Genomic DNA, 86,017 nt, shown 5'->3' with positions numbered 1-86,017 from the left:
CCGGCGGCGATGCAGCAGCGCTATCTGATGCGCTCCCGCGATCCTCGCGACGAGGTGGTGCGGGTGACGCCGGAACTGCGCCGCACGGTGCATTTCGAGCGGCTGAACCTGATGGACGAGTCCTATCCGTTCGACCGCGACGTCGACGTCATCTTCTGCCGCAACGTGCTGATCTATTTCGACAAGCCCACCCAGCAGGCTGTGCTGTCTCGGCTCGCCTCGCATCTGCGGCCGGGTGGATACCTGATGCTGGGGCACTCCGAGTCGATGGCCGGCAGCGGCGTGGAGCCGCTCCGCCAGGTCGTCCCGACGGTCTATCAGGCGGCGCCGGCCGCCGGCTCGAGGACAGCCGCATGAACCGCAAACCGATCCGTGTCCTGATCGTCGACGATTCCGCCTCGGTGCGGCAGGTGCTGACGACGATCCTCACCGAGGATCCGGGCATCGAGGTCATGGGCACGGCGGCCGATGCCTTCGCCGCCGCCCGGCGTCTGCAGAACGAACTGCCCGACGTCATGATCCTCGACATCGAGATGCCGGGGATGGACGGGCTGACATTCCTGCGCAAGATCATGGCGCAGCGTCCGATCCCCGTGATCATCTGCTCGACCCTGACCGAGGCCGGCTCCCGCGCGCTCTTCGACGCGCTCGAGGCCGGGGCGGTCGACGTGCTTCCGAAGCCCCGCGTCGATACCCGCGCCGCGCTGATGGAGACCGCCGATCGCCTGCGCCATGCGGTGCGCGCCGCGGCCCAGGCGAAGTTGCGCCCGCGCGAGCCGCGCATGCAGGTCGAGAAGAAGCTCACCGCCGACGCCATCCTGCCGCCGCCGGTGCTGGGCCGTGTCCGGCATTCGACCGACAAGATCGTCTGCATCGGCATTTCCACCGGCGGTACCGAGACCCTGCGCGAGGTGTTGGAGCAGCTTCCGGCCAACTGCCCGGGCATCGCCGTCGTCCAGCACATGCCGGAGAAGTTCACGCTCGCTTTCGCGCGCCGGCTGAACGGCATCTGCGCGATGGAAATCAAGGAGGCTGAGGATGGCGACGAAGTGTCGACCGGCCGCGTCCTGATCGCGCCCGGCAACCGCCACATGCTGCTTCAGCGGGTCGGGCAGGGCTATCGCGTCGCGATCAAGGACGGGCCTCATGTCTCGCGCCACCGCCCCTCCGTTGACGTGCTGTTCCGCTCCGCCGCGCAATATGCCGGCGCCAATGCGCTCGGCATCATCATGACCGGCATGGGCGACGACGGCGCGCGCGGCCTGCTCGAGATGCGCAAGTCCGGCGCCCGGACGCTCGCGCAGGACGCCGAGAGCTGCGTCGTCTTCGGCATGCCGAAAGAGGCGATCGACCTTGGCGCAGCGGAACGGATCGTCAAGCTCTCTCGTGTACCACAGGAGATCATGGCCTGGCCGCAATCCACGCCAGGGTCGGGTTGAGGACGAGTGATGCGCGTTGCGTCTGAGATGGGTGGCGTCGGGGGAACGACTGTGATGCTGGCTCAGGAAACCGGCCTCGCGCGACTGGTCGAGGCGCTGGAGGGCACCGCCCGCGAGATCGACGTCACCTTCGCCCGCGCCGGCAGCCAGCTCGGCGAGGGGCTCGGGCTGTTCGAGGGGCTGAAGGAGCGCCTGACGACGCTGTCGACCGATCTGTCGGGACCGGAGATTGCGCGCGCCGGCACGACATTGTCGGGCCTTGCCGGCGAGCTGCGCGCCATCAATGACGGGCTGCTCCAGGAAACCGGCGTGCTGCAGCAGCTCGCCGCCCACAGCAAGGACGCCTCGCAGGTGCTTGAGCGCCTGCTCGAGCATATGCGCCTGATCACGATCCTGGCCCGCAGCGCCCGTATCGAGGCGGTCTCGGTGCAGGCCGCCGGACGAGACTTCGGCGACTTCACCAGCGAGATCGTCGCTCTCACCACTCAGGCCCAGCGCACCATCCAGAACTGCGCCCGCGACCATGACCATCTCAGCGCGCTGCTGGGCTCCGCGCTGGAAGCCCAGCGCGATTTCGAGGGCCGCTACGGCCAGGCGCTCTCCGCGCTCGCCGCCAAGCTGGAACAGACCCTGGTCGAGGTCACCGGACGCCAGCAGCGCAGCGTCGCGCTGACGAGCGATGCCGCGACCCATTCCGGCAAGATCGCCATGGCCGCCGGCGGCGCCATCATCGCCCTGCAATCGGGCGACAGCATCCGCCAGCAGCTCGAACATGCGATCAAGGCGCTGCGCCTGCTCGCCGCCGTGACCGCGGGCACCGGGGAGGGCGCTGCCCTCGACGCCGAGGCCCGCACCGCCGCCGGGATCGTGCTTCGCCGTCTCGAGGCGGCCCAACTCGAAGAGAGCGCCCGCAGCCTCGCTCAGGATGCCGACTCCATCGAGGCGGCGCTCGCCCTGCTGGCGGGCGACACCGCCGGCCTGCTCGACCTGGTGCGTTCGCTCTACCAGGGCGATGGCGGCCGCAGCGGCTCCTTCCTCGCCGATCTCGAGGCGGATCTCGCCGAGGCTTCGGACCTGCTCGCCAAATGCGACCGCGCCCGCGCCGGCGTGGACCGCGTCACCAGCGCCATGTCGACGGTGCTGGACACCTGCCAGCAGACTGTGGCGGCCTTGGCCGGCACCGTTTCCAGCATCGTCCTGATCGGGATGAATGCCGGCCTGCGCGCAGCCCGCATCGGCACCGGCGGCCGCAGCCTCGTCGTCATCGCGCAGGAGCTGAAGTTCGCCGCCGACCAGGTCGCGGCCGACGCCGCGCAGCTGACTCCGACCTTCGCGCAGATGCAGGAGACCTCGGTCGGACTGAAATCCGGCGGGCGGCTCGACGCGGCCCATTTCGCCGCGCTCGACCAGGCGATGAGCGAGTCCCTAGCCGCGCTGCGCCAGACGGGGGACCGCCTGGCGGCGACGCTCGACCAGCTGACGCGCGAGGGCGGCGGCTTCGCCTCCGTGGTGGCCCAGGCCCGGCTGTCCTTCTCGAATGCGGGGGCGATGAGCGACCTCATCGCATCCGGCGCGGCCGAACTCGAGCGCTCCGTCGCCGAGGCCGCGATGCCCGACGATCCGGCGGCGGCTGCGGCGGCCGCACAGCTGATCGAACGGCAGGTCTGGCCGAACTACACCATGGTCGGCGAGCGCACGATCCATCAGGCCATCGTCGGCGCCCTTCTGCCCGCCCAGGCCGGCGCGGCCGCCCCGGTCGTCGTCGCCGCTCCGGCGCAGGACGAGGCCGACGACTTCCTCTTCTGACGCCGCCGCGTTTCGGCCGCGAAGGCATCGCACCCTGCACGCGAGGCGTGTGTGGGCCCTCTTTTCTCGCGATGAAGAAGCACAACGTCAACCTTTTGCGCCAGATTTCGCCCTGGCGCGGATAGACAAGCCCGTGTCTTCGTCCTAAGTCCGAATCTGCGCTACAGCAGATTTCAACTTCTCCCGTGATCGGAACACCAAATGGCAGACAACAAAGAAGAGCTGCTCGATCTGACGACCTCCATTGTTTCGGCATATGTCGCCCGCAATAACGTCCCGCGGACGGACCTTGCCGATCTCATCGCGAGTGTCCATGCGTCACTTGCCAAGCTTGGTGGTGAGCCCGAGGCTCCTCCGGCCGCGCCGCTCGTTCCGGCCGTGCCGATCCGCAAGTCGGTGACGCCGGAGGCGATCATCTGCCTCGAGGACGGCAAGTCCTTCAAATCGCTGAAGCGTCACCTCAGCAGCAAATACGATCTGACCCCTGAGCAGTACCGCGCCAAATGGGGCCTGCCGGCGGATTACCCGATGGTCGCCCCCGCCTATGCCGAGGCGCGCTCCGCTCTGGCGAAGTCGATGGGTCTGGGCCGCAAGGCCGCGACGCCGGCCGCCGCTCCCAAGGCCAAGCGCGGCCCCCGCGCAAAGGCCTGAGACGGACAAGGCTGCGGCGGGCTTCGCAGCCCTCCGCCTCGCTCGCCGGCCGGTCAGCGGCCGGCGCCGCGGCACTCAATGGCCGCCGAGCAGGCTCTTCCTGAGCATGCAGTGCACGCCCTTGTGCTGGTTCACCGTCTGGGTGACGCGCAGATCGGCCGCCATCGAGCAGAGCGCATAGGCCTGCTCGCGCGTGATGCCGGTGCGCTCGACGATCAGCACGATCATGTCGCGCAGCGCCTTCTCGGCGCAGCGGTCGAGATCCGGGTCCATGCCGCAGGTGATGACATGGGTCGGCGTCTCGGCCCGTGGATAGGTGAAGCTCAGATCCTTGCGCACCGTCAGGCGGAAGGTGCCCGACAGCGCGGTCTCGATCGCGGTCACGTTGACCTCGCCGTCGCCCTGCACGCCATGGCCGTCGCCGACCGAGAACAGCGCGCCCGGCACGAAGACCGGCAGATAGAGCGTCGTGCCGGCCACCAGCTCCTTGTTGTCGAGATTGCCGCCGAAGGCACGCGGAATGATCGAGGTGCAGCGCCCCCATTCCAGCGGCGGCGCCACGCCCATCACGCCGAAGAACGGTGACAGCGGCAGCTCCAGCCCCCAGGGCAGGGTGCCGACCATCCGCGCCTTGTCGAGCGGGATGTTCATCATGTGGAAATGCGGAAAATCGTCCGGCAGCGTGCCGGCAAGCGGCCGGTTGAGGTTGTAGCCCCAGTCCTGCCGCAGCGAGACCGCCTCGATGTCGATCTGCAGCACGTCGCCCGGCCAGGCGCCCTCGACCGCGACCGCTCCGGTCAGGATATGCGGGCCGAAGGGCAGGCCCTTCTGCGCCGCATGGATCGCGTGCAGTTCGGGCGGGACGTGGAACCCGGCCGGCGGCAGGGTCTCGACCGTGCCGCTGACGGATTCGATCGTGACGCTCTCGCCGCTCGCGATGGTGAGAGCGGGCGGCACGCGCGCATCGAAATAGCCCCAGTGGCAGGTCTCGGGCGAAGCCTTGAGATGATGGGTCATGATCGCTCCCGCGCGTCGTGGCGGCAGGATGGGTTGCCGCCGGAGAGACTGTCGAGTGCAAATATCGCGCCCCTCGGCTGCGCCCGCTTGCCGGGCCGGTCCCGCTTTTGCGATGGGAGGGCGGCGCATGCCCGCCGCACGACGAAGAGAGCGACCCGATGTCCCGAGAGCTGAAAGCCATCGCCCTGTTCTGCGGCTCGAACACCGGGCAGGGCGAAACCTATCGCGAGGGCGCGGCCCGGCTCGGCGCCGAGATCGGCCGGCGCGGGCTGACGCTGGTCTATGGCGGCACGCATAAGGGCCTGATGGGCATCGTCGCCGACGCGGTTCTGGCGCAGGGCGGGGCGGTCCATGGCGTCATCACCCGCCGCCTCGCGGATCTCGGCCATCTCCATGAGGGCCTGACCCGGCACGAGATCGTCGACGGCATGCGCGCCCGCAAGGAGCGGATGGCGGAGCTCGCCGACGGCTTCATTGCCATGCCCGGCGGCATCGGCACGCTCGAGGAGTTCATGGAGGCCTGGACGCTGAACCAGCTCGGCGAGTTCGACAAGCCGGCCGGCCTGTTCGACATCGAAGGCTACTACCAGCTCTTCATGGGCTTCATCGACCACATGATCGCCCAGGGCTTCCTGCCCGCGGCCCATCGGCAGGGCATCGTCGTCGAGCCCGATCCGGCCCGGCTGATCGACGGGCTCACCGCCTTCGAGCGCGTCACCGTTCCGAAATGGCTCTAGACCGGCCGGTCTCGAGGCGCGCCGCCAGTTGCTCGGCGAATTTCGCCGCCGCCACGGGCAGCGGCCTTCCATGGAGCTGGCCCATCGCGAAGCGCGCCGGCTGGATGTCGCGCTCGTCGATTGGGCGCGAGATCAGGCCGTCGCGCTGCTTCAGGCTGGCCGGCGCGCCGATCTCGATCTGGAAGGTGATGGCGTCCTCCAGCCGGACGTAATTGCGCAGGAACTCGAAGGAGTTCGACTCGATCACCGGCACGAGCTTGAACGAGCTGCGGGCGACGGCCTGGTCGAGCAGCTGGCGCCCGCCATAGCTGCGGTCGGGCAGCGCCAGGGGAAAGCCGCTGCATTCGCGCAGGCGGATGCTGCCCTCCTTCGCGAGCGGGTGGTCCTGCCGCATGATCGCGACGAGCCTCTGCTCGGCGGAGGCGATGATCTGGAAGCCGATGCCAGTGTCGAGCCGGAAGATCAGGGCGAGATCGACCTCGTAATTCGCCAGCGCCCGCAGCGCCTCGCCATGGCTGGCGACGCGCACGTCGAATTCGACCAGCGGAAAGGCGCTGCGATAGGCGGCGATCTCGACCGGCAGGAAATCATGCGCCAGCGCATGGCTGCAGGCGATCGCGACCGTGCCGCGGCGGAACCCTGACAGATCCTCGATCTGCGAGCGCACCCGGCCCATATCGGCGAGCTGGCTGCGGATGTGCCGGATCAGCAATTCGCCGGCCGCGTTCAGCCGGACCCCGCGCGGCAGCCGCTCGAAGATCTTGGTGCCGAGTTCGTCCTCGACGTCCTGCACGCGCCGGTTCAGCGCCGAGGCGGTGATGTTCAGCCGCTCCGCCGCCTTGCGGATCGAGCCGACGCGGGCGACCTCGTCGATATAGTTCAGCAGGCGCAGATGCCTCATGGCGAACAGTTCCGACCGATGCGTTTTGCGAACAGATCGTGCAAGAAGTCAGCACAAGACGGCACCGGTCAAGCCGTCCTAGGCTTCTCCCATGGCAGCGGCATGAGGCCGCGATGGGAGAGTTCGCATGAAGCACGCGATCAGCCGACGCCGTTTCACTCTCGCCGCGGGCGCCGCCGTACTGGCCTCCGCCCTGCCGCGACCGGCGCTGGCGCAGACACCCACGCGCTTGAAGATGATCCTGAACTGGCGCTACCAGGGCCCGCAGGGCTGGTTCTTCCTGGCCGACGACCGGGGCTATTTCCGCGAGGAAGGGCTCGAGATCGTCATGGACCAGGGCAACGGCTCGGGTGCGGCGGTCGGGGCGGTCGCCTCGGGCTCCTACGATATCGGCTTCGGCGACATCAACGCGCTGATCCAGCTGGTCGCGCGCAGCCAGCCGGGCGCCGCCACACCGCTCGCGATCTCGGCGCTCTACAACCGCCCGCCCTTCACCATCGCGGTCAAGGCCGACGGGCCGATCAAGACGCCGAAGGATCTCGAAGGCCGCACCATCGGCGGCCCCGCCAATGACGGCGCGCTCAAGCTCTTCCCGGCCTTCGCCAAGCTCGCCGGCATCGATGCGTCGAAGGTCGCCATCACCAATATGCAGCCCAATCTGCGCGAGCAGATGCTGCAGCGCGGGCAGGTCGACGGTGTCTTCGGCTTCGTCAACACCATCGCCTTCTCGGCCAAGCTCGTCGGCATCGACCCCGCCAAGGACTTCCGCTTCATCAATTTCGGCGATTACGGGATGGACCTCTACTCCAACGCCATGATCGCCTCGCGCAAGCTCGCGACCGAGAACCCCAATGCGCTGAAAGGCCTGCTGCGTGCCATCAATCGCGGCCTGAAGGACACGCTGAAGGACAACGACGCGGCGATCGAGGCGGTGGCGAAGCGCGAGCCGCTGATCAACCGGGCCGTCGAGAAGGAGCGCCTCGTCGCCACGCTCGCCTCCGAAATGAGCCATCCCGAAGCCGCCAAGCTCGGCATCGGCGACATCGACGACGCACGCTTCAGGAAGTCGATCGCGATCGTCGTGGAGGCCGACGGCCTGCCGCGTGTGCCGGCGCCCGACGAGGTCTTCAGCCGCGCCTTCCTGCCGCCCCTCGCCGACCGCGTCACCAAGCTGGGGTGAGCCTCATCGTCATTCCGGGGCTCGCGCAGCGAGAACCCAGAACCCACGATCGGGTGAGCCCTGAGGGTCGGAAACGGCCGCGACCTCGCCCGTGGATTCCGGGTTCGCCCCTGCGGGGCGCCCCGGAATGACAGCAAACCCAAGAGCCCCCGCGAACACCTGCCCGATTGCCGAGAACATAAGCATGGATCTGAACCTCACCGGCCGCGTCGCGGTCATCACCGGCCCGGCCAAGGGCATGGGCGCCGCCGTCACCCGGGCCTTCGCCGCCGAGGGCTGCAGGCTCGTTCTGATCGGCCGCGACATTGCGGCGATCGAAACGGTCGCCACCGAAATCCAGGCGGCCGGCGCCGAGGCCATCGTCATGCCGTGCGACATCACCAAGGGCAGTGAGTGCGACGACGCGGTGCGCGCGGCCAAGAACGCCTATGGCGGGCGCATCGACATCCTCGTCAACGTCGCCGGCGGCTCGGGGCCGATCGGCAAGACCGGCTGGGAGACCACGGAGGAGGAGTTCGACGAGATCGTCGATCTCAACATGCGCGGCTGCTTCAACACCATGCGCGCCTGCCTGCCGACGATGATCGCGCAGAAGGGCGGCAAGATCGTCAATGTCGGCGGCACCTTCGGCATGCGCGGCCGGGCCGGGCGCATGGCCTATTCGGCCTCGAAATGGGGCCTTCGCGGCATCACCAAGAGCTTCGCGCTGGAAGCCGGCCCCTACGGCATCAACGTCAACTGCGTCGCGCCCGGCATGGTCGACGGGCCGCGCTTCCGCGGCAAGGTCGTCCCCGAGATGGCGAAGCGCCTCGGCATCTCGGAGGAGGCCGCCTTCGAGAAGCATGCCGCGGACTATGCGCTGAAGCGCGTCTCGACCGATGAGGACGTGGCCCATGCCTGCCTCTTCCTCGCCTCCGACGTCTCCCGCCAGATCACCGGCGTCGACCTGCCGGTCGATGGCGGCTGGGCCATGCTGTGAGGGAAGCCGTGACCGACACGCCCTTCATCGCCGATCTCGTCCTCGCAGGCGGCACCGTCGTCACCGGCCAGACGCGTTACCGCGCCGACGTCGCGATCAAGGACGGGCTCATCGCGTTGGTCGGCGCGCCGGCCGCGATGCCCGCGGCGCGCGAGACGGTCGATGTGTCCGGCCAGTTCCTGCTGCCCGGGGCGATCGACGTGCATGTCCATTTCCGCGAGCCCGGCTACACCCATAAGGAAGACTGGCGCACGGGCAGTGCTGCCGCCGCGATGGGCGGCACCACCACCGTCTTCGAGATGCCCAACACCAACCCGCCGACGCGCTCGGTCAGGGAACTGCGCCAGAAGCAGGAGGCTGCCGCCAAGGCCCATGTCGACTACGGCATCTACGGCCTGCTAGCGGAGGACAACATCGACGAGCTCCAGGGTCTCATCGACGGCGGCGTCAACGCCTTCAAATGCTTCATGGGCAACACCTTCGGCAATCTGCCTTCGCCCTCGACGGGGGCGATGCTGGAGGGCTTCGAGATCATCGCGCCCTCTGGCCTGCGCATCTCGCTGCATGCCGAGACCGCTTCCATCATGGCCTGGCGCCAGAAGCGCCTGATGGAGGCCGGTCGCAACGACCCGCTCGCCCATATCGCGGCGCGCCCGGCCATCGTCGCCGCGGAAGCCGTCGGCCGCGCGGCGGAACTGGCGGAATGGACCGGTGCGCGCATTCACATCCTGCACATTTCCTCGGCAGCCGAGCTGCGCCCGCTGGCCGAAGCCAAGGCGCGCGGCGTCGAGATCACCGGCGAGACCTGCCCCTGCTATCTCCTGCTCGACTCCCGCGACTATGCGCGGCTCGGCTCGATCATCCGCGTCAACCCGCCGGTGCGGGATGCCTCGGACTCGGAGGCCATCTGGGCGGCGCTGCAATCGGGCGTGGTCGACATGATCGCAACCGACCACGCGCCCCATACGGTCGAGGAGAAGACCAAGGACGTGATCTGGCAGGCCGATTGCGGCTTCCCCGGCGTCGAGACGCAGATGCCGCTGATGCTGAACGAGGTCTCGAAAGGGCGCATCACGCTGGAGCACTACGTTACGGTCTCGGCCGAGAAGCCGGCCAAGGCCTTCGGCCTCTGGCCCCATAAGGGGCGCATCGAGGCCGGCGCGGAAGCCGACATCGCCGTCGTCGACATGCACCGGACCGAGACGATCCGGGCCGAGGCCCTGCACTCGCGCGGCAAGATCACCCCCTTCGAGGGCGTCTCCGTCACCGGCATCCCCGTCCACACGCTGGTGCGCGGCCGCTTCGTCCAGCGCGACCGCCAACTCGTGCCCGAGACGAGCGGCTGGGGCCGGCAGGTCACGGCGATCCAGGCCATGCCCAAGCCCACCATCCGCAACGCCGACCAGACGCTGGCCGCCTGCTTGCAAGGGCCGGCCGGCAGCGCCAAGGGAGCGGGTTCGTGAACGCCATCCTCACCGATATCCGGCCGGGCGAGACCGCCCCGGCCGCGACCTTCATCGAGTTCGAGCAAGCCTCGATCACCTATGGCCGCGGGCCCAAGGCGGTGCAGGCGCTGGCGCCGACCTCGCTGAAGATCGCGGAGGGCGATTTCGTCGCCCTCGTCGGCCCCTCGGGCTGCGGCAAATCGACCATCCTGAAGATGGTCGGCGAGTTGCTGAAGCCCTCGACCGGCCATGTCTTCGTCGCCGGCCGCGAGATCGGCGCGATGCCGATCCGCATCGGCATGGCCTATCAGAACCCGACCCTGCTGCCCTGGCTCAACATCCGCGACAACGTCATGCTGCCGCTCAAGATCGTGCCGCCTTTCCGGCAGCACTACCGGGCCAAGCGCAAGACCGAGTATCGCGACCGCGTCGAGGCGCTGCTGACGCAGGTCGGCCTCGGCGGCTTCGGCGACAAATATCCCTGGCAGCTCTCCGGCGGCATGATGCAGCGCGCCAATCTCTGCCGCGCCCTGATCCACGATCCCGACCTCCTGCTGCTGGACGAGCCCTTCGGCGCGCTCGACCAGTTCACCCGCGAGGAGCTCTGGGCGATCATGCAGGACCTCTGGCTTTCCAAGAAACTGACGGTGCTGCTGGTCACGCACGACCTCAAGGAGGCCGCCTATCTCGCCGACCGCATCTGCGTGATGAGCGCCAGGCCCGGCCGCATCCTCGACGATTCACCCGTCGCGTTGGCGCGGCCGCGCACCATCGACATGACCTTCGAACCGGATTTCGTGGCGCTGAACCAGCGCCTGCGGGCGATGATCGTCGGCGCCCGTGGCGGCACCGGCATCGTCAACCACGCGCCCGGCGCGGCGTGAGGAAGGGACCCTGATGGACCGTCTCGGCGAGATCATCCGCGAGAAGGGCGCCTCGACGGCGCTCATCATCGGCGTCTTCGTGTTCTGGGAGCTGTTCTGCCTGATGGCGGGCATCTCCGACATCCTGCTGCCGCGCCCGTCGCAGATCATCAAGGCGCTGATCCAGTACTGGCCGGCGATCTGGCCGCACACCTGGCAGACGCTCTACACGACGATCGTCGGCTTCGGCATCGGCGTCGTGATCGGGCTCCTGCTCGGCATCCTGATCGGCTCGTCCAAGCTCGCCTACGACACCGCCTATCCGCTGCTCGTCGGCTTCTCCTCGATCCCCAAGGTCGCGGTCGTGCCGATCTTCGTGCTCTGGTACGGCGCCGGCACGGTGCCGGCGATCCTGACCGCGATGATCATCTGCATCTTCCCGATCGTGGTGAACGTCGCCACCGGCATCGCCACCGTCGAGCCCGAGCTGGAAGACGTGATGAAGACGCTCAAGGCCTCGAAGACCGACATTCTCTGGAATGTCAGCCTGCCGCGCGCGATGCCCTATTTCTTCGCGGCGCTGAAGGTCGCGATTACGCTCGCCTTCGTCGGCTCGGTGGTGGCCGAGACGGTCGCCTCCAACCGCGGCATCGGCAACATGATGATGATCGCCTCGTCGAGCTTCAACGTGCCGTTGGTCTTCGCCGGGCTCTTCGTCCTGGCCGGGCTTGGCGTCACGCTCTACGTGCTGTTTTCTCTGATCGAGCGGCGCGTCACCGGCTGGGCCCACCGCAAGACCGACGTCGCCTCGGCCTGAGCCGGGGCGAGGGGCGCTTTCGCGACGGAGACCGATGATGCGCCAGATCACCGCCGGCCACGCCTTCGATGCCCGCCGCAGCCTGCAGGACACCGCGCTGACGATCGAGGGCGGCAGCATCGCCGCGATCACGGGGGGGCCGGCCGGAACCGCGAACGACGTCGTCGTGCTGCCGGCGCTGGTCAACGCCCATGACCATGCCCGCCCGATCCGCACCAGCTCGGTCGGCGGCTTCGCCCGGCCGCTCGAACTCTGGCTGCACCGGCTGGCGCTGTTTGCCCCGGTCGACCCTTATCTCGCGACGCTGGCGCCGCTGGGGCGCGCCGCGCTCGGCGGCCAGGGCGCCGTGATGATCCACCATGTCCGGCCAATGGGTCTGACCGATCTTCCGACCGAGGCCGCGGCCATGGCCCGCGCCGCGCGCGACATCGGCGTGCGCATCGCCTTCGGCGTCGGCATGCGCGACCAGAACCCGCTGGTCTACGGCGACCACGCCCCGGTGCTAGAGGATCTCGACCCCGTCGCCCGTGCCGAGATCGAGGCGCGCTATCTGGCGCCGATGCTGCCGGTCGCCGAGCAGATCGCCCGCGTCGACGCCGTCGCGGCGGCCATCGCCGGCCCAATGGTCGATGTCCAATACGCCCCCAACGGCCCGCAATGGGGCTCGGATGCGCTCTGGGAGGCGATCGCCGAGGCCTCCGCCCGTACCGGGCGCCGCGTCACCACCCATCTCTTCGAGACGAAGTATCAGCGCGACTGGGCCGACAGGACCTATCCGAGCGGGCTGGTCAAGCGCTGGAAGGAGATCGGGCTGCTCTCGCCGCGGCTGACACTGGCGCATTGCGTCTGGGCGCGGCCCGACGAGCTGGAGATGATCGCCGAGGCCGGCTGTGTCATCGCCACCAACACCTCCTCCAACCTGGCGTTGCGCTCGGGGCTGGCGCCGGTCGCCGAGATGGCGGCGCGCGGTTGCAAGGTCGCGCTCGGCGTTGACGGCCAGGCCTTCGACGAGGATGACGACGCCCTGCGCGAACTGCGCCTGCTCTGGTCGCTGCATGGCGGCTGGGGATTCGATCAGACACTCAGCCCGCGCGACGCGCTCGCGATGGCGCTGGAAACCGGGCGCATCGCGCTCGGCGCGCCCGCCGGCGGCCAGCTCGCGGAAGGGCAGGCGGCCGATCTCCTGATCCTCGACCGCGCCGCGCTCGACGAGGACGCGCTGATGCCGGTCGATCCGCTCGAGCTGATGTTCGCCCGCGCCACCCGCCGCCAGATCCGCGAGCTGATCGTCGACGGACGCAGCATCGTCGCCCATGGCCGCGTGCTGGGTGTCGATCTCGATGCGGTCCATGACGAGCTGCGCGGCATCTACCGCGCCGGCATCGCCGATCGCGCCGGCCTCGCCGCGGCGCTTCCCGCGCTGGAGAGCGCCGTGACCCGGCACTACGTCACGCGGCTGGGCTGCTGCTGACGCCAGGCCGAGCCGACGCGCTCAGGCAGCCTCGCGCCGCTCCGCCAGCCCCGTCAGGAACACCTCGATGCAGCGCCTGGCGTGGCCGACCCGCTGCTCGCTGGTCATCAGCGCATCGCCCGGGTAGCGCTTCACCATCACGCTGAACACCATGTCCATCAGCATGCGGGCCGCCGCCTCGGGCGGGAAGGGCCGCAAAGCGCCGCGTGCCTGCTGGACCGCCAGCCACTGCGCCAGCAGACGCAGCGCCGCTTGCGCCCCTTCCAGCGCGATGGCCTCGCCGATCTCCGGATAGCGGTCGGCATCGGCGACGGCGAGCCGGATGAAGGCGAGACGCTGTCGGTTCTCGGTCTCGTCGATGTCGAGCCGGAAGATCGCCGCCAGCGCCTCGGCCGTGGGCAGGGCGTCGTCGGGGCGGGGCAGGGCGAGCATCGTCCGACGGTGGTCGGCAACCATCGCCTTGAACAGGTCGGTCTTCGCCGGGAACAGACGGTAGAGCGTCTTCTTCGAAATGCCGCAGCGGGCTGCGACCGCATCCATCGTCGTGCCGCCATAGCCAACATCGAGGAACAGATCGCAGGCGATGCCGAGAATGCGCTGGCGCTCTTCTGAATCTGGGCGCTGCTTCGGCCGCCCGCGCGACCGCGCCGCGCCGTCGGTGCTCGTCCCGATGTCGTGATCAATCATTAACCGCCACTCCCGGGAAACATCTTTGGGTTTGACAGGCCAAGAAATCAAGCGTTAAGAAACCCGAGAGTTTCCAAAAAGAGACGATCCATGTCCCGTCCTCGCCCCGTCACCATCCGTCAGCTCCCAATGGCGGGGGTCGTCCTGCTGGGCGCTGCGCTCGCGGGCTGCAACAGCGAGAAGGCCGCGGCACCGCCGCCCCAGCAGCAGGCGCAGGTCAGCGTCGTCGTGCTGCGTTCGAAGCCGGTCGCCATCAGTGCCGAATTGCCCGGCCGCGTCGCGGCCAGCCTCGTCGCCGAAGTGCGCCCGCAGGTCGGCGGGCTGATCAAGTCGCGCCAGTTCCGCGAGGGCAGCGAGGTCAAGGCCGGCGATCTGCTCTATGAGATCGACCCCGCGCCCTATCAGGCGGCGCTCGACAGCGCGGAAGCCGCCCTCGCCCGGGCGGAGGCTGCGGTCCCCAACGCCCAGGCCAAGGTCGATCGCTACCGCGACCTCATCCGCCAGAATGCGATCAGCAAGCAGGAAAACGACGACGCCGTCGCAGCGCTCGCCCAGGCCCGGGCCGACGTCGCCTCCGCCCGCGCGAGCCTCGACACCGCCCGCATCAATCTCGGCTTCACCAAGGTCACGGCCCCGATCGGCGGCCGTGTCGACCGTTCGACGCTGACACCGGGCGCGCTGGTCACCGCCAACCAGACGACGGCCCTGACCACGATCCGCCAGCTCGACCCGATCAATGTCGACGTCATCCAGTCCAGCACGAACCTGCTCAAGTTCCGCAGCGCGGTGGCCGAAGGGCGGCTACGCTTCACAGGGCCGAACGTCGCGGTGAAGCTCAAGCTCGATACCGGCGCCGAATACGCCCAGACCGGCAAGCTCGAATTCGCCGAGGCCAATGTCGACGAGACCACCGGCACCTTCACGGTGCGGGCCGAGTTCCCCAATCCCGACCGCCTCCTGCTGCCCGGCATGTTCGTGCGCGCCGTCATCCAGGAGGGCATCGCCGAGAACAGCTTCCTGGTCCCGCAGCGCGCGGTCGGCCGCAACACGAAGGGCGAGGCGACGGCGAAATTCGTCGGCCCTGACGGCAAAGTCGAGGAGCGCGTGCTGGCGACGTCGCGCAATGTCGGCAACAATTGGCTGGTCGAGCAGGGCGTGAAGGACGGCGACAAGGTGATCGTCGAGGGCGCCCAGCTCGTGCGCGCCGGCCAGACCGTGACCGGCAACGAGGTCACGATCGACGAGGCCAGCGGCGAGCTCAAGGCCGCCAACCGCCAGGCTGCGCTGCCCGCGGGCCAGGCTCCCGGCCAGACCGCGAAGAACTGAGCGCCATGTCCCGTTTCTTCATCGAGCGCCCGATCTTTGCCTGGGTCGTGGCCATCGTCATCATGCTGGCGGGCCTGCTCGCCCTGCGCACCCTGCCGGTCTCGCAATACCCGCAGATCGCGCCGACCACGGTCAGCATCAGCGCGAGCTATCCCGGCGCCGACGCCCAGACGGTCGAGAACTCGGTGACCAAGGTCATCGAGCAGGGCATGACCGGCGTCGACAACCTGCAATACATGTCTGCGACCTCGACCTCCTCGGGTCAGGCGACGATCACGCTGACATTCACCAGCGGCGCCGATCCCGACGTCGCGCAGATGCAGGTGCAGAACAAGCTGCAGCTCGTCACCGCGCAATTGCCGCAGACGGTACAGAACACCGGCATCACGGTCGCCAAGGCCTCGACCGGCTTCCTCCTGGTCGCCGCCTTCGTTTCGCGCGACGGGCGGATGTCGACCAACGACCTCGCCGACTATGTCGATTCCACCCTCAACGACACGCTCAAGCGCGTGCCCGGCGTCGGCTCGACTCAGCTGTTCGGCGCTGGCTATGCGATGCGGATCTGGCTCGATCCCGACCGGTTGCAGAAATACGCGCTGATGCCGAGCGACGTTGTCGCGGCGATCCAGGCCCAGAACGTCCAGGTCTCGGCCGGCCAGCTCGGCGGCTTGCCGCAGGTCAAGGGCCAGCAGCTCAATGCCACCGTCACCGCCGTCAGCCGCCTTCAGACGGTCGGGCAGTTCGAGAACATCATCCTCAAGAGCGGCTCGTCGGGCTCGATCGTGCGGCTCAACGACGTCGCGCGCGTCGAGCTCGGCGCCAAGGACTACACCACCGCCACCCGCTACAACGGCGCGCCCGCGACCGGCCTCGCCGTCAGCCTCGCAACTGGCGCCAACGCGCTGAACACCGCCGCGGCGGTCAAGGCGACGATCGACCGCCTCAAGCCGACGCTGCCGGAGGGCATCGACGTCGTCTACCCCTTCGACACCACACCCTTCGTCCAGGTCTCGATCGAGAAGGTCGTTCACACGCTGTTCGAGGCGATCATTCTCGTCTTCATCGTGATGTATGTCTTCCTGCAGAACTTCCGCGCGACGCTGATCCCGATGATCACCGTCCCGGTCGTGCTGCTGGGCACCTTCGGCGTGCTCGCGGTCGCCGGCTACTCCGTCAACACGCTGACCATGTTCGCGATGGTGCTCGCCATCGGCCTGCTCGTCGACGACGCCATCGTCGTCGTCGAGAATGTCGAGCGCGTGATGCAGGAGGAAAAGCTCTCGCCCAAGGAGGCGACCATCAAGTCGATGGGCGAGATCACTGGCGCGCTGGTCGGCATCGCCACCGTGCTGGCGGCAGTCTTCGTGCCGATGGCCTTCTTCGGCGGCTCGGTCGGCGTCATCTACCGGCAGTTCTCGATCACGATCGTCACCGCCATGGCGCTGTCGGTGGTCACGGCGCTGATCCTGACACCGGCGCTTTGCGCCACCATGCTCAAGCCCGCCGGCGAGCATGCCGCGCGCACCGGCCCCTTCGGCTGGTTCAACCGCGGCTTCGACCGGACGCTGAACGGCTACACCGGCGGCGTCGCGGCGATGATCGCGCGGCCGCTGCGCTTCATGCTGGTCTTCCTGCTGATCGGCGGCGGCATGGCCTATCTCTTTGCGCGGCTGCCCAACTCCTTCCTGCCGGACGAGGACCAGGGCGTCCTCTTCACCATCGTCCAGCTGCCTGCCGGCGCAACGCAGGACCGCACGCTGGCCGTGCTCGATCAGGTCCGGCGGCATTATCAGGAGCAGGAGAAGGACCTCGTCGAGGGCGTGCTGACCGTCACCGGCTTCAGCTTCAGCGGCGCGGGCCAGAATGTCGGCATCGCCTTCGTGCGCCTCAAGCCCTTCGAGGAGCGCGTCGGAAAGCAGGCGACGGCGCAGGCTGTGGCCGGGCGCGCCATGGGCGTCTTCCGCGGCATCAAGGACGGCATGGTCTTCGCGCTCGCGCCGCCCTCGATCCAGGGCTTCGGCAATAGCGCGGGCTTTGAATTCTACCTGCAGGATGTCGCCGGCGCCGGCCATGCCCGGCTGATGGAGGTGCGCAACCAGCTGCTCGGCATGGCCGCGCAGAACCCGGCGCTCTCCGGCACGCGTCCGAACGGCCAGGAGGACACGCCGCAGTATTCCGTCGAGATCGACCAGGAGAAGGCGAGCGCACTGACGCTCTCGCTCGGCGACATCAACACCACGCTCTCGACCGCCTGGGGCTCGGCCTATGTCAACGACTTCATCGACCGCGGCCGCGTGAAGTCGGTCTATGTCCAGGCCGATGCGCCGTTCCGCATGCAGCCGGAGGACATCGGCCGCTGGTATGTCCGCAACAGCGGCGGCGCGATGGTGCCGTTCTCGGCCTTCGCCTCCGGCCACTGGACCTATGGCTCGCCGCGGCTCGAGCGCTACAACGGCGCGTCCGCCGTCAACATCCAGGGCGCGGCGGCGGCCGGCATCAGCTCCGGCGCTGCGATGGACCAGATCGACGCCATCGCCCAGAAGCTGCCGCCCGGCTTCAACCATGAGTGGACCGGCCTCTCCTATCAGGAGCGGCTCTCGGGCAGCCAGGCGACGGCGCTTTACGCGCTCGCCATGCTGGTCGTCTTCCTCTGTCTGGCTGCACTCTATGAGAGCTGGTCGGTGCCCTTCGCGGTGATGCTCTCGGTGCCGATCGGCATCTTCGGGGCGCTCGCTGCGGCGACCCTCTTCGGCCAGAGCAACGACGTCTATTTCAAGGTCGGCCTGCTCACCACCATCGGGCTGGCGGCCAAGAACGCGATCCTGATCGTCGAATTCGCGATCGAGCAGGAGGCGGCGGGCAAGAGCCTGATCGAGGCGACGGTCGACGCCGCCCGCCAGCGCCTGCGCCCGATCCTGATGACGTCCTTCGCCTTCATCCTCGGCGTGCTGCCGCTGGCGATCGCGACCGGCGCCGGTTCCGGCAGCCAGAACGCCATCGGCATCGGCGTCATGGGCGGCATGATTGCCGCCACCGTGCTCGGCGTGTTCTTCGTGCCGCTGCTCTATGTCATCGTCGCCGGAACGGTGCGGCGCTGGCGCAAGGCTCCGGCCGCGAAGCCTGTCGAGGCGACGATCGAGGCGCATTGAGATGAAACGGATGACCAAGACGCCTCTCGCCTGCTGGGCCGGCATCGGCCTTGTCGCGATGACGCTCGCCGGCTGTGCCGTCGGGCCGGACTATGCGACGCCCGGCCAGTTGCTGCCTGGCCAGTGGGGCAACGCTCCGAAGACGACCAAGCCGCTGGACGCGGCCCGTCTCGGCGGCTGGTGGAAGAAGCTCGGCGATCGCCGGCTGAACGAGATCGTCGAGCGCGCGGTCGCCGGCAATCTCGACGTCGCCTCCGCCAAGGCGCGCATCCGCGAGGCGCGCGCCACGCGCCGTCAGGCGATCGGAGCGCTTCTCCCGCAGATCGACGGCCAGGGCTCGGCGACGCGCTCGCGCTCCTCCGCCGCGACCTCCTCGAGCGGCACCAATATCACCTCGAACCTGTATCAGGCCGGCTTCGATGCGAGTTTCGAGCTCGATCTCTTCGGCGCGAACTACCGCAATGTCGAGGCGACGACCTATGGCGTCGATGCCGCGGACGAGGATCTGCGCGCGACCCTGCTGACGCTGATCGGCGATGTCGCGACGAACTACACCGAAGCCCGCGGCGCGCAGGCCCGCATCGCGCTCGCCCGCCGCACCGCCGCCTCCCAGCGCGAGACCGAGAAGCTGACGCGCAACCGCTTCACGGCGGGCACCGCTTCGGCGCTCGACGTCGAGCGCGCCGCCGCCCAGGCCGCGACCACCGAGGCCGCGATCCCGACGCTCGAGGCCTCCTATGCCCAGAGCCTGCACCAGCTCGGCATCCTGACCGGCGAGGCGCCGACCGCGCTCGCGGGACTCCTTGGTTCGGGCGGTCCGATCCCCGCTGCGCGCGGCACGCCGCCGGCCGGCATCCCCGCGGACGTGCTGGTCAACCGGCCGGACGTGCGCCGCGCCGAACGCCAGCTCGCCCAGGCGACGGCCAAGATCGGCCAGGCAGAGGCGGCACTCTATCCCAGCGTCAGCCTCACCGGAAAGATCAGCACCACCGCGCTGAAGACGGGCGACCTCGCCAAGAACTCCTCGATCGGCTGGTCCTTCGGCCCGACGCTCAGCGTTCCGATCTTCAATGGCGGCGAATTGCGCGCGGCTGTCGAGGTCGCCGAGGCGCAGCGCGACCAGTCCGACGCGGCGCTGCGGCTCGCGGTGCTGACCGCGCTGCAGGATGTCGAGAATTCGCTGGTCAACCTCGCCAAGGAGCGTCAGCGGGCCGGCAAGCTCTCGGCCGCCGCCACCTCCTATCGCGAGGCGGCGAGGCTCTCGCGCACGCTCTACCAGTCCGGCGCGGCGAGCTTCCTCGATGTGCTCGACGCCGAACGCTCGCTCTACAGCGCCGAGGACACGCTGCTGCAGAGCCGCGTCACCGCGACCTCCAACTTCGTCGCGCTCAACAAGGCGCTGGGCGGCGGCTGGGACCGGCCGGTCGAGGTCGAACGCAAGCGCGTCGTCGACACGAACACCGGCCCGCATCTGCGCGCCGCCTACTGAGGCTCAGGCCCTTCGCTGGCGGCGGCCAAATCGCGGATCGCCGCCGTCACCGTTTCGACGAAGCCCAGCGCCAGCGGCGAGCGGAGCCGGCCGACCGGCCAGACCACGCCGAGATCGTAAAGCACTTCGGGACGGAAGGGGCGCGTGACGATGCCGCGACCGCGGTATTCGGCCGCGGTATAGGGATCGACGATCCCCACCCCGGCACCGGAGGCGACCAGCGAGCAGGCGATCATCGACAGCGGCGTCTCGACGCGGATCGCACGCTTCACGCGCGCGGCCGAGAACAGCGCGTCGGTGCGATAACGCCATTGCGTCGAGCCGGCGAGCGAGACGAAGGGCTCGCCCGCGAAATCGGCCGGCTCCAGCACGGGCTTCTCGCACAGCCGGTGGCCCTCCGGCAGCACCGCGACCGCCGGCACCGAAGGCAGCTGCTCGGCCACGATATGCGGGAAGTCGAGCGGATACTGCGCGAAGCCGATGTCGCAGAAGCCGGTCGCGACCCAGTCCACCACCTGGGAGGAGATGCTGCCGTAGATCGCGATCTCGAGACCGGGCTTGTCTTTCATATAGGCGGCGACGAGCCGCGGCAGGAAGCCGACATTGAAGGTCGGCAGCGCCGCGATCCGGAGGCTGCCCGCGAGCCCCTCGCGCAGGTTGCGGGCCGTGTTCTCGATCTGCTCGAGACCGACGAACTGACGCTCGACCTCGCGGTATAACGAAAGCGCCTCATTGGTGGGCACGAGCCGCGTTCCGCGCCGCTCGAACAGCGTCAGGCCCAGGACATACTGCAGATCATGGATCAGGCGCGTCACGGCCGGCTGGCTGATATTCAGGGCGCGGGCGGCATTTGTGACGCCTCCGGCCACGATCACGGTCCGAAAGGCTTCGATCTGGCGCGGGTTCAGCATCGATTGTCCCGAAAAGCCCGATCATAACATTTGGGTATCGAATGAACGAATCATTCGATTTGACCCGTTACAATCTGTCGCAGAACCTTCACCCATCGCTCACAAAAACGAGGAGGGGTTCATGAAAGTCTCTTGGGTTGGACTGCTGCTGACGACGACCGCGCTCGCCGCGTCCGGTGCCGCCATGGCACAGCAGAAGACGATGTATGTCGCCGGCTATGGCGGCTCGTATGAGCAGACCATGCGCAAGGAGGTCATCCCGGTCTTCGAGAAGCAGGCCAACGTCAAGATCGAATACGTCGCCGGCAATTCGACCGACACCCTCGCCAAGCTCCAGGCCCAGAAGGGCAACCAGCAGATCGACGTCGCCATCGTCGATGACGGCCCGGCTTATCAGGCGGTCGCGCTCGGCTTCTGCGGCACGCTGACCGACGGCCCCGTCTACAAGGACGTCGCTCCGGTGATGAAGTTCAAGTCCAACAAGGGCGTCGGCCTCGGCCTGGTCGCCACGGGCCTGTTCTACAACACCAAGGTCTTCGCCGAGAACAAGTGGCCGGCGCCGACCTCCTGGAACGATCTGAAGTCGAAGACCTACGGCAAGAAGATCGTCACCCCGCCGATCAACAACACCTATGGCCTGCATGCCCTGATCGCGATGGCGCAGATCGGCGGCGGCGGCGAGAGCAACATCGAGCCGGGCTTCAAGACCTTCAAGGACGAGATCAACCCCAACATCGTCGCCTATGAGCCTTCGCCGGCGAAGATGACCGAGCTCTTCCAGAACGGCCAGGCGGTGCTCGGCGTCTGGGGCTCGGGCCGCGTCAAGGCCTTCGCCGACACCGGCTTCCCGGTCGAGTTCGTCTATCCGAAGGAGGGCAGCTTCGCGCTTGGCGTCGCGGCCTGTCCGGTCGAGGGCGCCAAGAACCCGGCCGAGGCCAACGCCTTCATCCAGTTCATGCTCTCGCCCGCGATCCAGAAGATCATGGCGGTCGGCGCCGGCTTCGGCCCGGCCAATACGACCGTGACGCTGACCAAGGACGAGCAGAAGGGCCTGCCCTATGGCGACGAGGTGAAGAAGCTCAAGGCGGTCGACTGGGACATCGTCAACGCCAAGCGCGAGGAGTGGACCAAGCGCTGGAACCGCGAGATCGAGCGGTAAGGCGCCAGCCGTCATTCTCGGGCGCCGCGACGTGGCGACCCGAGAAGCTCGTGACGAGCATCTCGTCCCAGACGTCCTGAGATGGTCGGGTCAAGCCCGACCATGACGCCCGATCTTTGAGCTGAAACCTTCGAAAGTCCCATGTCCCATCTCGTCCTCGATGGCCTGACCAAGCGCTTCGGCGGCTTCACCGCCGTCGACGCCATGAACCTCTCCGTCGAGCGTGGCGAGTTCATCTCACTGCTCGGCCCGTCGGGCTGCGGCAAGACGACGACGCTGCAGATGATCGCCGGCTTCGTCGATGTCGACCAGGGCGGCATCCGGCTCGACGGCGCGGATCTGGTCTCGGTCGCTCCCAACAAGCGCGGACTCGGTATCGTCTTCCAGAGCTATGCGCTGTTTCCGCATATGACGGTGGCGGAGAACATCGCCTTCGGGCTCGAGATGCGCGACGTGCCCAAGGCCGACCGCGACCGGCGCACGCAGGAGGCGATGGAACTGGTCGGCCTCAAGGGCTTCGCCGATCGCTATCCGCGCCGCATGTCGGGCGGCCAGCAGCAGCGCGTGGCGCTGGCGCGGGCGCTGGTGATCAAGCCGGCGCTGCTCCTCCTCGACGAGCCGCTCTCCAATCTCGATGCCAAGCTGCGCGAGGAGATGCAAAGCGAGCTGCGCCAGATCCAGCGCTCGATCGGCACCACCACGATCCTGGTCACCCATGACCAGCACGAGGCGATGGCGCTCTCGGACCGCATCGTGCTGATGAACCAGGGTCGCATCGAGCAGATCGGCGCGCCGCACGAAGTCTATGACCGGCCCGCCAGCGCCTTCGTCGCGAGCTTCCTCGGCAAGACCAATGTGCTCGCCGCGACCGGCGACGGGCAGGGCGCCGTCAACGTCGGTGGCCTCGTTCTGCCGCTGCCGGGAGCCGGGAAGGGGCCCCTGCAGCTCGCCGTCCGGCCCGAGCGACTGATGCTCGCCGCGGCCGGCGAGCCCGGACTCGAGGCGCGCATCACCGGCCGGGTCTTCCAGGGCGCGCATTGGCAGTTCAGCGCCCAGAGCGCCGCCGGCGCGCTGATCCTGATGCGCGGCAATGACGGTGCGGCCGTGCCGGGCGAAGGCGAAACCGTGCGGCTTCGGTTCTCGGCCGCCGACGCCGCCATCCTGCCCGCCGGAGCGGCGGCATGAGCGGCGTCGTCACGCAGCGCAGCGCGCCCTTCCTGCTGACCGGCCCGGCGCTGCTGGTCTTTCTCGGACTGGTCATCATCCCGCTGGGCATGACCGTACTGCTCTCCTTCTACGACTGGGGGCAGTACAAGGGCATCGTCCCGGAATTCACGCTGAAGAACTGGATCGAGGTCTTCAGCGACTCCTATTTCCTCGAGATCTTCCTGCGGACCTTCCGCATCGCGGTCCTGGTGACGCTGGCGAGCATCCTCATCGGCGTGCCTGAGGCCTACATCCTCAACCGGATGTCGCCCGCCTGGCGCAGCGCCTTCCTGCTGGTGATCATCGGCCCGCTTTTGGTCTCGGTCGTGTCGCGCACGCTCGGCTGGGCCCTGCTGCTGGGCTCGACCGGCCTCGTCAACCAGGGCCTGATCGCGCTCGGTCTGATCAAGACGCCGCTCGAGTTCATGTTCACCGAGACCGGCGTCGTCATCGCGCTGATCCATGTGCTGATCCCCTTCATGATCCTCGCGGTCTGGGCCTCGCTGCAGCGGCTCGACCCCCAGATCGAGAACGCGGCGCTCTCGCTCGGCGCCGGCCGCTTGACGATCTGGCGCCGGGTCATCCTGCCGCAGATCGTGCCGGGCATCCTCTCGGGCTCGATCATCGTCTTCGCGCTGGCCGCGAGCGCCTTCGCCTCGCCGGCGATCATCGGCGGGCGCCGACTCAAGGTCGCCGCGACGCTGGCCTATGACGAGTTCCTCAACACGCTGAACTGGCCGCTCGGCGCCGCGGTGGCGACGCTGCTGCTGGTCGCGCTGGTGCTGATCACCGTCGGCTCCAACCGCCTCGTCGAGCGCCGCTACGCACAGGTGTTCGAATGAGACGAAACGGCATCCCCGCCCTGATCTTCCATGGGCTCTTCGTCGTCTTCATGCTGGCGCCGCTGCTGATTGTCTGCGTCGTCGCCTTCACGCCCGAGGGCTATCTCTCGCTGCCGACGCGCGGCCCGAGCCTGCGGTGGTTCAGGGCGATCTTCGACTATCCCGAGTTCATTCGGGCCTTCCGCGATTCGCTCTGGCTGGCGGCTTTGTCCTCGACCATCGCGATCGGGCTTGCGGTGCCGGCGGCGCTCGCCATCGCGCGCTACCGCTTCCCCGGACGCGAGGCGATCACGGCGCTGTTCATGTCGCCGCTGATGGTGCCGCATGTCGTGCTCGGCATCGCCTTCCTGCGCTTCTTCACGCAGATCGGCATCTCCGGCACCTTCGTCGGGCTGGTGCTGAGCCACATCATCGTGGTCATCCCCTTCGCGCTGCGGCTCGTGCTGGCGGCCTCCTACGGCATCGACCGGCGCATCGAGCATGCCGCGATCTCGCTCGGCGCCGGCACGGCCACGGTGTTCCGCCGCGTGACGCTGCCGCTGATCCTGCCCGGCGTCGTCTCCGGCTGGTTGCTGGCGGCGATCAACTCCTTCGACGAGGTCACGATGACCGTGTTCATCGCCTCGCCCGCCACCGTGACGCTCCCGGTGCGCATGTTCCTCTACATCCAGGACAACATCGACCCGCTGATCGCGGCGGTTTCCGCCTGCCTGATCGCCATGACCGCGATCCTGCTTTTCGCGCTCGACCGCCTGTTCGGGCTCGACCGCCTCTTCGTCGGATCCGGAAAGGGCTGACAGACGTGACTGCGCAAAACTCCGTATCGGAAGCCGACATCGTCGTCGTCGGCGGCGGCGTCGTCGGCGGCGCGATGGCGCTCGGCCTGGCGCGCGGTGGTGCGCGCGTCACCGTCCTCGACGAGGGGGACGTCGCCTTCCGCGCCTCGCGCGGCAATTTCGCGCTGGTCTGGGTCCAGTCCAAGGGGCTCGGTATGCCCGACTATGCCATGTGGTCGCGCCGTTCGGCCGAGCAATGGCACGAGCTCGCCGCGGTGCTGCACGAGGACACCGGCATCGACGTCGCCCACAGCCAGCCCGGCGGCTTCATGCTCTGCCTGTCCGAGGCCGAGCTCGAGCAGCGCCGCCAGACCATGCAGCGTCTGCACAACCAGATGTCGCTGAGCGACTTCCCCTATGAGATCCTCGACCATGACGAGACCAAGCGCCGCCTGCCCGACATCGGGAAAGATGTGGTCGGCTCGGTCTACAGCCCGCTCGACGGCCATGTGAACTCGCTCAAGCTGTTCCGGGCGCTGCGCGACGCCAGCGCGCGGCGCGGCGTCGACTATCGCCCCAACTGCACGGTCGACAGCATCACCTCGGACGCCGGCGGCTTCCGGCTGAAGGGCGCCTTCGGCGAGATCGCGGCGGGCAAGGTCGTGCTCGCGGCCGGCCTCGGCAATGCGCGGCTCGCGCCCATGGTCGGGCTCGATGCGCCGGTGAAGCCGAGCAAGGGCCAGATCATCGTCACCGAGAAGACTGACCCCTTCCTGCACAACCCGATGGTGACGATCCGCCAGACCGACGAGGGCGGCATCATGATCGGCGACAGCCAGGAGGATCGCGGCTTCGACACCGTGGTCGGCCAGCCCATCCTCTCGGTCATGGCCGAGCGCGCGGTGCGGATGTTCCCGCGGCTGGCCGGCCTCAACGTCGTCCGCTCCTGGTCGGCGCTGCGGGTGATGAGCCCGGACGGCTTCCCGATCTACGACCAGTCGCTCAGCCATCCCGGCGCCTTCGTCGTCACCTGCCATTCCGGCGTGACGCTGGCCGCCAACCATGTCCTGACGCTCGCCCCCGCCATTCTCGCGGGCGGCCTGCCCGACACGCTCGATGCCTTTTCCGCACGGAGGTTCCATGTTCCGGCCCATGCATGAGGGCAAGCCGGCCGATGCGCTCGGCTTCACCTTCGACGGGCGTGCCCTCACGGCGCGCGCCGGCGACACGGTCGCGGCCGCGCTGCTCGCCAATGGCATCCAGGCCTGCCGGCAGACGCCGGTCTCGGGCGCCGCCCGCGGGCCCTATTGCATGATGGGCGTCTGCTTCGACTGCCTCGTCGTCATCGACGGCGTCGGCAACCGCCAGGGCTGCCTCGTGCCGCTGCGCGAGGGCATGCGGATCGAAACCCAGGCCGGGCGCCGCCATCCCGACGGGGCCCGGTCATGATCGCGATCGAGACGATCGGCCAGGTCGCCGAGCATTACGACATCGCCGTGGTCGGCGCCGGCCCGGCCGGGCTCGCCGCGGCGGCGCGCGCGGCCGAACTCGGCCTTTCCGTGCTGCTGGCCGACGAGAACCCGGCGCCCGGCGGCCAGATCTACCGCGCCGTCACCACGACGCCGGTCACGCCGCGCGCCGTCCTGGGCGAGGAATACTGGAAGGGCGGGGCGCTGGTCGACCGGCTCAGGCCGACGAAGACCGCCTATGCGCCCGGCTGCACCATCTGGTCGGTCGCGCCCGACGAGGCCGGCGGCTTCGAGCTCGGGCTCTCGCTCGGAGGTCAGGCCCGGCTGATCGCCGCCGGTCAGGTCATCCTGGCGACGGGCGCGCAGGAACGGCCCTTCCCGATTCCCGGCTGGACCCTGCCGGGCGTGATGACCGCCGGCGCCGCCCAGATCGCGCTCAAGGCCTCGGGCCTTGTGCCGAGCGGACGCACCGTCATCGCCGGCTGCGGGCCCTTGCTCTATCTGCTCGCCGGCCAGCTCGCGGCTGCGGGCGCCAACATCGTCGCGGTGCTGGACACCACGCCGCGCCGCAACTGGCTCGCCGCCGTCGCCGCGCTTCCCGATTTCCTGCGCTCGCCCTATCTCGCCAAAGGGCTGAAGCTCATGGCGGCCGCCCGCGGCAAGCTGCCCTTCAAAGCCGGCGTCACCGCGCTGGCGGCCGCGGGCTCGGACAAGCTCACGGGAGTGGCGGTGACGCGTGGAGGAGCGACCGAGACGATTTCCTGCGACGCGCTGCTGCTGCATCAGGGCGTCATCCCCGGCATCAACCTCGCCAACGCTGCCGGCTGCGCCCAGCACTTCGATATCGTCCAGCATTGCTGGACGCCGACGGTGGACGAGTGGTTCGCCTCCTCGATCCCCGGCATCGCCATCGCCGGCGACGGGGCCGGGATCGGCGGTGCCGAAAGCGCGGCTCTGCGCGGCGAGATCGCGGCGCTCGACGCCGCGCGCCGGCTCGGCCGGCTCTCGGAAGCCGAGCGCAACGAAAAGGCAGCCCCCACGCAGGCCGAACTGGCCCGCAGCCTGCGCGGGCGGCGCTTCCTCGACCTGCTCTATCGCCCGGCCCCGCAATTCCTTGCGCCTCCGGCGGACGAGACCATCGTCTGCCGCTGCGAGGAGGTTACGGCCGGCCAGATCCGCGATACGGCGCGGCGCCTCGGCGTCACCGGCCCCAACCAGATGAAGGCCTTCCTGCGCTGCGGCATGGGCCCCTGCCAGGGTCGCCTCTGCGGCCCGACCGTGGTCGAGCTGATCGCGCAGGAGCGCGGCGCATCGCCGGAAGAGACCGGCTACTACCGGCTGCGCCCGCCAGTGAAGCCGGTGACGCTCGCCGAACTTGCGGCCCTGCCGCCGACGGACGCCGCCATCAAAGCGGTGGTGCGGTGAGCGAAGGGCGCCGCAGCGCCGACGTCATCGTCATCGGCGGCGGCATCCATGGCTGCTCGACGGCGCTGCACTGCGCGATGCGCGGGCTCTCGGTCATCCTGATCGAGAAGGACCATGCCGGCCGCCATGCCTCCGGCGTCAATGCCGGGGGCGTGCGCCAGCTCGCCCGCCATGTCGCGGAGATCCCGCTCTCCAACACCTCGATGGCGCTCTGGCACCGCATCGGCGACCTCGTCGACGATGATTGCGGCTTCACCTCAGACGGGCAGGTGCTGGTCGCGGAGGACGAGGAGGACCTCGGCAATTGCCGCGCCCGCGTCGAGGACCTGACCCTGCGCGGCTTCCACCATGAGGAGCTGATCGACGCGGCCGAACTGCGCCGCCTCGTGCCGGCCGTCTCCGACGCCTGCCCCGGTGGCGTCGTCTCGCGCCGCGACGGCGCGGCGATCCCGCTGCGGGCGACGCAGGCCTTCAAGCGCAAGGCGCAGAGCCTGGGCGCCTACATCCGCGAGAGCGTGCGCGTCACCCGCCTCGTCCGCGACGGTGCCAACTGGCGCGTCGAGACCGACCACGGCGCCTTTCTCGCGCCACGCATCGTCAATGCCGCGGGCGCCTGGGCCGATCGCATCGCGGCCGATCTCGGCGAGCCGGTGCCGCTCGAGGTCATCGCGCCGATGCTGATGATCACCGCCCGGATGCCGGCCTTCATCAAGCCGGTGGTGATCCTGCGCAAGCGCAAGCTCTCCTTCAAGCAGTTCGAGAACGGCACCGTGCTCATCGGCGGCGGCTATCTCGGCCGCGCGATCCGCGACGAGAACCGCACCGTGCTCGACTGGGGCAAGCTCGCCACCAATGCGAAGACGGTCTGGGACCTGTTTCCGATCATGCGCGGGGCGCCGATCCTGCGCGCCTGGGCCGGCATCGAGGCGCGCATGCCCGACGACCTGCCCGTCTTCGGAAAGAGCGCCAAACACGAGGGCGTCTATCACCAGTTCGGCTTCTCGGCCCATGGCTTCCAGCTCGGCCCCGGGGCCGGGGCCGTGATGGCCGAGATCATCGCCACCGGCTCGAGCAATGTGCCCATCGACGGGCTCGGCATCGCGCGGTTTGCGGCGCCCTCATGACATCCACCCGTCATTGCGAGCGCAGCGAAGCAATCCAGATCGTCGAGCGCTGCGGCCCTGGATTGCTTCGCTGCGCTCGCAATGACGACCCCAGGCTTTCACCCCAGGAGAGAAGACCATGACCATCAAGCGCAGCATCAAGACCCCGATCCAGAACCGCGTCGTCGAGGCCGGCAATCTCGTCTTCGTCGGCGGCTGCATCGCCGACGACATCACCCAGTCGATGGGTCCGCAGACTCAGAACATCCTGACCAAGATCGAGGGCTATCTCGGTGAGGTCGGGCTCGACCGCAAGGCGATCGTCGCCGCGACGATCTTCGTCACCGATCTCGCGGCCAAGAAGGAAATGGACCCGGTCTGGACCGGCTTCTTCGGCGACGCCCTGCCGACCCGCGCGACGGTCGGCGTCGCCGATCTCGGCGGCGCGCTGATCGAGATCGTCTGCACCGCCAGCCGCGGCTGAGGCAGCCCCTCACACCGCCACGACATAGCCATCCCGGCGCGGATCAGCCGCGCCGGTCATCACGCCGGTGACGGGGTCGACCGCCACCGCCTGCATGCCGCCGCAGCGCATCGTCCAGCCGGTGTCGAAGGCGGTGATGGCATGGCCGCGCCGGCGCAGCTCGGCCAGGGTTTCGGGCGCGATCCGGTTCTCGGCCTCGATCGCCCGCCCGTCCCAGAGCCGCGCGCGCGGCGCCTCGATCGCGTCCTGCAGCGGCAGGCCGAAATCGAGATGCTGCACCATCGCCTGGGTCTGCGTCTGCATGATGCCATAGCTGCCGGGCGTCCCCAGCGCGAGCACGGGGCGGCCGTCCCGCGTCGACAGGCTAGGCGACATGCACATCGGCAGTTCGTCGCCGGGCTTAGAGCGGTTCGGGCTGCCGGTCTGGACGTCCGACCAGTACAGGAAATTGTTGAGGCAGACGCCCGTGCCGGGGACCACGATCCCGCTGCCGAAGGGGCTGCCGAGGCTGTTGGTGATGCACACCAGATTGCCCTCCGCATCCGACGCCGAGAAGGAGGTCGTATGCGCGGGGTCCTCAGCCAGCTGCGGCGTCCATTGCTCCGTCGGCCCCTCGACCGGCACGCCGTCGGTCAGGCGCCGGCGCAGCGCGGCGAGCGCATCCTCCGCGAAGATCGCGGCCAGCCGCTCAAGCGAGGGATTGTTCGCGGCAATCCGGACGCCCGCTGCCAGCCGGATCGCCCGGAAGACGAGGTCGAGATGCTCCGGCCCGTCCTTGACGAGGCCGCCCAGATCGCAGCCCTCGAGGATCTTCAGGCTGAGCAGGAACTGGAACGCCTCGCAGGGCGGCGGCGGCACATGGACCGTCAGGCCGCGATAAGTGGCCGCGAAGGGCTCGCGCCAGCGCGGCTTGACCGCCGCGAGATCCGTCATCGTCATCAGCCCGCCGAGCGAACGCAGATGGGCCACGATGCGCTGGCCCAGCGCGCCGCGATAGAGATGATCCGGCCCCTCCGCCGCGATGGCGGTGAAGGTCGTCGCGAGATCGGGCTGGCGCAGCACCTGGCCGACGCGCACGGGGCCGCCCTCCGGCAGATAATTCGCCGCGAAACCAGAGTAGAGCTCGGCCCAGGCCTGCAGCAGCGGCGCCTGTTCGTTGAACTCGGCGACACCGAACTCCGACAGGGCGAAGCCGTCCCGGGCGAGCGCGATCGCGGGCGCGAAAACCTCAGCCAGTGTCTTGCGGCCATGGCGCGAGACGAGTTCGCACCAACCGGCGAGGTTGCCCCGCATCGCCACCGCATGGGGGCCGCGCTCGAGATCGCTGCGCTGCGTGAAGCGCTCGGCCGGGAAGCTCCTCTGAATCGGTGGCACGAAGTCGAGCACGCTGACGCGCCCCTCCGCCGCCGACCAGAGCGTCGCCGAGCCCATGCCCGACAGGCTCGACATGAAGGGCTCGACCACGGTCAGCGCCGCCGCGGTGGCGGCAATCGCATCGAACGCGTTGCCGCCCTGGATCAGCAGCCGCGCGCCCGCCTGGGCCGCGAGCGGGTGGGCCGCGGCAACCATGCCGTGGCGGGACTGGATCGTCGGGCGGCGGCCATCCATCGTCGGTCTCCTCGCAGCGGCTCTTGAGTGGCCGGCGCGCGATCAGAGCATGACGGGGGCCGGGCGCGACAGACCCCCGGGCCTGCGCTGCGCGAGCCGGGGCCGGCGCGGTGCGCATGGCGCCGCGGCCGCCCCGCCCCGCGCAGCGTCATGTGCCGCAGAAGGTGCGCAGCACGCGTTCCTCCGGCTTCGGCGGGTTCTCGTAATCCGCATAGCCGGGGTGCTCGACGAAGGGCTCGGCCAGCACCGCGAGCAACTCCTCGAAGGGGCCGAAGTCGTCCCGCTCCTGCGCGGCGGCGATGGCGGCCTCGACGCGGTGGTTGCGCGGGATATAGGCCGGGTTGAAGTGCAGCAGCCCGCCCGGCGCGGTCTCCGCGCTGCGTTCGCGCCAGCGCGCCAGCCAGCCCTCCAGCGCGGGATCGTCCGCGAGCGCGGCCCGCAGCGGCGCCTCGTCGGCGCGGCCGGCCTGGAGCCGGGCGAGGTGGCGGAAGGTCAGGGTGAAGTCCGCCTCGCGCGCGCCGAGCAGGCCGAGGAACTCGGCGCCGAGCACGGTGTCCGCCTCGCTGTCGCCGGGGAGGCCGAGCTTGCGCGCGATGCCCGCGTCGTAGCCGGCCTGGAAGCGCGGGGCGAAGCTGGCGAGCGCATCCTGCGCCTTCTGCACGGCCGCCTCGGTCTCCTCAGCGAAAAGCGGCAGCATCGCCTCGGCGAGGCGCGTCAGGTTCCAAAGCGCGATCGTCGGCTGGTTGCCATAGGCATAGCGCCCGCCGGTGTCGATAGAGCTGAAGACGGTGGCCGGGTCGTAGGCGTCGAGGAAGGCACAGGGGCCGTAGTCGATGGTTTCGCCGGCGATCGAGACGTTGTCGGTGTTCATCACGCCATGGATGAAGCCGACCAGCAGCCATCGCACCATCAGATCTGCCTGCACCGCGATCACCGCCTCGAGCAGGCCGAGATAGCGGTTCTCCGCCTCCGCCGCCTGCGGATGGTGGCGCGCGATGACATGGTCGGCGAGCGCCCGCAGGCCCTCGGTGTCCTGCCGCGCGGCGAAGAACTGGAAGGTGCCGACGCGGATGTGGCTGGCGGCGACGCGCGTCAGCACCGCGCCGGGCAAGATTTCATCGCGCATCACCGGCGCCCCGGTCAGCACGAAGGCGAGCGCCCGCGTCGTCGGAATGCCGAGCGCCGCCATCGCCTCGCTGACGATGTATTCGCGCATCACCGGCCCGACGGCGGCGCGCCCGTCCCCGCCGCGCGAATAGCGCGTGCGGCCGGCGCCCTTGAGCTGGATATCGCGGCGCCGGCCGAAGCGGTCGATCACCTCGCCGAGCAGGATCGCCCGGCCGTCGCCGAGCTGCGGCACGAAGTTCCCGAACTGGTGGCCCGCATAGGCAGTGGCGATCGGCGTCGAGCCCTCGGCCACCGCATTGCCGGCCAGCATGGCGAGGCCCTCCGGCCCCGAGAGCCAGACCGGATCGAGCCCGAGTTCTTCCGCCAGCCCCTGATTCAGCCTCACCAGTCGCGGCTGCGGCACGGGTGTCGGTGGAGTCAGCGCGAAGAAGCGCTCCGGCAGCCTGGCATAGGAATTATCGAAGGCGATGGGCATGGCGTGTCCTGTTTCGGGGCGTCGCGCCCCCTGGTCGAAAAGCCGGATCGGGAGCGAGGGTTCCCGCCATGGCGGCCGTCACACACGCCCGCATCCGAATCGGCTACGTTGCGCATATGGCCACGGATCGACTGAAACGCATGCTGGAACCTGGCTCGCTGGCGGTCGTCGCCCCGCCGGGCGCCGCGACAGGGCCGCTTCTCGAAGCGCTCGCGGCCGAAGGCTATGGCGGCCGCCGCTTCATCATCGGCCGGTCGGTGCCGGGCTTCGAGCTCGTGGTAGCGCTCGATGATCTGCCGGAGCCCGTCGATCTCGTCATCGCCCCCGTCGATAGCGCGGCCGAGACCATCGCCGCGGCGGGTCGGCGCGGCTGCGCCGGTGTGCTGGTGGTGAACGGAGACCGCAGGGACGCGCCCGTCCTGGCGGAGGGGGCGCGCAAGGCGGGCGTGCGGCTGCTGGGCCCCGATTCCATGGGCCTCGTCGCGCCGCGTCTCCACCTCAATGCGAGCTTCGCCCCCTTCGTGCCGGGCGCCGGCAGCCTCGCGCTCGTGGCTCAGTCGAACTCCATCGCCGCGGGCATCCTCGCCTGGGCGGCGCGGCGCGAGGTCGGCTTTTCCGGCGTCGTCACGCTCGGCGCCGCCGCCGATGTCGACCTCGCCGATGCGCTCGACCATTTCGGCCAGGACGGCCGCACCCGTGCGATCCTGCTCGCGCTCGACGAGGTCGAGGATGCGGCGCGCTTCCTCTCCTCGGCACGGGCCGCGGCGCGGCTGAAGCCGGTGCTGGTGCTCAAGGCCTGGCAGCCTTCCATCCGGAACGGAGGGCTGACTCATGCCGGCCTGATCGTGACCTCCGACCGGGCCCATGACGCGGCCTTCCACCGCGCCGGCCTGCTGCGCGTCAACGATCTCGACGAGCTCTTCGCCGCGGCGGAAACGCTGGGCCGCAGCCGCCAGCTCGTCGGCGGGCGGCTGGCGATCGTCAGTAATGGCGCGGGGCTGGCTGCGCTGGCGGCCGGCCGCCTGAGACAGCTGGGGGGGCGCCTCGCCCTGCGCGGCACCGACGCCGCCGAGGCCGGACAAGAGGCTATCGTCGAGGTCGCGACGGCGCAGGACTACGCCAAGACGATCACCGCCCTGCTCGCGGATGGCGGCGTCGACGCGGTTCTGGCTGTCCATGCGCCGCATCGCCTCGCCGCGGCGGAAGCCTGTGCGGAGGCGGTCGTCACTGCTGCGCAGGAGGCCGGACGCGGCAAGCTCGTCCTGGCGGCCTGGATCGGCGGTGATGAGGCGGTGGGCGCGCGCTTCGCCGCAGCCGGGCTGCCCTCCTTTGCCACCGGCGCGGAAGCGGTGGTCGGCTTCCAGCATTTGCTGCGCCATGCCCGCCTGCAGACGGAGCTGATGGCGACGCCGCCGGCCGCGGGCGAGGTGCCGCCGCCCGACCTCGCCCAGGCGCGGGCCATCGTCGCGCGGGCCCTGGCCGAGGAGCGCGACTGGCTCGATGCCGGCGAGGTCTCGGCGCTGCTGGCGATTTATGGCGTTCCGGAGTTGAAGCCCGTGCTGGCGACGGATGTCGAGGCGGCGCTGGTCGTCGCCCGACCCTTCCTGTCATCGGGACGCCCGGTCGCGCTGAAGATCGTCTCGCCCGACATCGTCCACAAATCCGATGTCGGCGGCGTCGCGCTCGATCTGGCGACCGAAGCCGCGATCCGCGAGGCGGCGCAGCGCATGCTGGCGCGGGTGGCGCAGGAGCGGCCGGGCGCGCGCATCACCGGTCTCGCCGTGCAGCCCATGGCGCAGCGCGCCAAGGCGCGCGAGCTCATCGTCGGCTTCGCCACCGATCCCTGCTTCGGCCCGGTCGTCGTCTTCGGCCGCGGCGGGACGGCCGCCGAACTGATCGACGACAGCCACGCCGCCCTGCCGCCGCTCGACCTCGGCCTCGCCGAGCGACTGATCGCCCGGACACGGGTGTCGCGCGTGCTGGCCGCCTATCGCGATGTTCCGGCGGCGAAGCTGGAGGCGGTGGCGGCTGCCATCGTCGCCGTCGGCCAGATGGCGGTCGATCTGCCCGAAATCCGCGAGCTCGACCTCAACCCGCTGCTCGCCGACGAGACCGGCGTCATCGCCGTCGATGCCCGCATCATGCTGGAGCGCAGGCCCGAGCAGCGTCGCCGCCCGGCGATCCGGCCCTATCCCGCTGCCTGGGCCAGGGCGATGGCCTTGCGCGGCGGCCGGACCTTCGATGTGCGGCCGATCCGGCCCGACGACGAGGGCGCCATCGCCGAGATGCTGAAGAAGGTTACGCCGGAGGATTTGCGCCTGCGCTTCTTCGCGCCGGTGAAGGCCTTCAGCCATGCCTTCCTCGCCCATCTGACGCAGCTCGACTACGCCCGCGCTATGGCCTTCGTGGCGCTGGACGAGGCGGGGGAGGTTGCTGGCGTGGTGCGTCTCCATGCCGACATCGCCCATGAGGAGGCCGAGTACGCGATTCTACTGCGCTCCGACATGAAGGGGCTGGGGCTCGGCTGGAGCCTGATGACGCTGATCATCGACTGGGCGCGGGCCGAGGGGCTGAAGGTCATCCGCAGCCAGGTCCTGGCCGAGAACACGCGCATGCTCGCGCTCTGCCGCCAGCTCGGTTTCGACATCGCCAACGACCCGGACGACACGGCGATCCGCGTCGTCACCCTGCCGGTCGAACCGGTCTGAATCCGCCCCTCAGCGCGGTCGCTGCCTGATTTTCGGGCGCGAAGGCAGGGAACGCTCGCGACGGATCGCGGTTCACCCGAAAGGCCCGCCGCCATATCGCGGGCCTGACCGATCCGCGATGGAGGAAGTCCCCATGGAAGACGACAAAGCCCTCGGTGAGATCAGGAAGATCGCCTATCGCCTCTGGATGGAGGATGGCCGCCCGGATGGCGAGGATCGCCGCCACTGGGATCGCGCCAAGGAAATCTGGGCCTTCGAGCATGCCGGTGAGGATCCTGCAGCGATGGAGACGGAGACACAGCCGCAGCGGTCCACGACGCCCTCGCGCCGTCGCGGCTCGCGCGGCCTTCCGGCGCCGGGCCTTGGCGGCTGACGAAGAGGATCACGTTGCCGTGATTCCGGCGCGGTTCGCCCTTCGGTTCGCGCCGACGTTTCGTTCTCCCAAATCAAGCGCCGACACGGAAAATCGGCTGTGTCGGTGCCAGATGCACGAACGATCGCCCCCTCACGCCGCGTGATCGGGGCTGCGGTCGCGGTTGGCTTGCGGCCGCAACTGAGCTTCACTCTCTTCCAATTCAAGTCTGACCGGTGTGCCAAGGGCGCTTCGCCGGTCCAGCGGCGAGGCGCGTGGGCACTCTCGCCGCCCTTCTTGATCCGAACCGGGAGGTCGACGGTGGCGAAGCTCAATGTGAACGGCAAGATCATCGACGTCGAGGCGGCCGGCGACACGCCGCTGCTCTGGGTCATCCGCGAGCAGATCGGGCTCACGGGCACGAAATATGGCTGCGGCGTGGCCCAGTGTGGTGCCTGCACGGTGCATATCGATGGCGTCGCGACACGCTCCTGCGCGCTGCCCCTCGACTCCGTCACCGTCGAGCAGAAGATCGTCACCATCGAGGGCCTCTCCCCCGACGGCACGCATCCGGTGCAGCAGGCCTGGATCAAGCACGACGTCCCGCAATGCGGCTTCTGCCAGAGCGGCATGATCATGGCGACGGCCGCGCTGCTGCAGGCCAACCCCAAGGCGACTGAGGCGGACATCGCCGCGGAGATCACCAATATCTGCCGCTGCGGCACCTATGCGCGGGTCAAGACCGCGATCCTCGACGTCGTCGCGGGTGGAACCCTCGGCCGCGGCTGACCTCGCCTCGCTTCCCTTCCCCGCGGGGTCGAGGCCGGTGCGATCATCGCCCGCCGCCTCCCTCGCGCCAACCTGATCCGGAGGACGACATGACGACCCTCTCTGCCCATCAGCCTTCCAACGGTCCGGCGCTCTCCCGCCGCAGCCTGCTCGCCGGCTCCGCCGCCGCAGCCGGCGCCTTCAGCTTCGGCTTCGCCATTCCTTTCGGCGAGGCCAACGCGCAGGGCGCGGTGCCGGAGATCAACGCCTGGGTCGTCGTCCATCCCGACGACAAGGTGGTGATCCGCATCGCCCGCTCCGAGATGGGGCAGGGCACCCTGACCGGCCTCGCCCAGCTCGTCGCCGAGGAGCTGAACTGCGACTGGGCGAAGGTCACGACCGAATACCCGACGCCCGGCCAGAACGTCGCCCGCAACCGCATCTGGGGCAATTTCTCGACCGGCGGCAGCCGCGGCATCCGCGAGAGCCACGAATATGTCCGCAAGGGCGGCGCTGCGGCCCGCACCATGCTGATCCAGGCGGCCGCCAATGAGTGGAAGGTGCCGGCGTCCGAATGCACCGCCGAGAAGAGCGTCATCACCCACAAGGCCTCCGGGCGCTCGCTGCGTTACGGGCAGGTCGCCGCCGCGGCGGCCAAGCTCGAGGCGCCCAAGGATGTGGTGCTGAAGGATCCCAAGGACTGGATCATCGCCGGCAAGCCGCTGCCGCGGCTGGACACCGTCGACAAGACCAATGGCGCCAAGATCTACGGCATGGACTTCAAGCTGCCGGGGATGCTCAACGCCGCCATCAAGGACTGCCCCGTCTTCGGCGGCAAGGTGAAGAGCTTCGACGCGGCCAAGATCAAGGACATGCCGGGCGTGAAGCATGTCCTGCCCGTCGGCGACAGCGCTGTCGCCGTCGTGGCCGATACCTGGTGGCGTGCAAAGACCGCGCTCGACGCGCTGCCGATCGTCTGGGACGAAGGCCAGCACGCCAATGTCACGAGCGAGAGCCTCGCCGCCTGGCTGAAGGAGGGGCTCGATGCGCCCCAGGCCGTCGTCGGCAACCAGAACGGCGATGTGAAGGCCGCGATCGCCGGTGCCGCGCGCACCATCGAGGCGGTCTATTCCTACCCGTTCCAGAACCACGCCTGTATGGAGACGATGAACGCGACGGCGCTCTACACGCCCGAGAAATGCGAGGTCTGGACGCCGACGCAGAACGGCGAGGCGGCGCTGGCCGCGGCCGCGGAAGCCTCCGGCCTGCCGATCGCGAAATGCGAGGCCTACAAGATCGATCTCGGCGGCGGCTTCGGCCGGCGCGGCGCTGTGCATGACTGGGTCCGCCAGGTCGTCGCCATCGCCAAGCAGATCCCCGGAACCCCGGTGAAGCTGATCTGGTCGCGCGAGGAGGACATGCTGCATGGCCGCTTCCACCCGCTGACCCAGTGCAAGATGACCGGCGCGCTCGACAAGGACGGCAATCTGACTGGCCTGCACATGCGCATCTCCGGCCAGTCCATCGTCGCCGGCATCTTCCCGCAGAACATCCAGAACGGCCGCGACCCGGTCGTCTTCCAGGGGCTCAACGCCTCGGGGCCGGAGGCCTCGATCGGCTACACCATCCCTAACCTCCTGATCGACCACGCCATGCGCAACCCGCATGTGCCGCCGGGCTTCTGGCGTGGCGTCAACCTGAACCAGAATGCGATCTATCTCGAATCCTTCATCGACGAGCTGGCGCATGCGGCGGGCAAGGACCCGCTCGAGTTCCGCCGGGGCCTGATGAAGAACCACCCCAAGCATCTCGCCGTGCTCAATGCCGCGGCCGAGAAGGCGGGCTGGGGCAAGCCGCTGCCGGCCGGCGTCTTCCGCGGCATCTGCCAGACCATGGGCTTCGGCGCCTATGTCGCGGCGGTGGCCGAGGTCTCGGTCAGCGACGACGGCAAGCTGAAGATCCACCGCATCGTCGCGGCGACCGATCCGGGCCATGTCGTCAACCCGGCGCAGGTCGAGCGCCAGATCGAGGGCTCCTTCGTCTACGGGCTTTCGGCCGCGCTCTACGGCGAGATCACCATCAAGGACGGTCGCGTCGAGCAGGAGAACTTCGACACCTATGAGGTGATGCGGCTGGAGGCGATGCCCGCGGTCGAGACCGTGCTGGTGCCGTCGGGCGGCTTCTGGGGCGGCGTTGGCGAGCCGACGATCGCGGTCGCGGCGCCCGCCGTGCTCAACGCGATCTTCGCCGCCACCGGCAAGCGCATCCGCAACCTGCCGCTCAAGAACGCCGACCTGAAGAAGGCGTGAGCAGGGCCGGCATGCGGGCGCGGCTCGGGTTGGGCGCAGCGCTGCTGGCCGTCTCACCCGCCACCGCGCTCGAACCCTTCGCGGTCGTCGGCGACGCCATTCCAGCGCCGCTCGGCGGCCTCTCCGGCGATGTCCGGCGCGGCGAGACTCTGGTGCGGGATCGCGAGCGCGGCAACTGCCTGATCTGCCACCGGGGCGCGGACCCGTCAGAGCCCTTCCAGGGCTCGATCGGCCCGCCGCTCGCCGGCGTCGGCGCTCGTCTCGAGGCCGGCCAGATCCGGCTGCGGCTGGTCGATGCCTCGCTTGTGAACCCGCAGACCGTGATGCCGCCCTATTTCCGGACGGAAAACCTGCAGGATGTCGCCTCGGCCTTCCGGGGCAAGCCGGCCCTCTCGGCCCAGGAGATCGAGGATGTCGTCAGCTATCTCGCCACGCTCCGCGCGCAGTGATGCCGGGATCGACCGGCGCAGCCTGATGGCGGGCACGGCGGCCGGGCTGCTGGCCGCCGGGCTTCCGCTCCCGGCTGTCGCCGACACGCCGCCGGAGCTCGCACAGCTCATTGCCCGCGTAACCGAAGGCGCGGTTCCGGAGCGTGCCCGCATCACCCTCGACATCCCGGCCCTCGCCGAAAACGGCAATGCGGTGGATACCCGCATCCGCGTCGATAGCCCGATGACGCAGGCCAACCATGTCCGCTGGATTCATCTCATCGCCGAGAAGAACCCGTTCCCCGACATGGCGCGCTTCCATCTCGGCCCCCGCGCGGGCCGCGCCGATGTCTCGACGACGCTGCGGATCGCGCAGTCGCAGAAGGTCGCGGCGGTGGCCGCTCTGAGCGACGGCCGCTTCCTCCTCGCGGAGGCGGATATCGTGGTGACGCTGAGCGCCTGCATCGACGGCGGTTGAGGAGGCGGGTCATGAGCTTCAATGCCCGCATCAGCCTGCCGGCCCAGGCCAAGGCCGGCGAGATCGTCGAGATCAAGGTCCTCACCCGCCATCCGATGGACCGCGGCGGCCAGTCCGACGGCAAGGGCGGCACGGTGCCGCGCAAGATCCTGAATCGTCTGACCGCAACCTATGCCGGCGAGACGATCTTCCGCCTCGACATGCATACCGGCGTCGCCGCCAACCCCTTCGTCTCCTTCACGACGCGGGCGATAGAAACCGGCGACATCGTCTTCGAGTGGCGCGAGGACGGCGGCGCGACCTACACCCGCACCGCCCGGCTGACCGTGACGTGAGCTTCGCCGGCTTGCGATTGTTCCCGGCCCTCATCCTGAGGAGCCGCGCCAGCGGCGTCTCGAAGGATGGTCCAGAGCGCGCTGGAGCATCCTTCGAGACGCAAGCTTCGCTTGCTCCTCAGGATGAGGGTTGTGGTTCGAGGACACTGGTTGCGAACCTGGTCCCGATAACCCGCGGGTCATCCCGGGCGACCGAAGGGAGACCCGGGATCCATTCCGGAACGCTGTCTCGGATGGGCTCAGGCATGGATCCCGGATCTCCGCTGCGCTGCGTCCGGGATGACCCGCTGGGTTGGGGCGCGATCGGGTTCGTGGTCGCGCTCGTCGGCCTCCTCCTTCAGGCCGCGCCCACCCGCGCCGAGATCAAATCCGGCTCCGACTTCCTCTCGCCCGAACTGCGCCGGCAGCAGGCCGACGAGACGCGCAATCCCGGCTTCTTCTGGGTCGAGCAGGGGCGCGAACTGTTCACGCGACGGCCGGCGGGCGAGGGGCAGGCGTGCATCGCCTGCCATGTCGAGCCGCAGCAGAGTCTGCGCGGGGCTGCCACGCGCTACCCGCAGGTCGATGCCGCCACCGGCCGGCTGCTGAATCTCGAAGGCCGGATCGAGCAGTGCCGGGTCGAGCGGCAGGCGCAGTCCGCCTTCGGCTACGAGACGCCGGAACTGCTCTCGCTAACCGCCTATCTGGCCTCGCTCTCGCGCGGCCTGCCGATGCAGGTCACGACCGACGGGCCGGCGAAGGATTTCTACGAGGCCGGCAGGGCCTTCTTCGAGCGCCGTCAGGGCCAGCTCAACCTCTCCTGCCAGCAATGCCATGACGGGCTCGTCGGCCAGAAGCTGCGCGGCGACACGATCAGCCATGGCGCCGGCACCGGCTATCCCGCCTACCGGCTGGAATGGAACGAGGTCGGCTCGTTGCACCGGCGCCTGCGGGCCTGCTCGCTCGGCGTGCGCGCGACGCAGTTCGACGCGGGCGGGCCGGAATATCTCGCGCTGGAGCTCTTCCTCGCCGCCCGCGCGAGAGGCCTTCCCGTCGAGACGCCAGCCATGCGGCGCTGATCGGTCTAGCCCGGGTCCCGTCATCGCCCTGTCATGGACCGGTCGTCACAAGCGGTGACGATCCTGTTTCAGCGGGTTTCCCCGGCCGATGCTGCGTTTCCTCGCTTTGCGTGCTGCCCGTGCGCTGCTGACCGTTCTGATTTGCGTGTCCGCGGTCTTCCTCGCGCTGCGGCTGGCGGGCGACCCGGCCGACATCATGCTCTCGATCGACACGCCGCCCGATGTGCGCGCCCATTACCGCGAGCTCTGGGGGCTCGAGCGGCCGCTGATCGAGCAGTATGGGCGCTATCTCGCCGCCGTCGCGCAGGGCGATTTCGGCCTCTCCTTCGGCGACGACCGCCCGGCCTTCGAGGCGGTGCGCGAGGCGCTGCCCAAGACTTTTCTGCTCGGCGGGTCGGCCCTGCTGCTGGCGCTGCTGATCGGCCTGCCGCTCGGCGTGTTGGCGGCGCTACGGCACAACAGCGCCATCGACCGGCTGGCCATGGCCTCCGCCGTCTTCGGCTATGCGATCCCGGTCTTCTTCCTCGGCATCCTGCTGATCCTGCTGTTTGCGCTGAAGCTGCGGGTGCTGCCCTCGGCGGGCTCGGAGACGGCCTGGCATCTGGTGCTGCCCATGGTCACGCTGGCGCTGCCGCTGGCGGGGCGCCTGGCGCGCTTCGCGCGAACCTCGACGCTGGAGGTCCTCGGCAAGCCCTTCATCCGCGCCGCCCGCGGCCGGGGCGTGATGCCGCTTGCCGTGATCCTGCGCCACGCCTTGCCCAATGCGGCCGTGCCTCTTCTGATGTTCCTCGGCATCGAGATCGGCGGCATCCTCGCCGGCAGCGCCGTGGTCGAGACGATCTTCGCCTGGCCCGGCATCGGCCGGCTGCTGGTCGATTCGGTCTCGACGCGCGATCTCGCCGTCGTGCAGGCGGTGATCCTGACGGTGACGGTCATCATGGTCGCCGCCAATCTGCTGGTCGACATCCTTCACATCCTGATCGATCCGCGCCTCGGCGGCTTCGCCCGCGTCACCGGAAAGCCGGCCTGATGGCGAGCCTCGACGCCGTCTCCCTCCCGGCCTCCGGGGGCCGTCTGCACCGTCCGATGTCCCCCGTCGTCGGTCTGTCGGCCGGCTTCCTCGCGGCCGTGGTGGTCGTCGCGCTGCTCGCCGACTGGCTGGCGCCGATCCACTACACCACGCAGAACCTCGCAGCCCGGCTCAAGCCTCCCTTGTTCGAGAGCGGTGGCGTCACCCATTGGCTCGGCACGGACCAGCTCGGCCGCGACATCCTGAGCCGGCTGATCTTCGCGATCCGCACCTCGATCCTGATCGCCGTGCTGGGCACGCTGATCGGTGCCGTCTTCGGCACGCTGCTCGGCTTCCTCGCGGCCCGCTGCCGCGGCCTCGTCGATCAGGCGATCATGATGGCGGTCGATGCCCAGGCGGCGATCCCGGCCCTGTTCCTGGCGCTGACCATGCTCGCCTTCTTCGGCAACAACATCCTGCTCTTCATCGTGCTGGTGAGCATCGACGGCTGGGACCGCTATACGCGCCTTGCCCGCGGTCTCGTCATCTCCGAGCAGGAGAGCGACTACATCAACGCCGTCGAGGGGCTGGGCGCCTCGACGGCACGCGTCATGCTCGGTCATCTCCTGCCGAACATCGTCGCGGCGCTGGTCGTCCAGGCGACGCTGAACTTCCCCGGTACGATCCTGCTCGAGACCTCGCTGTCCTTCCTCGGCCTCGGCGTCCAGCCGCCGGAGACATCGCTCGGCCTGATGCTGGGCGAGGGACGGCGCTACCTGCTGAATGCCTGGTGGATCGCAGTCTTTCCGGGCCTCGCCATCTTCCTGACGACGCTGTCGATGAGCCTGTTCGGCGACTGGCTGCGCGACCGGTTCGACCCCACCACCCAGCGGACCTGACCATGCCGTCTTCCGTCGCGGCGCCGCCGTCCCGCCCGCTCGCCATCGCCCATCGCGGCGGCGCCCTGCTCGCAGCCGAGAACACGGCGGCAGCATTCACACGCGCCGCCGCCATCGGGGCCGACTGGGTCGAGACCGACCTTCGCCGGAGCAGAGACGGTTCGCTCGTCTGCCTGCACGATGCGGATCTGCTGCGGCTCGCGGGGGACCCGCGCCGCGTCGCCGAGACGGATCTGGCAACGCTGCGCCTCCTGGTGCCGGGGCTGATGACATTGCCGGAGGCGATCGCCGCGTCCGCCCCGCTCGGGCTCCTGCTCGACGTGAAGACGGCCGATCCCGCGCTTGTCCCCGAGATCCTGGCGGCGCTGGAGGAGGGCGGGGCACGGCGACGCGCGGTCCTCGGGCTCCGAGACCTTGGCCAGATCGCGGCGGCGCGGGCGCTCGATCCTGCCATCGCGATCCTCGGCCTGCTGGCCGATCCGGACGGCGCCGAGGCGGCCCGCCGGGCCGGCGCCGGCTGGTTCCGGCTCTGGCAGGGCCAGGCCAGCGCCCGGCGCATCGCAGCCGCCAGAGCGGTGGGGCTGAAGGTCGCGATCATGGTCGGCCAGCCGCGCACGCGGCCGGAGCCTGGCTATCCGCCCTTCGGCGTCGGCGGCATTGATGCGGCAGGCCTTGAGCAGGTGCTGGCCCTGCGCCCCGATGCCGTGATGCTCGACGACCCGCGCGTGCTTCTGGCGGCCCGGCCTGTCACCGGCCTGTCGTCAAGCTGAGGCAAGCGGACACCAGCGCGCAGGCGGCCGCCGGCGGCCTGCGCCAGCCCCTGCGAGGACCGCCATGACCCTGATCTCCCGCCGCCGCTTCCTGGAGGCCGCCGCCGCCGCGCCGGTGCTCGCCGGCTCGCCGCTCGCCTTCGCCCAGGCCGACAGGCGACCGAACTTCACCGTCGCCGTCGCCGATCTGCCGGCGACGCTGGAACCGGCTCGCGAGCTGTCCAATGTCGGGACCCGCGTCACCTATTCCATCTTCGACACGCTGATCCGGCGCGACTTCCTCGGCGCCGCCGATGGCGGCGGCTCGCAGCTCAAGCCGCATCTGGCGACGACATGGGAGCGGGTCTCGCCGCAGGAGCTGGTGGTGACGCTGCGCCAGGGCGTCAAGTTCCACAATGGCGACGAGCTGACCTCGGAGGACGTCGCCTACACCTTCCGTGACGGCCGCCTCTGGGGCGAGAAGGCGCAGATCCCGGGCGGACGGGCCTATTTCGGCGTGCTGGCCGGCGTCGAGCCGATCGACCGCTACACGGTGCGCTTCCGCACCCGCGTGCCCGACGTTCTGCTGGAGCAGAGGCTCGCCTCCTGGTGCGCCTGGATCGTCAACAAGCGCGCCTATGAGGCGATGGGCTTCGAGGCCTATTCGCGCAAGCCGGTGGCGACCGGGCCTTATCGCGTCGTGTCGCATGCCGCCGCAGAAGCGACGGTGCTGGAGGCCTTCGACGACTACTTCATGGGCAAGCCGACGGCGCGCCGCGTCACGTTCCGGCGCGTGCCCGAACTGGCCGCGCGTGTCGCCGGGCTCGTCGCCGGAGACTATGACCTGATCACCAACATCCCGCCCGACCAGATGAGCGTCGTCGGCGCCTACAAGGACATCGAGGTCCGTTCCGTGGTGCTGGCCAATGTCCATGTGCTGGCCTTCAACGAGCAGGACAAGGTGCTGGCCGACAAGCGCATCCGTCAGGCGCTGTCGCTGGCGATCGACCGTCAGAAGCTGGTCGACACGCTGTGGCAGGGCACGGCGCAGGTGCCGGCTGGCCACAACTACCCCGAATACGGGCAGATGTTCGTCGAAGGCCGCAAGCTCGCTTACGATCCCGCCAAGGCCAGGGCGCTGCTGCAGGAGGCCGGCTACAAGGGCGAGCCGATCGTCTACCGCACCATGGCGAACTACTACACCAATGCGCTGGAGGCGGCGCAGATCCTGGTCGAGCAGTGGAAGGCGGTCGGTCTCAACGCTTCGCTGCAGGTCGTCGAGAACTCGGCGCAGATGCGCGGGCCGGGCGTCCAGATCTTCAACTGGTCGAACTCGACGCGCCTGCCCGATCCGCTCGGCGCGATCTGGGTTGCCTGGGGGCCGGCCGGAGAGGTCCAGGTGTCGAAATTCTGGACCTCGACCGCCGCCTTCAACGCCGCCGGGACCGCGCTCGAGGCGGAGACCGATCCGACCCGCCGCAAGGCGCTGTTCACGCAGATGCTCGACATCTTCGAGGACGAGGCACCGGCCACCATCCTCTACCAGCCGAGTGAGGCCTACGCGATCAAGCGCTCGATCGCCTGGCGGCCGACCACCTTCTATTTCATGGATCTGCGGCCGGACAATCTCGCCTTCGCCAAGAGCTGAGAACCGTTCCGGCCGACGGGGACGGGCGGCCGCGGGGCCGCCCGTCTACCCTCACTGCCCGCCGCCCAGAATGAAGCGGCGGCCGTCCTGCTCGACGATCTCGACCGTCTGGCTGAAGGCGCCGCGCCCGGCCGAATAGGACTGGGCATGTGCCTCCTCGCGCGCCGGCTTCGCCAGGTTGCGGCCGACCATGGTCGCCGCCGGCGCGACGCCGAGCAGGCCCAGCACCGTCGGGGCGATGTCGATGATCCCGGCCGGCTCCTGCGAAACAGTGCCGGGCTGATCCGCGTCTCCCCGGGCGACGATCAGCACCGTGTTGAGCTCGTGCGGGTTGATGCCGCCATGCATGCCGCCGCCCAGCGGCACATCGCCGGGCGTCATCGCGCCCAGGCCGGGCAGGCCGTAGGGGTCCGCCTCCAGACCGGATTTCAGGATGAACATCAGCTCGGGCTGGCGCGCATGGCCCGCCCCCATCAGGCCGAGCGAGAGCGTGCCCTCGACCTGGCCTTCGACGCCGTTGCGGTCGGCCGAGAGAACATGGCCGATGGCGGGCTGCTCCATCAGCCAGGCCGCGATGCGGGCGAGCGTCGCGCGGTCGGCGGGATCGCGCAGGCGGATCTCACCGCTGATACCGCCGGTGGCGGTGAGCGCGGCTTCGCCGATCTCCTTTGTGGCGCTGAGGCTGAAGCCGGCCGCGACAGCGGCGTCGAACAGGGGCTCGACCGAGCCGGTCGAGATCTGGCCGTGGTCGGAGGCGGCGATCACGGCGATGCGCTCGGCTTCCCGCTGCGCCTCCACCCAGTCGAGGATGGTCCCGAAGGCACGATCGGCCTCCTTCAGCCCGGCCTTCGCCTCGGGGGATCCGAGGCCGCGGTAATGGAAAGTGGTGTCGGGCTCGTTGAACCAGATCAGCGCGACATCGGGCGCCAGCACGGGCAGCACATGCTCGCTCATCAGCCGGCCGCCATAGGCGAGTTCGGAAATCCGGGGCATCTCCCGCGGCGGCAGCGGGCCGAGAAGGGCGAGCGCCTGCTCGACCGCTTCCGGCGTCTGGGTTGCGCCCGTGCCATGGACGGAAAACGTCCAGTGGCCGTTGGCGCGGGCACGGGAATTGATGAAGTGCGCCGAACCCGGCGAGCCGACATGGACGACGGCAAGGCGCTTGCCGGCCTGCGCCAGCCGGTCGCCCAGGGTCTCGACATCGACCAGCCGGCCCTCGTGATGGGCCTCCGCACGGCGCAGCATCGCGGCGTCGCTGGTGTCGAAGATCCGCTCGGGTATCGCCTCGCGATGGTGGAAGGCGTTGCCGACGATGCCGTGGACGCCGGGCGGGGCGCCTGTGGCGATCGAGGTGGTGGCGACACGGGTCACGGAGGGGAAGACGCTGCGTGCCCGGCGGAACCAGGTGCCGCGCGCGGCCAGCCGCAGCAGGTTCGGCGTCACCTCGGGGCTCAGCATGTCGGGACGAAGACCGTCGAAGACCGCGACGACGACTCGGTCGGCGGGAGGAGTATCGTGCGGGTTCATGGGCAGAGGCTTCCGGCGGGGAGAGGAGACGAGGCGGTCAGGCGGCCGCCGCGACGGCGGGCGCGGCGGGAACGAGATGGCAGGCGGCGAGCCGGCCGTCGGCGCTCGGGCGCAGGGCGGGTTGCTCCTCCCGGCAGCGGGCGACGGCGCGCGGGCAGCGCGGATGGAAGGCGCAGCCGGCCGGCCGGTCGACCGGATTCGGCGGGTCGCCCTGGAGGATGATGCGCTCGCGCGTCCCGCGCAATGCCTTCGGCACCGCCGAGACCAGCGCCTGGGTGTAGGGATGCGCCGGGGCATGGAACAGCGCCTCGGGTGGGCCCTGCTCGACGATCCGGCCAAGATACATCACCGCGACCTCGTCCGCGATCTGCCGCACGACCTTGAGATCATGGCTGATGAAGAGATAGGCCGTGCCGAAACGGGCCTGGAGATCCTGCAGCAGGTTGATGACCTGTGCCGCGACGGAGACGTCGAGCGCGGAGATCGGCTCGTCGCAGACCAGCAGGCCGGGATTCAGCACCAGGGCGCGGGCAAGGACCACCCGCTGCCGCTGCCCGCCGGAGAGTTCGTGCGGATAGCGCGCGAACAGGTCGCGGCGCAGCCCCACCGCCTCGAACAGCGCCAGCGCCTTCTCGCGACGGGCTTCGACATTCACCTCCAGCGCATGGATCGCCAGCGGCTCGACGACCTGATCGCCGACGGGCAGGCGGCGGTCGAGCGCGGCGAGCGGGTCCTGAGGCACCATCTGCATGCGCTGCCGCAGCGCCCGCCAGGCCCGGTCGCGCTGCGCACCGACGGGCCCACCCTCGAAGCGGATCGTCCCGCGCGTCGCCGGCAGCAGGCCGAGAACGAGCTTCGCGGTGGTCGACTTGCCGCAGCCCGACTCGCCGACGATGCCGAGCGTGCGCCCGCCCATGAGCGAGAAGCTGACCCCGTCCACCGCATGCAGCAGCCGGCGACGGCCGTCCGCGAGCGCCACCGGGTATTGGCGGGCCAGATCACGGACTTCCAGCAGCGCGCTCATGACAGGGCCTCGGCCAGGGCGGACATGGCGGGTGGCGTGAGCACCGCGTCGGCCAGCGCCGTTTCGGCCAGCCGCAGGCAGGCCGCCCGGCGGTCCTGCCCGGCATAAGTCAGCGCCGGCACCTCGCTGTGGCAGGCCTCCGCCGCGATCGGACAACGCGGCGCGAAGGCGCAGCCTTCCGGCATGGCCTCCGGCGAAGGCACGGTGCCGGGGATCGGTGTCAGGCGCCGGCGCGGGCCGGTCAGCGTCGGCAGCGCCGCGAGCAGCCCGCGCGCATAGGGGTGACGCGGCCGCGACAGCAATTCCGCCGTCGGCGCCGTCTCGACGATGCGGCCGGCATACATCACGGCCACCCGGTCGCAGAGATCGGCGACCACGCCGAGATCATGCGAGATCAGCACCAGCCCCATGCCCGTCTCGGCGCGAATGTCGCGGATCAGGTCGAGGATCTGGGCCTGGATGGTCGCGTCGAGCGCAGTCGTTGGCTCGTCCGCGACCAGCACTTCGGGCTGCCCGGCGAGGGCGAGCGCGATCATCACGCGCTGGTTCATGCCGCCGGAGAATTCATGGGGATACTGCCCCAGCCGGCGCTGTGCGTCGGCGATGCCGACACGGTCGAGCAGCCGCAGCGCCTCGGCCCGGGCCGCAGCCCCGCGCAGGCCGCGATGCAGCGCCAGCACCTCGCCGAGCTGCGTCCCGATCCGCTGCACCGGGTTGAGCGAACTGGTCGGGTCCTGGAAGATCAGGCCGATCCGACCGCCGCGGACGCGGGCGATCTCTCGCTCGCCGAGACGGGTGAGATCCATGCCCTGCAGCCGCACCGCGCCCCGTGTGGCGACGCCGCGGCCGAGCAGGCGCAGCGCCGCGAGCCAGGTCACGCTCTTGCCGCAGCCGGATTCGCCGACGATGCCGAGCGCCTCTCCGGGGGACAGCGTCAGGTCGATGCCGCGCACGACGTCGACCGGCCCGTCGCGACCGGGGAAGGCGACGCCGAAATCCCGCAGCTCGAGCAGCGGGTCGTGGGCGCCAGCCTGGCGAGGATCGGAAGCGGGCTGCGGAAACACCGTCATGACGCCGCAGATACAGCCCGCTCCATGACCGTCTCGTGACGGTGGCCATCCCGCATTTGCCGCGCGCCGCCGCCTGTGGTTTGCGTGGAGCGAACCGCGCGAGCGGGACCGACGGAGCCGTGCCGTGAACAGCCGCCAGATCGAGATCTTCGTCGCCGTCATGAAGGCCGGCACGATCTCGCGCGCGGCCGAATTGCTCGGCGTCACCCAGCCCGGCGTCAGCCGCACCATCGCCGATCTCGAAGCCTCCGTCGGTTTCCTGCTGTTCGACCGGGTGCGCAACCGCATCGTGCCGACGCCGGAGGGCCGTCTGCTCTATGACGAGGTCCAGGCCGCCTTTCGCGGTATGGACAAGATCCGCTCCGCCGCCGCCCGCATCCGCGACCATGGCGCCGGCCAGATCCGGGTCGCCTCGCTCTCGGCACTGGGCTCCTCGCTCGTGCCGCGAGCCGTCAGGCGCTTCCGCGACCGGCGCCCGGATACGGCGGTGACGCTGATGGTGCTGCCCTCGCGCGATGTCCGCAACGGCGTCGTCTCCGGCGAGTTCGATCTCGGTCTCGCCGCCGACGAGGTCGATGTCAGCGGCCTGGTCCACCAGCCCTTCGTGTCGCCGCGCGCGCTCTGCGCGATCCCGCTCGGCCACCCGCTCGCCGAGCACAGCCTGGTGACGCCGCATGATCTCGCCGGGCTCGATTTCGTCGCCTATGTGCCGGAAGACCGGGCGCGCCAACGGCTCGACCTCGCCATCGCAGAGGCCGGCGCTGCGCCGCCGCGCATCGTCGTCGAGACGATCTACGCCGCCACCGTCTTCGCGCTGATTTCCGAAGGGGTCGGCGTCGGCCTTGTCAGCCCCTATGCGATCGCGGGCTTCGATCAATCGCGGATCGTGCTGCGGCCTTTCGAACCCGCCGTGCACAGCAAGAGCGTGCTGCTGCTGCCGGCCGACCGGCCGAAATCGCAGCTGGTGCGGGATTTCATCGACTGTCTGATGGCCGAGCGATGATCCGGCCGTCTCGGCGGCTCGAGGCATAACAACCAGGCATCGTCTTATGCCCGCCGCCTGATTGCGGCGAAGGGGCGATGGCTTACGCATGGGTCCAGAGAGGGATTTTCCATGCACGACCTGACCCGCTGCGTTCACCACCCGGCCGTCAACGAGGAGGGCTATGCCTCGTTGGCCGTGCCGACGCACCGCGCCTCGACCATCGTCTACAAGGATGCGGCGAGCTTCGCGGCGCGCAAATATCGCGGCTTCGACGGCTACACCTACGGGCTGCACGGCACGCCGACGACGCGCACTCTGGAAGCGCAGCTCACCGCACTGCATGGCGGGGTCCGGACCGTGCTGGTGCCCTCGGGCCAGGCGGCCGTGACCATGGTCATGCTCGCCGTGCTGATGCCCGGCGATAGGGTGCTGATCCCCGACCATGTCTATCCGCCGGTGCGCAGCTTCTGCGAGGATTACCTGAAGCCGCGCGGCATCGATTACGGCGTCTACGATCCGCTGATCGGGGCCGGCATCGCCGATCTGATCGACGAGACGACGAAGCTCGTCTGGGTCGAGTCGCCGGGCTCCGGTACGATGGAGGTGCAGGACGTGCCCGCCATCGTGAAGGCCGCCAAGGCGAAGGGCTGTCTCGTCGGCTGCGACAACACCTGGGCGACGCCGCTGATCTTCAAGCCGCTGGCTCATGGCGCCGATTTCGCCTGCGAGGCGCTGACCAAATATGTCGGCGGCCATTCCGACCTGCTGCTCGGCTCGATCACCGTGTCCGACATGGCGCTGCGCCAGAAGCTCAAGGAACTCCTGCGGGGCTTCGGCGTCGGCATCTCGCCGGACGAATGCCAGCTGGCGCTGCGCGGCATCGAGACCATGGGGCTTCGCGTCGCCCATATGGGCCGGGTCTCCGAGGACTTCGCCAAGCGCCTCGCGCATTCGCCGGCGGTTGAGACCGTGTTGCACCCGGCGCTGCCCTCCTGCCCCGGTCATGAACACTGGAAGCGCGACATGGGCCGCTCCTCGGGCGTGTTCAGCCTCGTGCTTAAGCCGGTCGCCGACGACGTGCTGGAAGCCGCGCTGACGGCGCTCAAGGTCTTCGCCATCGGTGCCTCCTGGGGCGGCACGCGCAGCCTGATCGCACCGATGGCGGTGAAGGGCGACCGCAGCGTCGTGCCCTGGACGAAGGAGGGCCCGGTGCTGCGCATCAGCATCGGCCTCGAGGACGAGGACGATCTCTGGAACGACCTCGACGCGCTTCTGATCGCGCTGGAGGGCAGGGCCGGAGCGGCGGCGGCCTGACGGTCACGGACCCGCGGCCGCCAGACGAGCGAAAAGACGACATACCGGACCGATGACGCGGCGGACACGCATTCGCCGCGCGGGGAGAGCTGCGCCCGATTTCGACCGACAACGACAAGGGGAAAGACGATGAAGCACTGGATTCTCGGCCTGGCCGCGCTGGCGGCCGCCACCCTGCCGGCCTCAGCCCAGACGGGCCCGACGCTCGCCAAGATCAGGGAGCGCGGCCACATCATCTGCGGCACCAGCCCTGGCGTCGCCGGCTTCTCGATCCAGGATGCGGCGGGGCGCTGGAACGGCTTCGATATCGACATCTGCCGGGCGCTGGCGGTCGCGATCTTCAACGACCCCGACAGGGCGAAGTTCGTGCCGCTGACCTCGAAGGACCGGCTGATCGCGCTGCAGGGCGGCGAGATCGACGTTCTCCCGCGCACCACGACCTGGACCCTGTCGCGCAATCTCGGCCAGGGCGTCACCTTCACGGCGGTGAACTACTATGACGGCCAGGGCTTCATGGTGGCGAAGACGCTCGGCGTCGCCAGCGCCACCAAGCTCGACGGCGCCTCGATCTGCGTGGCGCAGGGCACGACCAGCGAACTCAACCTCGCCGACTATTTCCGCAAGCTCGGCATGAAATACGAGCCCGCCGCCTTCTCGACCTCGGAGGAGGCGCTGAAGGCCTATGAGGCCGGCCGCTGCGATGCCTACACCACGGACGTCTCTGCACTGGCCGCGGTGAAGCTCAAGCTGCAGAATCCCGACGGGCATGTGGTTCTGCCGGAGGTCATCTCCAAGGAGCCGCTCGGTCCCTGGGTCCGCACCGGCGACGAGGGCTGGTTCAATCTCGTGCGCTGGACAGTCGCGGCGCTGGTCAATGCCGAGGAACTGGGGGTCACCCAGGCCAATGTCCGCGAGATGACCAAATCGGCCAATCCCGAAATCCGGCGTTTCCTCGGTCTGGACGGCAAGTTCGGCGAGGCGATGGGCGTGACCAATGACTGGGTCGTGCGCATCATCGCGACCGTCGGCAATTACGGCGAATCCTTCGACCGCTATCTCGGCAGCCAGTCACGGCTGAAGCTCGCCCGTGGCCCCAACGCGCTCTGGACGCAAGGCGGCCTGCAATACAGCCCGCCCTTCCGGTGAGACGGTCCGGCGCTTGCGGCAGCCTCAGGCCGCCGCGAGCGCCCGCAGCGGCGTGACGATCAGGCGCCCCTGCGGATCGATGGACAGACTCGCCTCGACGCCGAAGACCGAGGCGACCATGGCTGCATCGATCACCCCCTCCGGCTTGCCGCAGCACACCAGCCGGCCCTGGCGCATGACCATGACCGCGTCGGCGAAGCGTGCGGCAATGTTGAGATCGTGCAGGATGACGAGCGTGGTCAGGGACCGCGCGCGGGTCATGCGCAGCACGATCTCCATCACCTCGAGCTGGTGGCGGATGTCGAGCGCGCTGATCGGCTCGTCGAGCAGCAGCAGCGAAGGTTCCGAGGCCAGTGCCTGAGCCAGGAAGACGAGCTGGCGCTGGCCGCCGCTGAGCTCGCCGAGATAGCGCGAGGCGAGCGGCTTGAGGGCAAGCTCGCCCAGAACCGCCTCGACCGCGGCGAGATCGTCGGGCCGCACCCGCAGGCCCAGCCGTCCGAGACGCCCGAGCAGCACGGCCTCCAGCAAGGTCAGCGCGGCGCGCGCGCCGATGTCCTGCGGCATGTAGCCGATCCGCTCCGGCCTGACCGGCGAGCCGTCGAACCTGATCACGCCGTCATGCTTCACCAGCCCGGCGACGGCCTTGACCAGCGAGGACTTGCCCGAGCCGTTGGGCCCGATGACGGCGAGCACCTCGCCGGGATGGGCCGCGACGTCCAGCGCGTCGATCGCCTGTGTCGTGCAGTAGCGGACACTCAGCCCTTCGACGGTCAGCTTCACCAGAAGGCCCTCCGGTTGCGCAGGATCAGCCAGACGAAGAAGGGCACGCCGATCAGCGAGGTGACGATACCGATCGGCACGATCGCGCCGGGCAGAACCGTCTCGCTGGCGATCGACGCCAGCGAGAGCAGCAGCGCGCCAGAGAGCGCCGAGGCCGGCAGGAAGCTGCGCTGGTCCTCGCCGACCAGCATCCGCGCGATATGCGGGGCGACCAGCCCGACGAAGCCGATCGTCCCGACGAAGGCGACGGCGACCCCGGTCAGGGCCGAGATCAGCACGAAGGAGCGCAGCCGCAGCCGCCGGACATCGACGCCCAGCCCCCGCGCCCGCTCGTCGCCGAGCTTCAACGCGGTGAGCCTCCAGACATCGATGATGAGGACGGGGATGCAGGCCGCCAGCACGATCGTGATGATCCAGAGCTTGCTCCAGCTCGCCTTCTGCAGCGAGCCGAACAGCCAGAACACGATCTGCTGCAGCGCCTCGGGCGAGGCGACGAACTGCAGGAGCGCCAGCAGCGCCTGGAACAGGAAGAGCAGCGCGATGCCCGCCAGCACCAGCATCTCGGGCGAGGAATCCCGCGCCTGGCCGATGCCGTAGACCCCCGCGCAGGCGATGGCCGCGAAGAGGAAGGCCATCAGCGGGATGCCCCAGGCCTCGGGCACCGACATGGCGACGCCGAGCACGATGACCAGCGCCGCCCCGAAGCCGGCCCCGGCCGAGACGCCGAGCGTGTAGCTCGACGCCAGCGGGTTGTTCAGGATCGTCTGCATGATCGCGCCGGACAGACCCAGCGCCGCCCCCACCACGAGCGCGACGAAGGCGATCGGCAGGCGGATCGACCAGACGATGGCGTCGACCGTCCGGTCTTGCGCCAGCCCGAACACAGACTTCGCGACGGCGCCGACCGGCAGGAAGGCCGGCCCCGTCGCGACGTCGAGCACGAGGCTGACCAGAATGGCGACGCAGCCGATGGCGAGCACCGCGACGCGGCGCGTGCCCATCGCGGCATAGGTCGCGGTCAGCGATGATGCGCCCCCGGACCCCTCGTTCAGCATGGCGCTCATAACCGCAACATCCAGGTGCCCTCGAACGGGATGGGCAGGAAGCGCTCATGAAACGCCCGTAGCGAGGCGACCGGGTCGATGTCGGCGAAGGGCTCGGGATAGATCTGCTTGGCGATGAACTGCAGCGAGATCCAGTCGGTCAGCGAGCGCACCAGCGAATGCTCGACGGTGTAGACATTTCCCGCCCTGACCGCGGGCAGCGCGTCCCAGCCGGGGCGCGCGAGATAGGGCCGCAAGCTGGCGCGGGCCGTCTCGGGATTGACATCGTAGCCGAGACGCACCGCATGGGGCCGGTTGGCCCAGGACGAGCCGGTGATGAAGATGTGGTCCGGCGCCGCGGCCAAGACCTTCTCGGGTGCGATCGGCACGAAGCCGGCCGGCTGCGCCAGCGCCGCATTGGCGATGTTGTCGGCGCCGATCGTGTCGAGCATGCGGCCCCACATCGTGTCCTTATAGGTGCTGCCGAACTCGCCGGCGCCGAGCCAACCGATCTCGATATAGACCTTGGGCCTGGGCCCCTGGGCCAAGGCAGCCCGACGGCGGATGTCGGCGATCTGCGTCTCGTAGAGCGAGGCCAGTTCCCGCGCCCGCGCCTCGGCGCCGATCGCCTGTCCGATCGCGATGGTGCTGGCGATGTGCTTTTCGAGGCTCTGCGAATTGTAGTCGGCGACGAGGATGGGGATGCCCGCCGCTTCGATCGCGGCCGTAACCGCGCTCGCTCCCGTCATCGCCCAGGGCGGCACGATCACGAGGTCGGGCCGCAGCGCGAGCACCTTCTCCGGCACAAGCACCTCGTTCTCGCCCAGCCCGACATCGGGCAGCGCGGCAAGGCGCGGGATTGCCGCGACGAAGCGCTCATAGGTCTTGGCGCGGTTGACCGCCCATTGATGCTTGCGGAAGCCGACGACGCGCTCCCAGCCGGCCGCCCCGCCGATCGCGGTGAACTCCTCCAGATAGAAGGCGATCACGACCCGCTCGGCGGGTTTGGTCAGCTCGACCTTGCGGCCGACAGCGTCGGTGATGCTGATCGCCGCCTGCGCAGGCCGGGGCAGGGTGGCGACCAGCGGGAGCGCCAACGCGGCGCGGCGGGTCAGTGGAGCGGATGGGGTGGACATGAGAAGCCTCGTCTCGGTGCTGCGGATCAGGGCTTCAACGGCAGCATCCAGGTGCCGCCATAGGAAACGGGCAGGTATTTCGCGTGATAGGCCTTGAAGGACGCCGCCGGATCGACGTCGGCTAAAGCCTCCGGATAGAGCCGCTTGCCGATGTACTGCATCGCCACGAAGTCGAAGAGCGAGCGGCTCAAGCCATGCTCGATCGCGTTGACATTGCCGGCGCGGACAGCGGTCAGATCGGCCCAGCCGGCCCGCGCCGCATAGGGAGCGAGCGAGGCGCGGGTCTGCTCCTCGCTCATCTCGTAGCCGGTCTTCACCGCCTTGGGCTTGTTCGCCCAGGACGAGCCGGCGATGAAGATCGCATCCGGGTCGGCCGCGATGATGGCCTCCGGATTCATCCGCCCCGAGGCGCCGGCCAGCCTGCCGACCGCGATGTTCTCGCTGCCCAGAAGCGTCAGGATTTTGCCCCACATCGTCGTCGCATAGCTGACGCCGACCGTGTCGGCGCCGTCGGGCCCGACCTCGACATAGGTGCGCGGCTTGCGCGCGACCTTGGCCTTCGCGACGCGGGCGAGCACATCGCGATACTGGCTCTCATAGAAGGTCGCGAGTTCTTCGGCGCGGGCGTCATTGCCCGTGACCTTGCCGAGCGCGCGGGTCGAAGCGAGGTGGCGTTCCAGGATCTGGGCGTTGTAGTCGATGACCAGAATCGGGATGCCCGCCGCCTCGATCCGCTCCCGCTCGCTGCCGAGCGCGGTGAACATCCAGTCCGCCACCAGGAAGGCGTCCGGCTTGAGCGCGATCAGCTTTTCCGCGCTGAAGCTGCCATCCTCGATCAGGCCGACATCCGGCATCGCCGCCAGATTGGGGATGACCGCCGTGTAGCGCTTGAAGATGGACGGCCGCCAGCCTTCCCAGGCCGTGCGCGACATGCCGACGACGCTCTGCCAGCCCGCGACGCCGGCCACCGCCGTGAACTCCTCGAAGTTGAAATTCACCACGAGGCGCTTGGCAGGGAGCTCCACCGCGACCTTGCGGCCGAGCGCGTCGGTGATCTCGGTCGGGGCGGCGGTCGCGGCGAAGGGGCTGACGAGAAGCGCTGCTGCGACGAGCAGGGCCCTGAAAGGGGCGATCATGGAAGTCTCCGGGAGGCGCGATGGTGACGAACGAGAGCCGGTGCGGAGCCGCGGCCGGGGGCGCGACTCCGCTGAGCGAGACGTGCCGGGCTCAGGGCTTCAGCGGCAGCATCCAGGTGCCGCTGAAGGAGATCGGCAGGTACTTCTCGTGATAGGCCTTGAAGGACGCGACCGGATCGACGTCGGCGAAAGCCTCCGGATAGAGCCGCTTGCCGATGTATTGCATCGCCACGAAGTCATAGAGCGTGCGGGCGAGACCGTGCTCGATGGCGTTGATGTCGCCCGCCTTGATCGCCTTGAGATCGGCCCAGCCGGGGCGTTGTGCATAAGGAAGCAGGCTGGCGCGGGTTTCACTCTCGGGGATGTCGTAGCCGGTGCGAACCGCCTTGGGCCGGTTCACCCAGGAGGACGACGCCATGAGGATCAGGTCAGGGTTCTCGGCGATCACGGCTTCCGCATTGAGCGGTCCCCAGGGCCCGGGAATCTTGCCGGTGGCGATGTTCTCCGCTCCCAGCGTGGTGATGATCTTGCCCCACATCGTGTTGTTGTAGGTGTTGCCGATCGTCTCGGCCCCGGCCTGGCCGAGCTCGACATAGACCTTCTTGGTCGGGGCGCCGGCCGCCTTGGCCTTTGCGACGCGGGCGAGCACGTCCTCGTACCGGCTCTGGTAGAGCGTCGCCAACTCCTCGGCCCGCGCCTCCTGGCCGGTGACGTTGCCGAGCGCCCGGGTCGAGGCGAGGTGCCGCTCGAGCAGCTGGGCGTTGTAGTCGATGACCACGATCGGGATGCCGGCACCCTCGATCTGGTCCATCTGAGGCTTGGCGGCCTTGTAGCCCCATTCGGACATGAGCAGCACGTCCGGCTTGAGCCCGATGATCTTCTCGGCGCTGAGGCTGTTGTCCTCGGTGAAGCCGACATCCGGCATGGCGGCCAGATTGGGAATCACCGCCTTGTAGCGGTTGAAGATCAGGGGCCGCCAGCCTTCCCAGGGGCCGCGCGAGATGCCGACGACCTTCTGCCAGGCCTCGACGCCGCCGACGGCGGTGAACTCCTCGAAATTGAAGTTCACCACCAGGCGCTTGGCCGGCAGATCGACCGTGACCTTGCGGCCGAGCGCGTCGGTGATCTCGGTGGGGGCGGCGAGCGCGGCCAGGGAGGAGGCCAGCAGTGCCGCGCCGGCCAGAACCGATTTGAACGAGAGATGCATGACGGGTCGCGCTCCGCCGTTCAGTGCTTGTGGCCGGTGTGGCCGGTGTCGCGGGCGCCGACGCCCTGGACGGCGAATTCGACCGCGACCGTGCCGGCCTTCTCGAACTGCAGCGTGCCCTTGACGCGCTCGCCCTCCTTCAGCGGGCGCTTCAGCTCCATGAACATGATGTGGTAGCCGCCGGGCTTCAGCTCGGCCTTCTCGCCGGGCTTGACCTCGAGGCCCTTGTCCAGCGGCCGCATCGTCATGATGCCGTCCTTCACCGCCATCTCATGGATCTCGACGCGGCCGGCGATCTCGGACGAACCGCCGATCAGGCGGTCGGGCGCGCTGCCGTTGTTCTGGACGGTGAGATAGCCGCCGGCGACCTTGGCGCCGCCGGGGGTCGCCCGCGTCCACGGATGGTCGATCTTGAGCGAGCCGAGCGTGTAGTCATGCGCGAGTGCCACCACGCTGGTTAGCGTCAGCATCGCGGCGGCGAGATAGTGGACAGGCTTGTTCATCGTGTTTCTCCGTTGGTTGCGGGCAGTTCTAAGGCCGGATCTCGACCGTTTCGGTGAGGCGGATCATCTCGAAGTCCGAGATCAGGATGGCGAGCTCGACGCTCCAGCGGCCGGGGCGCGGCAGGCTGAGACCCTCGATCCGCCAGACACCATCGGTGCCGCGAATCGCTGGGCGCTCGATCGCCTCGATGCCGGCGGCTGCGTTGGCGAAGGAGAGCGAGAGCTCCTTCGCCGGCAGCGGTCCGAATTCGCCGTTCATCAGCACGATCGCGATGGCGACGGGGCCGGCGCGACCCTGCGTCAGGGTCATGTCGGCCATCGCTTTGAGCGTGTGGATATGGATGGTCGCCGGCTGCGCGGACGCGATGGCAAGCGCCCGCGGCGGCGGGGTGAAGCGCCACAGCGCCGCCGTGCCGAAGATCGCAAGCATCAGGGCGAGTTCCACGGTGACGATGCGCGCCATGACGCGACGAGCGGAAAGCCGTCCCGCCTCGACCTGCGACGTCTGCCGCCAGCGGTTGAATGCGGCGAGCCCCATTACAAGCGCGACCAGCCCGAGCTTGGCCAGCAGCACGCGGCCATAACTCGTCTCGATCAGCCCGGCGGGCCGTTCAACCTGCACCACCGCGAGCACGAGCCCGCTGCCGAGCAGCATCGCGATGACGGCGGGGATGCGCGAGGAAAAGCGCCGCAGCGTCGCGGCTGCGTCGGGCTTGTTCAGGGCTTTGGCCAGCGGCAGCAGGGCGCCGGCCCAGAGCGCGACGCCGGCCACGTGCAGGAACACCGCCGGCCGCATCAGCGCCTGCGGGCTGGCGGCGCTGGCATGGCCGCTCGACGCCAGGGCGAGACCCGCAAGGCCGGCGCCTAAGAGGCCGGCGATGCGCCCTGCCAGCCCTGCCGACCACAGCGCCAGGAACCCGGTCGCCAGCGCGACGGCGGCGATCGCGAGCATCAACGACAAACTGGTTGCGAGGGCGGCGCGCCAGACGGCTGGCTGGAGCAGCGCGCCGAGATCCGCCCCCAGCGCATCGAGCCCCTGGGCGCCGAGCGATGTCGGCAACGCGGCCAGGCCCAGCAGCAGGGCGGCGTTGATGCCGCTCCGCGCCGCGGGCGGAAGCGGAGCGACCCAGGCCGCGAAGACGGCGCCGCCGCAGCCGATGAACAGGCCGAGATAGAGGGCGACGCGACTGGCCCAAAGCAGGATCCGCACCGAGACACCGGCCTGTGCCTCCGCGATCGGCGCCGTCGCGCTCGGCGCGCCGATCGAGAACAGGACCGAACCGCCGACGGGGTGGCCATCCGCCGAAACCACACGCCAGCTCAGGACATGCGTGCCCGCCCCGAGCGCCCCGGGCGCGGAGATGACGAGCATCTGGTCGCGGAGCTGGTAACGATCGAGCGGCCTCGCCTGCCCGTCAGGTCCGATCAGCCGCAGCGCCAGCGGCGACACCGGCTCGCTAAAGGTCAGCGTCAGTTCGGACGGGGCTGAAGGAAGCACGCTGCCATCCGCCGGGCTCGCGCCGTTCAGTGCCGCATGCGCGAACGCGCCGCTCGTCGGGGCGAGGGCAGCGGCAAGCAGTCCGATCAGGACGAGGAAGAGACGCAGGCGAGCGGCCATGACGGTTCCTGGCGGCCGGGCCCGAGGGCCCGGTCGCGGGTTTCGGTTCACTTCTTGGGGGCGAGCTTCAAGCCCGGAGCCGGGAACTTGTAGTCGTCGGAGACCTTGCCGGCGGCGGGGATCTCGATCCAGCGCTCGACGCCACCGCCCTCGCATTCCTGCACGACCGGAATGTAAAGCATCGTGTCGGGCTTGAGGTCGGTCGTCAGGTAACCGCGGAAAACGAACTCGTCATAATGCTCGTCGAGCAGCTTGCCGCCGCTCCAGACCACTTCCTTGACACCCTCGGAGGTTGGCGTGCCGTAGTAGTCATAGGATTTCGCGTACGCGCCCTTGACGGTCTCCAGCGTCCAGCCGGCCTTCGGCATCGGCTTGATCGCAATCACACCTTCCGGAATCTGTACGCGGACCTTGATGGTGGCGGCACCCTTGCAGCCATGGGGCACGCGCGCCACGGCCTTGTAGGTCGAGCCGACGGGCGCTGTCTGCGTCTCCAGCGTGACATGGGCGAAAGCGGGGCCGGCGATGAGCGCGGCGAGGGTGGCAAGAACTGTGCGGATCGACATGAGACTGTCCTTTGGGTGACGAGGCCCCGCAGGGCCGTACGATGGCAGTGGGAAAGGCGAGGCAGCGGCGGGCGGGCGCCGTTGCGGATCAGCCGCGCAGCAGCACGGGCAGGATGTGCGACAGCGCGACCGCGGCGTTGCCGCCGAGCCAGAGCCAGGCGATCTTGAGCGCCGGTTCGAGCGGAACGGCACGATCGACCGCGATCAGCACGACGGCTGCGATCAGCAGACCCGTCGCGAAACACGCACACAGGCGCGTCAGCGGATGGAGGTGCATGGAGGGTGTCCGTGCTGCTCGGCACGGCTGCAGGTCATGATCGCGGGGGATCAGCCTGCGCCGGCCTTGGTCCGGGGGCATGAAGGCCAGCGGGCATCCTGGCGGATGCGCGCGGGCGAAATCAGGCCACGGACGGCGGCGCGCGTGGTTTGGCCGGCGAACGGCCGGCGACATAGCCCTGCGGTGCGTCGAGATGGCGCGCGAAGGCCACGAGATCGACGGGGCGGTGGATGACCGGCAGGAAACTCGCGGCCGGCGCGGGCAGGCCGCCGCCCGTGAGGGCACAGCCGATCACGCAGCAGCTGGTCCGGTCATGCTGGGCTGCGCCCTGGTCGGACGCCGAGGGTGCCGGCATTTCGCCCGGCGCACAGAGCGCCAGAGCCAGCGACCGGTCGAGGCTCGTGCTCGCGGCATGGGCGCCGGAGGCCAGCCCGGTGAACAACGCCTGCAGCACGAGCAGATAGGCCGCGATGATCGCGACCCAACGGCGAGATGCTGCGCTCTGGCGGACTGCGGACAAGGACGGGTCTCCCGGCTCGCTTCCTAGCACCGGGGCGGCGTCTGTCAAAGAGGCGGGGCTGCGGCGGCTTGTCCACCGGGGCCGTTGACAACCGAGTAATGTTATACTGTAACAAAATTCGACGATCACTCCTGGGACTGCCCGCCATGACCGAGGCCCTGTTCATCGACCGCCGCCTGCCCGTGACCGTGCTTTCCGGCTTCCTCGGCGCCGGCAAGACGACCCTGCTGAACCACATTCTCAACAACCGCGAGGGCAAGCGCGTCGCGGTGATCGTCAACGACATGAGCGAGGTCAATATCGACGCCGACCTGGTGCGCGAGGGCGGGGCAGGGCTGTCGCAGACCGAAGAGAAGCTCGTCGAGATGAGCAATGGCTGCATCTGCTGCACGCTGCGCGACGATCTGCTGAGCGAGGTGCGCCGGCTCGCCGCCGAGAAGCGCTTCGACTACCTGCTGATCGAGGGCACGGGCATCGCCGAGCCCTTGCCGATCGCGGCGACCTTCTCCTTCCGCGACGAGGACGACCAGTCGCTGGACGATGTCGCGCGGCTCGACACGATGGTCACCGTCGTCGACGCGCTCAACCTGTTGGCCGATTACGACAGCCGCGACTTCCTGGCCGACCGCGGCGAGACGGCGGGCGAGGGCGATGGCCGCACGCTGGTCGATCTCCTGGTCGAGCAGATCGAGTTCGCCGACGTGGTCGTCATCAACAAGATAGGCGAGGCCACGCCCGAGCAGCGCGAGAAGGTGCGGCAGGTCGTACGCGGATTGAACGGCGATGCCCGGATCGTCGAGGCCGATTTCGGCCGCGTGCCGCTGGCCGCCGTGCTCGACACCAGGCTCTACAGCGAGGAACGCTCGCAGGAGCATCCGCTCTGGCACAAGGAACTGTTCGGCTTCAAGGATCACGTCCCGGAGACGGAGGAATACGGCATCCGCTCCTTCGTCTACCGGGCCCGCCGCCCGTTTAACCCGCGCAAGCTCTACGATCTCCTGGAGCAACGCCTGCCAGATGTGATCCGCGCCAAGGGCCATTTCTGGCTGGCGACGCGGCCGCGCTGGGTGGGGGAGTATTCGCTCGCCGGCCGCATCACCCGCACCGAGGGCATGGGCAGCTGGTGGGCGGCGGTGCCCAAGGAGCGCTGGCCGCGCTCGGAGGAATTCGTCTCGCTGATGCGCAGGCACTGGTCGCCGACCTGGGGCGACCGGCGCCAGGAACTGGTCTTCATCGGCACGCAGGCGATGGACGAGGCGGCCATCCGCGCGATGCTCGACGCCTGCCTTACCGGCAGCGCTGCAACCGGCATGACGCAGTCCCTCCTCGCGCTCGAGGATCCCTTCCCGGCCTGGGACCGGCAGGCCGCGTAAGCCATGCGCGATCTCGAAAAGACCGGGCGCTGCGCCGCGCCCGCGACCGCCTGCGACATTCTGTCTTGCGGCGCAGCATCCGGCATGCTCTTTTCGCCGCGTCGGTTCCCGAGAGGGATCAAAAGGGAATCCGGTGCGCGCCCGTCAGGGCGCAAATCCGGAGCTGCCCCCGCAACTGTCAGCGGCGAGCGACGTTCGATCATGCCACTGGGTTCGCCCGGGAAGGCCGGACGCAGCATCGACCCGCGAGCCAGGAGACCTGCCGACGTCGTGAAGCCAATCGACCGGGCGGGGTGCCCCGGAAGGAGCTCTGATGACGGTCGCTCTCCCGCGCGGGCTTGTCGCGCGTCCGGAACGCAACGGCGCCACAGCACCGACCGCTCCCCGCTCGCGGGAGCCCGGTGACGGATGCTGCAGGAATCAACCCTAGACGCCGCGCAAGCGGGTTCGAATTTCGGCCTCAAGGACGAGATTCGTGCCTATTGGTCGAAGCGCGCCGAGACCTTCGATCTCTCCTACGGCCATAAGATCCGCTCGCGCGGCGAACTCGACGCCTGGTCGCGGCTGATCGCGCGCCATGCGCCGATCGGACCGGGCGACCGCGTGCTCGAACTCGCCTCCGGCACCGGCGAGGTCACGCGGGTGCTGCTCGGCTTCGGCTGCAGCGTCGATGCCATCGATCTCTGCGAGCCGATGATCGAGCGGGCGAAGGCGAAACATCGTGGCTCCGCCGTGCGCTTTCATCTCGGCGATGCCGAGAACACGATGATGCCGGACGCCCGCTACGATCTGGTGATCTGCCGCCATCTGGTCTGGACCCTCCTCGATCCCCAGGCCGCGCTGGCCGACTGGCTGCGCGTGCTGAAGCCCGGCGGGGCCGTGGTCGTGATCGATGGCGACTGGGTCAACCGCTCGCGGCGCGCAAGGCTGCTCCAGCGCCTTTCGCAATGGCTGGATCGCCTGACCGGCGCGCCGCGCCTCTGGGACGAGCAGGCCCATCAGCGAATCATGCGCGGTGTCTTCTTCCGCGACGGGCTGAAGGCCCCCGCCCTGCAGGCGATGCTGCAGGCGGCGGGTTTCGCCGATATCCGCACCGGCCCTTTGACGGGCATCAAGCGCCGGCAATTCGCCGCCGCCTCCTGGAGCGAGCGACTGCGCCTGCTAGCCACCTATGACGACACCTTCATCCTGTCCGCCCGCAAACCTCGTTGAAGCCTGGTTCCCGGAGAGCCACCATGACGATCACCATCCTGACGCGCCGTCTGCTGCTCGCGACCGCCCTCGCTTGGCCTTTGGCCTCCCAGCCGATCTCCGCCCAGCAGGGCGAGCCGGTTCTGCGCGTCGTCGCGCCCTGGGAATACACCTCAAACGATCCGGCCGACACGGGCTTCATCCTCGCCCGCATGGGGATCGGCGAGACATTGGTCCAGGTGGAGCCGGAGGGGCAGCTCATCGGCGGAGTCGCGGAGAGCTGGCGTGTCTCCGAGGACAAGCTGAGCTGGCGCTTCAGAATCCGGGCGGGCGCCTCCTTTCACGACGGCAGCTCGGTCACGGCCGATGCCGTCGCCGACAGCCTGAAGACGTCCTTCCGGGGTGAAAGCCTCTCGGCCGTGCCGCTCGACACGATCACGGTCGAGGGCGACGAGATCGTCGTCCGCACGAAGACGCCTTTCAGCGTGCTGCCGGCTTTCCTCTGCGATTACGCCTCGATCGTGCTGGCGCCGTCCGCCTATGGGCCCGATGGCAAGGTGGTCAAGATCGTTGCCACCGGCCCCTACAAGTTGGTCTCGGTCGACGGCAAGACGACTCTGGAGCTGGAGCGCTTCGAGGGTTATGCGCGTGCCAAGCCCGCCATCGCGAAGGCGCGTTACACGGCCGTGGTCAATGGCGACACCCGCGCCAATATCGCGATCGCCGGCGATGCCGACCTCATCTATACCCTGGCGCCGGCAGCGATCCCGCGCATCGACGCGGCCGGGCAGACCAAGGTTGCGAGCCTCACCATCCCGCGCATCCGCGCCTTGTTCTTCGACAGCGGCCTGCCGCAATTCTCGGATAGGCGCGTGCGCCGGGCGATCGCGATGGGGATTGATCGCGACGGCATCGCCCGCGCGATCCTGCGCCATCCCGACTCGAGCGCGAGCCAGCTCCTGCCGCCGATCCTGTCGAACTGGCACCGATCCGATTTGCCGAAAGTCGCATTCGACCCCGCTGCTGCGCGCAAGCTGCTCGACGAGGCGGGCTGGTCCGCCGGCCCCGACGGGATCCGCTCCAAGGACGGCGTGCGACTGGCGGCGAAGCTCCTGACTCTCGCCAATCGCCCCGAGCTTCCGGTCATGGCCGCCGCGATCCAGGCGCAACTGAAGCAGATCGGCATGGATGTGGCGATCGAGGTCGGAGCGAGCGGAAGCGTTCCCGCCGCGATCAAGGACGGCACGATGCAGTTCACGCTCGTCGCCCGGACCTATGTCAACGTGCCCGAGCCGATCGCGACGGTCATCCCCGACTTCACCCGCGAACGTTCGTCCTGGGGCACGGTGCGCTGGGAGGGGCGCGACCGGATGAAGGCGCTCACCGACGCCTATATCGCGAGCTTCGACGAGGCGAAGAAGAGCGAGCTGCGCGGCCAGATCATCCGCCTGATCCACGACGAGGCTCCCGGTGTCCCGGTATCCTGGTTCGAGCACAACGTCGCCGTGTCGAAACGAGTGAGCGGCGTCGGCATCGACCCCTACGAGATGCGCTATCTGATCGAGCGCATGGCGTGGAAATGAGTCGCATCTCGTCATGGGCGGGCCGGGCGGCATGAGGACGTTCGGCACCCTCGTCGGTTCGCGCGTGCTGCAGGCGGTGCTGACGGCCTGGCTTCTGGCCAGCCTCTGCTTCGCTTTCGTCCACGCGCTGCCGGGCGACACCGCGCTCGCGATCTCGGCGGCGCGCGTCGGCGAGCGCGTTACAGCCGAGACGACGGAACGCGTGCGCCGCGAGGAGGGGCTCGATCGCCCTCTCACCGTCCAGTATGTGTCCTGGCTCGGGAGGCTCGCGACGGGCGATCTCGGCCATTCGCGGGTGACGGGCAAGCCTGTCTGGCAAGAAATCGCCTATCATGGCCGCCATACGCTGGGGCTCGGCACGCTGGGCTGGCTGCTCTCCTACGCCATCGCGCTGCCGCTCGGCATCGCCTGCGGCTTCAGGCCCGGCGGCTGGCTCGACCGGGGCACCAATGCGCTGGCGGTGGCGCTCGCCTCGATGCCGAGCTTTCTCGTCGGCATCGGCCTGATCTCGCTCTTCGCTCTGACGCTGCGCTGGCTGCCGCCGGCGGGTTTCCGCACCGGCGCACATATGGTGCTGCCGGCGCTGACGCTGGCCTTGGGGCTCGCCGCCTTCTCGGTGCGGATCATCCGGAATGCGGTCGTCGAGGTCAGAAGCGCCTTCTACATGACCTTCGCGCGCATTCGCGGCCGCAGCGCGGGCTCCGCCTTCCTGCATCATGGCGTACGGAACGCGGCGATCCCCGTGGCCACCTTCGCGGCCCTGCAATTTGCCTATGTCGTCGACGGCTTCGTCGTCGTCGAGACGCTGTTCAACTATCCCGGATTGGGCGAGGTGCTGGTCAAGGCCCTGATCGCGCGCGACGTGCCGATGATCATGGGTGTGGGATTGGTGATCGGGACGATGTATGCGGCCGTGAATTTGCTCGCCGATCTCGCCTGCATCGGGCTCGATCCCCGACGCCTCAAGGTGGCCGCGGCATGACGCTCTCCCTTGCGCTACCGGCTTCCGAACGGCCGCGGCGGCGGCTTGTCTTTCCGCTGACCATCCTGGGAGTCGTCGCAGCCCTGGTGCTCGTCGGTCCCTGGCTGGTGCAGCATGATCCCACGGCCCAGGATCTTCTGAGCGCTCTGGAGGGCGCCAGCGCGAAGCATTGGCTCGGGACCGATCATCTCGGCCGCGACATCGCGGCGCGGCTGGTGCATGGCGGATCGCGGTCTCTCGGCATCGCCGTGCTGTGCGTAGCGGTTTCGACGGGGGTTGGCCTCGCGCTCGGCCTCCTCGCCGCCTATGCCGGCCGCTTCGCCGACATCGCGATCATGCGCCTTGCCGACCTGATGCTCGCCTTTCCGGGTATCCTGCTGGCGCTGCTGATCTCCGGCTTCCTCGGCGGGGGCGTCCTGCCCATGCTGATCGGCATCAAGCTCGCGCTCTGGCCGCAATTCGCGCGCATGGCGCGTGCCATCGCCATCGGCGAGCTGGCGCAGCCCCATGTCGAGGCGGCGCGCCTCGCCGGTTTCCCGGCGCTGACGATCCTGCGCCGCCACGTCCTGCCCCCGGTGCTGCGCCAGACGGTGACGCTGGCGACGCTGGGGCTCGGCGCCGCGATCATGTCGATCTCCGCGCTCGGCTTCCTCGGGCTGGGCCTGCAGCCGCCGACACCCGAATGGGGCGCGATGATCAGCGAGCTCCTGCCCTATCTGGCGGAGGCTCCCGTCCAGATGGCTGCGCCCTGCCTGGCGATCTTCCTTGCCGTGCTCGGGGCCACGCTGCTCGGCCAGGCCCTCGCCGAGCCGCCCGCTTTGCCGGAGGAGATGTGATGACCGCGCCCGCACTGGTCCTTTCGGGACTGACGATCCGGGACCGGAGCGGTACCGCTCTGGTCTCCGACATCGACCTGACGCTGGCCAGTGGCTCCGTGCTGCTCCTGATCGGCGAGACAGGGAGCGGCAAGAGCCTGATCGCGCAGGCGGTGATGGGCCTGCTGCCGGCGGGCTTCACCGCCAGCGGCCGCATCGCCATCAACGGGCATGCGCCGGTCGAGGCCAGCCAGGCCGGGCTGCTGCGGCTGCTCTGGTCACGCGAGACACTGCTGCTGCCGCAGGAACCACGCGCCGCGCTCGACCCGACGATGCGGATCACCGGGCAGTTGCGCGCTTCGCCCGACGCGCGCCCGGCGCCGGCCTTCACCACGCAGGAGGCGCTCGCCGCCGTCGACCTGCCGCCGCGCGTCGGGCGCGCCTTCCCCGACGAATTGTCCGGAGGCATGGCCCAGCGTGTCCTCGTCGCCTCCGCTCTCGTCGGGTGCGCGCCGTTGGTCGTCGCCGATGAGCCGACCAAGGGGCTCGACGCCGCCCGCATCGCGCAATCCGCCTCGCTGCTGGCCGCGCTCGGAGGCGCCGGACGCGCGCTGCTCGTGATCACCCATGACGTCGCGCTGGCCCGGGCGCTCGGCGGCAGCCTCGCCGTGTTGCGCGACGGGCGGATCGTGGAACAGGGACCGGCGGAGTCCGTCTTCGCCGCGCCGCAGCATCCCTATACGCGGGCCTGGCTCGCGGCCGATCCGGCCGGCTGGCGGCCCTGCCTGCGCTGCTGCGATCTCGATGCGCCGGTGCTCGCGGCCCATGGTCTCGGCTTCGGCTTCAGCGGGGCCGCGCCGCTCTTCTCGGGCGTCGACATCCATGTCCCCGCCGGTGGCATTCTCGGCCTGACCGGCCGCAGTGGCTGCGGCAAGACCACGCTCGGCAACATCCTGCTCGGCCTGCGGCCGCCGGCGGCGGGCCATGTGAGCTGGCAGGGCGTCGAGCCCTATCGCGATCGCGCCGGCGCGCGCCGCCTGCGCCAGCGCTACCAGAAGCTCCATCAGGACCCGGCGAGCGTCTTTCTGCCCGGACGCAGCTTCGCGCGCCAGTTCGGCGATCTCGCCGAGGTCGTGCCGGGGCTCGCGCTCGATGACGCGCTGCCGCCGCTGCTCGAGCGGCTGAGGCTCGACCGCAAGCTGCTCGGGAGGCGCCCCGGCGAGGTCTCGGGAGGCGAGGCGCAGCGCCTGGCGCTGGCGCGCATCCTGCTGCTGAAACCCGCGCTGATCGTTGCGGACGAGCCGACCTCGCGGCTCGATCCGCTGGTCCAGCGCGAGACCATGGCCCTGCTCTCCGAGATCGTCGCCAGCGAAGGGCTCGGCCTCGTCCTGATCAGCCATGACCGGGCGCTGCTCGCGGCGACGGCCGACGAGGTGCTCGATATCGGCGCGGGCGAGGGGGTGACGACGCTGCCGGGCTATGCCCGTGGGCTTCAGGGCGCCTGATCGTAGCCGAGAAAGGCGCCGAGCTTCATCATCGCCCGGTAGATCTGCCGCCCCGTCGCATCGTCCATGATCAGCGGACGGCCGTCGACGACGAGATAGATCAGGTTCTCGTCCTGCCAGTCGCTCGAGCGGCCGAACTCGAGCTCGAGCGGCGCGCTGCGATCGGTCTGGTCGATGACGACGCCGTCGAAATAGGGAGTGCTGGACAAGGCGGGCTCCTCAGCGGCGCTGCTAGCGCTTCGTCAGTTCGATCTCGGGAATGGTCGGCCCGGGTGACACACGCTCTCCGTCGAGGATCAGGGGAGAGGGTTTGCGCGTGATCCGCAGCGCGATGTAGATCGCCACCAGCGCCGACAGTCCCATCAGATAGACCAGCATCCCGCCGGCGCCCAGCACCTGCATCAGGGCTGTGGCGACGACGGGGCCGATCGCGGCACCCGTCCCCCACAGGAAGAGGAGCTGGGCCGAAAGACCCACGGCCTGCTCGCGGCCGATCCGCAGATAGGCATGCGTCACCGCCACGGTGTAGAGCGGCACGCTGCAGCCGCCGATCAGCGCGAACAGGCCGAACATCCAGAACCGCGCCTGCGATGGCTCGGCGCTCTGGATGATCAGCAGCGCGGAGGCCGTAGCGGCGACGAGGCTGACGGCGCAGAGCATGATCGGGCGGCTGGCCACCCGGTCGGCGAGCAGGCTCATCGGCCATTGCATCAGGAGGGCGCCGAGCTGGATCCCGGCCGTCAGCAGGATGGTGTCGCGCTGGTCGAGCCCCGCCAGGATGCCATAGGCGGGCGTGACGCTGGTGAGAGGACCGCTGACGAGCCCGACATAGAGGCAGCCGACCACCGCCGCCGGCGCCTGCCGCCAGAGCGCCTTGAGTCCGACCGAGACGACCTCGCTCGACTCCGGCCCGCGGGCCCGCGTCAGCGCCACCGGGATCAGCGCGATCGAGAACACCATGCTCGCCAGCAGAAACACGTCCTGAGACTGGATCGCGAGATAGCCGACGCCGAGCTGGGAGCCGATCATCGCCACACGGTTGAGCAGCTGGTAGACACCGAAAATGCGCCCGCGCCGCGCCCCGCTGGCCTGGCCGCTGATCCAGCTCTCGATGCAGATCCCATGGCCGGCTGCGGCCAGCCCCATGAACAGGCGCGGCGCAGCCCACCAGGTTTCGGACATGAGCGGAAAGCTCAGCGTCGCCGCCGCCTGCAACGCCGCAAAGACCGCGAAGGCCCGGATATGGCCGATCCGGCGCACCAGCGAGGGCATCGCGAAGCAGCCGACCAGAAATCCGACCGAATAGGCCGAGGCGACGAGGCCGATCAGCAGGGGCGGCTGACCGGCGACCGCCATGCGCAGGGGCACGACCATATTCACGATGGTGCCGGCAAGCTGCAGCAGAAGCGCGCCGGAGACGATGGCGCCGAGCGCGGCGACGGAACCCGTCGGGGGCTTCTGCGTCGTCATGGGGCAATGCCCGCGAGCGGGCGACACATCATGAAACTGACCTTGGGAGAGTGGGGTTGCGCGGCGCTCGCCGCATCATATCTCGCGCTCTCAACGATGAAGGCCACGCCTATGCAGACCGCCGATTTCCGCTTTCCCGGGGTTCTCAATTCGAAGGAGTTGCTCGTCGCCGAGGCCGTCCAGGCCCGCGCCTGGGCCGTCCTCGCCGGCCAGGGCCGCTTCCGCGACGACGACCAGGTGGCGAAGGCGAAACTCGGCGGAATCGTGGTGCGGCTCATGGCTGACGGCTCGCAATCCATCGGAGACCTCGCCAGCGCCGCGATCGACAGCTTCGAGCGGGGGACGCTCTGAGGCGTAGCGGCGGAGGCGGCGGTCGGCATGCGCGGTCTCTTCCAGGGCGACGCAGGGGGCGGTGTCAGGGCGCGATTCGCCGCCATAACAGCACGATGATCGCGGCCCGGCCATGGCGCCGGGCGCGGGTCCGACGCCGCTCGGCAACCTAGCCGGCGAGGATCTTGTCGATCGTGATGGGAAGATTGCGGATGCGCTTCCCCGTCGCGTGATGGACGGCGTTGGCGATCGCCGCCGCCGTGCCGACGACGCCGATCTCGCCCAGCCCCTTCACGCCGATCGGGCTGGTCTTTTCATCCTCCTCCTCCACGAAAATCACCTCGATATCGTGGATGTCGGCGTTCACCGGCACATGGTACTCGGCCAGCGAGTGGTTCATCACGCGGCCGAGGCGGTGATCGGTCATCCCCTCCTCGTGCAGCGCCATGCCGACGCCCCAGACCACACCGCCGAGGATCTGGCTGCGCGCCGTCTTGGGATTGAGGATACGCCCGGCCGCGACCGCGCTGACGATGCGGGTGACCCGCAGGACGCCGAGCTCCTCGTCGATCCGCACCTCGGCGAAGACGGCCGAATGCGTGTAGGACGAATGGCTCTTCGGCAGCATCATGCCGATCAGGCCGGGACCTGCCGATTCCGTCGCCTCGAGGCTCTCCTTGCCGCCGGCCGCCAGCGCCTGCGCCAGCGGGACTGCGCGGCCCGGATCGGCGATCAGGCGGATGCTGCCCTGCGTGAAGGCGACATCCCCGAGGCCGGCCTCGGCGAGGGGCGAGCCGTCGATCTTCGCGGCCAGCCGCAGCAGCTCCTTGCGCAGGCTCAGGCACGCCGCCGAGACGGCGCTTCCGGCGGACGCCGCGGTCCAGGACCCGCCCTGCACCGGCGAATCCGGCAGGGTCGAATCGCCGAGCGAGACCTCGACCGCCTCCATCGGCAGCCCGAGCGAATCCGCGGCGATCTGCGCGAGGATGGTGTAGGTGCCGGTGCCGATATCGGAAGTCGCGCAGGCGATGGCGAGGCGACCATCGGCCGTGAGCTTGGCCCGTGCCGAGGTCTTCATCATGTTCGCTTCCCAGACGCCGCTGGCCATGCCCCAGCCGATCAGCTCATGTCCCTCGCGCATCGAGCCGGGGCGCGGGTCGCGACGGCTCCAGCCGAAGCGCTCGGCGCCCTGGCGGTAGCATTCGCGCAGCTCCTTGGAGGTGAAGGGCTTGTCCTCGTTCTCGTCCCGCTCGGCATAGTTGCGCAGCCGCAGCTCGACGGGGTCGATGCCGGTCGAGACCGCGAGTTCGTCCATCGCGCTTTCCAGCGCGAAGACCCCGAGCGGTGCGCCGGGCGCCCGCATGTCGCCGGGCGAATAGATATCGAGCTTGGCCAGTTCGTAGCGGAGATCGACATGCTCGGCCGGATAGAGCAGGCCCGACCAGTTCACGACGACCTCCTGATGGTCCTCGAACCGCGACGTCGCCGCGATCGCCTGATGCTGGATCGAGCGCAGCTTTCCATCTTCGCCGGCGCCGAGCGAGACGAGGTTGATCGTCTCCGGCCGGTGGACATGGCCGAACATCTGCTGGCGCGTCAGCTCGACGCGCACCGGACGCTCCAGCGCCAGGGACGCCATCACCGCGAGGAAAAGCTGGTGCTGGGGTCGCAGTCCCGAGCCGAAGCCGCCGCCAACAAAGGGCGCCACGACCCGCACATCGTCCTTCGACAGGCCGAAGACGCTGGCGACATAGGCCTGGCTGTTCTGCACGCCCTGCGTCTTGTCGTGGACGGTGAGCTTGCCGTCCTCGCCCCGGATCACCGTCGTCGCATGCGGCTCCATCGGGTTGTGGAACTCCGCGGCGATCGCGTATTCGCCAGCGACCCGCACCGGCGCGGCACCGAAGGCGGCCGCCGCATCGCCTCTGGGCTTGGGCGGAGGGGCGATGCCCAGGCGCCTCTTCGGCGGCTCGTAGCTGTCGTGCCGGGCCCGGCCGAGATCCGTCTCGTGCTCGGTGCGCTCGTAATCGACGGCAACCAGCGAAGCGGCGTGGCGGGCGACGTCGAAGCTTTCCGCCACAACGAGTGCGATCGGCTGGCCGCTATACTGGATCTCGTCGCTGTAGAGCGGGCGGAAAGGCTTGCCCGGCGGGCCGACCATGTCCTGGTAGCTGAAGCTGAACCAGGCCGTCCGCGGGCGGTTCTCATGGGTGAACACCCGCACGACGCCGGGGACCGCTTCCGCGGCGCGGGTGTCGATCGAGCGGATCCGGCCGCGCGGGATCGCGCTTTCGACGATGTAGCCATGGGCCAGATCGGGCGTCGTGAACTCGGCGGCATAGGTGGCCTGGCCCGTCACCTTGGCAGGGCCGTCGACGCGGCTGCGGGGCGCGCCGACATGGAGATCGTTCTTCAGCATGATCGGAAGCCTTTCACGCGATGCGCTTGTCGGTCTGCGATTGCGGCGTGCCGGCGGCCGCCTGTCGCAGGCTGCGGAGGATGGCGCGGCGGGCGAGGTCGATCTTGAAGCCGTTGTGCTCATGACCTTGAGCGCCCGCGAGCAGGCTCGTCGCTGCCGCGGCGAAGGCTGCCTCGTCGGCTCGGCCACCGACCAGAAGGGCTTCGGCCTCTTCGCGTCGCCACGGCTTGTGCGCCACGCCGCCCAGCGCCAGCCGGGCCGAAGCGATCTGCCCGTCGCGGATGTCGAGCGCGGCTGCCACCGAGACCAGCGCGAAGGCGTAGGAGAGCCGGTCGCGCAGCTTGAGATAGCTGTGATGGGCGGCATAGGCCTGCGCATCGGCGGGCAGGATCACGGCTTCCACGATCTCGCCGGCCTGGAGCGTGTTGTCGCGCTCCGGTGCATCTCCCGGCAGACGGTGATAGTCGGCAAAGGAAATGCTGCGCGCGCCATTGGGCCCCTGGATGCGGACCTCCGCCCCGAGAGCCGCCAGCCCAACGCACATGTCGGAGGGATGTGTGGCGATGCAGTGCTCGCTTGCGCCCAGGATCGCATGGATCCGGTTGACGCCACCGATCGCGCCGCAGCCGGTGCCCGGCTCGCGTTTGTTGCAGGGCGTCTTGACGTCGTAGAAGTAGTAGCAGCGCGTCCGCTGGTTCAAATTGCCGCCCGTGGTCGCGGCATTGCGCAGCTGCGGCGTCGCCCCGGCGAGGATCGCGCTGGCGAGCAGCGGGTAGCGCTCCGCAATGCGGGCGTCCTCGGCGACAACCGTATTGGGCACGAGCGCCCCGATCCGCAGCCCGCCATCCTCGGTCTCCGCGATCCCGTTCAGCGCCTCGATCCGGGTGATGTCGACCAGCGCGGCCGGCGTCTCGACGCCGTATTTCATCAGATCGATGAGATTGGTGCCGCCCGCGACGATCCGGGCGTCGGGGCTGGCTGCGAGTGCGCGGACCGCGTCTTCGATGCTGCCGGCGCGGTGATAGGAATACGGGTTCATTCCGCGGCCTCCCGCACCGGCCGGCGCTGCCGGCCCGCCACGTCCTCGATCGCATCGACGATGTTGGTGTAGGCGCCGCAGCGGCAGAGATTGCCGCTCATGAACTCGCGGATTTCCTCACGGCTGGTCGCGTGCCCCTCCTCGATCAGCGCCACCGCCGAGCAGATCTGCCCCGGCGTGCAATAGCCGCACTGGAAGGCGTCATGCTCGATGAACGCCTGCTGGAGCGGGTGCAGGCGGCTATCCGCGGCCAGCCCTTCGATGGTGGTGATCGACTTGCCGTCCTGCATCACGGCGAGCTGCAGGCAGCTGTTGATGCGCCGCCCGTCGATCAGCACGGTGCAGGCGCCGCACTGGCCGTGATCGCAGCCCTTCTTCGTGCCGGTCAGCTCCAGATCGTGCCGCAGCAGATCGAGCAGGGAGGTAACGGGGGAGACCTCCAGCGAACGGCGCTCACCGTTCAGCGTGATCTCGATGGGAACGGTCTGCGTCCCGACGATGGCATGGGCGGGCAAGGGCAACTCCTGCTTCGGCGGAATGTCGGGAAGGCGCAGCCATGGCGGGCCGGCATCGCCTTGCGACGCACCCGCACTTCGTCCCGCCACAACAGGCTGTGCCCGACGGTTGTTCCACAGCGGTTTCGTGAAGACGGCCGCGGTCCGGATCGGCCACGGCGTCGTCGTTACGGAACCTCCGCAGGCCGCCCCGGTTGGGAGTGCAAACCTCCAACAAGGATCTCTCGATGCCGATCTCTTCCTTCGTGCCGGCGAAAACCGTCTGGCTTTCGCTGATGCTCGCGACCAGTGCTCTGACACCCGCCATGGCCCAGACCGCCGCGCCGCCGGCTGCGGCGATGCAGAACGCGTCCAAGCCCGACGCCGACATGGCCGAGGTGCTCTCCGTGCTGGCCGGCCTCGGCGGCAAGCCGATCGAGAGCCTGGAGCCGGGCGATGCCCGCGACCAGCCGACGCCGACCGACGCGGTGATGAAGATCATCAAGGACAAGAAGATCGAGGCCGATCCGCATGCCGGCCTCAAGGTCTCTAACAGCCGCTTCGCCGACATGGGCAATCTGCGGCTGCGCTGGTACGTGCCGGAGAACGCGACGAAGGATTCCAACCTTCCGATCATCGTCTTCTTCCGCGGCGGCGGCTGGGTGATCGCGAGCCTCGACGTTTACGACGCCACCCCCTCGGCGCTTGCTCGCAAGACGGGCGCGGCGGTCGTCTCGGTCGACTATCCGATGGCACCGGAAAACAAGTTCCCGGCTGCGCATGACGAGGCGATCGAGGCCTATAAATACGTGCTGAAGAACGCGCAGGGCTGGGGCTACGATCCCAACCGCATCGCGCTGGTCGGCGAGAGCGCCGGCGGCAACCTCGCCATCAACACGGCCATCGCCGCCCGCGACCAGAACCTGACCAAGCCGCTGGCGATCGTCTCGGTCTATCCGGTGGCGACGACCAGCCTCGATACGCCCTCCAAGAAGGAGCAGGCCAACGCCAAGCCGCTGAACACGCCGATGATGGCCTGGTTCGTGAAGCATGTCGTCAAGAGCGAGGCCGATACGCAGGACCCGCGCCTCAACCTCGTCGCGTCCAATCTGAAGGGCCTGCCGCCGACAACGGTGATCAACGCCGAGATCGATCCGCTGAAGTCGGACGGTGACCTCATCGTCGCCAAACTGAAGGAAGCGGGCGTCGAGACGACGCACCACCTCTACACCGGCGTAACACACGAGTTCTTTGGCATGGACGCGGTCGTCGCCAAGGCCCGCGAAGCGCAGGACTTCGCCGTCGCGCAGATCCGCAAGGGTTTCGAAGCCCGCAAGTGACGAAACGGCGCGCGGCTCCGCCGCGCGCCCTTATCCCGACCGCCGCGGGCTCGCGCCGCGGCGGTCATCATTTCGTTGTCGATGGAGCCCTCATGGATCGCCGAACCGCCTTGCTCGGTCTCACCGGAGCCCTCGTTGCCGGGGCCCCATCTTCGGCCTTGGCCCAGGCGCCCGTGGCCATCGACCGGGTCGAAGGGGCAGGCCGCGGTCGCAGGCCCGCCATCCTGCTTCTCCATGGCGCCGATGGCATCACGCGGCGCGCGCAATACCAGTTCGCTGCCCAGGCGCTGGCGGGACAGGGCTACACCGTGCTGTTCCCGCATTACTTCGAGGTCACCGGCGAGCAGCGCGCCTCTTACAGCGAGATCGGCCGCAAATACGCGGTCTGGCGCAGTGGCCTTACCTCGGTGATCGAGAGCGTCCGCAAGGACCCGACCATCGATCCCTCGCGCCTCGCCATCGTCGGGATCTCGCTGGGTGGCGCGCTCGCCTTGTCGCTCGCCGCGCGCGACAGGCGCATCGGCGCCGTCGTCAGCTATTTCGGCTTCCTGCCTGAGGATCTCGACGAGGGCCGGCCGCGCGCGCCGACGCTGATCCTGCACGGCTCCGCCGACCGCATCGTCCCTGTCCGCAATGCGGAGCGCATCGAGGCGCTGCTGCGTGGGCGCGGCGTGCCGGTCGAGACGCAGATCTATCCGGGCGAGGGCCATGGCTTCAGCCAGACCGCCCAGCTCGACGCGGCAACCCGCAGCGTCGCCTTCCTGCGGCGATATCTCGGCGCCTGAGCGGCGCCGAGCTTCGACCGAAAGCTCAGCCGCCGACAGTCAGCATGATCTTGCCGAGATGGGCGCTCGATTCCATCAGCTCGTGGCTCTGTCGTGCCTGTTCGAGCGGGAAGGTCGCGTGGATGATCGGCTTTACCGCGCCGGCCTCCAGCAGCGGCCAGATCTTCTCGCGCAGCTTCGCGGCGATCTCAGCCTTGAGCGCGACCGAGCGCGGCCGCAGGGTCGAGCCGGTGAGCGTGAGCCGGCGGATCATCATCGCCGTCAGGTCGAGCTCGGCCTTGGGGCCCTGCAGGAAGGCGATCTGCACGAGACGCCCCTCCACCGCCAGCGCCGCGATGTTGCGCTGGATATAGGGCCCGCCGACCATGTCGAGGACGACGTTGACGCCCTTGCCGTCGGTCAGGCGCTTGACCTCGGCCAGGAAGTCCTGCGCCCGGTAGTCGATGGCCTGGTCGGCCCCCAGCGACCGGCAGAAATCGCATTTCTCGGGCGAGCCGGCCGTCGCATAGACGGTCGCGCCCGCCTGCTTCGCCAGCTGGATCGCGGTCGAGCCGATGCCGCTGGAGCCGCCATGGACGAGGATGGTCTCGCCTGCCCGCAGCCGCCCGCGGGTGAAGACGTTGTCGTAGACGGTGAAATAGTTCTCCGGGAGGCCGGCGGCCTCCAGCAGCGAGAGCGGCTTCGGCACCGGCAGGCAGAGCGCCTCGTCGGCGACGGCATATTCGGCATAGCCGCCGCTGATCAGCAGCGCGCAGACGGCCTCGCCGATGCGGCTCTCGGCGACGCCCGCGCCGACGGCGACGATGTGGCCGGAGACTTCCAGCCCCGGCACCGTGGTCGCGCCGGGCGGCGGCGGATAGCCACCGGCCCGCTGCAGGCAGTCCGGCCGGTTGATGCCGGCGGCAGCGACCGCGATCAGGACCTGGCCCGCTCCCGGCTGCGGCACGGGGGCCGTCTCGATCTCGATCACCTCCGGCCCGCCGGGCCCGGAAAAGCGCACCTGCTTCATCGTCTGCGGCAAAGCCATCATCGTCTCCGTGGAGCAGCGCCGGGAGGCGCCCTTTGAACGCTCTTGTGGGGCCGGCGGCGGCCGGGTTCAAGCGTCCGCGATGCGTCGGTGCGGCCCGGCTGGTCACGCCGCACGCTTGCACGCATCCTGCACAGAGGCCGCGTGCCAGCCCATCGGCGCGCCGGCGAAGCGAGGGAGAACGGCATGCGGCGGACGCTGAAGGCGATGATGGCGGGCGACCAGACGGCGATCGGCCTGGCGGCCTGCGTCGTCCGCACGGTCGAGATCGTCACGGTCACGCGCAGTTGCGGCTTCGATTTCCTGCTGGTCGACATGGAGCATGCCCCGATCGCGATCGGTGACGCCGCCTCGATCAGCGTCGCCGCCAGCGAGGCCGGGCTGCCCTGCCTCGTCCGCGTCGGCGGTCCCTATGTGCCCGACCTGGCGCGGGTGCTCGACTGCGGCGCCGAGGGCGTGGTGGTGCCGCATGTCGAGACCGCTGCAGAGGCGCGTCTGATCGTCGAGAAGTGCCGGTTCCAGCCGCTCGGCAAGCGCTCTCTGCCGAGCCCGCTGGCGCGGCTCGGCTTCCAGGTGCCACCGGCCGCCGAGATGGTCCGGCAAATTGAGCAGGACACCTTCATTGTCGCCATGGTCGAGAGCGCCGGTGGCGTCGCGGCGGCCAGTGACATCGCGGCCGTCGCCGGCATCGACGCCGTCATCATCGGCGCCAACGACCTCGCCGCCGACATGGGCCACCTCGGCGCGGTCGACCATCCCGAGGTTCTCGCCGCCTTCGCGGCTGTCGCGGCGGCGACGCGTGCGCAGGGCAAGATCTTCGGCGTCATCGGCGTCGGCGCGGCGCTGTTGCAATCGCATGCACTCGATCTCGGCGCCCGGCTGATCGTCGCCACCAACGACATCAACCTGCTGATCGACCAGGGAACCGCGGTCGCGCAGACGCTGCGCGCGCGCACCGGGTCGGCCGCTCCCGCCGCTCCGCGCTAGTCGGCCGCGGGGGCGAGCCGGCAGGTCGAGCGGGTGAAAACCTCGATCTGCGACAGGGCGGCGTCGAGCGTGGCGAAGGGGCCATGCTTCATCGCGCGCATGGTCTCGGCGACGCGCTCACCGGGAATGATTCGGTATTCGCCCGGCGCCGCCAGCTCGACGCGCCCCATATCGCGTCCGAGCAGGTCGGTCAGGGCCCAGCTGGTCAGGCCGCTGGGCGTGACGATGATGTCCATGGTCGGCTCCGCAGGCCCATCGCCCGGCCGCGAGGATCGCACGTTTCGGGGCGAGCCGCCTCATGCTTTGCGAGGCGTTGCGGCGCGGCTGCCACAGCTCGTGCGAATGGCCTCAGGAGCAGCGTCATTTACCGGCCGTTAACCATTGGCTGAATACACCGAAGACACCGAAAATTTACCAAGATGACCGCCGTGTTAACCAAACCCAGGCCCATCCGCCTCAAGGGGCGCTCCTACCTTGCCTTGACGCTGACCCCCGAGCTGCCGCTCGAGGACTGGCTGATCCGGCTCGACGAACTGGCCGCGCTCTCGGCCGGCTTCTTCCTGCGGCGGCCCGTCGTGCTCGACATCGAGGGGCTCGAGCTGGACCGGGCGGAGCTGCGCGACCTCGTCGCCAAGCTGTCCGGTCGCGGCGTCCGGATCATGGGCATCGAGGGGGCCAGGGCCTCCATGCTGGGCTCGGATCTGCCGCCGGCGATGTCCGGCGGGCGTTCCACCGCCGATGTCGAGCCGCCGGCCGCCGAGGCGGCTCCGGAGCCGGTGCCGGACGCGGTGGCGCCGGAGAGCGTCGTCCGCTCGGATCCGACGCCGGGCAAGCCGATGCCGTCGATCATCGTCACCCAGCCCGTGCGCTCGGGTCAGTCGCTGTTCTTCCCAGAGGGGGACGTCACCATCGTCGGCTCGGTTGCCTCGGGCGCCGAAATCGTCGCGGGCGGCTCGATCCATGTCTACGGGACGCTGCGGGGCCGGGCGCTCGCCGGCACCATGGGCAACGCGTCGGCGCGCATCTTCTGCAGCCGGCTCGAGGCCGAGCTGCTGGCGATCGACGGCTTCTACAAGACAGCCGAGGACATGGAGCCGGAGCTGCGCGGCAAGGCCGTGCAGATCTGGCTCGAAGGCGAAACATTCAAGGTCGGGTCGATCGCCTGACCAGGCGACATCGGGACAATCGGGAGAGGTCTATGGGCAAAGTCATCGTGGTCACCTCGGGCAAGGGAGGCGTCGGCAAGACGACCTCGTCCGCCGCGCTCGGGGCAGCGCTCGCCAAGGGTGGCGAGAAGGTCGTGGTGGTGGATTTCGACGTCGGGCTGCGCAATCTCGACCTCGTCATGGGGGCCGAGCGCCGGGTCGTCTACGACCTCGTCAACGTCATCCAGGGCGAGGCCAAGCTCACCCAGGCGCTGATCCGCGACAAGCGCGTCGAGACGCTCTATTTGCTGCCGGCCTCGCAGACCCGCGACAAGGACAACCTCACCGCCGAGGGCGTGGAGAAGGTCATCGGCGCGCTCAAGAGCGTCTTCGACTGGGTGATCTGCGACAGCCCCGCCGGTATCGAGCGTGGCGCCACGCTGGCCATGCGCCATGCCGACGTCGCCATCGTGGTGACCAATCCGGAGGTCTCCTCGGTGCGCGATTCCGACCGCATCATCGGCCTGCTCGATTCCAAGACGCTGCGCGCCGAGCAGGGCGAGCACATGGAGAAGCACCTGCTGCTGACCCGCTACGACCCGGTCCGGGCCGAGCGCGGCGACATGCTCAAGGTCGACGACGTGCTGGAGATCCTCTCCATCCCGCTGCTCGGCATCATCCCCGAGAGCATGGACGTGCTGCGCGCCTCCAATCTGGGCTCGCCGGTGACGCTGGCGGATGACCGCAGCGCCCCCTCGATCGCCTATTTCGAGGCCGCGCGCCGGCTCCAGGGCGAGAACCTGCCGATCATGGTCCCGGGCGAGAAGCGCGGCTTCTTCGGCAAGATCTTCGGAAGGAAGGCGGCATGAACCTGCGTCGTTTCTTCTCGCGCGTGCAGTCGGCCCCCGCCGCCCGCGAGCGCCTCAAGGTCCTGCTGGCGCATGAGCGCGCCGCGGTCGGCGACTCCGATCTCGTCGCCAAGCTCCGGGACGAGATCCTGCGTGCGATCTCCAAGCACATGCAGATCGATTCAGAGAAGGTCAGCGTCACGATGGAGCGCGGCGCCCAGGTCTCGACGCTGGCCGTCGACATCGAAATCCCCTTCGACGTCGCCCGCAAGGCGGCCTGAACCGGCTCACGCCCGGAGCGGAGCATCCCTCCGCCCCGGGAGAGCCAGCGTCGCCACGAAGCACGCCGCCAGCATCAGGCCCGAGCCGATCAGGCAGGCCTGCAGCCCGCCCGCCTGGTAGAGCAGGCCCGAGAGCAGCGTGCCGCCGAACCGCCCCAGCGCATTGGCGGCGTAATAGAACCCGACATCCTCGGCCGCCTTCTCCGAGCCCGCATAGGCCAGGATCAGGTAAGAGTGCAGCGACGAGTTGACCGCGAAGGCGAAGCCGAACAGGCCAAGCCCCGCGACCAGCACGAGATCGGGCCGGGAGACGGCCCCGCTCAGCAGCAAGGCGGCGAGCGCAAAGGGGATCGCCGCCAGCGCCAGCGACCAGAGCCGCGCCGCCGGGACTTCGCTCGACAGCCCGTCGGCGCTTCGGGCGATGAGGGCGGGCGCAGCCGCTTGAACGAGGCCGTAGCCGATCGTCCAGAGCGCCAGGAAGCTGCCGACCATGGTGAAGGTCCAGCCCGAGGCATAGAGGAACACCGGCACGCCGACGACGAACCAGACGTCGCGCGCTCCGAACAGCGCGACGCGGGCCAGCGCCAGCAGGTTGACGCCCCGGTTCTTGGCGAAGAGCTCGCGCGCGGATTTGCTCGCCTTGGCCTTGCCCATCATTGCCGGCAGCGCGATCACCACGCCGAGCAGGATCAGCGCCAGCATCGCCGCCATCGCCCAGAGCGCGCCGCGGAAGCCGAGCGCCTCCAGCAGCAGCCCGCCCAGGAAGAAGCCAACGCCCTTCATCGCGTTCTTGGAGCCGGTGAACCAGGCGACCCAGCGGAACAGCCGTCCCTCAGCGTCCTCGCTGCGTGCCGCGGCCTCGGCGACCTTGATCGCCGATTTCGAGGCCGTCTTGGTCAGGTCCTTAGCGACGCCGCAGACGCCTTGCGCCATCACCACCCAGGCGACGGAGGCAGCGGCCGTCCAGTCCGGCGACAGGCCCGACAGCAGCAGGAAGCCCGCGATCTGCGTGCCGAGACCCACCGCGAGCATGCGGGTGATGCCGTAGCGCGCCGCGAGCCAGCCGCCGATCAGATTGGCGACGATCCCGGCCGCCTCATAGAGCAGGAACAGGAAGGCGAGGGTGAAGGGCGAATAGCCGAGCCGGAAGAAATGCAGCAGCACGAGCATGCGCAGCGCGCCGTCGGTCAGGGTGAAGCCCCAATAGGCGGCGGTGACGATGGCGTAGTTGCGGGTTCCCTCGGTCACCCGATCAGATCCCGGCCTGTTCGAGATGGCAGGCGAGATCGACCATGCGGCAGGCATAGCCCATCTCGTTGTCGTACCAGGCGTAGACCTTCAGCATCGTGCCGTCGGTGACCAGCGTCGAGAGACCGTCGACGATGCTCGAGCGCGTGTCGCGCTGATAGTCGATCGAGACCAGCGGGCGCGGCTCGAAGCCGAGGATTCCGGCCAGTGGCCCCTTGGCCGCCTCCGCGAACAGCGCGTTGACCTCGGCCGCGGTCGTCGACCGCTCCAACTCGAAGACGCAGTCGGTCAGAGAGGCGTTGAGGACGGGCGCGCGCACGGCGTGGCCGTCGAGCTTGCCCTTCAGCTCGGGATAGATCAGCGCGATCGCGGTGGCGCTGCCGGTCGTCGTCGGTTGCAGCGAGAGCATCGCCGAGCGGGCGCGGCGCAGATCCTTGTGGGGCGCATCGACCACGACATTGGTGTTGGTCGGGTCGTGGATCGTGGTGATCTGGCCGTGCCGGATGCGCAAATTCTCGTGCACGACCTTCACCACCGGGGCTAGGCAGTTCGTCGTGCAGGAGGCGGCGGTGACGATCGGGTGAACGGCGGGGTCGTAGAGATGCTCGTTGACGCCGACGACGACGTTGAGGACCGAGGGGTCCTTCACGGGGGCGGCGACGATGACGCGCTTGGCGCCGCGCTTCAGATGCCCCTCCAGTGTCGCCGGCGTCAGGAACTTGCCGGTGCATTCGAGCACGACATCGACGCCGAGATCCCCCCAGGAGATGTCGCCCGGCTCGCCCGCCGCCGAGAAACTTAAGCGGCGCTCGCCGATCGTGACCGCATCCTCGCCGGCGCTCGCGATGCCGCCGCGCCAGCGGCCCTGCATGCTGTCGAATTCGAGCAGATGGGCGGTCGCCGCCGCACCACCCTTGATCTCGTTGAGATGGACGACGTCGAGCCGGTTGCCGGCGCGCGGATCGTCGCCCTGCCGGTCGGCCGCCCCCAGGGCGGCCCGCAGCGCCAGACGCCCGATCCGCCCCATGCCGTTGATGCCGATCCGCATGACTCTGCTCCCTGTCTGTCTCAGGGAGGCTGCATCACCCGGATGAAGGCATCATGTCAATATGTCGGTTGACAACGACATATTCTGTGATGAGACTCATGTCATCCGAAACCGACATATCGGGACGACGCCATGACGACCTCTCCTCTCGCGGTGCTTTTCGTGTGCAAAGGCAATCACGCGCGCTCCATCATGGCCGAGGCGATCATGCGGCGCATGGCCGGCAAGTTCGCCGTCTACAGTGCCGGCTCGCAGCCCCGTGCTTCGATCAATCCCTTCGTCGTCAGGCTGCTCAAATCGCTCAACCACGATGTCTCCGACCTGCGGCCCAAGAGCTGGGACGCATTTTCCGGCCCGAACGCGCCGCAGCTCGACTTCGTCTTCACCCTCTCGGAGACGGCGGCCAATGCCGTTCCGCCGGCCTGGCCGGGCAATCCCGTGACGGCGCTCTGGACCCTGCCGGATCCGGCCGCCCATGAAGGCGACGACGTTCAGAAGGCGCTCGCCTTCGCCGATGCCTACCGCATGCTGAACAACCGCATCTCGCTCTTCGCGAGCTTGCCTCTGGCGACGCTGAAGGGCATGGCTCTGCAGCACCGGCTGGACGCGATCGGCAAGGACACGTCGCGCGCCGATCCATTGCAGAGGGATGACGCCGCGTGAAGCAGGGGCCGGCGCCGAGGCTGGAATCCGCGGAGGCGGTCGCGCTCCTGGCAGCGCTCGCCCAGCCGACGCGGCTCGAGATCTTTCGCCTGCTGATGCGCTACCGGCCGCATGGGCTGGCAGCGGGCGATATCGGCCGGCTGCTCGCCGTCGCGCACAACACCCTCTCGGCCCATCTCGCGGCGCTGGAGCAGGTCGGCCTGCTGGCCTCGCGGCGCGAGGGGCGTCACATCATCTTCGCCGCCAAGCCAGGCCCCGCCGATGCGCTGCTGGCGTTCCTGACGGATGCCTGCTGCACCCAGGGCCCGGCCGCCTGCCCGCCAGGGGCCACGGCGATCCCGGCGCGGCGCGAGCCCGTCGCGAGCGAGCGGCCGCTGCGTGTCCTCGTGGTCTGCACCGGCAACTCGGCCCGCTCCATCATGGCCGAGGCCATTCTCAACCGTGAGGGCCTGGGACGGATCGAGGCCTTCTCGGCCGGCAGCCGCCCGCAGGAGGCGCCTCACCCGGCGGCCCTCGGGTTGCTGGCGGAACTCGGATACGACGTCTCCGCCATGCGCTCGAAGTCCTGGGACGAGTTCCTCGGACCCGAGGCGCCGCCACTGGACCTCGTCGTCACCGTCTGCGACGGCGCGGCGGAGACGCCATGCCCCGTCTTTCCGGGCGCGCCATTGCGTGCCCATTGGGGACTGGACGATCCGGCGGCGGCAGCCGGCCCCGCTGCCGCCCAGCGTGCGGCCTTCCTGCAGAGCTACCGCCAGCTCACCGCACGGGTGACCGCCTTCGTCAACCTGCCCTTCGAACAGATGGCGGCGGATGAACTCGCTCCCGTGCTGGCGGCGATCGGCCGGATGGATGGCGCGACGCCGATGACGCTGGAACGGGCGGCGTGAGCGTCACAATCGATCGCAGACCCGACGGCGGGGCCTCGCGCAACGTCCTGGCGATGTCCGGGTCTCGGGCGAGATACCGGTTGCGTCGCTGAAGGGCCGGCGCTTTGGAGCGGTCGGTCTGCTCGCACCCTGCGCTGGCGGCCGGTCATTTCGGGGCCGGCAGGGCGGCAGCCAGCCGTGACAGCAGGAACAGCGACAGGGCGGCCGCGCCCGAGAGCACGATCAGCAGGATCGTGCTCGGCAGCAGCCCGGCCCGCTCGACCATGACCGCGAAGGCGACCGGCGCAGCCGCCCGGATGGCCAGCCCCGGCGCCGATAGCTTGCCCAGCATCGCCCCATAGCCGGCCGGGCCGAAGAGCCGCAGCGGCACCGTGCCCCGCACGATCGAGCTCAGCCCCATGCTGACGCCATAGGCGATGGCGAAGAGCCCGGCGAGCGTCGCCGTCGTGCCGCTGACCAGCAGCAGCGCGAAGCCGAGCGGCATCAGCGTCGCCGAAACCCAGGCGGTCGTAGTCGGCTCGAGTTCCGTTCCGAACAGCATCTCGACCAGCCGCCCCGCCACCTGCGAGGGGCCGACCATGGCGCCGATCCCGACCGCGAGCGCCGCGCTGAGGCCGAGACCCTCCAGCATCGTCAGCAGATGCACCGACATGGCCGAGACCACGAAGCCCTGGAGCGAAAAGGCCAGTGCCAGCAGCAGGAAGGCGCGCATCCGATCCCGGCCGAGGAGATAGGCGTGCGCATCCCCCTCCGGCCTGGGCGCCATGACGGCCGCGGCCTTGCCGCCACGGGCCGGCAGCAGCAGCGCATGTAGCGGCAGGCACAGCACGAGATAGCCGATCGCATAGAACTGGTAGATGCTGCGCCAGTCGTGATGCGCGAGCAGGGCCGTCGTCAGCGGCCAGAACAATGTCGAGGCGAAGCCGCCGATCAGGGTAAGCTTGCTGATCGCGCGGCGGGCGCTTGACCCGTGAGCCTGAGTCAGCGCGGTGAAGGCGGCATCGTAGAACACGAGCGTTCCCACGGTCTCCACCGCGATCATGGCGGCATAGAAGCTCACCGGGTCGCGCGCCTGCGACAGGCCGTAGAGCGCGGCCGCCGCCAGCACGCTGCCGAGGCTCATCATCGCCCGCGTGCCGAAGCGGTCGATCAGCTGGCCTGAGAAGGGCGCCGCCAGACCGCCGGCCAGCAGGCCGGCCGCGAAGGCGCCATAGGTCCACTCCGGCGCCCAGCCGAAGCTCTTGGTGATCTCCGGGGCGAGCACCGCAAAGGCATAGTAGAGCGTGCCATAGCCGGCGACCTGCGTGGCGCCGAGCGCCAGGATGAGACCCAGGCCGCCTTGCGCGGCGGTCTGGGGCAGTGGGGTGGGCATGGTCGTCATCAGGCGGTCGCGAGCTCCGGGGCCTTGGTGGTGCTGC

General features: G+C 69.3%; 82 protein-coding genes and 1 riboswitch. Of the genes, 53 read left to right on the top strand and 29 right to left on the bottom strand.

What is annotated here, in order from left to right:
* The 4 genes from AX750_RS21125 to AX750_RS21110 all read left to right on the top strand — a co-directional run.
* A partial coding sequence (locus tag AX750_RS21125) for a CheR family methyltransferase (RefSeq protein WP_156451044.1) occupies positions 1-357 on the top strand: 357 nt, incomplete at its 5' end.
* Positions 354-1,439 (top strand): chemotaxis response regulator protein-glutamate methylesterase, encoded by a 1,086-nt coding sequence (locus AX750_RS21120; protein ID WP_066723456.1) that lies wholly within the window; start codon positions 354-356, stop codon positions 1,437-1,439. The genes AX750_RS21125 and AX750_RS21120, both read left to right, overlap by 4 nt.
* A 9-nt stretch (positions 1,440-1,448) precedes the next feature.
* The gene (locus tag AX750_RS21115) at positions 1,449-3,245 is read left to right on the top strand and encodes a hypothetical protein (RefSeq protein ID WP_156446615.1); all 1,797 of its coding nucleotides are present in this window, start codon (positions 1,449-1,451) and stop codon (positions 3,243-3,245) included.
* 201 nt (positions 3,246-3,446) lie between these two features.
* Complete coding sequence (locus AX750_RS21110; RefSeq protein WP_066723451.1) at positions 3,447-3,896, top strand: MucR family transcriptional regulator; 450 nt, start codon at positions 3,447-3,449, stop codon at positions 3,894-3,896.
* A gap of 75 nt (positions 3,897-3,971) precedes the next feature.
* On the opposite strand, the gene AX750_RS21105 is transcribed toward AX750_RS21110, so the two are convergent.
* Positions 3,972-4,913, bottom strand: coding sequence for an acetamidase/formamidase family protein (locus AX750_RS21105; RefSeq protein WP_066723448.1), 942 nt, complete (start codon positions 4,911-4,913; stop codon positions 3,972-3,974).
* 158 nt (positions 4,914-5,071) lie between these two features.
* Between AX750_RS21105 and AX750_RS21100 the strand changes: the two genes are divergently transcribed.
* Entirely contained in the window at positions 5,072-5,650 is a 579-nt protein-coding gene (locus AX750_RS21100) for a TIGR00730 family Rossman fold protein (RefSeq protein ID WP_082735067.1), read from the top strand.
* Here the strand turns inward: AX750_RS21100 and AX750_RS21095 are convergent.
* On the bottom strand, positions 5,628-6,551 hold the full coding sequence (locus AX750_RS21095) for a LysR substrate-binding domain-containing protein (RefSeq protein ID WP_066723445.1): 924 nt from the start codon (positions 6,549-6,551) through the stop codon (positions 5,628-5,630). The two genes, AX750_RS21100 and AX750_RS21095, sit on opposite strands and share 23 nt — an antisense overlap.
* A 127-nt stretch (positions 6,552-6,678) precedes the next feature.
* Between AX750_RS21095 and AX750_RS21090 the strand changes: the two genes are divergently transcribed.
* The 6 genes from AX750_RS21090 (at position 6,679) to AX750_RS21065 (ending at position 13,306) form a co-directional block, all read left to right on the top strand.
* A complete protein-coding gene (locus AX750_RS21090; protein ID WP_066723442.1) occupies positions 6,679-7,731 on the top strand; it encodes an ABC transporter substrate-binding protein in 1,053 nt (350 codons plus the stop codon).
* Positions 7,732-7,915: 184 nt separating this feature from the next.
* Complete coding sequence (locus tag AX750_RS21085; RefSeq protein WP_066723440.1) at positions 7,916-8,710, top strand: SDR family NAD(P)-dependent oxidoreductase; 795 nt, start codon at positions 7,916-7,918, stop codon at positions 8,708-8,710.
* An 8-nt stretch (positions 8,711-8,718) separates the two neighbouring features.
* Positions 8,719-10,173 carry a dihydroorotase family protein gene (locus AX750_RS21080; RefSeq protein WP_066723437.1) on the top strand — a complete coding sequence of 485 codons (1,455 nt, stop codon included), beginning with the start codon at positions 8,719-8,721 and terminating at the stop codon, positions 10,171-10,173.
* A gap of 5 nt (positions 10,174-10,178) precedes the next feature.
* Positions 10,179-11,039: an ATP-binding cassette domain-containing protein gene (locus AX750_RS21075; RefSeq protein WP_066723469.1), complete on the top strand. Its 861-nt coding sequence runs from the start codon at positions 10,179-10,181 to the stop codon at positions 11,037-11,039.
* Positions 11,040-11,052: 13 nt separating this feature from the next.
* Positions 11,053-11,835 carry an ABC transporter permease gene (locus AX750_RS21070; RefSeq protein ID WP_066723434.1) on the top strand — a complete coding sequence of 261 codons (783 nt, stop codon included), beginning with the start codon at positions 11,053-11,055 and terminating at the stop codon, positions 11,833-11,835.
* 37 nt (positions 11,836-11,872) lie between these two features.
* On the top strand, positions 11,873-13,306 hold the full coding sequence (locus tag AX750_RS21065; protein WP_067254938.1) for an amidohydrolase family protein: 1,434 nt from the start codon (positions 11,873-11,875) through the stop codon (positions 13,304-13,306).
* Positions 13,307-13,327: 21 nt separating this feature from the next.
* Here AX750_RS21065 and AX750_RS21060 read toward each other — a convergent pair whose 3' ends face one another.
* A complete protein-coding gene (locus AX750_RS21060) occupies positions 13,328-13,993 on the bottom strand; it encodes a TetR/AcrR family transcriptional regulator (protein WP_066723424.1) in 666 nt (221 codons plus the stop codon).
* A 90-nt stretch (positions 13,994-14,083) separates the two neighbouring features.
* Between AX750_RS21060 and AX750_RS21055 the strand changes: the two genes are divergently transcribed.
* Genes AX750_RS21055 through AX750_RS21045 form a run of 3 tightly spaced genes read left to right on the top strand, consistent with a single transcriptional unit; the run spans position 14,084 to position 19,957 of the window.
* Positions 14,084-15,319 carry an efflux RND transporter periplasmic adaptor subunit gene (locus AX750_RS21055; protein WP_082735066.1) on the top strand — a complete coding sequence of 412 codons (1,236 nt, stop codon included), beginning with the start codon at positions 14,084-14,086 and terminating at the stop codon, positions 15,317-15,319.
* 5 nt (positions 15,320-15,324) lie between these two features.
* Positions 15,325-18,468, top strand: a complete 3,144-nt coding sequence (locus AX750_RS21050) for an efflux RND transporter permease subunit (RefSeq protein WP_066723421.1) — start codon at positions 15,325-15,327, stop codon at positions 18,466-18,468.
* Positions 18,469-18,478: 10 nt separating this feature from the next.
* Entirely contained in the window at positions 18,479-19,957 is a 1,479-nt protein-coding gene (locus AX750_RS21045; RefSeq protein ID WP_082733188.1) for an efflux transporter outer membrane subunit, read from the top strand.
* On the opposite strand, the gene AX750_RS21040 is transcribed toward AX750_RS21045, so the two are convergent.
* On the bottom strand, positions 19,951-20,868 hold the full coding sequence (locus AX750_RS21040; RefSeq protein ID WP_066723415.1) for a LysR family transcriptional regulator: 918 nt from the start codon (positions 20,866-20,868) through the stop codon (positions 19,951-19,953). The genes AX750_RS21045 and AX750_RS21040 overlap by 7 nt on opposite strands.
* Before the next feature lie 184 nt (positions 20,869-21,052).
* On the opposite strand from AX750_RS21040, the gene AX750_RS21035 reads away from it, so the two are divergent.
* The 9 genes from AX750_RS21035 (at position 21,053) to AX750_RS20995 (ending at position 29,332) form a co-directional block, all read left to right on the top strand.
* The gene (locus AX750_RS21035) at positions 21,053-22,027 is read left to right on the top strand and encodes an ABC transporter substrate-binding protein (RefSeq protein WP_245282481.1); all 975 of its coding nucleotides are present in this window, start codon (positions 21,053-21,055) and stop codon (positions 22,025-22,027) included.
* A gap of 141 nt (positions 22,028-22,168) precedes the next feature.
* The gene (locus tag AX750_RS21030) at positions 22,169-23,212 is read left to right on the top strand and encodes an ABC transporter ATP-binding protein (protein ID WP_066723409.1); all 1,044 of its coding nucleotides are present in this window, start codon (positions 22,169-22,171) and stop codon (positions 23,210-23,212) included.
* Positions 23,209-24,075: an ABC transporter permease gene (locus AX750_RS21025; RefSeq protein ID WP_066723406.1), complete on the top strand. Its 867-nt coding sequence runs from the start codon at positions 23,209-23,211 to the stop codon at positions 24,073-24,075. The genes AX750_RS21030 and AX750_RS21025 overlap by 4 nt, the downstream gene beginning before the upstream one ends.
* Positions 24,072-24,872: an ABC transporter permease gene (locus tag AX750_RS21020; RefSeq protein ID WP_066723403.1), complete on the top strand. Its 801-nt coding sequence runs from the start codon at positions 24,072-24,074 to the stop codon at positions 24,870-24,872. The genes AX750_RS21025 and AX750_RS21020 overlap by 4 nt, the downstream gene beginning before the upstream one ends.
* Positions 24,873-24,877: 5 nt before the next feature.
* Complete coding sequence (locus AX750_RS21015; protein WP_066723396.1) at positions 24,878-26,011, top strand: FAD-dependent oxidoreductase; 1,134 nt, start codon at positions 24,878-24,880, stop codon at positions 26,009-26,011.
* Positions 25,992-26,300, top strand: coding sequence for a (2Fe-2S)-binding protein (locus AX750_RS21010; protein ID WP_066723393.1), 309 nt, complete (start codon positions 25,992-25,994; stop codon positions 26,298-26,300). Before AX750_RS21015 ends, AX750_RS21010 begins: the two co-directional genes overlap by 20 nt.
* Positions 26,297-27,745, top strand: coding sequence for an NAD(P)/FAD-dependent oxidoreductase (locus AX750_RS21005; RefSeq protein WP_066723390.1), 1,449 nt, complete (start codon positions 26,297-26,299; stop codon positions 27,743-27,745). Before AX750_RS21010 ends, AX750_RS21005 begins: the two co-directional genes overlap by 4 nt.
* Complete coding sequence (locus tag AX750_RS21000) at positions 27,742-28,869, top strand: FAD-binding oxidoreductase (protein WP_066723387.1); 1,128 nt, start codon at positions 27,742-27,744, stop codon at positions 28,867-28,869. Before AX750_RS21005 ends, AX750_RS21000 begins: the two co-directional genes overlap by 4 nt.
* Before the next feature lie 118 nt (positions 28,870-28,987).
* A complete protein-coding gene (locus tag AX750_RS20995) occupies positions 28,988-29,332 on the top strand; it encodes a Rid family hydrolase (RefSeq protein WP_066723384.1) in 345 nt (114 codons plus the stop codon).
* Between the two features lie 9 nt (positions 29,333-29,341).
* Here AX750_RS20995 and AX750_RS20990 read toward each other — a convergent pair whose 3' ends face one another.
* Positions 29,342-30,940, bottom strand: a complete 1,599-nt coding sequence (locus AX750_RS20990; RefSeq protein ID WP_066723382.1) for a gamma-glutamyltransferase — start codon at positions 30,938-30,940, stop codon at positions 29,342-29,344.
* A gap of 148 nt (positions 30,941-31,088) precedes the next feature.
* Entirely contained in the window at positions 31,089-32,543 is a 1,455-nt protein-coding gene (locus AX750_RS20985; RefSeq protein WP_066723380.1) for a protein adenylyltransferase SelO, read from the bottom strand.
* A gap of 116 nt (positions 32,544-32,659) precedes the next feature.
* Between AX750_RS20985 and AX750_RS20980 the strand changes: the two genes are divergently transcribed.
* The 12 genes from AX750_RS20980 (at position 32,660) to AX750_RS20925 (ending at position 45,284) form a co-directional block, all read left to right on the top strand.
* Entirely contained in the window at positions 32,660-35,251 is a 2,592-nt protein-coding gene (locus tag AX750_RS20980) for a GNAT family N-acetyltransferase (RefSeq protein WP_066723466.1), read from the top strand.
* A gap of 133 nt (positions 35,252-35,384) precedes the next feature.
* On the top strand, positions 35,385-35,624 hold the full coding sequence (locus tag AX750_RS20975) for a DUF2934 domain-containing protein (protein WP_066723375.1): 240 nt from the start codon (positions 35,385-35,387) through the stop codon (positions 35,622-35,624).
* 300 nt (positions 35,625-35,924) lie between these two features.
* The gene (locus AX750_RS20970) at positions 35,925-36,392 is read left to right on the top strand and encodes a (2Fe-2S)-binding protein (RefSeq protein ID WP_066723373.1); all 468 of its coding nucleotides are present in this window, start codon (positions 35,925-35,927) and stop codon (positions 36,390-36,392) included.
* Between the two features lie 89 nt (positions 36,393-36,481).
* Positions 36,482-38,680, top strand: coding sequence for a molybdopterin cofactor-binding domain-containing protein (locus tag AX750_RS20965; RefSeq protein WP_066723371.1), 2,199 nt, complete (start codon positions 36,482-36,484; stop codon positions 38,678-38,680).
* Positions 38,677-39,129, top strand: coding sequence for a sulfur oxidation c-type cytochrome SoxX (gene soxX / locus AX750_RS20960; protein ID WP_245282480.1), 453 nt, complete (start codon positions 38,677-38,679; stop codon positions 39,127-39,129). The genes AX750_RS20965 and soxX overlap by 4 nt, the downstream gene beginning before the upstream one ends.
* Positions 39,092-39,586, top strand: a complete 495-nt coding sequence (locus AX750_RS20955; protein ID WP_066723360.1) for a thiosulfate oxidation carrier protein SoxY — start codon at positions 39,092-39,094, stop codon at positions 39,584-39,586. Before soxX ends, AX750_RS20955 begins: the two co-directional genes overlap by 38 nt.
* Positions 39,587-39,597: 11 nt before the next feature.
* Positions 39,598-39,921, top strand: coding sequence for a thiosulfate oxidation carrier complex protein SoxZ (gene soxZ / locus AX750_RS20950; RefSeq protein ID WP_066723356.1), 324 nt, complete (start codon positions 39,598-39,600; stop codon positions 39,919-39,921).
* A 245-nt stretch (positions 39,922-40,166) separates the two neighbouring features.
* On the top strand, positions 40,167-40,979 hold the full coding sequence (gene soxA / locus AX750_RS20945; RefSeq protein WP_066723353.1) for a sulfur oxidation c-type cytochrome SoxA: 813 nt from the start codon (positions 40,167-40,169) through the stop codon (positions 40,977-40,979).
* A gap of 88 nt (positions 40,980-41,067) precedes the next feature.
* Positions 41,068-42,009, top strand: a complete 942-nt coding sequence (locus AX750_RS20940) for an ABC transporter permease (protein ID WP_066723350.1) — start codon at positions 41,068-41,070, stop codon at positions 42,007-42,009.
* A complete protein-coding gene (locus AX750_RS20935; protein WP_066723348.1) occupies positions 42,009-42,887 on the top strand; it encodes an ABC transporter permease in 879 nt (292 codons plus the stop codon). Before AX750_RS20940 ends, AX750_RS20935 begins: the two co-directional genes overlap by 1 nt.
* A gap of 2 nt (positions 42,888-42,889) precedes the next feature.
* Positions 42,890-43,657, top strand: a complete 768-nt coding sequence (locus tag AX750_RS20930) for a glycerophosphodiester phosphodiesterase family protein (protein WP_066723346.1) — start codon at positions 42,890-42,892, stop codon at positions 43,655-43,657.
* Between the two features lie 64 nt (positions 43,658-43,721).
* On the top strand, positions 43,722-45,284 hold the full coding sequence (locus AX750_RS20925; protein WP_066723343.1) for an ABC transporter substrate-binding protein: 1,563 nt from the start codon (positions 43,722-43,724) through the stop codon (positions 45,282-45,284).
* 51 nt (positions 45,285-45,335) lie between these two features.
* Here AX750_RS20925 and AX750_RS20920 read toward each other — a convergent pair whose 3' ends face one another.
* Genes AX750_RS20920 through AX750_RS20910 form a run of 3 tightly spaced genes read right to left on the bottom strand, consistent with a single transcriptional unit; the run spans position 45,336 to position 48,905 of the window.
* Complete coding sequence (locus tag AX750_RS20920; RefSeq protein ID WP_066723341.1) at positions 45,336-46,811, bottom strand: alkaline phosphatase family protein; 1,476 nt, start codon at positions 46,809-46,811, stop codon at positions 45,336-45,338.
* Positions 46,812-46,848: 37 nt separating this feature from the next.
* Positions 46,849-47,835: an oligopeptide/dipeptide ABC transporter ATP-binding protein gene (locus tag AX750_RS20915; protein WP_066723338.1), complete on the bottom strand. Its 987-nt coding sequence runs from the start codon at positions 47,833-47,835 to the stop codon at positions 46,849-46,851.
* Positions 47,832-48,905, bottom strand: a complete 1,074-nt coding sequence (locus AX750_RS20910) for an ABC transporter ATP-binding protein (RefSeq protein WP_066723335.1) — start codon at positions 48,903-48,905, stop codon at positions 47,832-47,834. Before AX750_RS20910 ends, AX750_RS20915 begins: the two co-directional genes overlap by 4 nt.
* Before the next feature lie 124 nt (positions 48,906-49,029).
* On the opposite strand from AX750_RS20910, the gene AX750_RS20905 reads away from it, so the two are divergent.
* From AX750_RS20905 to AX750_RS20895, 3 genes are all read left to right on the top strand, one after another.
* Positions 49,030-49,908 carry a LysR substrate-binding domain-containing protein gene (locus tag AX750_RS20905; RefSeq protein WP_066723332.1) on the top strand — a complete coding sequence of 293 codons (879 nt, stop codon included), beginning with the start codon at positions 49,030-49,032 and terminating at the stop codon, positions 49,906-49,908.
* Positions 49,909-50,019: 111 nt separating this feature from the next.
* Positions 50,020-51,204 (top strand): cystathionine beta-lyase, encoded by a 1,185-nt coding sequence (gene metC, locus AX750_RS20900; RefSeq protein ID WP_066723329.1) that lies wholly within the window; start codon positions 50,020-50,022, stop codon positions 51,202-51,204.
* 129 nt (positions 51,205-51,333) lie between these two features.
* Entirely contained in the window at positions 51,334-52,350 is a 1,017-nt protein-coding gene (locus tag AX750_RS20895; RefSeq protein ID WP_066723313.1) for an amino acid ABC transporter substrate-binding protein, read from the top strand.
* Between the two features lie 24 nt (positions 52,351-52,374).
* Here the strand turns inward: AX750_RS20895 and AX750_RS20890 are convergent, their stop codons facing one another.
* From AX750_RS20890 to AX750_RS20845, 10 genes are all read right to left on the bottom strand, one after another.
* The gene (locus AX750_RS20890) at positions 52,375-53,130 is read right to left on the bottom strand and encodes an ABC transporter ATP-binding protein (protein WP_066723310.1); all 756 of its coding nucleotides are present in this window, start codon (positions 53,128-53,130) and stop codon (positions 52,375-52,377) included.
* Positions 53,127-54,194 (bottom strand): iron ABC transporter permease, encoded by a 1,068-nt coding sequence (locus tag AX750_RS20885; RefSeq protein WP_082735064.1) that lies wholly within the window; start codon positions 54,192-54,194, stop codon positions 53,127-53,129. Before AX750_RS20885 ends, AX750_RS20890 begins: the two co-directional genes overlap by 4 nt.
* Positions 54,191-55,309, bottom strand: coding sequence for an ABC transporter substrate-binding protein (locus AX750_RS20880; RefSeq protein ID WP_067254935.1), 1,119 nt, complete (start codon positions 55,307-55,309; stop codon positions 54,191-54,193). The genes AX750_RS20885 and AX750_RS20880 overlap by 4 nt, the downstream gene beginning before the upstream one ends.
* A 26-nt stretch (positions 55,310-55,335) precedes the next feature.
* Positions 55,336-56,445, bottom strand: a complete 1,110-nt coding sequence (locus AX750_RS20875; protein ID WP_066723304.1) for an ABC transporter substrate-binding protein — start codon at positions 56,443-56,445, stop codon at positions 55,336-55,338.
* A gap of 91 nt (positions 56,446-56,536) precedes the next feature.
* The gene (locus AX750_RS20870) at positions 56,537-57,652 is read right to left on the bottom strand and encodes an ABC transporter substrate-binding protein (protein ID WP_066723302.1); all 1,116 of its coding nucleotides are present in this window, start codon (positions 57,650-57,652) and stop codon (positions 56,537-56,539) included.
* A gap of 20 nt (positions 57,653-57,672) precedes the next feature.
* Positions 57,673-58,155, bottom strand: a complete 483-nt coding sequence (locus tag AX750_RS20865) for a copper chaperone PCu(A)C (protein WP_066723300.1) — start codon at positions 58,153-58,155, stop codon at positions 57,673-57,675.
* A gap of 28 nt (positions 58,156-58,183) precedes the next feature.
* A complete protein-coding gene (locus tag AX750_RS20860; protein WP_066723298.1) occupies positions 58,184-59,773 on the bottom strand; it encodes a copper resistance CopC/CopD family protein in 1,590 nt (529 codons plus the stop codon).
* A 47-nt stretch (positions 59,774-59,820) separates the two neighbouring features.
* A complete protein-coding gene (locus AX750_RS20855; RefSeq protein ID WP_066723292.1) occupies positions 59,821-60,339 on the bottom strand; it encodes a YcnI family protein in 519 nt (172 codons plus the stop codon).
* Positions 60,340-60,427: 88 nt separating this feature from the next.
* Positions 60,428-60,616, bottom strand: coding sequence for a hypothetical protein (locus AX750_RS20850; RefSeq protein WP_066723289.1), 189 nt, complete (start codon positions 60,614-60,616; stop codon positions 60,428-60,430).
* A 121-nt stretch (positions 60,617-60,737) separates the two neighbouring features.
* Complete coding sequence (locus AX750_RS20845; protein WP_066723286.1) at positions 60,738-61,136, bottom strand: DUF2946 family protein; 399 nt, start codon at positions 61,134-61,136, stop codon at positions 60,738-60,740.
* 146 nt (positions 61,137-61,282) lie between these two features.
* Here AX750_RS20845 and AX750_RS20840 point away from each other — a divergent pair, with 146 nt between their 5' ends.
* The 6 genes from AX750_RS20840 (at position 61,283) to AX750_RS20815 (ending at position 68,585) form a co-directional block, all read left to right on the top strand.
* Positions 61,283-62,509, top strand: a complete 1,227-nt coding sequence (locus AX750_RS20840) for a GTP-binding protein (RefSeq protein WP_066723283.1) — start codon at positions 61,283-61,285, stop codon at positions 62,507-62,509.
* An 85-nt stretch (positions 62,510-62,594) separates the two neighbouring features.
* A riboswitch (cobalamin riboswitch) is annotated at positions 62,595-62,791 on the top strand.
* Positions 62,792-62,917: 126 nt separating this feature from the next.
* Complete coding sequence (locus AX750_RS20835) at positions 62,918-63,721, top strand: class I SAM-dependent methyltransferase (protein ID WP_066723280.1); 804 nt, start codon at positions 62,918-62,920, stop codon at positions 63,719-63,721.
* A 23-nt stretch (positions 63,722-63,744) separates the two neighbouring features.
* Positions 63,745-65,283: an ABC transporter substrate-binding protein gene (locus AX750_RS20830; protein WP_066723277.1), complete on the top strand. Its 1,539-nt coding sequence runs from the start codon at positions 63,745-63,747 to the stop codon at positions 65,281-65,283.
* Between the two features lie 31 nt (positions 65,284-65,314).
* Positions 65,315-66,265, top strand: a complete 951-nt coding sequence (locus tag AX750_RS20825) for an ABC transporter permease (RefSeq protein ID WP_197426676.1) — start codon at positions 65,315-65,317, stop codon at positions 66,263-66,265.
* Positions 66,262-67,101, top strand: a complete 840-nt coding sequence (locus AX750_RS20820; RefSeq protein WP_066723271.1) for an ABC transporter permease subunit — start codon at positions 66,262-66,264, stop codon at positions 67,099-67,101. The genes AX750_RS20825 and AX750_RS20820 overlap by 4 nt, the downstream gene beginning before the upstream one ends.
* A complete protein-coding gene (locus AX750_RS20815) occupies positions 67,101-68,585 on the top strand; it encodes an ATP-binding cassette domain-containing protein (protein ID WP_066723268.1) in 1,485 nt (494 codons plus the stop codon). Before AX750_RS20820 ends, AX750_RS20815 begins: the two co-directional genes overlap by 1 nt.
* On the opposite strand, the gene AX750_RS20810 is transcribed toward AX750_RS20815, so the two are convergent.
* Entirely contained in the window at positions 68,573-68,794 is a 222-nt protein-coding gene (locus AX750_RS20810) for a hypothetical protein (RefSeq protein ID WP_066723264.1), read from the bottom strand. The genes AX750_RS20815 and AX750_RS20810 overlap by 13 nt on opposite strands.
* 22 nt (positions 68,795-68,816) lie before the next feature.
* Positions 68,817-70,055, bottom strand: coding sequence for an MFS transporter (locus AX750_RS20805; RefSeq protein WP_066723260.1), 1,239 nt, complete (start codon positions 70,053-70,055; stop codon positions 68,817-68,819).
* A gap of 30 nt (positions 70,056-70,085) precedes the next feature.
* Here AX750_RS20805 and AX750_RS20800 point away from each other — a divergent pair, with 30 nt between their 5' ends.
* On the top strand, positions 70,086-70,406 hold the full coding sequence (locus AX750_RS20800) for a hypothetical protein (RefSeq protein ID WP_156446613.1): 321 nt from the start codon (positions 70,086-70,088) through the stop codon (positions 70,404-70,406).
* 148 nt (positions 70,407-70,554) lie between these two features.
* On the opposite strand, the gene AX750_RS20795 is transcribed toward AX750_RS20800, so the two are convergent.
* The 3 genes from AX750_RS20795 to AX750_RS20785 are packed head-to-tail and all read right to left on the bottom strand — an operon-like array spanning position 70,555 to position 74,358.
* Positions 70,555-72,804: a xanthine dehydrogenase family protein molybdopterin-binding subunit gene (locus tag AX750_RS20795; protein ID WP_066723252.1), complete on the bottom strand. Its 2,250-nt coding sequence runs from the start codon at positions 72,802-72,804 to the stop codon at positions 70,555-70,557.
* A gap of 13 nt (positions 72,805-72,817) precedes the next feature.
* Entirely contained in the window at positions 72,818-73,843 is a 1,026-nt protein-coding gene (locus AX750_RS20790) for a xanthine dehydrogenase family protein subunit M (RefSeq protein WP_066723250.1), read from the bottom strand.
* The gene (locus AX750_RS20785; RefSeq protein ID WP_066723244.1) at positions 73,840-74,358 is read right to left on the bottom strand and encodes a (2Fe-2S)-binding protein; all 519 of its coding nucleotides are present in this window, start codon (positions 74,356-74,358) and stop codon (positions 73,840-73,842) included. Before AX750_RS20785 ends, AX750_RS20790 begins: the two co-directional genes overlap by 4 nt.
* Before the next feature lie 227 nt (positions 74,359-74,585).
* On the opposite strand from AX750_RS20785, the gene AX750_RS20780 reads away from it, so the two are divergent.
* Positions 74,586-75,677, top strand: coding sequence for an alpha/beta hydrolase (locus AX750_RS20780; protein ID WP_197426675.1), 1,092 nt, complete (start codon positions 74,586-74,588; stop codon positions 75,675-75,677).
* A 92-nt stretch (positions 75,678-75,769) separates the two neighbouring features.
* Positions 75,770-76,462 carry a dienelactone hydrolase family protein gene (locus AX750_RS20775; RefSeq protein ID WP_156446612.1) on the top strand — a complete coding sequence of 231 codons (693 nt, stop codon included), beginning with the start codon at positions 75,770-75,772 and terminating at the stop codon, positions 76,460-76,462.
* Between the two features lie 25 nt (positions 76,463-76,487).
* Here AX750_RS20775 and AX750_RS20770 read toward each other — a convergent pair whose 3' ends face one another.
* Complete coding sequence (locus AX750_RS20770; protein WP_082735063.1) at positions 76,488-77,492, bottom strand: NAD(P)H-quinone oxidoreductase; 1,005 nt, start codon at positions 77,490-77,492, stop codon at positions 76,488-76,490.
* A 183-nt stretch (positions 77,493-77,675) separates the two neighbouring features.
* Here AX750_RS20770 and AX750_RS20765 point away from each other — a divergent pair, with 183 nt between their 5' ends.
* On the top strand, positions 77,676-78,476 hold the full coding sequence (locus AX750_RS20765) for an aldolase/citrate lyase family protein (protein ID WP_066723234.1): 801 nt from the start codon (positions 77,676-77,678) through the stop codon (positions 78,474-78,476).
* Here AX750_RS20765 and AX750_RS20760 read toward each other — a convergent pair.
* Positions 78,473-78,712: a hypothetical protein gene (locus tag AX750_RS20760; protein WP_066723230.1), complete on the bottom strand. Its 240-nt coding sequence runs from the start codon at positions 78,710-78,712 to the stop codon at positions 78,473-78,475. The genes AX750_RS20765 and AX750_RS20760 overlap by 4 nt on opposite strands.
* A 183-nt stretch (positions 78,713-78,895) precedes the next feature.
* Here AX750_RS20760 and minC point away from each other — a divergent pair, with 183 nt between their 5' ends.
* Genes minC through minE form a run of 3 tightly spaced genes read left to right on the top strand, consistent with a single transcriptional unit; the run spans position 78,896 to position 80,750 of the window.
* Positions 78,896-79,642 carry a septum site-determining protein MinC gene (gene minC / locus AX750_RS20755; RefSeq protein ID WP_066723227.1) on the top strand — a complete coding sequence of 249 codons (747 nt, stop codon included), beginning with the start codon at positions 78,896-78,898 and terminating at the stop codon, positions 79,640-79,642.
* A gap of 32 nt (positions 79,643-79,674) precedes the next feature.
* A complete protein-coding gene (gene minD / locus AX750_RS20750) occupies positions 79,675-80,490 on the top strand; it encodes a septum site-determining protein MinD (RefSeq protein ID WP_066723225.1) in 816 nt (271 codons plus the stop codon).
* Positions 80,487-80,750 carry a cell division topological specificity factor MinE gene (gene minE, locus AX750_RS20745; RefSeq protein WP_066723222.1) on the top strand — a complete coding sequence of 88 codons (264 nt, stop codon included), beginning with the start codon at positions 80,487-80,489 and terminating at the stop codon, positions 80,748-80,750. The genes minD and minE overlap by 4 nt, the downstream gene beginning before the upstream one ends.
* Positions 80,751-80,756: 6 nt before the next feature.
* Here the strand turns inward: minE and arsJ are convergent, their stop codons facing one another.
* Together arsJ and AX750_RS20735 are read right to left on the bottom strand one after the other, a co-directional pair.
* A complete protein-coding gene (gene arsJ / locus AX750_RS20740; RefSeq protein WP_066723220.1) occupies positions 80,757-81,998 on the bottom strand; it encodes an organoarsenical effux MFS transporter ArsJ in 1,242 nt (413 codons plus the stop codon).
* A 4-nt stretch (positions 81,999-82,002) separates the two neighbouring features.
* Complete coding sequence (locus AX750_RS20735; protein ID WP_066723217.1) at positions 82,003-83,046, bottom strand: ArsJ-associated glyceraldehyde-3-phosphate dehydrogenase; 1,044 nt, start codon at positions 83,044-83,046, stop codon at positions 82,003-82,005.
* A gap of 132 nt (positions 83,047-83,178) precedes the next feature.
* Here AX750_RS20735 and AX750_RS20730 point away from each other — a divergent pair, with 132 nt between their 5' ends.
* Complete coding sequence (locus AX750_RS20730) at positions 83,179-83,709, top strand: arsenate reductase ArsC (protein ID WP_066723214.1); 531 nt, start codon at positions 83,179-83,181, stop codon at positions 83,707-83,709.
* Positions 83,706-84,599, top strand: coding sequence for a metalloregulator ArsR/SmtB family transcription factor (locus AX750_RS20725; protein ID WP_066723212.1), 894 nt, complete (start codon positions 83,706-83,708; stop codon positions 84,597-84,599). Before AX750_RS20730 ends, AX750_RS20725 begins: the two co-directional genes overlap by 4 nt.
* Before the next feature lie 145 nt (positions 84,600-84,744).
* Here AX750_RS20725 and AX750_RS20720 read toward each other — a convergent pair.
* Positions 84,745-86,017 (bottom strand): MFS transporter (locus AX750_RS20720; protein WP_210173046.1); only part of this gene is annotated, 1,273 nt, incomplete at its 5' end.

The sequence above is a fragment of the Methylobacterium sp. CCH7-A2 genome, assembly GCF_001557075.1.
GTDB lineage: Bacteria > Pseudomonadota > Alphaproteobacteria > Rhizobiales > Beijerinckiaceae > Allobosea > Allobosea massiliensis.
The sequence above is the reverse complement of the archived record's forward strand: the minus strand, read 5'-3'. Positions and strand labels throughout refer to the sequence as shown.

Coding starts and splice junctions, on each gene's coding strand:
- AX750_RS21095 (WP_066723445.1), bottom strand. CDS start 6,551: ATGAGGCATCTGCGCCTGCTGAACTATATCGACGAGGTCGCCCGCGTC.
- AX750_RS20965 (WP_066723371.1), top strand. CDS start 36,482: ATGACGACCCTCTCTGCCCATCAGCCTTCCAACGGTCCGGCGCTCTCC.
- AX750_RS20815 (WP_066723268.1), top strand. CDS start 67,101: ATGACCGCGCCCGCACTGGTCCTTTCGGGACTGACGATCCGGGACCGG.
- AX750_RS20910 (WP_066723335.1), bottom strand. CDS start 48,905: ATGACGGTGTTTCCGCAGCCCGCTTCCGATCCTCGCCAGGCTGGCGCC.
- AX750_RS20865 (WP_066723300.1), bottom strand. CDS start 58,155: ATGAACAAGCCTGTCCACTATCTCGCCGCCGCGATGCTGACGCTAACC.
- AX750_RS21010 (WP_066723393.1), top strand. CDS start 25,992: ATGTTCCGGCCCATGCATGAGGGCAAGCCGGCCGATGCGCTCGGCTTC.
- AX750_RS20790 (WP_066723250.1), bottom strand. CDS start 73,843: ATGAACCCGTATTCCTATCACCGCGCCGGCAGCATCGAAGACGCGGTC.
- AX750_RS21040 (WP_066723415.1), bottom strand. CDS start 20,868: ATGCTGAACCCGCGCCAGATCGAAGCCTTTCGGACCGTGATCGTGGCC.
- AX750_RS20830 (WP_066723277.1), top strand. CDS start 63,745: ATGACGATCACCATCCTGACGCGCCGTCTGCTGCTCGCGACCGCCCTC.
- AX750_RS20895 (WP_066723313.1), top strand. CDS start 51,334: ATGAAGCACTGGATTCTCGGCCTGGCCGCGCTGGCGGCCGCCACCCTG.
- AX750_RS21035 (WP_245282481.1), top strand. CDS start 21,053: ATGGCACAGCAGAAGACGATGTATGTCGCCGGCTATGGCGGCTCGTAT.
- AX750_RS21085 (WP_066723440.1), top strand. CDS start 7,916: ATGGATCTGAACCTCACCGGCCGCGTCGCGGTCATCACCGGCCCGGCC.
- AX750_RS20800 (WP_156446613.1), top strand. CDS start 70,086: ATGAAACTGACCTTGGGAGAGTGGGGTTGCGCGGCGCTCGCCGCATCA.
- AX750_RS20840 (WP_066723283.1), top strand. CDS start 61,283: ATGACCGAGGCCCTGTTCATCGACCGCCGCCTGCCCGTGACCGTGCTT.
- soxA (WP_066723353.1), top strand. CDS start 40,167: ATGGATCCCGGATCTCCGCTGCGCTGCGTCCGGGATGACCCGCTGGGT.
- AX750_RS21060 (WP_066723424.1), bottom strand. CDS start 13,993: ATGATTGATCACGACATCGGGACGAGCACCGACGGCGCGGCGCGGTCG.
- AX750_RS20930 (WP_066723346.1), top strand. CDS start 42,890: ATGCCGTCTTCCGTCGCGGCGCCGCCGTCCCGCCCGCTCGCCATCGCC.
- AX750_RS21115 (WP_156446615.1), top strand. CDS start 1,449: ATGCGCGTTGCGTCTGAGATGGGTGGCGTCGGGGGAACGACTGTGATG.
- AX750_RS20885 (WP_082735064.1), bottom strand. CDS start 54,194: ATGAGCGCCATGCTGAACGAGGGGTCCGGGGGCGCATCATCGCTGACC.
- AX750_RS20940 (WP_066723350.1), top strand. CDS start 41,068: ATGCTGCGTTTCCTCGCTTTGCGTGCTGCCCGTGCGCTGCTGACCGTT.
- AX750_RS21065 (WP_067254938.1), top strand. CDS start 11,873: ATGCGCCAGATCACCGCCGGCCACGCCTTCGATGCCCGCCGCAGCCTG.
- AX750_RS20735 (WP_066723217.1), bottom strand. CDS start 83,046: ATGCGGATCGGCATCAACGGCATGGGGCGGATCGGGCGTCTGGCGCTG.
- AX750_RS21105 (WP_066723448.1), bottom strand. CDS start 4,913: ATGACCCATCATCTCAAGGCTTCGCCCGAGACCTGCCACTGGGGCTAT.
- AX750_RS20870 (WP_066723302.1), bottom strand. CDS start 57,652: ATGCATCTCTCGTTCAAATCGGTTCTGGCCGGCGCGGCACTGCTGGCC.
- AX750_RS20825 (WP_197426676.1), top strand. CDS start 65,315: ATGAGGACGTTCGGCACCCTCGTCGGTTCGCGCGTGCTGCAGGCGGTG.
- AX750_RS21020 (WP_066723403.1), top strand. CDS start 24,072: ATGAGACGAAACGGCATCCCCGCCCTGATCTTCCATGGGCTCTTCGTC.
- AX750_RS20860 (WP_066723298.1), bottom strand. CDS start 59,773: ATGGCCGCTCGCCTGCGTCTCTTCCTCGTCCTGATCGGACTGCTTGCC.
- AX750_RS21030 (WP_066723409.1), top strand. CDS start 22,169: ATGTCCCATCTCGTCCTCGATGGCCTGACCAAGCGCTTCGGCGGCTTC.
- AX750_RS20760 (WP_066723230.1), bottom strand. CDS start 78,712: ATGGACATCATCGTCACGCCCAGCGGCCTGACCAGCTGGGCCCTGACC.
- AX750_RS20975 (WP_066723375.1), top strand. CDS start 35,385: ATGGAAGACGACAAAGCCCTCGGTGAGATCAGGAAGATCGCCTATCGC.
- AX750_RS20850 (WP_066723289.1), bottom strand. CDS start 60,616: ATGCACCTCCATCCGCTGACGCGCCTGTGTGCGTGTTTCGCGACGGGT.
- AX750_RS21100 (WP_082735067.1), top strand. CDS start 5,072: ATGTCCCGAGAGCTGAAAGCCATCGCCCTGTTCTGCGGCTCGAACACC.
- AX750_RS20925 (WP_066723343.1), top strand. CDS start 43,722: ATGACCCTGATCTCCCGCCGCCGCTTCCTGGAGGCCGCCGCCGCCGCG.
- AX750_RS20820 (WP_066723271.1), top strand. CDS start 66,262: ATGACGCTCTCCCTTGCGCTACCGGCTTCCGAACGGCCGCGGCGGCGG.
- AX750_RS20795 (WP_066723252.1), bottom strand. CDS start 72,804: ATGCTGAAGAACGATCTCCATGTCGGCGCGCCCCGCAGCCGCGTCGAC.
- AX750_RS20775 (WP_156446612.1), top strand. CDS start 75,770: ATGGATCGCCGAACCGCCTTGCTCGGTCTCACCGGAGCCCTCGTTGCC.
- AX750_RS20765 (WP_066723234.1), top strand. CDS start 77,676: ATGCGGCGGACGCTGAAGGCGATGATGGCGGGCGACCAGACGGCGATC.
- AX750_RS20835 (WP_066723280.1), top strand. CDS start 62,918: ATGCTGCAGGAATCAACCCTAGACGCCGCGCAAGCGGGTTCGAATTTC.
- AX750_RS20990 (WP_066723382.1), bottom strand. CDS start 30,940: ATGGATGGCCGCCGCCCGACGATCCAGTCCCGCCACGGCATGGTTGCC.
- AX750_RS20805 (WP_066723260.1), bottom strand. CDS start 70,055: ATGACGACGCAGAAGCCCCCGACGGGTTCCGTCGCCGCGCTCGGCGCC.
- AX750_RS20770 (WP_082735063.1), bottom strand. CDS start 77,492: ATGATGGCTTTGCCGCAGACGATGAAGCAGGTGCGCTTTTCCGGGCCC.
- AX750_RS20875 (WP_066723304.1), bottom strand. CDS start 56,445: ATGATCGCCCCTTTCAGGGCCCTGCTCGTCGCAGCAGCGCTTCTCGTC.
- minD (WP_066723225.1), top strand. CDS start 79,675: ATGGGCAAAGTCATCGTGGTCACCTCGGGCAAGGGAGGCGTCGGCAAG.
- AX750_RS20980 (WP_066723466.1), top strand. CDS start 32,660: ATGGCCACGGATCGACTGAAACGCATGCTGGAACCTGGCTCGCTGGCG.
- AX750_RS20915 (WP_066723338.1), bottom strand. CDS start 47,835: ATGAGCGCGCTGCTGGAAGTCCGTGATCTGGCCCGCCAATACCCGGTG.
- AX750_RS21025 (WP_066723406.1), top strand. CDS start 23,209: ATGAGCGGCGTCGTCACGCAGCGCAGCGCGCCCTTCCTGCTGACCGGC.
- AX750_RS20935 (WP_066723348.1), top strand. CDS start 42,009: ATGGCGAGCCTCGACGCCGTCTCCCTCCCGGCCTCCGGGGGCCGTCTG.
- minC (WP_066723227.1), top strand. CDS start 78,896: ATGACCGCCGTGTTAACCAAACCCAGGCCCATCCGCCTCAAGGGGCGC.
- AX750_RS21045 (WP_082733188.1), top strand. CDS start 18,479: ATGACCAAGACGCCTCTCGCCTGCTGGGCCGGCATCGGCCTTGTCGCG.
- minE (WP_066723222.1), top strand. CDS start 80,487: ATGAACCTGCGTCGTTTCTTCTCGCGCGTGCAGTCGGCCCCCGCCGCC.
- AX750_RS20730 (WP_066723214.1), top strand. CDS start 83,179: ATGACGACCTCTCCTCTCGCGGTGCTTTTCGTGTGCAAAGGCAATCAC.
- AX750_RS21005 (WP_066723390.1), top strand. CDS start 26,297: ATGATCGCGATCGAGACGATCGGCCAGGTCGCCGAGCATTACGACATC.
- AX750_RS20985 (WP_066723380.1), bottom strand. CDS start 32,543: ATGCCCATCGCCTTCGATAATTCCTATGCCAGGCTGCCGGAGCGCTTC.
- AX750_RS20920 (WP_066723341.1), bottom strand. CDS start 46,811: ATGAACCCGCACGATACTCCTCCCGCCGACCGAGTCGTCGTCGCGGTC.
- AX750_RS21055 (WP_082735066.1), top strand. CDS start 14,084: ATGTCCCGTCCTCGCCCCGTCACCATCCGTCAGCTCCCAATGGCGGGG.
- AX750_RS21070 (WP_066723434.1), top strand. CDS start 11,053: ATGGACCGTCTCGGCGAGATCATCCGCGAGAAGGGCGCCTCGACGGCG.
- AX750_RS21110 (WP_066723451.1), top strand. CDS start 3,447: ATGGCAGACAACAAAGAAGAGCTGCTCGATCTGACGACCTCCATTGTT.
- AX750_RS20855 (WP_066723292.1), bottom strand. CDS start 60,339: ATGTCGATCCGCACAGTTCTTGCCACCCTCGCCGCGCTCATCGCCGGC.
- AX750_RS20955 (WP_066723360.1), top strand. CDS start 39,092: ATGTCGTCAGCTATCTCGCCACGCTCCGCGCGCAGTGATGCCGGGATC.
- soxZ (WP_066723356.1), top strand. CDS start 39,598: ATGAGCTTCAATGCCCGCATCAGCCTGCCGGCCCAGGCCAAGGCCGGC.
- AX750_RS20780 (WP_197426675.1), top strand. CDS start 74,586: ATGCCGATCTCTTCCTTCGTGCCGGCGAAAACCGTCTGGCTTTCGCTG.
- AX750_RS21120 (WP_066723456.1), top strand. CDS start 354: ATGAACCGCAAACCGATCCGTGTCCTGATCGTCGACGATTCCGCCTCG.
- AX750_RS20880 (WP_067254935.1), bottom strand. CDS start 55,309: ATGTCCACCCCATCCGCTCCACTGACCCGCCGCGCCGCGTTGGCGCTC.
- AX750_RS20995 (WP_066723384.1), top strand. CDS start 28,988: ATGACCATCAAGCGCAGCATCAAGACCCCGATCCAGAACCGCGTCGTC.
- AX750_RS21090 (WP_066723442.1), top strand. CDS start 6,679: ATGAAGCACGCGATCAGCCGACGCCGTTTCACTCTCGCCGCGGGCGCC.
- metC (WP_066723329.1), top strand. CDS start 50,020: ATGCACGACCTGACCCGCTGCGTTCACCACCCGGCCGTCAACGAGGAG.
- AX750_RS21050 (WP_066723421.1), top strand. CDS start 15,325: ATGTCCCGTTTCTTCATCGAGCGCCCGATCTTTGCCTGGGTCGTGGCC.